Source organism: Vulcanisaeta sp., from assembly GCF_049966235.1.
Lineage (GTDB): Archaea > Thermoproteota > Thermoprotei > Thermoproteales > Thermocladiaceae > Vulcanisaeta > Vulcanisaeta moutnovskia.
Genome location: NZ_JBMFVA010000002.1, coordinates 153578 through 248247, shown reverse-complemented (window position 1 = coordinate 248247; position 94670 = coordinate 153578). Strand labels below are relative to the sequence as shown.

At 40.9% G+C, this 94670-nt stretch carries 97 protein-coding genes and 2 tRNA genes (1 of these 99 cut by a window edge); 53 read left to right on the top strand and 46 right to left on the bottom strand.

Annotated features, from left to right (window positions below):
- Both ACP5L5_RS03025 and ACP5L5_RS03020 read right to left on the bottom strand, forming a co-directional pair.
- The coding region (locus ACP5L5_RS03025) for a Sec-independent protein translocase subunit TatA/TatB (RefSeq protein ID WP_428761502.1) at positions 1-281 on the bottom strand (281 nt) is incomplete at its 3' end.
- 144 nt (positions 282-425) lie between these two features.
- Entirely contained in the window at positions 426-1211 is a 786-nt protein-coding gene (locus tag ACP5L5_RS03020) for a hypothetical protein (protein ID WP_428761500.1), read from the bottom strand.
- A gap of 190 nt (positions 1212-1401) precedes the next feature.
- Here ACP5L5_RS03020 and ACP5L5_RS03015 point away from each other — a divergent pair, with 190 nt between their 5' ends.
- The 3 genes from ACP5L5_RS03015 (at position 1402) to ACP5L5_RS03005 (ending at position 2836) form a co-directional block, all read left to right on the top strand.
- Positions 1402-2094, top strand: coding sequence for a peroxiredoxin (locus tag ACP5L5_RS03015; protein ID WP_013603950.1), 693 nt, complete (start codon positions 1402-1404; stop codon positions 2092-2094).
- A 66-nt stretch (positions 2095-2160) separates the two neighbouring features.
- Complete coding sequence (locus ACP5L5_RS03010; protein ID WP_428761498.1) at positions 2161-2550, top strand: aconitase X swivel domain-containing protein; 390 nt, start codon at positions 2161-2163, stop codon at positions 2548-2550.
- On the top strand, positions 2534-2836 hold the full coding sequence (locus ACP5L5_RS03005) for a hypothetical protein (protein WP_428761497.1): 303 nt from the start codon (positions 2534-2536) through the stop codon (positions 2834-2836). Before ACP5L5_RS03010 ends, ACP5L5_RS03005 begins: the two co-directional genes overlap by 17 nt.
- Here the strand turns inward: ACP5L5_RS03005 and ACP5L5_RS03000 are convergent.
- From ACP5L5_RS03000 to ACP5L5_RS02985, 4 genes are read right to left on the bottom strand one after another with little or no spacing between them, the layout of a single operon-like run.
- Entirely contained in the window at positions 2803-3648 is an 846-nt protein-coding gene (locus ACP5L5_RS03000) for an N-glycosylase/DNA lyase (RefSeq protein WP_428761495.1), read from the bottom strand. The two genes, ACP5L5_RS03005 and ACP5L5_RS03000, sit on opposite strands and share 34 nt — an antisense overlap.
- Before the next feature lie 2 nt (positions 3649-3650).
- Positions 3651-4151 (bottom strand): hypothetical protein, encoded by a 501-nt coding sequence (locus ACP5L5_RS02995; RefSeq protein WP_013603953.1) that lies wholly within the window; start codon positions 4149-4151, stop codon positions 3651-3653.
- Positions 4152-4189: 38 nt separating this feature from the next.
- Positions 4190-5428 (bottom strand): site-2 protease family protein, encoded by a 1239-nt coding sequence (locus ACP5L5_RS02990; RefSeq protein WP_428761514.1) that lies wholly within the window; start codon positions 5426-5428, stop codon positions 4190-4192.
- Between the two features lie 6 nt (positions 5429-5434).
- Positions 5435-6145: a hypothetical protein gene (locus ACP5L5_RS02985; RefSeq protein WP_013603955.1), complete on the bottom strand. Its 711-nt coding sequence runs from the start codon at positions 6143-6145 to the stop codon at positions 5435-5437.
- A gap of 96 nt (positions 6146-6241) precedes the next feature.
- Here ACP5L5_RS02985 and ACP5L5_RS02980 point away from each other — a divergent pair, with 96 nt between their 5' ends.
- Positions 6242-7120 (top strand): DUF2208 family protein, encoded by an 879-nt coding sequence (locus ACP5L5_RS02980; protein WP_428761494.1) that lies wholly within the window; start codon positions 6242-6244, stop codon positions 7118-7120.
- A 36-nt stretch (positions 7121-7156) separates the two neighbouring features.
- On the opposite strand, the gene rpl12p is transcribed toward ACP5L5_RS02980, so the two are convergent.
- Complete coding sequence (gene rpl12p, locus ACP5L5_RS02975) at positions 7157-7498, bottom strand: 50S ribosomal protein P1 (RefSeq protein WP_013603957.1); 342 nt, start codon at positions 7496-7498, stop codon at positions 7157-7159.
- A gap of 63 nt (positions 7499-7561) precedes the next feature.
- On the opposite strand from rpl12p, the gene ACP5L5_RS02970 reads away from it, so the two are divergent.
- Positions 7562-7840, top strand: a complete 279-nt coding sequence (locus ACP5L5_RS02970; protein WP_013603958.1) for a hypothetical protein — start codon at positions 7562-7564, stop codon at positions 7838-7840.
- 112 nt (positions 7841-7952) lie between these two features.
- Here ACP5L5_RS02970 and ACP5L5_RS02965 read toward each other — a convergent pair whose 3' ends face one another.
- Entirely contained in the window at positions 7953-8729 is a 777-nt protein-coding gene (locus tag ACP5L5_RS02965) for an enoyl-CoA hydratase/isomerase family protein (RefSeq protein ID WP_428761492.1), read from the bottom strand.
- A gap of 94 nt (positions 8730-8823) precedes the next feature.
- Here ACP5L5_RS02965 and ACP5L5_RS02960 point away from each other — a divergent pair, with 94 nt between their 5' ends.
- Positions 8824-10605, top strand: a complete 1782-nt coding sequence (locus ACP5L5_RS02960) for an aldehyde ferredoxin oxidoreductase family protein (RefSeq protein ID WP_428761490.1) — start codon at positions 8824-8826, stop codon at positions 10603-10605.
- Here the strand turns inward: ACP5L5_RS02960 and ACP5L5_RS02955 are convergent.
- Genes ACP5L5_RS02955 through ACP5L5_RS02940 form a run of 4 tightly spaced genes read right to left on the bottom strand, consistent with a single transcriptional unit; the run spans position 10602 to position 13995 of the window.
- Positions 10602-11303 (bottom strand): class I SAM-dependent methyltransferase, encoded by a 702-nt coding sequence (locus ACP5L5_RS02955; protein ID WP_428761488.1) that lies wholly within the window; start codon positions 11301-11303, stop codon positions 10602-10604. The two genes, ACP5L5_RS02960 and ACP5L5_RS02955, sit on opposite strands and share 4 nt — an antisense overlap.
- A gap of 4 nt (positions 11304-11307) precedes the next feature.
- Complete coding sequence (gene pth2, locus ACP5L5_RS02950) at positions 11308-11673, bottom strand: peptidyl-tRNA hydrolase Pth2 (protein WP_013603962.1); 366 nt, start codon at positions 11671-11673, stop codon at positions 11308-11310.
- A 6-nt stretch (positions 11674-11679) separates the two neighbouring features.
- Complete coding sequence (locus tag ACP5L5_RS02945; protein WP_428761486.1) at positions 11680-12981, bottom strand: phytoene desaturase family protein; 1302 nt, start codon at positions 12979-12981, stop codon at positions 11680-11682.
- 30 nt (positions 12982-13011) lie between these two features.
- Positions 13012-13995: an ROK family protein gene (locus ACP5L5_RS02940; protein WP_013603964.1), complete on the bottom strand. Its 984-nt coding sequence runs from the start codon at positions 13993-13995 to the stop codon at positions 13012-13014.
- Between the two features lie 95 nt (positions 13996-14090).
- Between ACP5L5_RS02940 and ACP5L5_RS02935 the strand changes: the two genes are divergently transcribed.
- The 3 genes from ACP5L5_RS02935 to ACP5L5_RS02925 are packed head-to-tail and all read left to right on the top strand — an operon-like array spanning position 14091 to position 16183.
- Positions 14091-14849 carry a Dna2/Cas4 domain-containing protein gene (locus tag ACP5L5_RS02935; RefSeq protein WP_013603965.1) on the top strand — a complete coding sequence of 253 codons (759 nt, stop codon included), beginning with the start codon at positions 14091-14093 and terminating at the stop codon, positions 14847-14849.
- Between the two features lie 33 nt (positions 14850-14882).
- Positions 14883-15317: a universal stress protein gene (locus ACP5L5_RS02930; protein WP_013603966.1), complete on the top strand. Its 435-nt coding sequence runs from the start codon at positions 14883-14885 to the stop codon at positions 15315-15317.
- A gap of 47 nt (positions 15318-15364) precedes the next feature.
- Positions 15365-16183 (top strand): mechanosensitive ion channel domain-containing protein, encoded by an 819-nt coding sequence (locus tag ACP5L5_RS02925; RefSeq protein WP_428761484.1) that lies wholly within the window; start codon positions 15365-15367, stop codon positions 16181-16183.
- Between the two features lie 9 nt (positions 16184-16192).
- On the opposite strand, the gene ACP5L5_RS02920 is transcribed toward ACP5L5_RS02925, so the two are convergent.
- Positions 16193-16855: a potassium channel family protein gene (locus ACP5L5_RS02920; protein ID WP_428761482.1), complete on the bottom strand. Its 663-nt coding sequence runs from the start codon at positions 16853-16855 to the stop codon at positions 16193-16195.
- A 65-nt stretch (positions 16856-16920) separates the two neighbouring features.
- On the opposite strand from ACP5L5_RS02920, the gene ACP5L5_RS02915 reads away from it, so the two are divergent.
- Positions 16921-17310 (top strand): cytidine deaminase, encoded by a 390-nt coding sequence (locus ACP5L5_RS02915; protein WP_428761480.1) that lies wholly within the window; start codon positions 16921-16923, stop codon positions 17308-17310.
- Positions 17311-17326: 16 nt separating this feature from the next.
- Here the strand turns inward: ACP5L5_RS02915 and ACP5L5_RS02910 are convergent, their stop codons facing one another.
- Positions 17327-17539 (bottom strand): zinc finger domain-containing protein, encoded by a 213-nt coding sequence (locus tag ACP5L5_RS02910; RefSeq protein WP_013603970.1) that lies wholly within the window; start codon positions 17537-17539, stop codon positions 17327-17329.
- A 96-nt stretch (positions 17540-17635) separates the two neighbouring features.
- Here ACP5L5_RS02910 and ACP5L5_RS02905 point away from each other — a divergent pair, with 96 nt between their 5' ends.
- Positions 17636-18502 carry a hypothetical protein gene (locus ACP5L5_RS02905; protein WP_428761478.1) on the top strand — a complete coding sequence of 289 codons (867 nt, stop codon included), beginning with the start codon at positions 17636-17638 and terminating at the stop codon, positions 18500-18502.
- On the opposite strand, the gene ACP5L5_RS02900 is transcribed toward ACP5L5_RS02905, so the two are convergent.
- Positions 18499-19068, bottom strand: a complete 570-nt coding sequence (locus ACP5L5_RS02900) for a stage II sporulation protein M (protein WP_428761477.1) — start codon at positions 19066-19068, stop codon at positions 18499-18501. The two genes, ACP5L5_RS02905 and ACP5L5_RS02900, sit on opposite strands and share 4 nt — an antisense overlap.
- Before the next feature lie 471 nt (positions 19069-19539).
- A complete protein-coding gene (locus ACP5L5_RS02895) occupies positions 19540-20169 on the bottom strand; it encodes a V-type ATP synthase subunit D (RefSeq protein WP_428761475.1) in 630 nt (209 codons plus the stop codon).
- Between the two features lie 59 nt (positions 20170-20228).
- Between ACP5L5_RS02895 and ACP5L5_RS02890 the strand changes: the two genes are divergently transcribed.
- Genes ACP5L5_RS02890 through ACP5L5_RS02875 form a run of 4 tightly spaced genes read left to right on the top strand, consistent with a single transcriptional unit; the run spans position 20229 to position 22717 of the window.
- Entirely contained in the window at positions 20229-21029 is an 801-nt protein-coding gene (locus ACP5L5_RS02890; protein WP_013603974.1) for a GTPase, read from the top strand.
- Positions 21022-21930, top strand: coding sequence for a hypothetical protein (locus tag ACP5L5_RS02885; protein WP_013603975.1), 909 nt, complete (start codon positions 21022-21024; stop codon positions 21928-21930). The genes ACP5L5_RS02890 and ACP5L5_RS02885 overlap by 8 nt, the downstream gene beginning before the upstream one ends.
- 21 nt (positions 21931-21951) lie before the next feature.
- A complete protein-coding gene (locus tag ACP5L5_RS02880) occupies positions 21952-22572 on the top strand; it encodes a hypothetical protein (RefSeq protein ID WP_013603976.1) in 621 nt (206 codons plus the stop codon).
- Positions 22556-22717, top strand: coding sequence for a hypothetical protein (locus ACP5L5_RS02875; protein ID WP_013603977.1), 162 nt, complete (start codon positions 22556-22558; stop codon positions 22715-22717). The genes ACP5L5_RS02880 and ACP5L5_RS02875 overlap by 17 nt, the downstream gene beginning before the upstream one ends.
- A 34-nt stretch (positions 22718-22751) precedes the next feature.
- On the opposite strand, the gene ACP5L5_RS02870 is transcribed toward ACP5L5_RS02875, so the two are convergent.
- Positions 22752-23441: a hypothetical protein gene (locus ACP5L5_RS02870; RefSeq protein WP_428761473.1), complete on the bottom strand. Its 690-nt coding sequence runs from the start codon at positions 23439-23441 to the stop codon at positions 22752-22754.
- Positions 23442-23537: 96 nt separating this feature from the next.
- On the bottom strand, positions 23538-25040 hold the full coding sequence (locus ACP5L5_RS02865) for an aldehyde dehydrogenase family protein (RefSeq protein WP_428761471.1): 1503 nt from the start codon (positions 25038-25040) through the stop codon (positions 23538-23540).
- Between the two features lie 105 nt (positions 25041-25145).
- Between ACP5L5_RS02865 and ACP5L5_RS02860 the strand changes: the two genes are divergently transcribed.
- A complete protein-coding gene (locus ACP5L5_RS02860; protein WP_428761469.1) occupies positions 25146-25913 on the top strand; it encodes a CBS domain-containing protein in 768 nt (255 codons plus the stop codon).
- Positions 25914-25946: 33 nt separating this feature from the next.
- Here the strand turns inward: ACP5L5_RS02860 and ACP5L5_RS02855 are convergent, their stop codons facing one another.
- Positions 25947-26570 carry a FumA C-terminus/TtdB family hydratase beta subunit gene (locus ACP5L5_RS02855; protein ID WP_013603981.1) on the bottom strand — a complete coding sequence of 208 codons (624 nt, stop codon included), beginning with the start codon at positions 26568-26570 and terminating at the stop codon, positions 25947-25949.
- Between the two features lie 108 nt (positions 26571-26678).
- Here ACP5L5_RS02855 and ACP5L5_RS02850 point away from each other — a divergent pair, with 108 nt between their 5' ends.
- From ACP5L5_RS02850 to ACP5L5_RS02840, 3 genes are all read left to right on the top strand, one after another.
- On the top strand, positions 26679-27557 hold the full coding sequence (locus ACP5L5_RS02850) for a fumarate hydratase (protein ID WP_013603982.1): 879 nt from the start codon (positions 26679-26681) through the stop codon (positions 27555-27557).
- A gap of 137 nt (positions 27558-27694) precedes the next feature.
- Positions 27695-28537, top strand: a complete 843-nt coding sequence (locus tag ACP5L5_RS02845; RefSeq protein WP_013603983.1) for a sulfite exporter TauE/SafE family protein — start codon at positions 27695-27697, stop codon at positions 28535-28537.
- A 47-nt stretch (positions 28538-28584) separates the two neighbouring features.
- Positions 28585-29601 carry an alcohol dehydrogenase catalytic domain-containing protein gene (locus tag ACP5L5_RS02840; RefSeq protein WP_428761466.1) on the top strand — a complete coding sequence of 339 codons (1017 nt, stop codon included), beginning with the start codon at positions 28585-28587 and terminating at the stop codon, positions 29599-29601.
- A gap of 165 nt (positions 29602-29766) precedes the next feature.
- Here the strand turns inward: ACP5L5_RS02840 and ACP5L5_RS02835 are convergent, their stop codons facing one another.
- Positions 29767-29940 carry a hypothetical protein gene (locus ACP5L5_RS02835; RefSeq protein ID WP_193387203.1) on the bottom strand — a complete coding sequence of 58 codons (174 nt, stop codon included), beginning with the start codon at positions 29938-29940 and terminating at the stop codon, positions 29767-29769.
- 29 nt (positions 29941-29969) lie between these two features.
- On the opposite strand from ACP5L5_RS02835, the gene ACP5L5_RS02830 reads away from it, so the two are divergent.
- The 4 genes from ACP5L5_RS02830 (at position 29970) to ACP5L5_RS02815 (ending at position 33801) form a co-directional block, all read left to right on the top strand.
- Entirely contained in the window at positions 29970-30416 is a 447-nt protein-coding gene (locus tag ACP5L5_RS02830; protein ID WP_428761464.1) for a 50S ribosomal protein L19e, read from the top strand.
- Positions 30417-30477: 61 nt separating this feature from the next.
- Positions 30478-31119, top strand: coding sequence for a 50S ribosomal protein L18 (locus ACP5L5_RS02825; protein WP_013603986.1), 642 nt, complete (start codon positions 30478-30480; stop codon positions 31117-31119).
- Positions 31120-31286: 167 nt separating this feature from the next.
- Positions 31287-32639 (top strand): MFS transporter, encoded by a 1353-nt coding sequence (locus tag ACP5L5_RS02820; RefSeq protein WP_428761462.1) that lies wholly within the window; start codon positions 31287-31289, stop codon positions 32637-32639.
- A 196-nt stretch (positions 32640-32835) separates the two neighbouring features.
- Entirely contained in the window at positions 32836-33801 is a 966-nt protein-coding gene (locus tag ACP5L5_RS02815; RefSeq protein WP_428761460.1) for a hypothetical protein, read from the top strand.
- Here ACP5L5_RS02815 and aspS read toward each other — a convergent pair whose 3' ends face one another.
- Both aspS and ACP5L5_RS02805 read right to left on the bottom strand, forming a co-directional pair.
- Positions 33802-35103 (bottom strand): aspartate--tRNA(Asn) ligase, encoded by a 1302-nt coding sequence (gene aspS, locus ACP5L5_RS02810; RefSeq protein ID WP_428761458.1) that lies wholly within the window; start codon positions 35101-35103, stop codon positions 33802-33804.
- A gap of 36 nt (positions 35104-35139) precedes the next feature.
- Complete coding sequence (locus ACP5L5_RS02805; protein ID WP_048056837.1) at positions 35140-35652, bottom strand: transcription elongation factor NusA; 513 nt, start codon at positions 35650-35652, stop codon at positions 35140-35142.
- Between the two features lie 122 nt (positions 35653-35774).
- Here ACP5L5_RS02805 and ACP5L5_RS02800 point away from each other — a divergent pair, with 122 nt between their 5' ends.
- From ACP5L5_RS02800 to ACP5L5_RS02790, 3 genes are read left to right on the top strand one after another with little or no spacing between them, the layout of a single operon-like run.
- Complete coding sequence (locus tag ACP5L5_RS02800) at positions 35775-36698, top strand: ABC transporter ATP-binding protein (protein WP_013603991.1); 924 nt, start codon at positions 35775-35777, stop codon at positions 36696-36698.
- On the top strand, positions 36685-37455 hold the full coding sequence (locus ACP5L5_RS02795; RefSeq protein WP_428761457.1) for an ABC transporter permease: 771 nt from the start codon (positions 36685-36687) through the stop codon (positions 37453-37455). Before ACP5L5_RS02800 ends, ACP5L5_RS02795 begins: the two co-directional genes overlap by 14 nt.
- Positions 37415-38233, top strand: coding sequence for a hypothetical protein (locus ACP5L5_RS02790; RefSeq protein WP_428761455.1), 819 nt, complete (start codon positions 37415-37417; stop codon positions 38231-38233). The genes ACP5L5_RS02795 and ACP5L5_RS02790 overlap by 41 nt, the downstream gene beginning before the upstream one ends.
- Here the strand turns inward: ACP5L5_RS02790 and ACP5L5_RS02785 are convergent.
- Positions 38219-41572 (bottom strand): hypothetical protein, encoded by a 3354-nt coding sequence (locus tag ACP5L5_RS02785; RefSeq protein ID WP_428761453.1) that lies wholly within the window; start codon positions 41570-41572, stop codon positions 38219-38221. The genes ACP5L5_RS02790 and ACP5L5_RS02785 overlap by 15 nt on opposite strands.
- Before the next feature lie 100 nt (positions 41573-41672).
- On the opposite strand from ACP5L5_RS02785, the gene ACP5L5_RS02780 reads away from it, so the two are divergent.
- From ACP5L5_RS02780 to ACP5L5_RS02750, 7 genes are all read left to right on the top strand, one after another.
- The gene (locus ACP5L5_RS02780) at positions 41673-43199 is read left to right on the top strand and encodes an ATP-binding protein (protein WP_428761451.1); all 1527 of its coding nucleotides are present in this window, start codon (positions 41673-41675) and stop codon (positions 43197-43199) included.
- A gap of 139 nt (positions 43200-43338) precedes the next feature.
- Positions 43339-43578: a hypothetical protein gene (locus ACP5L5_RS02775; RefSeq protein ID WP_013603996.1), complete on the top strand. Its 240-nt coding sequence runs from the start codon at positions 43339-43341 to the stop codon at positions 43576-43578.
- Between the two features lie 140 nt (positions 43579-43718).
- Positions 43719-44942, top strand: coding sequence for an MFS transporter (locus ACP5L5_RS02770; protein ID WP_428761449.1), 1224 nt, complete (start codon positions 43719-43721; stop codon positions 44940-44942).
- Positions 44943-45030: 88 nt separating this feature from the next.
- Positions 45031-46023 (top strand): mevalonate kinase, encoded by a 993-nt coding sequence (gene mvk, locus ACP5L5_RS02765; protein WP_428761447.1) that lies wholly within the window; start codon positions 45031-45033, stop codon positions 46021-46023.
- Positions 46024-46090: 67 nt separating this feature from the next.
- On the top strand, positions 46091-47680 hold the full coding sequence (locus ACP5L5_RS02760; protein WP_428761445.1) for an ATPase, T2SS/T4P/T4SS family: 1590 nt from the start codon (positions 46091-46093) through the stop codon (positions 47678-47680).
- Between the two features lie 46 nt (positions 47681-47726).
- Positions 47727-48782 (top strand): ATPase domain-containing protein, encoded by a 1056-nt coding sequence (locus ACP5L5_RS02755; protein ID WP_013604000.1) that lies wholly within the window; start codon positions 47727-47729, stop codon positions 48780-48782.
- Positions 48783-48817: 35 nt separating this feature from the next.
- Entirely contained in the window at positions 48818-50158 is a 1341-nt protein-coding gene (locus tag ACP5L5_RS02750) for a signal recognition particle protein Srp54 (RefSeq protein WP_013604001.1), read from the top strand.
- Between the two features lies 1 nt (position 50159).
- On the opposite strand, the gene ACP5L5_RS02745 is transcribed toward ACP5L5_RS02750, so the two are convergent.
- Positions 50160-51305 carry an alkaline phosphatase family protein gene (locus ACP5L5_RS02745; protein WP_428761442.1) on the bottom strand — a complete coding sequence of 382 codons (1146 nt, stop codon included), beginning with the start codon at positions 51303-51305 and terminating at the stop codon, positions 50160-50162.
- Positions 51306-51355: 50 nt separating this feature from the next.
- On the bottom strand, positions 51356-52285 hold the full coding sequence (locus ACP5L5_RS02740) for a S1C family serine protease (protein ID WP_013604003.1): 930 nt from the start codon (positions 52283-52285) through the stop codon (positions 51356-51358).
- 86 nt (positions 52286-52371) lie between these two features.
- Here ACP5L5_RS02740 and ACP5L5_RS02735 point away from each other — a divergent pair, with 86 nt between their 5' ends.
- Both ACP5L5_RS02735 and ACP5L5_RS02730 read left to right on the top strand, forming a co-directional pair.
- Entirely contained in the window at positions 52372-53307 is a 936-nt protein-coding gene (locus ACP5L5_RS02735; protein ID WP_428761440.1) for a 60S ribosomal export protein NMD3, read from the top strand.
- A gap of 44 nt (positions 53308-53351) precedes the next feature.
- The gene (locus ACP5L5_RS02730; protein ID WP_013604005.1) at positions 53352-53669 is read left to right on the top strand and encodes a translation initiation factor aIF-1A; all 318 of its coding nucleotides are present in this window, start codon (positions 53352-53354) and stop codon (positions 53667-53669) included.
- A 1-nt stretch (position 53670) separates the two neighbouring features.
- Here ACP5L5_RS02730 and ACP5L5_RS02725 read toward each other — a convergent pair whose 3' ends face one another.
- From ACP5L5_RS02725 to ACP5L5_RS02690, 8 genes are all read right to left on the bottom strand, one after another.
- Entirely contained in the window at positions 53671-54465 is a 795-nt protein-coding gene (locus ACP5L5_RS02725; protein ID WP_428761438.1) for an electron transfer flavoprotein subunit beta/FixA family protein, read from the bottom strand.
- Positions 54465-55445, bottom strand: coding sequence for an electron transfer flavoprotein subunit alpha/FixB family protein (locus ACP5L5_RS02720; protein WP_428761436.1), 981 nt, complete (start codon positions 55443-55445; stop codon positions 54465-54467). The genes ACP5L5_RS02725 and ACP5L5_RS02720 overlap by 1 nt, the downstream gene beginning before the upstream one ends.
- A gap of 1 nt (position 55446) precedes the next feature.
- Positions 55447-56571 carry a (Fe-S)-binding protein gene (locus ACP5L5_RS02715; protein WP_428761434.1) on the bottom strand — a complete coding sequence of 375 codons (1125 nt, stop codon included), beginning with the start codon at positions 56569-56571 and terminating at the stop codon, positions 55447-55449.
- A gap of 5 nt (positions 56572-56576) precedes the next feature.
- Complete coding sequence (locus ACP5L5_RS02710; protein WP_428761432.1) at positions 56577-59966, bottom strand: hydrogenase iron-sulfur subunit; 3390 nt, start codon at positions 59964-59966, stop codon at positions 56577-56579.
- A 4-nt stretch (positions 59967-59970) separates the two neighbouring features.
- A complete protein-coding gene (locus ACP5L5_RS02705; RefSeq protein WP_148224640.1) occupies positions 59971-60561 on the bottom strand; it encodes a 2-oxoacid:acceptor oxidoreductase family protein in 591 nt (196 codons plus the stop codon).
- Positions 60562-60672: 111 nt separating this feature from the next.
- Positions 60673-61509, bottom strand: coding sequence for a thiamine pyrophosphate-dependent enzyme (locus tag ACP5L5_RS02700; protein WP_013604011.1), 837 nt, complete (start codon positions 61507-61509; stop codon positions 60673-60675).
- Positions 61506-62687 carry a 2-oxoacid:acceptor oxidoreductase subunit alpha gene (locus ACP5L5_RS02695; RefSeq protein WP_428761429.1) on the bottom strand — a complete coding sequence of 394 codons (1182 nt, stop codon included), beginning with the start codon at positions 62685-62687 and terminating at the stop codon, positions 61506-61508. The genes ACP5L5_RS02700 and ACP5L5_RS02695 overlap by 4 nt, the downstream gene beginning before the upstream one ends.
- The gene (locus tag ACP5L5_RS02690) at positions 62671-63009 is read right to left on the bottom strand and encodes a 4Fe-4S dicluster domain-containing protein (RefSeq protein ID WP_428761427.1); all 339 of its coding nucleotides are present in this window, start codon (positions 63007-63009) and stop codon (positions 62671-62673) included. The genes ACP5L5_RS02695 and ACP5L5_RS02690 overlap by 17 nt, the downstream gene beginning before the upstream one ends.
- 204 nt (positions 63010-63213) lie before the next feature.
- On the opposite strand from ACP5L5_RS02690, the gene ACP5L5_RS02685 reads away from it, so the two are divergent.
- Positions 63214-64086, top strand: coding sequence for a serine protein kinase RIO (locus ACP5L5_RS02685; protein ID WP_428761425.1), 873 nt, complete (start codon positions 63214-63216; stop codon positions 64084-64086).
- 80 nt (positions 64087-64166) lie between these two features.
- Entirely contained in the window at positions 64167-64505 is a 339-nt protein-coding gene (locus tag ACP5L5_RS02680) for a hypothetical protein (protein WP_428761424.1), read from the top strand.
- Positions 64506-64577: 72 nt separating this feature from the next.
- Here ACP5L5_RS02680 and ACP5L5_RS02675 read toward each other — a convergent pair whose 3' ends face one another.
- Together ACP5L5_RS02675 and ACP5L5_RS02670 are read right to left on the bottom strand one after the other, a co-directional pair.
- Entirely contained in the window at positions 64578-64904 is a 327-nt protein-coding gene (locus ACP5L5_RS02675; RefSeq protein ID WP_013604015.1) for a hypothetical protein, read from the bottom strand.
- An 83-nt stretch (positions 64905-64987) separates the two neighbouring features.
- Positions 64988-65530, bottom strand: a complete 543-nt coding sequence (locus ACP5L5_RS02670; protein ID WP_013604016.1) for a hypothetical protein — start codon at positions 65528-65530, stop codon at positions 64988-64990.
- A gap of 108 nt (positions 65531-65638) precedes the next feature.
- On the opposite strand from ACP5L5_RS02670, the gene rgy reads away from it, so the two are divergent.
- Complete coding sequence (gene rgy, locus ACP5L5_RS02665) at positions 65639-69430, top strand: reverse gyrase (protein WP_428761421.1); 3792 nt, start codon at positions 65639-65641, stop codon at positions 69428-69430.
- Between the two features lie 2 nt (positions 69431-69432).
- Here the strand turns inward: rgy and ACP5L5_RS02660 are convergent, their stop codons facing one another.
- The gene (locus ACP5L5_RS02660; protein ID WP_428761419.1) at positions 69433-72120 is read right to left on the bottom strand and encodes an adenosylcobalamin-dependent ribonucleoside-diphosphate reductase; all 2688 of its coding nucleotides are present in this window, start codon (positions 72118-72120) and stop codon (positions 69433-69435) included.
- Positions 72121-72274: 154 nt separating this feature from the next.
- Between ACP5L5_RS02660 and ACP5L5_RS02655 the strand changes: the two genes are divergently transcribed.
- The gene (locus tag ACP5L5_RS02655) at positions 72275-72472 is read left to right on the top strand and encodes a DUF1922 domain-containing protein (protein WP_048056839.1); all 198 of its coding nucleotides are present in this window, start codon (positions 72275-72277) and stop codon (positions 72470-72472) included.
- 248 nt (positions 72473-72720) lie between these two features.
- On the opposite strand, the gene ACP5L5_RS02650 is transcribed toward ACP5L5_RS02655, so the two are convergent.
- Both ACP5L5_RS02650 and ACP5L5_RS02645 read right to left on the bottom strand, forming a co-directional pair.
- Positions 72721-72812 (bottom strand) — tRNA-Gly (locus ACP5L5_RS02650).
- Between the two features lie 214 nt (positions 72813-73026).
- Positions 73027-74220, bottom strand: a complete 1194-nt coding sequence (locus ACP5L5_RS02645) for an acetyl-CoA C-acetyltransferase (protein ID WP_013604020.1) — start codon at positions 74218-74220, stop codon at positions 73027-73029.
- 121 nt (positions 74221-74341) lie between these two features.
- On the opposite strand from ACP5L5_RS02645, the gene ACP5L5_RS02640 reads away from it, so the two are divergent.
- From ACP5L5_RS02640 to ACP5L5_RS02630, 3 genes are read left to right on the top strand one after another with little or no spacing between them, the layout of a single operon-like run.
- The gene (locus ACP5L5_RS02640) at positions 74342-74770 is read left to right on the top strand and encodes a Fur family transcriptional regulator (protein WP_428761416.1); all 429 of its coding nucleotides are present in this window, start codon (positions 74342-74344) and stop codon (positions 74768-74770) included.
- Positions 74771-74824: 54 nt separating this feature from the next.
- Positions 74825-75298, top strand: coding sequence for a rubrerythrin family protein (locus tag ACP5L5_RS02635; RefSeq protein WP_428761414.1), 474 nt, complete (start codon positions 74825-74827; stop codon positions 75296-75298).
- A gap of 10 nt (positions 75299-75308) precedes the next feature.
- The gene (locus tag ACP5L5_RS02630; RefSeq protein WP_428761412.1) at positions 75309-75917 is read left to right on the top strand and encodes a DUF3501 family protein; all 609 of its coding nucleotides are present in this window, start codon (positions 75309-75311) and stop codon (positions 75915-75917) included.
- Between the two features lie 5 nt (positions 75918-75922).
- Here the strand turns inward: ACP5L5_RS02630 and gatE are convergent, their stop codons facing one another.
- Entirely contained in the window at positions 75923-77791 is a 1869-nt protein-coding gene (gene gatE, locus ACP5L5_RS02625; RefSeq protein ID WP_428761410.1) for a Glu-tRNA(Gln) amidotransferase subunit GatE, read from the bottom strand.
- A gap of 274 nt (positions 77792-78065) precedes the next feature.
- Between gatE and ACP5L5_RS02620 the strand changes: the two genes are divergently transcribed.
- From ACP5L5_RS02620 to ACP5L5_RS02600, 5 genes are all read left to right on the top strand, one after another.
- Positions 78066-79520 carry an RtcB family protein gene (locus ACP5L5_RS02620; RefSeq protein ID WP_428761408.1) on the top strand — a complete coding sequence of 485 codons (1455 nt, stop codon included), beginning with the start codon at positions 78066-78068 and terminating at the stop codon, positions 79518-79520.
- A 76-nt stretch (positions 79521-79596) separates the two neighbouring features.
- The gene (locus ACP5L5_RS02615; RefSeq protein WP_013604027.1) at positions 79597-80265 is read left to right on the top strand and encodes a 30S ribosomal protein S7; all 669 of its coding nucleotides are present in this window, start codon (positions 79597-79599) and stop codon (positions 80263-80265) included.
- 158 nt (positions 80266-80423) lie between these two features.
- Positions 80424-81434 (top strand): replication factor C small subunit, encoded by a 1011-nt coding sequence (locus ACP5L5_RS02610; protein WP_428761512.1) that lies wholly within the window; start codon positions 80424-80426, stop codon positions 81432-81434.
- Positions 81435-81440: 6 nt separating this feature from the next.
- On the top strand, positions 81441-82748 hold the full coding sequence (locus tag ACP5L5_RS02605; protein WP_273301750.1) for a replication factor C large subunit: 1308 nt from the start codon (positions 81441-81443) through the stop codon (positions 82746-82748).
- On the top strand, positions 82696-82926 hold the full coding sequence (locus ACP5L5_RS02600) for a hypothetical protein (protein WP_273301748.1): 231 nt from the start codon (positions 82696-82698) through the stop codon (positions 82924-82926). The genes ACP5L5_RS02605 and ACP5L5_RS02600 overlap by 53 nt, the downstream gene beginning before the upstream one ends.
- On the opposite strand, the gene ACP5L5_RS02595 is transcribed toward ACP5L5_RS02600, so the two are convergent.
- On the bottom strand, positions 82907-83593 hold the full coding sequence (locus ACP5L5_RS02595; RefSeq protein WP_013604031.1) for a trimeric intracellular cation channel family protein: 687 nt from the start codon (positions 83591-83593) through the stop codon (positions 82907-82909). The genes ACP5L5_RS02600 and ACP5L5_RS02595 overlap by 20 nt on opposite strands.
- Before the next feature lie 175 nt (positions 83594-83768).
- Here ACP5L5_RS02595 and ACP5L5_RS02590 point away from each other — a divergent pair, with 175 nt between their 5' ends.
- Together ACP5L5_RS02590 and ACP5L5_RS02585 are read left to right on the top strand one after the other, a co-directional pair.
- Complete coding sequence (locus ACP5L5_RS02590) at positions 83769-84434, top strand: molybdopterin-dependent oxidoreductase (RefSeq protein WP_013604032.1); 666 nt, start codon at positions 83769-83771, stop codon at positions 84432-84434.
- Between the two features lie 5 nt (positions 84435-84439).
- A complete protein-coding gene (locus tag ACP5L5_RS02585; protein ID WP_428761404.1) occupies positions 84440-85291 on the top strand; it encodes an ARMT1-like domain-containing protein in 852 nt (283 codons plus the stop codon).
- Here the strand turns inward: ACP5L5_RS02585 and ACP5L5_RS02580 are convergent.
- The 6 genes from ACP5L5_RS02580 to ACP5L5_RS02555 all read right to left on the bottom strand — a co-directional run bounded on the left by ACP5L5_RS02580 (position 85279) and on the right by ACP5L5_RS02555 (position 91367).
- Complete coding sequence (locus ACP5L5_RS02580) at positions 85279-87180, bottom strand: hypothetical protein (RefSeq protein WP_428761402.1); 1902 nt, start codon at positions 87178-87180, stop codon at positions 85279-85281. The two genes, ACP5L5_RS02585 and ACP5L5_RS02580, sit on opposite strands and share 13 nt — an antisense overlap.
- 194 nt (positions 87181-87374) lie before the next feature.
- A tRNA-Thr gene (locus ACP5L5_RS02575) sits at positions 87375-87513 on the bottom strand.
- A gap of 459 nt (positions 87514-87972) precedes the next feature.
- Positions 87973-88635 (bottom strand): hypothetical protein, encoded by a 663-nt coding sequence (locus ACP5L5_RS02570; protein WP_428761400.1) that lies wholly within the window; start codon positions 88633-88635, stop codon positions 87973-87975.
- A gap of 69 nt (positions 88636-88704) precedes the next feature.
- On the bottom strand, positions 88705-90054 hold the full coding sequence (gene truD / locus ACP5L5_RS02565) for a tRNA pseudouridine(13) synthase TruD (RefSeq protein ID WP_428761398.1): 1350 nt from the start codon (positions 90052-90054) through the stop codon (positions 88705-88707).
- A gap of 31 nt (positions 90055-90085) precedes the next feature.
- Positions 90086-90382, bottom strand: a complete 297-nt coding sequence (locus tag ACP5L5_RS02560; protein WP_428761396.1) for a hypothetical protein — start codon at positions 90380-90382, stop codon at positions 90086-90088.
- Between the two features lie 79 nt (positions 90383-90461).
- Positions 90462-91367 carry a hypothetical protein gene (locus ACP5L5_RS02555; protein WP_428761394.1) on the bottom strand — a complete coding sequence of 302 codons (906 nt, stop codon included), beginning with the start codon at positions 91365-91367 and terminating at the stop codon, positions 90462-90464.
- 40 nt (positions 91368-91407) lie between these two features.
- On the opposite strand from ACP5L5_RS02555, the gene ACP5L5_RS02550 reads away from it, so the two are divergent.
- From ACP5L5_RS02550 to ACP5L5_RS02535, 4 genes are all read left to right on the top strand, one after another.
- Positions 91408-91932, top strand: coding sequence for a GTP-dependent dephospho-CoA kinase family protein (locus tag ACP5L5_RS02550; RefSeq protein WP_428761392.1), 525 nt, complete (start codon positions 91408-91410; stop codon positions 91930-91932).
- Positions 91925-92584, top strand: a complete 660-nt coding sequence (locus ACP5L5_RS02545) for a 2,5-diamino-6-(ribosylamino)-4(3H)-pyrimidinone 5'-phosphate reductase (RefSeq protein ID WP_428761390.1) — start codon at positions 91925-91927, stop codon at positions 92582-92584. The genes ACP5L5_RS02550 and ACP5L5_RS02545 overlap by 8 nt, the downstream gene beginning before the upstream one ends.
- A gap of 299 nt (positions 92585-92883) precedes the next feature.
- Complete coding sequence (locus tag ACP5L5_RS02540) at positions 92884-94374, top strand: hypothetical protein (protein ID WP_428761388.1); 1491 nt, start codon at positions 92884-92886, stop codon at positions 94372-94374.
- A 169-nt stretch (positions 94375-94543) separates the two neighbouring features.
- Positions 94544-94670 carry the 5' portion of a DUF72 domain-containing protein gene (locus ACP5L5_RS02535; RefSeq protein WP_428761386.1) on the top strand. The gene runs 608 nt beyond the window's last position, so the window shows 127 of its 735 coding nt (coding positions 1-127); the start codon lies at positions 94544-94546; its stop codon lies beyond the right edge, outside the window.

Genomic DNA, 94670 nt, shown 5'->3' with positions numbered 1-94670 from the left:
GGCTTCCCCACAACGGTTTTCTGCTGACCTAACCTATTATTAATCTCCGTGAGTAACTCATCCCTGGTCTTACCCGTTGGGTCTATGCCCAACTTCCTGGCAACCTCAATAAGCTCAGGCTCCGGCTCATTCTCAGCAGCACCACGCTTAAACTCCCTAATTGACTGACCAAGGCTCCTAGCCAACTGAGGAATCTTACTCGGACCCCAAATAACAAGGACAATAAATGCTATGATAATCAAAATCAACGTCTGAGTATCAATAATTAATAGCATACCCATCAACATAGGTATCATGAGTTAACTTAAAAACTTTGCTAACAATTATATGAAAATTCTTACCTGAATTAATAAATGAAATTGAATGTAAGAGTAAAGACATTAACCCTTTATTAAAAGTAGAGCTGAAATTAACCATCATAACCATTATAAACTCCTAACCAAGTTTCTATGAATAACCACTAATAAGGCTAAGGTTACCAATGTTAGGAGCGGCAGCACTATTAATGAATAGTGGATTAATTCGATAGCATTGATATCAAATACACTCATAACAATCATCGCCATTGGTGAAACACTAAAGGCAGGCGCTGTACAAACTCCCAATCCACAGGCCGAACCGATAAATGCCGCCGTGCCCGTAGACGCTGCAATACTCACGGTACTACCAATAGCACTACCTAACCTACCAATTATGCGCTTGGTCGCGATCCTCAACTGCAGGTAAGAAATACTAACTATTAACCACGTACTCAATACCAGGTTAATAATGCCTATTATCATGAACGTTAAATTAACTGGATTAATTAATAGGGAATTATTAGGGGTTATGTAATTATAATTCGTTACCCTCAGAATGCCTGAACTAACTAGGTAAGTAATCACCGCTGGTATCAACAATAATAGGTATAATTGAATTAATTTTTTATTGATGAAAATATCGAAAATACCGTGAGAATGGTAAACCCTTATCATATCACGCATGACAAACCTCACTAATGATGAACTATACCTATAGACCAAAAACGCACCCGATACTAAAAGTAATATCACACCAACCATTACCTCGAGATACTTACTAACGAGAATCCTAACATTAACAGCATTAATATAACCCATTAAGAAATCAAGTGGGGTCAATGCCAATGGTAATATCACAGTAAATACTACAAAAACATACATGATCAATAACGCAACACCCTCATTACTCATAATCCACCACCTTCAATATCGTCATATTAAATTTAAAGTAATTTAATTATGTATTTTAAATGATCCCTATAAACACATGATTCACATATTCACTATATAAATAACAAGATATTACTTAACTATTTGCCTATTGAATTTAAAATAACAAAGAAACTTAGTTTAAATATATAATCATTTACTGACCCGTAGTATGCCAATAACAATTCCATCAATAGGAGAAAAATTCCCCGAGCTAAATGTAGTGACTACACACGGACCAATGAAACTGCCGGATGCCTTCAAGGGCAAGTGGTTCATACTCTTCAGCCATCCAGGTGACTTCACGCCAGTATGTACCACAGAGTTCGTGAGCTTTGCCAAGCACTACGACGATTTCAAGAAGTTAAATACAGAGTTAATAGGACTTAGTGTTGATACGGACATCAGCCACATTGAGTGGGTGCAGTGGATTGAGAAGTCTTTAGGCGTTAAAATACCATTCCCAATAATCGCCGATCCACTGGGCAACGTCTCAAAGGTCTTAGGAGGGTTACATGCAGAATCGGGTACAACTACTGTTAGGATAGTATTCATAGTTGATGACAAAGCGACAATAAGAACAATACTGTATTACCCACTGGAACTTGGTAGGAACATACCAGAGATACTCAGAATAGTTAGGTCGTTACAGCTCATTGATAAGTATGGTGTTGTTATGCCGGCGAATTGGCCGTACAACGAGATAATTGGCGAAAATGTGCTGAATCCACCACCGCACCATGTTGAGGAGGCTCCAAAGAGACTCCAGCAGTATAAGGGCTATGCTTGGTGGTTAACCTACAAGGAGTTGCCGAAGGATGAGGTTGAGGAGACCAAGAGGATTATTAAGATTAGAATTGAGTAAAATTATTAATGTTGTTGATCTTAAAAATATAAATAAGTCATTATTTTATGAATTCTTGGACCTCTCATGAAGTTTAAGGGAGAGACCTTGTTTGGAAGTGGCATTGTTAATGGTGAATTGGTGGTTTATCGTGAGTCACTTTCCTTTCTTGGGGATGTTGATGGTAAGAGCGGTACCATAAGGACCATTAACACTAGTATTGTGGGTAAGATACTGGTAATACCGAATTCGAGGGGTTCTACCGTAGGTCCCTACGTCATGTACCAACTGAGTAAGTATGGTAAGGCACCATTGGCAATACTTAGCGTTAAGGCAGATACCATGCTCATCATTGGCGCCATTATGGCGCAAATACCAATAATGACCAATTTATCCAAGGAAATTCTTAACCTGAGTAGTGGAATTGCGGCACACGTAGACCTAGATAAGGGTGAGGTTTATGTCAGTGAGTCCTGAGGCTAGGCTGGCATTATTATTGCTTGAGGAACTTGAGCTAAGGAATGGTAAGGCAAAACTTAGGTACTTAAAGGTGTATAGAATGATGATGTATTGGCTTGGTCGTGAGTATGTTAAAGCAATACTCAATAAGCTAGTCTCGACTGGTTACATAAGTATTAAGGATGATGAGGTCGAATTACTACGTAGGTTCAAAACCGATAAGAACCAGGTGCGGGTATATAGGGAGGCTAGAGACATTATCATTAGTACTTACTTATTAATGCAACGTTCACTGAGTAAATAGAGTAGCTCAAGGACCTTCTCATTATATGCATTGAGAACCCTTAACTCATTAATTGCCCTATCTACATTAAATGATGAGTTAATTAGTAAACCACCGAGAACCCAGATCACAGAGTCAAGGTTAAGCGGTGGTATGCCGCTGAGTCTACCAATCTCACTCCATACTCCCTGTATTTCTCTCCTGCGCCTAGTCATTAATTCCCTCGCTAGGTCAGTCACCTTGTTGGAATTACCTATAATCGGCATTAAACCGCTGCATATTGTCATAACCGTAACCCTATAATCAACTGGTATTGGTATATCCATTGGAACCGATAAATCAAGACCGCAGGCCCTACCCACGTAATAAGCCATCTTAACTGCAAACACTATGGTCTTTTCATCACCATGCGTGTTGGTTATCCTCGAAAGTAATCTCCATAGTGATGCTAGGTCATTAAGATAATTACTAAGGCTTAACCTAGCTATTTGTGAGCAGGTACTCCGAATCCTCTTCACCTTTGAATCCCTATACCGAGCTAAGTACCTACTATTCATTACGTAATTAATGAAGTCCCTACATAAATCGACTGGCTTATTCCCAATAAAGTAATTGGCAAAGTAATTCCAGTGATCCTCACCCTTACCCGTTAATTGATAACTGACTAGGGCATTAAGTATTGTTAGTTTTAGGATCTTGTCGACATCATGTTCCAACTCACGGCATAGCCTAGTCACAGCGGCATATTGAGGATCCCTCTCCTCGAAGCCCCTAACCCAAACAATACCAAGTTCACGTAATATACCCGCTATTCTCTCCTTAATACCACTCATCCTCAACCCCGCATTAACTTACGAATTGAGTAGAACCTCCAGATAGTTATTAATGTAATGACTTGACCCCAATCAAGGTAGAGGAGTGGTTTACCCACGGTGATCATAATGTAAGCGAACGGGTAAATAATTATGGGTGCACCTATTGTGAATAGATAAATGTAGTGGGTAATCACATAGGAAATGCCGTAAATAATGCCAGAGGAGTCAAGTACTATTGATGGTTTAATAATATAGGCGATGTATGTAATTATCCACGCAAGGAATAATAGGGATGAAATTCTCCACATGTATAGGTAGGTCGGTAAATAACCAACATGGATTATACTCCCAGATCTGTAAATCACGTAACCATAAACCCTAGACTCTAGGGCAAATGCCTCACCAAAATTAGAAAGACCCAGTGGAAAGAACAAAATCGTAATCACTACACCAAGTATGAACCCTCTCCTAATCCTCGTCCTTACGTCATCACGCCTATTCACAATATCATTACTACCCATTATTAAATGCCCTATTGAGTGGTTATTAAAGAATCACGCTAAATCAACCTGTACAAGCCGGTTATTAATGTATAGTATAGTGTTAAGCCTATGAGTGACCATAGGACCACCGATATTACTATCATGACCTTACTCCTAAATGCTTGATTCTTTATCACATTTGCGAGTAAGGCATCTAGGAATTGACCACCATCTAGTGGATACGCAGGGAAGGTATTAAGTAAGGCCAGGGTTAGATTCAACGTGTATATCCAAAACATTAGGTTATAGAAGGACCTACTCTCAACAACGACACCCCACGGACTTATATAAAGTGCTGAGTAACCAAGTAATTCCATTGTTAGGTTCCTCGTACTTAAGACCTCATTAAATACAGCACCATTTACTGGGTTAAAAATCGTTAACGTAACATTATTTGAACTAACGGAACTAAGTATTGAAATTAATGTGTAGATACTGGCTATGGGATGGTTATTCACCGCCGTTATTATATAACCACCCTTGAGCACGGCATCCGTAGAATTAGCCGTATAAACGATCGTCGTACCTAAAAGACCCTGGGTTAATTGAGGACTTATTAGGGCTAATTCCACAAGAGCCACGGCTAAGTAGGCTAGTACTATATTCATGAAGACACCGCTCGAATATACGGCAAGCCTTATGAGAGTGCTTCTACTTCTTAATTCATCCTCATCAATCTCAACAAAACCACCAAATGCCAGAAATAAAAGCGCGAAGGCACCTCCTGACTTTATCCTTATACCGTACCTCGATGATACCGCCCCATGAGCAAGCTCATGAAGTAGTATTCCAATGCCTATGGCCACTATTATGTAGATGAACGTATATAGCGAAACAGTAACACCAGGTATTAATGGCGCCAATGGTGTGAACCCCTTCTCCACAGTCTCTATGGGGCTTAACCTATGCATCATGGCTACTATCATTAAGACCATGTTCTTAAACATTAGATAGAGCATTGATGGTAAACCCCACCCATTAATGCTCATTATTATTAGTGGTATTGGTACGATAATAAACATGGAAATTGAGAAGAGACCTACCGTTAATACAATGATAAGCCAACTCGGGATTCTACGTAATAAGTTACCAAGTGGTGCTATTACCTCCTTAACCAACTCCTCATCCTTAAGCATGATAAACACCCCGTAATAAACCTTAACCGGTACCCTAACACCAAGAAGTCTCAGTAGGTATATTATGCCGACAATCACGAACCAAGCTGCAATAACAATTATCAAACCAAGGTATTGCATAACCACTCACCCAAACCTCAGTATAGAACCTACGCCGACATCATGGGCATTCCTATAACTACTCACCAACTCCTTCCTCAATATGGGTCCCGTACCATGCAGTGGATAAACACCTCTCAGATCTCTAATGATATCCCTTAATAATGCGCCCTGGTATTCGCTTATTGATGTAGCCCCTAAACCACCCACGAAGTACCTAATATCTAATTCCCTGAAAAACTTCATTATTTCATCGTCGCTAATAAGCCATAGGTTCAATCCACAACCACTAATTAGCAAATTATGGCTTGGTAAATAAATAAGTAACTCACCAACTCTCCTATTACCAACTCTAATAAACTCAACAGTACCAAAACTAAGTTTAACCTTCTCTCTGCCGCCAACCTCAATAACGTCAAGACCAAGTTCATCCAGTTTATTCCTAAGCTCGAACCCATGTATCGTATTATCAACAGGCATTATAACCGTGGATACACCCGTCAATGCTTCAATACCACCCCAGTGATGATTAACTGGTGTCGTTACAACAAGCAGCCTAGGTTTAATGTTAATACTCAATACTTTACTATTACTGATTAATTTATTAATACTTGAACAGGCATCAATTAATAACTCATTATTAATAAGTAATGATATAGAATTATCCCCCTCCACGTTAGGCGCCTTAACCTCATTATCACATATTACGCTTATTGCTAATTTACCATTAGCGTTCATTTTCACTAGGTGAATAATTATGTAAGAAAATAAATCTTTTCTCACACCCACTGACACTTGGTAAGGTTTTAAATGGGTATTAGAGTTAAAAATGGGATGTTTACTCAACAAAACAATCTAAGGAGTAAGGTACTTAGGTATCTATGGCCAATACTATTCACAATAGTATTCGCATTAGTTGGGGCTTGGGGTAATATATCCCATGAAACCTCTATCACGTACATAATAGTTATTGCATATCTGGCAATATTCTTTGGAATAGTCATAACAATAGGTATTAGGAGTACCAGAGTTAGATTTAGGGAGATTGAGGAGTACATGAAGTCCACAAAGTCGGGGGCTATAGAAAAGCTTACACGTGATGATTTCATGAAAGCCATGGAAAAGGACACTGAATATACCCAGGAAATGAATAAGTTCGTAAAGTCTCAGATGAAAAACTTAGTGATTCTCATGGTCGTCCTAATAGGATTACTAATGCTCTATACATACGTACTTTCAGGACCATTTATTACCCTGGCAAAGTACATATCAAATGCTGTAAATATTGGTTACTACCTAAAGCCCTGGTTTACACAAACCATTGAGGAAGCCAACCTATACTATGCATATTTCATTGATTACCTAATATACTTTGGAGTCTTCTTCGTACTTATGTACGTAATATTTAGAATGATGAGGATGCCCTTCATGACGACCAACGTACAAGTAACTGATTACCCATACACAGTAACTAAGGAATTAATAATCTTTAAGGATGCAATGCTCATAGACGGCATGTACCTACTCAAGTCGCCAATACCTGTTAAGCAGATAATAATTAATGAGAAGCGTAGATTCATAGAGTTCCAACTATCAAAGCCACTATCTGGACTTCCATATACCAAGATAAGGATTTATCATAAATCACCAAGGGAATTATGGGATAAGGTGATGAAGAATTTATTTAAGGTCGAGGATAGCACTGCCAAATAATTTTGAATTAATAATGCTTGATAAATGAATTTTAAATTAACCAAATAGACTCGCAAGGCCGGCTGCGATCTCCTCCTCGCTCGGACCCTCCTTCTTCTCTTCAGCCTTCTTCTCCTCAGCCTTAGTCTCAGCCTTCTGCTCACCACCAGCCGCAGCACCACCTGCCTGAGCAGTGGTTGTGGGGGCAGCGGCCACGGGCATTGCAGCCGCCGTCTTTATTGCCTCATCAATGTTGACCTCCTTTAAGGCAGCAACTAGCGCCTTAACCCTAACCTCATCAACCTGTATCCCAGCTGCCTGTAGAACCTTAACCACATTCTCCTCACTAATGGGCTGCTTACCGTAGTGCAATAGTAATGCTGCATATACGTACTCCATATCTCCTCGACATGTCACTTGAAAACCGCTTTAAAAACATTACTTAATTCAATAGATCATAGGATGCCGAAGAAAATAATCATAGTAACAGCCGAGTGGGACTACTTTAAGGATAGACTAAGTAACCTATGCTCACAATTAATTAAGGCTGGTATTAACTGTGAAATTAAGGACTATAGGGATCCTGAGGCCATGCGATTAATAATTAAGTATGGGGTTAGTAATGGTATTGTAAGAATACCACAAATATACCTTATCAATGATTATGAAGTTAAACAAATTAAATATTATATTACAAATGACTTAAGGCTTATTATGAATGAACTTAGTAATTATTCGTAATTAATTTAAGGATGAAATATGGCCGGGGTAACCCACGACCTTCATAGGCCCGCTCGTCGGGTCTCTGTGTGGTTGATTAATAGTGTTGAAATTATTTAATAATTTTTCGCCACTATAAGCCCTGGAACCGGGGCTGTCTCTTCTCCTTGAATGCCTCGATACCCTCCTGAAAGTCCTGGCTATATCGCAGTAGTGCGAAGGTCTTCCTTTCAATGTCAAAGCCAATCCCCATTGGCGAGTCCTGGATGAGTTTAATAGCCTCCTTCAATGCCTTAATGGCCAGTGGCGATAGTGACATTAAGTCCCTGGCTATCTCCATAACCCTATCATAAATCCTCGCTGACTCAACAACCTCATTGAGTAGACCAAGCTGCAGCGCCTCCTCCGGCTTAATCCTCCTGCCAAGAAGTAAATAATACTTTGCGCGGAGTGGGCCGAGTGACTTTACGATCCTTGTTAAACCACCGCTAGCCGGCACCATGCCAAGCCTTATCTCGGGAAGCCCTATCTCCACGTCTGGCGTGCCTATCCTAATGTCGCATGCGAGGGCTAATTCCGTGCCTGCGCCAAGTACGTAGCCCCTAAGGAGGGCTATTGTTGGTTTGCTGAGGTTCTCCACGGCCTCTATCGTTTTACCCCAGTTAATTAGGTCATTTGGTGTTGTGTTTAGGAACTCGGTAACGTCGCCACCAGCCGAAAATGCCTTGTCACCACTACCCTCAAAAACCACAACTCTCACATTATTATCCTGCTCTAACTCATTAATTATCCTGCCCAGGTCCATCCTCATTTCAAGCGTTATTATGTTAAGCGGTGGTCTATTTATTACGACCTCGGCGACGCCATTGTTAACCCTAACTAACCAACCACTCGAGTAGGGCCTCTCCACAGATTCTGAATCAAAATAACCCATTTTAAATGAGTACTGAGATTAACACATTTGAGTAAGTCCTTTTAATTAGTTATTCTCGCTTCATGTTAATATGCATGGTTATGCCGGTAGGATATTATGGATTAATCTAAGTCGAAACAACACAAGAGCGGAGGGTATTAATGAAGGTAACGCCAGGCTCTTCATAGGAGGTAGGGGATTAGGGCTTAAGATAATCTTTGACCTAAATCTAGGCCTTAATAATATTGATCCATACGGTGCTGAGAACCCGTTAATAATAACTACAGGCCCACTGGGTGGAACGAGGATACCACTGGCCACTAGAGCCGCTGCTATATTTAAGTCACCACTTACGAATAGGTGGAGTTACTCCACAGTTGGTGGAACCCTGGGCGCCTACATGAAGTATGCAGGTGTTGATGTAGTAGTGATTACTGGAATAAGCCCGAGACCTGTTCATTTAGTGATTAATGATGGCCGAGTTGAGTTTAGGGATGCCAGGGAGTTATGGGGTTTGGATACTGTCGAGACTGAGCACGTGATCAAGAGGGAATTTAGGGACTCCGCAGTCCTAACGATTGGACCTGCTGGTGAGAATAAGGTGCCATATGCATGTATTGGTCATGAGGATTGGAGACAGTTTGGACGTACTGGGGCTGGGGCTGTTATGGGTAGTAAGAATGTGAAGGCCATAACCTTCGTGCCGGTTGGTAAGACCGTGGATGTGGCTGACGATAAGGCTTACCAGGACTTAGTTAGGAACCTAGGTAGGCAAGCCGTGACTAACCCAGGCATGGTACCGTATAGGCAGGGTGGTACCGTGAGGTTAGTAGATACTGGTAATGGCATGGGGTTCTTCCCATCAATTTATTGGACTAGAGTAGTCATGCCTAATTGGGAGAATATCTCGTGGGAGAAGACCTTGAAGCCTAAGTACTTCATTAAAAATGGCGCATGTCTATACTGCCCAGTGGCTTGTCATAAGGTGGTTAGATCAAGCGATGGGGAGTATGACCTTGAGTATGAGACTATGATGGCTCTTGGAGGATTAACGGGAATTCATGACCCGCAGAGGCTTATTGATCTCGCTGAATTAGCTGATAGGCTTGGTTTCGATACGATAAGCCTCGGAAACACAATAGCCTTTCTAATATACCTCGGTGATAAGGGTATTATTAAGGATGCACCAAAGTGGGGTGATTATGAAGGCATTAAGCAATTAATAATTAACACAGCCTATAGGCGTGGACTTGGTGAGCTAGCTGCACTGGGTACTAAGGCCATTGCCGAGAAACTGAGTGTGCCAGACCTGGCAATTCATGTTAAGGGTCTTGAGCCTGCTGCTTACGATCCAAGAACTCTTAAGGGCATGATACTTAACAATGCTATTTCCGAGAGAGGCGCTGATCACTTATGGGCGAGTGCTTACGCCGTTGATATTGCTGGTCAGGCAGGTGGTAGGTTTGCCACGGGTGAGGATAAGGTTAGGGCTATAATGGATATTGAGGAGAGGAATGCCCTGTATGACTCAATGCTTCTCTGTAAGTTCGGTAGGGCTATATATACATGGGATGTCATTAGGGACGTCATGAATGCAGTGACTGGCTTTAATTATACTATTGATGAGCTAAGGGAGACCGCTCAGAGGATTATTGTGCTTCATAGGTACATGAATGGAACCACAATAGAACAGGATAAAATACCGCCAAGGTGGTTAAGGGAACCCGTGGAGTATGACGGTAAGAAATACGTGGTTACTGAGGAGGAGTGGTCATTCATGGTTAGGAAATACTACGAGCTCAGAGGCTATGACGAATTGGGAAAACCCAGGCAGGATACGTTGGTCAGGCTTAAGATATTGTCTCAGAGTTAAGTCCTCACAGCTCTTATTAGTAAGAATATTCCTAAATACGTTTGATATGATTCGATATTGCCAACTAACTCCTTGATTAACTCCCTTAACCACGAAATACTTCCGATACCTCTAACCGTAATCCTCATTGTGGCGTAATCCCGAACCTCCCTTGGTGCCACAATCGACACCAACAATGGCAGTGCAAACACAAGGTAAAATAACAGGACAGCGTATGTTAGTGGATTATCAGGTCTCCAAAACTCGAGAACTATAAATGATCCATCCTTTCTGAGGATCCGGCGTACCTCAATTAGAGCGAGCGGCTTATTATTAAACTGCCTTAACGCAAATGACGTATAAACAGTGCATATCGACCCACGCTTAAGCGGCAGGTACTCACTAACACCAACGACCCTATCAACCAATTCAGAGTGTAGGTTTCCCATTGACCTGAGGCCACTAATTGCTGGGTCGAGCAATATTATTGGCCTATGCCTGAAGCCGTTATTTATTATGAACCTGGTCATTGAGCCATCCCCGGCACCAAGGTCGAGTAGATAACCATTGCAATTACGTACTGAGGTCATTACCTCCTGAAAGGCCCAATACCTAAGTCTCCTCAGTTGGAAGAGCGTGATAGCCGTATTTACTAATTCATAGTTTGAATATGCAAAGACCTTATTCATTACATCCTTAAAGAATTGGGACAAGCTCACATAATCACCTTAGTAACTTCAACGAGCCAGTGACCTTATTAATTAAATCCTCAGGCCCAGGTCCAATCGCTAATACCGTGACTGTACCTGGCGGTAACTCCGTGAGACCGGCATCCTCAACTAGAAATGTAGGTAAACCCAGCTTCTCAGCCTTCTCCTTAAGCTTGAGTAACTCATCTAATGAATTAACTATCAAAACAACCTTCTTCTGACCGGAGGACTCCCAGGCCCTAAACCACTCAAGCCATTCCCTCTTACCATTCTCAAGGACTCTGAGCACAGCCCCAACGGCTCCATGAGCCACTTGAGCCGCAGTCTTACCGCAGGATATCCCAAGGTCAGCTCTAACCACAATAACCTGCTTATACATGGGTAATCACCTCAGCGAACTCCAATCACTGAGTATTTTCCTGGCCGCGTTATAACCAGGCACGCCGGTTACTTGTCCGCCAGGCCACGTACCTGCACCACCCAGGTAAAGGCCCTTTATTGGCGTTGAGTAGCCCCAACCAGGTATGGGCCTATTACTGAACATGTACTCCTCAGTCATTGGTAAGTGATTAAGGTTACCGCCAGCCAATCTAAACATGGACTCGTAATCACTCGGCGTTATTAATTCAAAGGCCTTTACACCTGACCAGTCAATATCCACGTACTCACTAAGCTCATCCCTGGTCGGTAAGCCCGTGACTATTAGGTAATTGTCATGAACCACAGTCTCTCCAAAGGGTAGTTGGAGAATTGAGTCCCTGTAATTATTCAACTCATTCCTTAACTTAATCGGCCCATTATTAACAATGACAAGCCTAGATGCACCTCCCAACTGCACGTTCATTAACCTATCAACTATGGACTTATCGAAGTATTCCTTACCAACCAGGTTAATCAATGTATTTATTGGGCTGGCGGTGGATAATACGGCCCTCGCCTCAATCCTCCTTCCATCATCAGTCAACACGCCCCTAACCCTACCACTATCAACAATTACCTTCTTAACGCCCAGGCCAAGCACGACCTTAGCACCAGCCCTCAGAGCAGCATTGTATAGTTCATGCGCGAAGACTTGAATGCCGACCTCGCCGTTCTTGGCAGGAAACCACCAATCAGTGTCGGGGTTGTAATAACCAATCATGAAAGCCGGCTGATCCAGATACGGCTCGAAAATGAACATATCCCAAAACTCCCTGGGCAAATATTGACTAAGGAATTCCCAACCCTTTGACCTAATGAACTCGCTCAACACCGGGTCATTTAGTAGTTCCTCCTTACTTGGTGGGTTCAATCTGTATAGATATTTACGTAATGCCCTATGAAAGTCCATAATCTTGTTCCACATGGCCCTTAGGTTATCGCCGAGACCCCATCTATTAAATTCGCGAATCCTATCCTCAAGGCTTCTCCACCATCTGACCAACTCACTGCCCTTAACATATACCGCAATTGGCTCAGGCTTATACTGCTCAATACCTATTCCCAACTCACTCATTAGGTCATTGGGTATTAGACCAAGTACGTACGCGCCAATGGGCACCTCAATACCACTAATCACGTGATAGCCAGCCATACCTCCTGGCCATGCTACATGGTCTATCACCAGTACGTCTAATCCTGCCTTAGCCAATACTATACTAGCAATTAATCCATTATGTCCTGCGCCAATTACTATAACATCAACCACAATTTGTAGTAATTAGGATTTTTAATTAACTTAACTAAGGAATTCCTCATAATGCCTCACATACATTCTTAATGACTCGGGTACCTTTATTGCAAGTGCTGCGGCGCCTATTATGCCAATGTCATCGCCGAATTTCGTGAAATCAATACGTGCTGGCTTAACTGCCACGTACTCCCTTAGATACTTTTCAATTCCTATTCTAAATAAATCCACATTATTAAGAGCCATAGAACCGCCTAGCACTATTAATTCCGGGTCATATGCATTCATTACATTAGCCAAACCAACTGCATGGACTCTCATTAAGTAATTATCGATGAAATCCCTAGCAAGTTCATCACCATCATAGTATGCTTGGAATATCTCCTCAGTACTTACATGCTCACCTCTAACGAGTTTTTCATAAATTCTTGACTTGTAGGACTTATTCTTAATGAATTCATTAATAACCCTCGGTATATTAGCGCCCGAGCCAAGGCCTTCCCAATGGCCATATCCACCACAACCGCATTGAATCCTTGAGTTTATGTCAATAACTATATGCCCGACTTCGTGGGCATTACCATCTTTACCAACGAGTAGATGCCCATCAACTATTACGCCAGCACCAATTCCAGTGCTAAAGGTTATGTAAACCAGGTTATTAATGCCCTTCCCAATACCGAATAGGTATTCGCCCCAAACAGCGGCCATAGCATCATTACCTAGAATCACCGTTACCTTAAACTCCCTAATTATTGGTTCCACAAGCTTAAACCTCTTGATGGGCGCATTGGGTGCCCAGGGAACAATGCCCTTACTTAGATCTAAAGGTCCAATTGAGCCAATGCCTATACCATCAATATGAATACCATTAGTTAGCTCCTTTATTGACTTTATAATTACGTTTGCCACAGTATTCTCATCGCCACTCACAGGTTGTCTAATCTTTACCTTATTAATGACGCTACCATCCTCGCGTATTAAACCAATTCTTATGTACGTTGCGCCAACATCAACTCCCACATAAACCATATAAGTTCTTCGATAAAAATCTCCGTTTTTAAGTTATTATATGGATCATAATTGATGGGTTTATAAAGGGTGATTAATTAATTCCTTAAATATTTATGGTTAAATTAGTCATAAGGCCCATAGCAGATGTCGTAAGTGAAGACGAGATTAGGAGAAAAATGGAGGAGCACATAAACGAAATGTTGAGGAGTGCCCAGGCCATTGGTGATGACTTATTTCTCATAGACAGAGCCACAGGCAGGGCTACACCCTCCTTCTTCAGTAATGATTGCTTTGTTAAGTCATTAATAAAGTTGAGGTTTGGAACCATAACCAATATGGAAGGTATAAGGAATTTGGCGAGAGGTAAAGCAATTCATGATCTTTATCAGGAGTGGTTTAAGATTGCTAATCCCAGGGTTCATGTGGAAGTTGAAAGTGGTATAGAGACCGTGGATACATCAGGTAGGGCTGACATTGTGTATATGAGGGAGTTTGATGGTGAGGAGATTTGGGGATTAATTGAGTTAAAGAGTTCGTGGAATCTAAATGAGGATAGAGAAAAAAGGTATCTTAAGCAAATAGTTTCCTATGCATTAATGCTTGAGGAGGCGGGCATAACCATTAGGGAGGCGTACCTGGTGACCATGAAGGATGTCAAGTCACTACCTATAAATAAAATAAGGAAGGAGAACCAAAATGTCTTGGTGGAACTCAAGACAATGGAAACATACCAGGGTTGGCCTATGGAACCTCCAGATCCATTATTATGTACTAAGTGCGAGCTAAGACCCATATGTATTACATATGCCATCTATAGGGGTAATAAAGTCATTATAGGTTCAGGTAATATTAATAATAATGTTGACCGATAATATTTATTAATAATCATTAAGTGAGTAAAACTAATGTCACTAATAACAAAGATATTGGTGGGCTTTGATGGATCGAAGGCTGGAGAAAAGGCACTGGACTACGCAATAAATATCGCGAAGACCTTCAATGCTAAGCTTTACATACTTCATGTTATTGAGGAGGGAAAAATCGCCGTAGCACCTGATTCTTCGATGTACCCTGCTTTAATAGAAACAATGGAGAGACAGGGCAGAGATTTACTAAGTAAGGCTGTTGATCGCGCTAAAAGTCTCGGTGTTAATGCAGAGGGACTACTTGAGGTAGGTACTGATGCTGCTGACACTATAATAAGCATTGCGAATAATCTAAATGTGGATCTTATTATTGTTGGTTCGAGAGGATTAAAGGGATTGACTAGGTTCCTACTCGGCTCTGTATCTGAAAAAGTAGTTAGGTATGCCAATAAACCTGTTCTTGTTATTCATTGAAATAAGGTTAGGCTTAAATGCGTAATTAACACAGTGATATTGTAATTATGGCAATAATAATTAATGCAGTCAATGTAAGCAATATAGGCAGTGGAGTAAGTAGGGTGGGTGGTTTAGTCCCAACTTGGGTTTGGGATACTATTGTAGTTATTGTGGTTGCTGTAGCCATATACTTCGTACTTGATTACGTATTTGATAAGTTGGTTAGAGCTGTTGTGAAACTCTCGAGAAAGGGTGATGTTGAGAACGCGAGATTTATTTTTAGAATAATGCTGATAGTGACTATACTATCGGCCATAGCCTACGTCTATAAGCAATACCTAATAGTTGGTTCATTACTCATCGTTGTCGCGGTAATCCTAATACTAGGCACTAGGCCAATCATTGAGGAGTACTTCACGGGTAAGCTCAGTAGGCTTATTAAGGATTATTCATTAGATGTTGGGGATCACGTCGAGGTCATGGGAATTAAGGGTTATATAATTAAGCAGACATCAATGGGCTTTATAATTAGGAGTTCACGTAACGAGTTAATATACGTACCATACACACTCGTACTAAAGAACGTAATTAGAAAGGTACCACCTGCTGAGGGTATTGAGGTTAGGATACCATTTAAGGCCCCTAAGGATGGATTGCTCATTGATGATCTACGCAAGGAACTCACTGATTACATGGAGGAACTGGGTATTGAAGACCCTCATGTTGATGTTGCTGCAATTGAGGATAAGTACGTGGAGTTAATGGCTAGGGGCACCTATAAGGACTTGAGGACTATAGATGATGTTAGGTATTCCATACTTAATAAAGCATTTGAATTATCAATGGAATTGAGTAAGAGATATAGCGTCAGAAGTAATGAATAACCACTGGTCCTACTTACTCGATAGGTCATTTATTAATTTATTAACGTCCTCCAAAGAACCAACAATTACTAACTCATTATCCCCCTCAATAACATAGTCATTACTTGGCTTAATTAAGCCATTAAGCGTTATTATATATGGTATTGCAACATCGTAATTATTAACTATGTAGCTAATGGATTTGCCTATTAATTGTGAATCGCCACTAACCCTAACTATTGTGAATGTAAGGTTTGTCGAAGTATCTGTAAATAGGGCTCTAGTTAGGCCTTTCATGATCAATGATTCCACGTTCTTCGTTATTAAATCCTCAACACTTATTGTCATGCTTATATTTAACTCCTTAAATAAATCCTCATTATCCTTATTATTAACCCTGGCAATTATTAATGGAACGCCCTTTCCCTTGGCAATACTACATGCTTTATAATTTAATTCATCATTATCTGACAAAGCCAGGAAAAGCTCAGCCTTATCAATACCAACCTCATTTAGGACATCCTCACTACTTGGATCACCTCTATATACTAACGCTGATGATTTAAGCGCCTTAAATGCCCTTGAGCAAGCATCATCGTTTGAATCAACGATCATCACTTCGTACTTATCCATGAGTGTTTTAGCCACGTTAATACTAACGTTGTTGGCTCCAATAATTATTGCAATCCTCAATATTAATCACCGACCACGTAACCTAAGCGAGAGCCATTTAAATTCATTATTACTTATCACAAACCGTGGTCTTAAGGGAGTGGGTGGAGCTTGTTAAGGATGGGTTGAAATACTCATACGCACCATACAGCGGGGTTAAGGTAAGTGCATTGGCCATAACACCAGGTGGTAAGGTATATAGAGGGGTAAACGTTGAGAACGCATCTCTTGGACTCACGGTATGCGCAGAGAGGGTTGCCATATTCAATGCAGTGTCAAATGGCGAGAGGAAAATTAAGACGATAGTACTGACCTCAAACCTAGATAAGCCAATATATCCCTGCGGAGCTTGTCTCCAAGTAATGAGTGAGTTCGGTGTTGAGGAGGTGATTATTGTTCATGGGGATAAGGTGATAAGGCATAACCTCAGTGAGTTGTTCCCAAATCCATTTAGTGATTGGAGAAGGCGTGATTGAGTAATTAATTAAATATTTATGGACCCTCAAAACCACAGACCGGGCATTTGTATGGATTTCCTGTTCTTCTGCAGTGTTCACATCTCCATATCTCGGCTTTACCGCAGTTAGGGCATAGGAAGTGCGATGCTCTCTCGTAGGGTTTAATAGGCTTACCACATGAACTACATACTGGCACGGTCGGTCCATGAAGCGCTGGTCTTGGCCTCTCAACTCTAGGTATCGCCATTAAGTATTTCGTGGAATTACCACTAATTTAAATATTTCTATAACGTCATTAATGCGTGAGTAATCCTTAATAAATCCGGGTACTTATGACAACGAGATGGACATTAATAAGGCAATAGACATTGCAATACTTACGCTGGTGATTGTATTGGCCGCAGTACTGACGTACTTTATGCTAGCGAAAATAATAGCACCACCATCAAGGTTACATAGTGGGGTTACAATAATAACGTCAACCTATGAAGGTATAAATGCATGGCCACCGTATTTTCAATTAATTAACTCATCAGTAGTTTATAACACGTTTAAGAATTACAGCCTAGTTTATGGACCTAACACAGCACCAATTAAGGTATTAATACTATATAATCCAGTCATGCCTCCTGCAACGAATTTCACAGTTACTAATGCTAATTATATAATTAATACCTCAGAGGAGGGGCTTGTTCAGTATGAGATTGCGTTTAACGTATATTCATATATGAGCGCTATGTCAGCATCACCATTAACCACTGCCGAGACCAACGTAGCATCCGTAGCTTACTGCCTATACTTTAATTCAACTAATAGTGATAATGCATTGCTTTTCCTTAGTGAGGTTGGCTCAATAATAGGTTCAAATACGAGTAATGTGGCTAATTTTACAAGTACAGCGTCAATACAAGAGATACTTAATAAACTAGGTATTAATATCAATGCCACTGAGTGCGTAAATAAGTATGAAACATATGTTATGAATTACCAAAGACTCATTGGTTACGTCCTTGTTCTATACTATGTACCTCCGTTTTTAACGCCAACGCCTCTTACGTATGAGATTCCCATAAACTCACCAGTACTATTCATGCTTGGCTATAATTCAATGACTGGTGCTTATGATGATACTATTAACAACATTCAATTACCAATATTCGTGCAAAACCTAATGACCCAGAAATTCATTTATCAGAACCTAAATGGTTAGCTAATAATCCTACTTATTAAGCCCTTCAATGTGATTATTTCGAAATACTCAACATTAGCTGCTATGTAAAGTAAAACCACTGAAATTAAGTAATAAATGATCAATGCCGTAATATCACCTCTACTAATGTGCCTTCCTCTACGTAGCGCATTAATGATGTCTCTTGTAAAGGTTAGCGACCCCGTTGTGGAGAAGGCATATGCAAGGAGCTCTATAATGCCGTGTGGAAAGAATATCGTAATGAACAGAGATAAGACGAGCCCTATTATAGAATTAATTGCATACGCAACGTAAACACCCAGTATGAAACCAGTCATTGCCAATGCAAGTACAAAGAAAAACGGACCAATCACGGGTATCGCCATTAACGTGTCTATTTCAAGATTATGAAGAAAAATATAATTCGGTCCCAAATCTACTGTGCTTATTAATTCATTCCTTAATGACCCAATTATCGACTGACCTATAAACAAGGGGCCCACGTAAAAACCCATTATAGATAGAAATACTAATATTAGTAATTCAATTACATAGATCAAGACAACCCTCCTAATGCTTATTGCCACAACACATCACTTTACTAAAATGTAAGAAGAGACCAAAAATAAGGGTTTGGGTCTGTTTAGTGCTTACTGTTAATTAGCGGTGCTTGAAAATACCGTCCTCATCCCTTCATTTTTGTCTTTCCCCCTTGGGTTTAACTCAGGCATGCTCGTATGTGCTTGGATGGCACGTAGGTGAATATTCATTGCACAAACTGTGTCACTATTTGTAATGAATCCGCATTTTGGGCGGTGGGGCTAGTTTCATTATTCGCCTTACTTAATTCAGCATTGGCATAGAGCACCAATAAGCGTAAACTCAATAATCATAATCAGCTTAGTGCTTCCTAGCCATGAATTATTAGTTAAATTACGTAAAGGAGGGAGGGTCTATTAAAATCTGCGTTCAAATCCCTCGTCATCGTTCAGTACATCCCTCCTGTCTTCATTACATGATAAATGCCATGTATAATACTTAAGCCTTACTTATCAAATTTAACGTCTGCCCAATGTCTCAAGAAGCCTACTAATCACTATTCTTCTAACAAACTCCTCACGTTCATCCTCATCAAGCTTGAGTCTGACGAATTTAGAACTCTCGACTATTCTGGGCAATAGTACATTATCTATTGCATTTACCATTCTCTGGTACTCCCTAACCCTAGCAAGTAATGTGTAGAATAGGCTCTCTAGGTTCATCATATCTGAAATAACCTTGAAATTACTGTAAATGCCGTATAAGGCACTATCAAGTTCAGGCGGTGTTGCGAAGATCCCATAATTAGGACTTGATACACCCCTGAACTCAAGACCTCTGAATTTAAGACCCTCCATCACGATATCCATGAACTCCACATCGACTGATGGCTTTATGACCTCACTTAACTTGCCATAATCCTCAATGCTCATTTTCGATATAGCCGCCCTAAGCATTAATGACACCTTACTCAGCTCATCGTAAACACTTTTCCTAGAACTCTCGAGCTTAGGTATTATCGCCCTAATCCTCTGTATTGTTGCATTCCTCGCATCCTCCACAGTCTTCTTAATACCCCTGTACAGTCTCTCTTGATTTCTAAGTCTCAATAGGGTTAGCCTTGATGGTATTGGTCTCTCAAAGGCCACGTAATTAGGGAACGTTTTATATTTTTAAACATTATTACATAGGCGTTAAGGTTTAGTAGATGAGCAGGGTGAGCTGGAGCGAAGCGTGGAGGAGAGTTAGGAACGTCTTGGAAATGAGCGATTTAGTACTTGAGGTTATTGATTCTAGAGATCCCATAGAAACCAGGAATAAAAAACTCGAGAAATTACTGGACAGGTTGGGCAAACCATTAATAATTGTGATTAATAAGGCGGACTTAATTCCAATGGATATACTTAAGGAGTGGAAGAAATACCTAGAGAGGGAGTATCCCACAGTATTCATAAGTGCCAAGAATAGGTTAGGCACTAGGAAACTCATAGTCAGTATTAAGCAATATGCACCTAGACTTCCAGTCAGGGTCTCTGTGGTTGGTTATCCGAACGTGGGTAAATCAACAATAATTAATTACCTAAAGGGTAGGCACGTGGCTGAAACGAGCCCAGTACCTGGCTGGACCATCGGCGAACAAATTGTTAAGGCTAAGCAATGGTTAATTGTCATTGACACGCCAGGTGTCATACCACCGGAGGAGGTTAAGGACGAAGCTTTGCTAATTATTAAGGGTGCCATAGATCCATCGAAACTTGAGGATCCTGTCTTACCAGCGGTAAAGTTAATAATGAGAATTAAGTCGTTCAACCCCAAGGCATTTATGGATAGGTATGGTGTTGATTCTGAGGATCCAATGGAACTCCTGGAATTAGTTGGTAGAAGGAGGGGATTATTATTAAAGGGTGGTAAGGTAAACATTAGGGGCGCCGCTATTGCCTTAATTAAGGATTGGATACTTGGCAAACTTATTTATTATTATAAACCTGGGGTGATTAGTAATGCCTAAGAAGTTAATACCCATGGTACTTAAACCATCTGTTAGACCTCTTAAGTACTATGATGTTATTGGTGATTTAATGATCAATTTCTTAACAGGTAGAAAGGCGACAATTATTAGGCAGGTTGGTGATACGGCGACATTAATGACCAGAGCTAGGCATGAGGATGGGAGTAAATTACCAATTATTATTAATAGTAAGGATGAATTAATTAGGTATGTTAAAATGGGTGGTATTGATTTCATGGCTTCAGTAAGTACCGCGTTGTCTAAGGGCATTGATACAGTAATAATTGATGTTAAAGGAGGCAGGAAGGTTTGGATGCTTGATAGAGGATTAGAGCTCATGGATTTAATAGTCAGTGCTATACGTGTTACCTTTGAGTACGTAGGCTTAACGAATAATGCCATCGTATTTGATGGCATGAATGGGTTTAAGGTAATTGCATCATTGTCTAGGGAAGTTGGGAATGAGGAAATGAAAGCTTTCATAAACCTAATAAACGAAGTCATAAATAGGAGCATGAAACCCCTTGATTTATTCCAGGCATATGGTAATGATATAATAATTGGCGGTAATACAATGCTCAAGGTTAAAATGTATAGAGTACCATTATCATTGCATTGGTCAACCAAGCTCTCCGCAATACCAATCGCTAGAGTCTACGATTTTCTAACATTGTATGCTGACCCATCAAATGTAATAAGGCGATTAGAAACTAATAGAAAATTGCTTGAACCGTTATTTATGAAGAACCCTGTCGATTCATTACTTGATAATGTGAGCAGGTGGATTAATAATGATTATTCAATAATTTACTATATCAAGGGTGTTATTAGAAATAGGATTAAAGGCGATGATACAGGTATGAGATTAGAAATTGATAGAGAAAACCTTAAAATAGAGTAATGCCTTACTAGGCGATAAGCGATGAGGAAAGTCATAATTGCGTTCATTGCTATTGGTATAATAATACTCATAATGTCAAACATAAGGATTACATTACCAATAATAGTTAGCGCATCAATACCTAGTTTAAGTGAGGTTGTTAATGTAACACCAGGATTGAAATTAATCATTAGTGATACTAACGGCTCACTAGCACTAATACCCATTAAGGGTTATTCAGCATTCATAAACATGGTTGATTATTTATCCCCAATATTCGTTTTCGTGGGAATAATAATCTCAATAGCACTCCTAGTAATTAAGAAAAATCAGAAAATCGATATCTCAGATCCATTATTCTTCGGCATATTACTAATGCTCATAATATCATTAATATTTGCATTCCCAATACCAACACAGGTATATCTAAGTGAAGGATCATTAACAAAGACAATTCTTATCGGCATTAATGCGTACGTAGGCTTCTCATCAATAATGTACTTAATAAGCACAGTACTGCTAGTAATGAGTACCTGGCTTTACCGGGAACAAACCATCATGGAAAACCTGTACTCAGATATTGACCAGTTAATGAGCATGACCGTTATGCTTAAGAGTGAGGAAGAAACAGAGCAATCAGAGAGTAATGAAGAAGGTCAGTAATAAGGGCGTGATCTGCTTCTTCTGTCTAAGAAGGGTTAAGGAGTACTACATAGTTGACTATGAAGTTAAGGAGCTAGGCATAGTATTCAAGGTCTATGCATGCCCTGAGTGCTACGCCAAAATCACATCACGCAGGGAAAAGTAGAGCAACAGGGAAAGTTAATAATCATTCATTAATATCATAAACGTCTCCAGGAAACCCTAAATGACCTTATACCGTCAATTATACCGTCAAACTCATTAATGAATGAATTAACCTGGTAAATACTGACCACTGGTACACCCTCGATTAACTCCGTGGATGCCCTATGCCATGTAATAACCACGGGTATTAACAATGCCTCACCCCAATTAACACCAATCCTACTCATCAAAACCTCAGGCTCCCTGGCAACCGACCCAACCTTCTCTAGGTGTCTACCCACTATTTGCCGTATCGATGATGAAACCCTCCTCCAATGCTTAGCCTCTATCAGTAATACCCAAGGCCTCCTATAGGCTATTACATCGAATTCAACCCTAGAACCAGCCACGGGAACCCTAAGCCTACTAACAACCCTAAACCCCCACTCCTCAAACAATAGCCTTATCAAAGCCTCAAATTCATCCCACGGTAAATACCTCGATATCGACTCAAGATCAACATAAACACCCCTATCCACAAAGTACTTAATCAACCTATGAGGCGGTATGACAGACTTATAGCCATCACCAATCCTAACCAAAATCCCCTCATTAATTAACGAATTTATAAAATCATCAATCATAAAATCGCCAAGACCAGACTCTCTCTTAAGTGATTCACGTGTGAAGACTCCATCCTTAGAGACAATTATCAACGCCTTAACAAGCCTCTCCCTTAAGCTCATTCTCAATAAATATATTTTAACACCCACTTATAGCATTTTGCGGTGATGAAACTTCAGCGGCGGATGAATACCAATGAATGGTGGGTCAGGGACTGATTACTTATACGTCATGACTATAGTCTTCAACTCAGTAACATCCTCCACACTAAATCCAACCCCCTCACGCCCGAATCCAGACTCCTTTACGCCACCGAAGGGAAATAGACCGAGCCCATGCCTTGGGAAGTCGTTTATTGTGACCTCACCCACTTCCAGAGACCTCGCTACTTTCCATAACGTGTTTAAGTCACGGCCGAATACTGCTGCGTCAAGGCCATAAACAACCTCGTTAGCTACCTCAATAGCCTCATCAATTGACATAACCCTTATAATGGGTATCACAGGTCCGAAAGTCTCCTCAAGCGCCAGCCTAGACTTCCTACTTACGTTATCAACTACGGTAGGTTCATGGTAGGTGAGCCAGTACTTACCGCCATACATTAACTTACCGCCTTTCATCAATGCATCATCAACCATTGAATGAACTCTCTCAACAGCATTGGTATCTATTAATGGACCAACCTTAACCTTTGGATCACGTGGATCACCAACAACCCACCCATTCATCTCCTTAATTATGTAATTAATTAATTCATCAGCAATACTGCTCATGGCTATAACTCTACTAATGGCATCACAACGTTGCCCAGAGAGCCTTAATGAACCAATAACTATTTTCCTGGCCGCATCCTTCAGATCAGCATCCTCAAGAACTATGGCTGGAGCCTTACCACCGAGCTCAAGTTGCAGTTTCTTTAATCCAGCCATCCTCATAACCCTGAGTCCAGTCTCTGTACTACCAGTTAATGTAATAGCTCTAACTAGTGGATGTGTAATCATTGCATCACCCACGGTAGCACCAGGGCCGGTAATCATTGCGAAGTAATTACCGAGTCCGGCATACTCAATAGCCTTAGCTATTAGCACGCCAGTTATTGGCGTATAACTTGATGGCTTAAAAATAACAGGATTACCTGCAAGTAAGGCTGTGGCTATCTTAACAATCGACGTGAATAATGGGTAATTAAATGGAGCAATAGCCGCCACTACACCGATAGGCTCCCTAACAACAATTGCATACTTATTCTCAGTACCCGCACCGTACTCACCGGGAATACCGACGTTTAATAACCTGCCAAGATCTTGGTGTATCATCCTTAACCTAGTTATTGCTGATTCAACTTCGCCCTCAGCCTCATCAATTGGCTTTCCACCTTCAATAACAAGAACATCCCTAAACAACTGCTTATATTCCTCTATGAAATCAGCTACCTTAATCAACATGTCAGCACGTTTATGCGCTGGTATTACCTTAAGTGACAACCATGAGTAATGAAGCCTCTCTATGGCTGAATTTACGTACTCAGCACCTAACTTATTAACTTGGGCAATTACCTCGCCATTTATTGGCGATTTAACAGGCATGTAATTACCAAAGTCAACCCATGAACCAGTAATGAAGACACGGAAAACACCGAACTTCGTCATAGTATCATGAAACTCTCTTGGTAATTCTGGAAGCATTACCGGGCCGAGTAGGTTTACGTTAATTACTTGCATTAACCATGTTTGGTAATTACCTCAAATAAATCTTGTGGGTTTAATCATCCTTACGGAATTTAACGATCAGAAATACTTATCTGTAAGTAAACATAGTATTATGTAATGATTGCACGTGAGTTAATGACAGGTAATGTAGTTGCAATTAATTCCCATGAGGAATTAATAACTGCGGTACAATTAATGATTGACCATGGATTTAGGCATGTACCTATCCTAGAAGGTGGTTCATTAAAGTCCATAATAACTGCATTAGGGGCTATTAATGGTATTATTAATAATGGTGTTAATGCCCTAAAGGAACCCGTAGCTAAGCATGGTAGTGATAAATTCATTATTGCATCTCCTGATGATGATGCAGTAATGGTGATTAAGAAAATGCTTAATAATAATGTTGATGCAGCATTAATACTCAGGGATAATGATTTAACCGGCATTATTACCGAGCGTGATGTGGTTTCTAAAATGCCCGAGCAATTATTTATCAAGTATAGAGTCCATGAAGTGGCAAATAAAAGCCCTATATGCATTAATGAGGAGGTTACATTAAGGACGGCGATGGAGACCATGATAAGCCATGGTATTCGGCACTTATTAATTACTGAACAGGATAAATTACTTGGAGTGATCTCCGTTAAGGACATACTTAAGCACGTGATTAAGTATTATAAACTCAGGGGCCAGGTTGATTTTAATATAACAATCTCCAAATTAATGAGCCACAATCCAGTAACGATCGATAGTGGCGCATCACTAATAGATGCTATTAAGCTTATGAGAAGAAATAACATTAGTTCATTACCAATTGTCGAGATGGGTAAATTAATGGGCCTTATTACGGAGCACGATATTGTTAAAAACATGATAAAATAAAATTAAGGAAACTAAACATTTAAGAAAGAGCCATCAGATCTTAATTGCATTCTTAATTACGTCCCTAACCTCCTCACTTAAGCCTGGGACCTTCTCTCTAACGTTCTTTCTTAAGTCCTCGTAATAATTATTGCCATATGAATCAATTATTACTGATAATGGCCCAAAATTCTCAACCTCAAGAACCCACATGGCCTCTGCAACACCTAAATCAAGCCAATGAACATCAATTACCCTCCTTATAGCCTGAGCCGCAAGAACTCCCGCACCTCCTGTGAATATCGCATATGCCGCCTTATACCTCTTCATAGCCTCTGTAGTCTTTGGACCCATGCCACCCTTACCAATGACCAACTTAACACCTAATTTCTCAATGACCTCTGGTTCGAAATCATCCATCCTGGCACTCGTTGTTGGACCCATACTTACAATTCTCCAAGTATTGCCTTGCTTAAGCGCCACGGGACCTGCATGATAAATAACACCACCCTTAAGGTCTACAGGTAGTTTTTCACCCTTATGTAGTAATTCAACCATTCTCACATGCGCCGCATCCCTGGCACTAATTATGACCCCACTTACATATATTGTATCACCAACCCTTAATTTAGTAATGTCGTCATCCAGTATGGGCGTTTTAAGGTAGTAAGTCCCCATACGTATCAATTAAGTTCCCAAGTCGGGTGTAATTAAGTATTCCTCTAAATAATTTCCATAAGCAAACATAGGTTTAAAGTTTTAATACAAGTAAAGCGATGTTCACCTATGCCGAGCCTTGAGGACGTAGTAAAGGAGGCAGCGAAGGCAATAGTGAGAATGGCTAGCGTATCCCCAGCTGAGGATGTGATTAATGCATTGAGGAACGCTGTTAAGATTGAGGTACACGAACCAAGTAAGGTTCAGTTAAACGCTATATTAACTAATATTGAATTGGCGCAGAAGTACACAGCCGCCGTGTGCCAGGATACTGGTGTTCCAACATTCTTCATAAAGTTGGGTGATGAGTTCCCAATCAGGAGTAAATTATTCTCTATCCTTACAGAAGCCGTGAGGGAGGTTACCAAGGAATTACCACTAAGGTCTAATTCTGTGGATCCATTAACGGAAAAGAATCCAGGAGATAATTCCGGGATTGGAATACCTGTCTTTGATGTCGAGTTATTTAATGGGAATTACCTGGAATTAATCTATACGCCAAAGGGTGGTGGTACCGAGTTACCCAGTAAGGCTTTCGTAGTGCCGCCAGGTAATGCCTGGGAAAGATTACCCGAGCTCGTGCTTAACGCCGTAATAGATGCAGGACCGATGCCATGTCCACCAGTCATTGTTGGTATTGGTATAGGCCCTAATCTCGATGTTGCGGCTAAACTCGCCAAGAAGGCGGCGGTGCTAAGACCAGTTGGTTCTAGGAATAATAATCCTGATATTGCTAAGATTGAGGATGCATTACTAAATGCCATTAATAAGTTGGGCATTGGTGCTCATGGAACTGGCGGTAAAGTAACGGCACTCGATGTCCATATTGAGTACGCCTATAGACACCCAGCAACCTTCGCGATAGGCATAGTTTTCTCCTGCTGGGCAACCAGGAGGGCTAGAGCAATCGTTTACCCTGATGGTAAGTATGAAATTAAACCACTATAACAAGGAATCCAATTATAGCATGACGTCTCGTTAAATAATATTTCTTAACCTCATGGTTTTTCCTAATTAAATCCATGAAATTTACAAAGTGGAATAAACTTTAAGATTAAACTCATTAATAATCGCTTTGAGCTTTTATGAGTTATGGCTTATTTAGGCTTATTGAGTTATTTATCGCAGCATTGATTATATCATTTATAACATCCCAGGGAGGAATATCCGGCGCCTACTTATTACTGCCAATACAATCATATATCCTTAATACCGTAAACCCAGTAATAAGTAGTACAAACTTATTGTATAATCTAATCTCAATACCATTAAGCATTCATGCGTATATTCGTGAAAGAAGAATCGCAATGCCATTTGCGTTAATCCTAATCATGGGAGCGTCAGCAGGGACCGTGGTAGGGACATGGTTAAGAGAACATTACTTAACCGATGGTTATGCATTTTCCTGTTTCATGGGTTTCGTATTATTTTCATTAGCCGCGGAGCTTATCTTAAACTCCTTGTTTGTAAGGCAGATCCATACTTATGAATCAGTAATACGGTGTAGTCGTGATGGATCATCGCTGGTCATTATAACGAATAAGGGCAATGCCTATAGGGTCAACACTGCATTACTGGTGATTATTACGGTATTGGTAGGCATCGTAAGCGGTGCCTATGGTATAGGTGGTGCGTCAATACTATCACCAATATTAATAGGTCCCATGGGATTACCGACCTACATAATCTCGGGACCAACATTGGTGGTAACACTAGTCGTATCCCTTATCGGAATACTATCATATACATACCTTGGTTACCCGCCCGATATTATTAATGGGTTATCCATAGGTCTTGGAGGAATGATTGGTATTTACCTAGGTACAATTACCCAGAGAAGGCTTTCGGAGCGCTTTATCAAGCTCATAGTGGCTGCGGTCACGATAATCATGAGCCTCTGCTCCATGTTGTATGTGTCAAGAATTTGAAAACCGCCGCATACTACTTTAAATTAAGGCTGATTACGAGTGACATAATGCGTGCTGTAGTCTTTGATAGACCAGGCATGGAAAATGTGCGTATAATGGATGTTGAGGCGCCAAGGCCTGGACCGAACGAGGTGCTAGTACGTGTTAAATATGCAGGTGTTAATCCAGTGGATTACTTCACGATCAATAGGGGCGGTAAACCAATGCCACACATACCAGGTGCGGAGTTTGCCGGTGTGATTGAGGAGGTTGGTTCCAACGTTAGGGGCGTCAGTGTTGGTGATGAGATCGTGATTTACAACAGGCTATTTGATGGCAGTTGCAGGTATTGCTTAATCGGGCATGAAGAATTATGCGTGAATGGTGGTTTAATAGGCGTTGTGACTAATGGCGGGTTTGCGGAGTACGTGGTTGTGCCTGCAACTAACGTGATAAGAATACCAAAGAGCGTCAGTCTCGAGGAGGCGGCGACACTACCCGTTGGCGCATTAACCGCCTGGCACATGGTCTTTGACAGGGCTGGCGTAAAGTCGGGAGAGTTGGGCGTTGTTTTTGGAGCTACGGGTAACGTGGGTAGTTATGCCGTTCAATTCACAAAACTAGCCGGCGCCACCGTAGTCGCGGTAAGCCGTAAGGCAAGCAAGGTCAGGGACGCATTAATGGGGCTAGGCGCTGATTACGTAGTGACGCCAGAGGAGGCTCAAGTACTGGTGAATGAGTTAAGCAATGGGCTTGGCGCTGACTTGGTAGTTGATGCCGTTGGTCAAGCAACCTGGAACCTAAGCTTCCAATTAGTTGCGCGCTATGGTAGGTGGGTAACCGCAGGCGCACTGACTGGCGGAGATGCCACGCTTAGCTTACCGTCACTTTACTCAAGGGAGATTGCCGTAATAGGCTCAACAGGCGGCACCAGGGCTGAGCTCATTAAGCTACTTGACTTACTCAGTAAACGTAGGATCAAGGCACCAATCTACTCAAAAATGAGCCTTGACAGGGTTAAGGAGGCATTTGATGCCATGTTCAGGTCAGAGGATAGAGTGGGTAAGGTGTTACTCACGCCATAGTAGGCTTTAGGTAATGTTGTTTTATAATAAAGTAAAAAATCTAACGAGAATAATAGTATTTCTTCTTTGTTAATGATCGCGTTAATCAATATAAATTTTATTGGCATACTCCATCTTAAATTATAAGTACTACACCTAGGCTTACTAAGTTCTTTAAGCGCCATGCTATAATTCTTTGATTATGGTTCTTAATCTTTTAACTAGTTCCAGGGCTGACCACCTATGTACTTCTAACTCCTCCCTACTCATGAAGTTGTGGTAGAAGTTAGCGTATAGTCTCTCGACCATGCTGAAGTTTGTTAGGATTGATTTACCATTAGTTTCCTTATAAGTAAACACTTAAAAACCGCGTTTGCAGCAAGCCACTGATGGTTGACGTTAAGAAATTGGCTGCCGAGGTGCTTGGTGTTGGTGAGTCACGGGTTAGGATTAGCCCTGAGGCTATTGATAGGCTTGGTGAGGTTACTACGAAGGCTGATATTAGGGCTTTGATTAAGGAGGGGTTGATATATGCTGAGTATGCCAGGGGCGTTAGTAGGGGTAGGTGGCGTGAGTTGCATGAGAAGAGGAGGAAGGGTAGGAGGAGAAATGTTGGTAGGAGGAGGGGTAGTAAGTACGCGAGGCTTGATCCTAAGGAGGCTTGGATTGGAAGAATTAGAGCTTTGAGGAGGTATTTGAATTCGCTTAAGAGGAGGGGATTAATTGATGTAAGGACTTGGAGAGAGCTTTACCTGCAGGTTAAGGGTGGTAGGTTTGATAGTGTGGCGTCGCTCAGGGCTTATTTAGTTAGCAATAACATCATCAAGCAGCAGTAAAAATGCTCATACCTCTATCCTAGAAATACTTATTAAGTAATTATCTTTTGGCTTTACGAGCATGGCAAGGACCGGTCGTTATAAGGTTAAGTTTAGGCGTAGGAGGATTGGTAAGACTAATTACTACAGGCGTAGGGAGATGATTAAGAGTGGTTTGCCTAGGCTTGTTGTTAGGAGGACCAATAGGTACATAATTGCCCAGGTTATTGTGCCTAAGGTTATGGGTGATGAAGTTATTGTAAGCGCCACATCTAAGGAATTACTTAATTTCGGTTGGAAAGGTGGTACAAAGAACACAGCGAGTGCTTACCTTGTGGGCTTAATAATCGGTTATAAGGCGCTACTGAAGGGTGTTAAGAAGGCAATACTTGATATAGGACTTCATAGGCCCACCAATGGTGCTCGTATCTTTGCTGTACTTAAGGGGGCACTTGATGCTGGGCTTGAAATACCACATGGTGAGGATGTACTTCCTGATGATGATAGAATAGAGGGTAAACACATTGCTGAATATGCCGAGAAGCTTAAGAACGAGAATGAGACATTATACAAAGTCCATTTCTCGCAATATCTTGCGAAGAGTTTAGAACCAACAGAACTGCCGAAGCATTTTGAGGAGATTAGGGATAAAATTAAGAACTATTATGTTAATTGGTTTAAGAAATTGAATATAGAATTACCACAAGAGACCGCTGAGGAATAATATAAGGATTAAGATAATGATCATAATTAATGATAACTACGAAAATACCATTCTCTAGGAAAATCTCTCCGTAAATTATTTATTCGCAGATTGTGCATGCAGTTAAGAATCTCGAGTAATCTTTAAATATAAATTTGTTATTGATTAATAATAACAAAGTGATTGATATGAATAAATCATCAAGAGGCCCTGGATTATCAGGGACTCATTATGTAATGTTTATGAGTTATTCCTTAACATTCTTGATATGGGGATTCGTGACTGCAAGCGGTGTAATGACCCTTTACTATTTCTCCAACCACATACCCAGATTTCTGGTACCTCTATCGGCAGCGCTCGGCCCTATATTCCTAATGATTGGTAATGTTTTCATGGGCAGATTAGCGGATATCGTTGGTAGGAGAGGTATATATGTATATACTATGGCACTATATACCATTGGATTAATTGGTATGGGTTCATCAATACTTTTAATGAATATTATATCTGTATCAAAGGCATTCATATTATTCATAATATCATACATACTGGCAGAGATTGGCGTTGGTGGTGAAGAACCTCCTGCGCTGGCTGCTACCACTGAGTTAATACCGCCTAATTATAGGGGTGCCATGCTCGTCTTAATAACGAATTTCGACAATATTGGTGCAACGATAGCATCGGCAATTTTATTATTGGCCTTGATGAGGGGTACGCAATTATCAGCTACCTGGACCATGATCAGCGCGGCTATTGTTGTTTTAATTGTGGCGATAATAACTAGGTTATTAACCCCTGAATCTGTGAGGTGGTTAGTTACTAAGGGTAAGGTTCATGAAGCTGAACGAATAGCTAAGGAGTATGGATTATCCTATGCCCTTACGGAAAGTCCTGGTCAACTCATTAAGTTTCCATCATTATGGTTTAGGACCTTAGTGCTTTCACTCCTTGGCGTGTCCCAATTGGTCACGTATGGATTAATGGCATATTACATAGTGTACTTGCCGTCATTACCCTTCTCAGGCGATGAAACCCTAGCAACTCAAGTATTACTATGGGCTAATCTAGGTGCATCCATGGCAGGTCTAATTGGGTTTATTGTTGATAGGTTAAGCAGGAAAACATTCACATTATTCTCATACTTAGGCGGATTACTAACTATGATCCCTATATTCATAATATATGGCCTAATGACCAATAGCCATCTAGGCTCGTCATTAACCATATTCTATACACTATTATTTCTGAACATGGTATTTAGTGAATTTGGATGGGCCGTTAGAACACTTCTTGAGCCCGAACTATACCCAACAAAGAACAGAGCAACTTGGGTTGGTATGGTTAGGCTCATTGCATGGACGATATACGTATTACTCATCTATTACCTACTTGCCTCAACCAACGCCTTCACATATTTACTATCTAACTTAATACTTTACGTCATAGGCTTCTCCGCTGCGCTGGCGTGGTTTATACACGGAACTGAAACTAGAGGATTACCAATAAATGTCCTTGATAAAGCCGCAGATAAGAGTAACTAAGGAACTATTATTTATGAATTGAATTATGATCATTTATATGATTCGTGAAAATAATTAAATTAATAAATGTATTAGTTGTGAAAAATATACTAAAACATTAACGCACTTTCTGAGAAATTAATTTAGAAAGGTTTTTAATTACTAAGTGCGGTGAAAGTTTTGCTCTCATCAATAACTCAACTCCTTGGTGATTTCTATGACCAAGCGCTACCTAGTACTGGCGATACTTGCCTCGGCCTTATGGGGAATATCATATCCAATTACTTACGTAGCCCTTAGATTCTTTGGTGCTGATGAATTAATAGCAACGAGCTATCTATTCTCCATTTTATTATTAACGGCATTATTGTATTATAATTATGACACTGAGTCAATAATTAAGGGCTTATTATTGTCACCAATAAATTACATAATTACGTATTTATATGTGGAGTTATCGAATAATGTTGGTGGCTTAACGGCTCTTGTAAGCTCAAGTTATATAATACCGTTGATAATCATTAATTACATAAATAACGAGGAAATCAACATTAGGCATGTAATATCTGCAATCACACTGCTTAGTGCATTATACTTATTATTTCAGGGCTATGGTGATCCTATATACATAGCATTACTACTCATGGTTATGAATCTTATTTACACAATAGTTTTGGCTAAGATTAATAATATTGATATAATAAATTTCGTATTTGGACAATCATTGGGTACGTTAGTAATAGCATACTTAACAATGCGAAAGTTCATTATGTTATCACTTATTTTTGAATTGAATTACTTCTATTATCCGTTGTTACTTGCCCTAATCGGTAATGTAATACCCTATACACTATATGCGGTGGCGATTAGGCACGTAGGACCTGTTGAAGTATCATTAACATCCTCAGTTGAAACTATAAGTTCATTAATAACCTCAATACCAATGCAACAACTACCGGCTAATCCAGTGGCTTGGACATTATTAATAATATCAATACTATCATTAAATATTGAGTTAAGAGAATTTGAAATGAAAGGAAGATCAATACTAATAAGCGACTATACGCCTAGCCATCAACCAATTAAGGAAGTTTCACTATGGAGTGGGAGATTCAAGGATAGTTTAGGGTTTGTTGGTTCATGTATAATAACGAAAATACCTCAAAAGAAAAAGGTGATATAGCTACGGCTCGAGCCTATATCTATCCCTTGGGTAGAGTACGACTTCTCGAATATTACTCCTCTTTAATAACACCATTAATAATCTATAAAGCCCCATACCCCATCCTGCATGTGGTGGCATGCCATAGTCGTAAATCATTAAGTGATTCTCGAAATTCTCCGGATTAAGACCTTTCTTCTTTAATGCATCCATTAATTGCTCCTTAATGTGAATTCTACTGCTTCCCGATGCTATTTCCAAACCATCTATTACTAGATCAAATGATTCACTTATCTTGGGATCCGAGTCAAGAGGCTTTGTATAGAAAGCCCTTAAGTCCGTTGGGAAGTGTATTATAAAGAATGGTTCTACGATCTCTTCGCTTAGGATCTCCATGCCATTTTTCGGCACATCATCACCCCAATTAATCCTTAAACCTCTCTTACTTAGTATATCCAACGCTTCATCGTATGTAATCTTCCTAAATGGTCTCTTTGGGACCTTAACCTCTATTCCATATTTAGCTAGCTCATTACCATATAACCTACTGACTCTATCATAAACATTAACAATTACATCCTCGAGAATCTCCATAACATCCATATAATCGGCAAAGGCCTCCTCAATGTCTACGGATACGAACTCATTAAGATGATAATTAGTATTATGCTTTTCAGCCCTATATGCAGGTGCTATCTCAAATATCCTCTCAAGGCTCGCTGTCAATTCCTCCTTATAAAGCTGCGGACTCTGGGCTAAATAGGCAATCCTCTCAAAATACTGTACAGTGAATAATTCAGCGCCTCCCTCAGTGCTTGTTACGATTATTTTCGGCGTAAACACCTCTATGAAATCACGGCCATACAGCGTCTCTCGAATGGCACGAACAGTTTCACTTTCTACCCTAAATATTAACAAATTAAATGGCCTCTTAAGATCTATTGACCTGAACTTTAATCGAGTATCTAGATCAGTCTCCACGGAACCCCATATATCTATGGGCAAGGCTTTCGACTTAGCAATAACCTGTATTTCACTTGGAAAAACCTCAATACCAGCCTTAACTATCTTACTCGCTCTAACAACGCCCTTAACCGCTATAGCATCCTCCCTATTTAATGATGGTATCATTGACCAAACACTATCTGGAGCAACACCCCTCTTTATTGTTAATTGAATAAAGCCCTCCCTATCCCTAATTAATATGAATTTTATATTACCGAGATCTCTAATGTCCCAAACCCAACCAGTCAGTATGACCTCCTTACCATCCAGTTCAGGCGTTAAGTCTTTAGTCCAGTGAGTTTTTCTTAAAGGACCCACGATCCACTTACAGATTTGGGGATTTAAAAATTATGATCACTTAGTAATCTCAACCCTTATATTTGTACCACTAATCTGACTAAGAACCTTAGCCAACTCACTCGGTCTAAATGGCAATCTCCTAAGCTCGTTCTTAGTTATCCTGACAACAGTTTCTGTGGTGCCATCAGGCAGCCAGGACGTTGATACAGTGAGTATTCGGGCGGGCGATGCCAATTGCGTAGCTAATTCATTCACATTAACACCCTTCTCAACAACCTTAACTCTCTTATTCAATGTCCTCTCAATATCATGTTCAATCTGCTGCACTATAGACCGAGGAAGCGTCTTTACACCCTTAAGTACTACAATTACCAAATCACCAACTTCATAGGACTTAACATACTCAACATTCTTCAAAATCTCATCCATCTTGCCGGTGGCTATGTTTAGCAATGCATCGCTGACATCAACATCAAGCATAGAATATTCCCCACTATCAAGCAAAGATTGGCACTTCTGGCAGAACACCCTAGTCTTAACGCAGAATGTACAAAACGGTATTTTCATTCGACACTCATAAAAATACCTGGCTTAATAAACCTTATGCCTTAAGATAATATGAATAGTTAATCTTCCAAAGGAGAACGCGACAAAACCTTATTATCTGGGATTGCTGCATTAAGGATTGTGTGAATGATGCAATAATAGCCTTAAATCTCAGGAAGAAATTCGTTAGTTATGAGCGTATTGGCTTCATAAGAAGGAGAAAAATCATAGTTGAAGCGCTGAAGGGCGTGTCCTTCAATGTTAAGTGGGGTGAGGTATATGGGTTACTGGGGCCAAATGGAGCGGGTAAGACAACAACAGTCAAGATACTGGCCACCCTATTAATTCCTGATGATGGTTATGCCATGATTAATGGGCATGATGTAGTTAAGGAAGCAAACATTGTTAGGAGCATTATAGGCTTGATTCTTTACCCAGACAAGGGCTTTTACTCAAGACTTAGTGGGTATGAAAACCTCGTCTACTTTGGTAAGCTCTATGGGTTAAGTAAATCCATGGTCGAGACAAGGGCTAGGGAGTTAATGAGACTCGTTGGCCTTGAGAACGCAATGAATAGGCCCTATGAGGAGTACTCACTTGGTATGAGGGCTAGATTGGCCATAGCTAGGGCGTTAATTCATGATCCGCCTGTGTTATTTCTCGATGAGCCAACCATTGGTTTAGACCCAATCTCTGCGAGGGAGGTAAGGGAATTAGTAAGGAAACTAAGAAACGAGGGCAAGGCGATACTCTTCACAAGCCATAACCTTTGGGAGGTGGAGGAGATTTGCGATAGAGTTGGTATAATAAATAATGGGAAAATGATTATTGAAGGATCACCAAGGGATATCAAGGATATGCTTGGATTAAAATACACAATTGAGATCGAGACTCAGATTAATGGACGTGTAGAAATCATACGTGAAGAAACTACGAATCCTATTGATACACTTCGTAAAATAATAAATGAGGCTGAATCAAGGGGCTTAAGAATAGGTAAGGTAAGGATTAATGAACCATCGTTAGAGGAAGCTTTTGTCAGGGTGGTTGAGAATGAAGGTAAGTAGACTAAGTATACTCTATGCAGTAATGATAAATGAGCTGAAGATAATAAGTAGGGAGCCGGGTGGCTTAGCGTTGCTAATAATACTTCCATACTTTGTTGCTGGTGGTATGGCCTTCATAGCCTCGTTTTTCGTGAAGATAACCAGTGGTGTTTTCCTTAGGCAATTTATTGGGTTCGAGGTACTAATGCTATCAATGATAATGATGCAAACAGGGGCTCGATTTCTATGGGAGGAAAAGAGGGGTGGACGGCTTGAGTTTTTGCTTGCAACGCCAACAAGTATGTACATAGTGTTATTTGGTACGTCTATGGTAATGATAATAATGAACATAGGTGCCTTCACAATAGCTTCCTTGCCATTGTTCTATGCAGAGTATGGATTGGTCGGAACCATAAAATTAGCATTGGCGCTGCTCTTATTATTCATTGGGTTATTGCCTCTTTACGGGCTTGGCTTATTAATAGCGGGGCTTGTTATGAAATTGAATGACGCCGATACAGTAATGAACATCTTAACACCAATATTAACAATACTCTCTGGAACTACGTATCCAATATATGTATTGCCATGGTGGATCAAGGAACTTATCTACGTATTACCTATGTATATTACTTTCTACTCTATGTACCTGGAGAGTGCTAGTCATGAAAGTATCACCTTTATTGTATATTTAATAATTGCGACAATAATTTACCTATTACTCGGTGTGACTTCGTATGCCAAGCTTGAAAGAAGCTTTAGGAGCAGGGGTATTTAGGGAACTAGGTGTTGAGGTATGGAGAGGCTTACGTCTGTTGTTCTCTAAGCCATCATCGATAATGATAAATATTGTAACGGCACCATTATGGCTCGCATTCTTCATACTAACCCTCAGGGGGTTTGGAGTGCTTACCTTAGGCATGCAGATTCTTCAATTATTTTTATGGGCGGCATATGCCTTCGCCTTATACTCAAGTTGGTTATGGGGGTTTGGTAATGGAATAATTGAGGAAGGTTATGAAGGGATCCTTGAAAACGTCATGTCCACTGTAAACAACATACTAATTCACGTAATTGGTTGGGGTATTGCATACTCCATATATACATTGCTTGATCTTGTTGCACTCGTGGTTAGCTTCTACATAATATTTGGTTTAATAATTAGTATTAGGGATCCCATACTCCTCATTATATCCATAGTGCTTGCATCTTTACAATTACTCTTTATATCAACCATATATGCAATGCTCGTGATTAAGCTTAGGTCTAATTGGGTTATTACAGACATAATGCAATTCCTAATGCCCGCATTGGGTGGATTAATACCGAGTGAGACGAGTAGGTACGTAACGATGATAAACGAATATTCACCAATAGCTTACCCATTCATACTAATGCGTGAGTCAGCCCTGGGATACTTGGAGTTACCCATACCAATTATTTACCAGATAATTTACTCAATAATCACAGTGACATCTCTATTCATCATAACGGCGATACTCGTAAGGATATTCGATAGGCGTTTAAGGGAGGAGGGTAAGTTAGGTCTTACGTGACCTAGCCCTACTTACTCTGTATACCATCACTATTATCAGTATTATTATTGATAGGAATGCTGCATAAATTATGAATTCATACTTAAGTATGGTGCTTACGAGACTTATCTTACTAATATCACCATTCATTATGGCCTGCACTAATAGGTATCTCGATAATTGAGCCAGTGGGTCGTATTGCCTTGATGATTCTTGATACTCATTAACGATCTTGTTAATTAAGCCCCAATTACCGCTTGTTATTGCGTTACCTATTGTTGAGTTTAGGAATGGTGGATTCCCCAATTCATTAAGTATCTCCTCAGCTTCAAAGTACGTTGGTGGCACAACAAAGACGTTGAGTAAGGACTCATTAGTAACACCAAGATAATTAATACTTAGTATTAGGGTGGTTGATCCTAGGTATTCTGGTGTGAATGTACTTGTTCCATTAATGAGCACCGTAGCTGGCACTTTCGAGTTATTTAGGAAGGTGGCGTATGCCGTTACCGTTTCATTCAGTATTAGTGGTATTCCCTCGTAATAACCAATAATGTTGCCAAGCCACATGTTTAAGTAATCCCAGTAACTAATGGCTTCACTGGTTAATGTATATGATGATGCATTAATGTATAAGGCGCATTCATTATTAAACCCTAGACTTAGTGAGGTATTAGCCATAACCGTGGTTGTTTCATTCAAACAACCTTGAAGCGTAAGGTTCACTGGCAATTCTATCGGAGGATCATCAATTATCGTTATGTTTATTAATTCGGCACGACCAATAATCACTAAAGGTTTCACCTGTACACTTAATCCATTTATCTCCACACTTGCTGCTGTGATGTTGCTCGAAGACCATATACCGAGTTTAACGTTTATTGTGAATATACTTGGTATTGCGGGTTTAACGATTATACTTATTAACGTTGATTCGCCTGGTGGTAAATTAACCGTCATTGATGAGTATAAAGAACCATTTAAGTAAGTGTTTAGTAGCCCTCGGTAAGTAAGTGTTGGTGGCATTGTTACATTTACGACTACATTAAGTGTTTGCGGATAAATGATTATTGCTGGTGATTCAAGACTTATTGTTGGTGTTGGTCTTGAAATTGTTATGTTACCGAAACCAGTATTTATGGTTAATACAGTATAATTCATAGGTAAGGTATACATTACCTGTAATGTTGAGTTGCTTATCTCATGGCCAAGGACCACATACTTATATGGACCATATACACTTAGATTTGCAAACACATATTCATTAGTACCCGTTATATTCCATAAGTAATTAATCACGTTTATTAATGGATACACTATACTAATCCCTGTATTAATTGTAGTATTCGTGATGGAAAGTACGATATAGTACTTTGTATAAGTCATGTTTAATAAACCCCATGTAATGCTCTCGCTATTACATGGCACCAGTACGCTGCCTACATACGTATTATTCACATAAAGTGCACCCTTATAAAATACTGGATAATTAGGGCAGGACTTCGGTGTCATTAATTCAATTGTCGCATTTATTAAGGCCCAGCGTGGCGCTAACACCGTAATCCTTGGTAATAACTTTATCGTTGGGCTTGTTATATTTACTTTAATCACAGTTATTGTGTATGTACTATAATTAACGTAGACTAAACCAGCGAGACCTCTCATCATTGACTGTAATACCCCTATATTATTAACGTAGGTATTAATCACTGTATAGTTATCATTTAAGTAATACGTAGCGTTAGTGATACCTACCTGTACAGGCACTACACTATACCCAAGGGTTATTGCGGTGCTTGGACTGTTATATAGGTAAATGTCGCCTTGACTGCTTGATACCGTAGCGTTTGTGAAGAAGTAAACACTAACTGTTGACGTACCTGGGCCTAGCGTTAATGTTTCATTGGGTGGTTCAAAGTAAATCATTGGTTTATACGTGTTTGTTGGGCTTGGCGGTGATGTAATCATCACATTCGTGATTAACGTCATATTATTTGGATTGTTTACCGAAAATACTAGGTAACCAAGACTATTACTTGTTAAGTATAACGTGGATGATGTTATTAACGACATTGTTGGCTGCGTTAATGTAACGTAGGCAAGTGCTGTTGAGTTTTCATACGTCACATTAATCGCGTAGGTGCCCCAGGTAATTCCCGTAAATGCTATACTTACATAACCATTATTTGCACTTACTGATGTGCCATTAACGTATATTGTGCCTGTGATCGGCGTCGTTCCATACGTGACGTATAACTCCAGCGTTAGTGATTGCTTCATTACGTTGTACGTGCCATTGACTATCCTAGCCATTACGCCTGGGGTATAACCAATCGTTAATGTGGCGGTTTCACTGTTGGTTGTTGGATTGACCACGGCCATGTATAGTGTCGTGTTTGTTATCGAGAATGCGGAATTGAGTTCAATGTTACTAACAACTGAACCACCACTTACCGTGATTTCTATGGTGCCTGTGGCAGGTAGCTGAACCTCGTAATACTGGGCACCGAGACCTTGGAGACTAACGCTAAATGAGTAAGTACTGCCACTCATACTTATTGTTTGGAAGCTTGGGTAGTAGGTTGAACCGCATAAGTCCTGCCCATGAACTATTGAGGTTAAGTATTGAACATAGTAATTATCTAGCCATGAATTAACAACACTATTACTACTGAACACTTTTTGCTCAATCGTAGCCTGTCCAATACCGTTCACGATTAGCCAGTATATGAAGGCTGAGTAATAGTACATGTTTATTATTGGCTTCCCTGAGTAGTCATATGGGTCATACTCATACTGATTATATTGGAAGTAGTCCTGGGCCAACGGGCATTGATTCGTGTAGTAGCTCGCCGTGCCCTCAGCATCAGCCTCTATGTACCACGGGTAATTCTGGGGTATTGTTATGTATTGTATGTATGCCCATTGAGACACATGGACAAGCTCATGATAAGCCGTATGCTCAAGCCATTGACTCGATAAGCCAGCACTTATATTTATATATTCTATACAAGTGCTAGTTATTTGCCCGGTACTTGTATAGGTGTACTTCCACTCAGTTATGCCTGCCTCTGACCCTGAGAGAAAAGGTACTACGTACACTATGTATTGGCTTCCATTACATGGTGGCGCCATTTTCATGCCCAAATTGGTATATAGTGAGTATGCCTGCTCGAGGTAGTTATCTAGGGCTTGGTCATATGATGAACCTGCATTTGCTAAGTCATAAACTAGGAAGTGCGTACTATCCACGGAAGGCGTTAATGCCCTAGCACTAATTGACATGAGAATCAAGGCAATTAACGCAATAAGTAAGAACCTTCCACTTAATGAAACCATGAAACCATTCTTGCGGCTCACATTCATATTTAATAATTACCTTTATATTAAAGTTATTAAAAACTTTCAATTTTGTAATAAAAATAATACTTTTTAAATCGCAGTATAATCACCGAAATTAGTGCATGATGTGAGAGGCAGTATCATGAGAATTACGGATGCATTAAGGAATTCATTCAATGACGTACTGATAACAGGCTCTTACTTAATAAATAAGGTATTTAGTATTAAAACAAGTCCTGAGAGCACGATTAATGAAGCCGAGGCTCTCTCAGGCATGTTTAGAGATGTAGCAGTGTTAATTGATGATATTGGCTTCCTAAACTCCCTAGGCTCCCTAGGTGTTGCTAAGGTTAGGGGCTCGCTTACAGTATTCGTTTATGACATTCATGACGTGAGACCATTCTGTAATTTAATGAACTTGCCATGTCTAGAGCCCTGGGATCAAGAGAGCCTAAGTAAGGCTATTAAGGAGAGCCGAGACTATAGTGAAGCTTTTGAATTGCCGTATGTTGTGAGACTAGGGCCTTGGTTAAGTATAGGTGAGAGTGTTAGTGGCATTGGTGTTAGGCATAGAGAACCTACGTTCAATAAGAATTGGGGTGAGACTATGCGTTGGGGTCTTAATCGATTATTGGATGGTGTCCGTAGAGACATGCCTGAGGAGGTTAGGGTTAGGTCCCGTGATAACATTACTATCATTAATAAAGGCGATGGTGTACTTGTTTCGGGTTCTGCATGGCCGTTCATTAAGGACCATATTGATAGAGTCAGTAATTACTCAATAGTACTGTCATTATACGTAAATCCACTGCCTAAGAATTCAATTAATGCTAAGTATGTGGTTGATCCTGGTGATTACCTAGTGAGAGAATTGAGCGTTAATAAGCTTATGAGCGAAGATATCGATAAGTGGTATAATGATTTAATCAATAATATAATCCGGCAATTCTTTTTTCGAGAACCAGGAGACCCATTAATGATCATTGAATGGCTCTTTTCAAAATATAGGAGGCAGGGTGAGGTACCGATCATTGCAATTGATCCAGCATATGCACATTTAATTGATATTGAGGGATTAACACCGAGCTATGACATGCTTCCCACATTCTTTGAACCAAGAAGTTTTGATCAAATAATCGATATCGTGATAAACCCATTAATGGCAGTTCTAGCATTTCTAAAGTCTGGGTATAACTATGGTAGGCTAATAGCTGTGGCTAATCCATGCACATTGATGAACCAGGAAAAAATTATACGGGAAATCATCGACATTAAGAATGAATACCTCATTATAATTCCGTTGATTAAGGATGAATGTAAGGACGCTATTAATGTTCTTTCCCAGATAGGCGTTAATTACAAGGTCATAAATTATGACCCAAGTACTCCCTTAGCCTCGTTATCAGGTCTTTTAAGCATAATTAATTCACGGGGTATAGTCATTGTAAATATCATAACTAATTCCATGGGTAAATACATGTTTAAGATTGATGATGAGTATTGCGATAACTGTGGTGATTGTTTACGAATTAAATGCCCTGCAATTCAATTAAGTAGGAAGCCAATAATTGATACTAAGATATGTATTGGCTGTGGCATTTGCCAGTTGGTATGTTCGAGAGGTGCTATAGTCAAGACTCCATGAAAAATATTAAATAACGTGTACTTGAATCTACGTAAAATATATATTATATATAGTAATTTTTTCACTATTCTTGATATATAGCAAGTGTACTCTCCCCACCTCATAAGTATTTAAACTCTTCATAATGATTGAAAAATGTATGATGAACATAAAGTCAATAATTAGAAGTATACGAGCATTTCCAATCCAGTTAAGGAAAGATACGATTACTAGCAGTTACTCGGAAAATATTGAGATTAATGCAGCCCAGTATGGTCGAAACACTGAGCATTTAATGATAATACCAACGCCATATGCATTACCAATAATAATGCCCATATACGTAAATGAGAGAGTTGCTAGAGAATTAATTAAGGATCGTTATTACATACTACCGTAACAAAATCATAATGCAAGTCTTTTAAAGCCTGTTACACATTGCTTTCTTGTGATGAGACGACGGTCTCTTGAACTGTGATGATGGGTAAGTAACTGAATTTCCTGCGTTCATAACCTTTAAAAGAAGTCACGTTTATATCCATGAATGAGAAGGGATCATTGTTGCGCAATATAAGAAATAACATTAGGTATTACGTAACAGGTAACGTGGGAATTCTATTACTTACTTGGTTCCTTTATGCAATTGGTAATGCATTAACAATACCTTATTTTTCAATTTACTTAAAGATGCTTGGTGCTAATGCCATAGATATTGGATTAACATATTCCATTTCAATAATTGCTCAGTTAATCACTGTGATACCAGGTGGGTACTTAACGGATACATTGGGCCGCAGATTATCAATAATAATAGGGACCTGGTTAATAACCATAACTTCGTTCCTAATGGTTATTGCACCCAATTGGCAACTGCTCGCAGTCTTTTATGCCATAAACATGGCCGCTGCGTTTTATCAACCCGCACTACTTGCAATCTTGATAGATTCATTACCACGGGATAGGTACGCCAGCGGAATCTTAATCACATCAATACTACCTCAAATACCCTGGTTAGTATTACCACCAATTGGCGGCTTTCTAATCAATAAATATGGATTGCTTGGTATTAGATTTGCGTATTTAATCTCATCAATAATATCGACAACCGTAGCAGTAATTAGGCAATTAGCCATTAAAGAAACCTTAAACAATAAATTAAGCAAAGCATCCCTTAGGGAGTTCCTGCATTCCTATTATCTTTTAAGGAATATTATTAATTTACCTAGTGACTTGTTGATCACTTATATCTCAGCCTTAATAATAGCAATTGCGGTGATGCCCGTTAATACATTACTATCTATATACGTTGTTTATAAACTAGGACTAAGTACGGTTTATTGGGGTTACTTAGTATCGATTTCATACGCAGCATACATAATAATAGGCATTTTCTTAATGTTTTATGTCGATAAGTATAGAAATAAGTTGCTTATTTCAGGGATTATAATAAATACGGTGGGTAGCGCAATAGGATTACTTGAAAATGCATACTCAACCATAGGATACCTACTCCTACTTCAGATCGGTACTCAGTTAGCCATGACAGCAATACAGAGCAAGTTGGGTAGCAGTATTAGTATTGATAGGAGGGGTTACGGAATGAGCATTTTAATAGTGTTTCAATTGGTTGGACAAACAATCGGTAGTTATGTAACAGGTGAATTGTATAAAGTAAGTACAGGGTCCATATTCTTAATACCGCTTATTCTCTCACTTAGTTTGATAATGATGATTAGCCTGTATAGGATGAAACTTAATAGGTAGTGATTGTATTACGATTTTAATGAATCATTAGTATTTAATTATAGATTTAACGAAAAAATTATTTTCCCAGTAATTATCATTATTCTACATGATTACCATCAGAGCACCAGGTAAGGTAATATTGTATGGAGAACATGCGGTTGTTTATGGCGAGCCAGCCCTGGCAATGGCTATAAATAAGTACTTATACGTAACTGCAAGGGCTAGAGATGATAATAAGATAAACATAAATGCAAGGGATCTAAGATTGGCAGGTATTTCAGTAACAATTAGTGAGGGTGGCGACGTTGTTGCTAAGACAGATTATGGGGCTGTTATTTCCGCATTAAGTTATGTTAAGAGAGCCATTGAATTAGCCATGGAGTACTTAGATAAGAAAGTGGGTATTGACTTAGAAATACGGTCAGAAATGCCCGTAGGCGCTGGTTTAGGCACATCAGCTGCTGTGGCTGTTGCAACAATATTGGCATACGCTAAAGAACTAGGTTATGATATTGATAAACGTGAATTATCGCGATTGGCTTGGCAAGTCGAAAAAGATGTCCAGGGTTCCGCAAGCCCCACAGACACCACCATGGCCACCTTTGGCGGAATCATGTACATAAAACCCGAGGGTAATAATACGGTGATGGAGCCCGTAAAACCTGGGGCTAATGTTCCATTAATTATTGGTTATGTACCAAGAATTAGTACTACCAAGGATTTGGTTGCTATGGTTAGGAGAAAGTATGAGATTATGAGAAACATTATTGAGCCTATAATAAAATCGATAGGCTTAATCACCAAGAAGGGCAGGGAAGCCCTGGAGATGGGTGATCTAGAATTAATGGGCACTTTAATGAATATTAATCACGGGTTATTAGATGCCCTGGGTGTATCGACTAGGCAATTGAACGATATGGTCTACGCAGCGAGACATGCAGGAGCCCTTGGCTCTAAATTAACTGGTGCAGGTGGTGGTGGATGCATGATTGCCTTATCTGATAGGATCGAGGTTGAGAAGGCTATAGAGCTTACCGGCGGCTCCGTGTTAAGGGCTGGTTTAGATACTAATGGCGCCACGATTATTAGTAATGATTAATCACACGTCTCAAGAGCAAAAGTGTTTATTAAGGGTACTTAGTATCGATTACTTAGCGATAAGTGGAATGCAGGTAAGCACTATTTACATACCTGATACATCAGTGTTTTTGGATGGTAGTTTAAAGGAGGCAATATTAAGGGGCAATATTAGGGGTAGGTTACTAATACATACCGAAGTCATTAGAAGGTTTGAGAATGAAGCTAGAGCTGGAGGTGCATTGGGATGGTTAGGTATTAGGGAATTGAATTATATAATGGATTCAATAAATAAACTTGGCCTTGAGGATGTAAGGGTAGAGTATGTATCAATATTCCCTAAGTCGATTTCAAGGCCGGATCAGCATTCTGTTGATGAAATCGTTAGAGAATTAGCTAGAGAATTAGGTGCAATTTTAGTAACTAGTGATGAGATGAACTTTGAGATCTCGCGAGCAATGGGCATTGAGACGTTGTTCATAGGTCAGCATAAGGATAGACTAGAGATAGAGAGGTTCTTCGATAATGATACTATGTCTGTGCATCTAAAGGAGGGTTCAATACCCTATGCCAAGAAGGGTAGGCCGGGAAATTGGCAATTAGTGCCTCTTGGTAATGAACCACTCGGTAGGGAGTACCTTGAGAGAGTAGTTAGGGAGTTGATATCAGCATCGTTAATGGCCGATAGTAATACTAGGGTTGAGATTAGGAGGGAGAATTCATTAATAATACAACATGGTGAGTATAGGATTGTCATTGCGCTACCCCCTGTATCTGACGGCATTGAGATAACTGCCGTAAAACCATTAATTAAGAGAAAACTTGAGGAATACGCACTTCATCCAAGGGTTCTTGACAGGTTGAGCAAACAAGCCGAGGGAATATTAATAGCCGGTCCACCTGGCGCAGGTAAGACAACCTTCGCTCAAGCATTAGCTGAGTATTACATGAGCCTTGGTAAGGTAGTTAAGACAGTTGAATCCCCAAGAGACATGATACTGCCTAATGAGATAACGCAAATATCAAAAACCTATGCCTCATCTGAGGAAGTTCATGATTTATTATTACTATCTAGGCCTGATTTCACAATATTTGATGAAATGAGGGATACGGCTGACTTTCAATTATACATAGACCTTAGACTCGCCGGTGTCGGTATGGTTGGTGTTGTACATGCAACAAGTCCCATTGATGCCATACAGAGGTTCATAGGTAGGACTGAGCTTGGCATGCTTCCATCGATAATAGACACGGTATTGTTTATGAAGGATGGTGAGGTTCAGAAGGTCTATAGCCTTGAACTCACCGTTAAGGTTCCTGAGGGTATGAGCGAGGAAGATTTAGCAAGACCTGTGGTTATTGTTAAGGACTTCATAAATGATGTTGTCGAGTATGAGATCTATGTATTTGGTGAGGAGATTTTTGTAACACCAATTACTAAGTCACGTAGAGTAGGCCAGGCAGTTGGTGATAAGAGATTGATTAGTAGAATTGTTAGGGTTTTGAGGAAGTACGTACCTCCTGAGGAAATATCAATAATTAAGGGCGATGATGGTTCAGTGATTATCCAAGTTCCCGATGCATACATAGGCGCTGTTATTTCTAAGGGTCTACCTAAGCTTGAGAATATTAGGAGAAAGTTCAATGTTCAACTTAAGGTAAGACCAAAAGAACAGTAATGAAACGCAACATATATAAGCACTTTTATAACTATTGACAGGTAATATGAATTCAATAAGGAAGTCAGTGACCACTGAATCGGATGCTTATTCGAATTATAATAATTATAATTACTATGGAAATTATCAAACAGGTAATTACTATAATGATACAATGACCTATTACCAATATCCATACAATACGCAGACAATGCAGTATCCACAGGATCAATATCCATATTACTACTATTATTATGAGGATAAGGCATTAACAGGTATTAATTATTTAGATGCGTATATACTTGGTGGCGGGCTTAAAAGGGGCGAGGTTTATCTAATCGCTGGTGAGGCAGGTACAGGAAAAACAATATTCAGCCTGACATTCCTGAGGACGGGTGCTGATCTTGGTGAAGTTGGCATGTACGTAACGGTAGATGAACCATCAGAGGATGTTAAGAAGGGTGTTCGTGATGCCCTTGGTTGGGACCTTGACTCTTATGAAAGAGGAGGCAAGTTGATAGTGGCGGACTTCAGGACCTATTTTAGAATTTATGCACGTGATGAGAAGATAACCCTTGATCCGAGGGATTTGGCTAAGATGATTATCGAGCAGGTTAAGAAGTATGATGTTAAGAGACTCGTTATCGATCCAATAGCACCATTGATAATAATGAGCCATCAAGATGTCATTTGGATAAGGGAGTACCTTAGGGAACTCGTTTTCCAGCTTAAGAGGATGAAGGACGTGACCACAATAATGACGTCAGAGATACCTACTGGTGAGGAAAATAAGCTTAGTAGATTTGGCGTCGAGGAGTACTTAGCGAGTGGTGTAATAATGCTGTCTCTCAGAGAGATATCGATGGCTAACAGTGACTTTGGGTGTTTAGCGAGGATTATGTTCATTAGGAAGATGAGATGGATGCCCATTAGGCCAATAAAGTTAATATATGAAATAGGGCCTGGTGGTATTTACGTAATAGGCCCCTTAAATGATGAAAATACACTTAATTATTACAAGGGTTATTACTGCGGACAGCAATATTCACAGGGCTATTATTACTATCCACAGCAGCAATATTATACGTCCCAGTACTACGAGACGCAACAATACCCGCAATAAATTATTTATAGGGATTAAGAAGGGACTAAACTGCAGTGGCGCCAAATCCATTGGTTGAGGCATTCACGAACCTGGTTAATAGGATTAGGGGATTGAACTACATAGATGAAGCAACACTGAAGGAGATATTAAGGGAGATACAGAGGATATTATTGAGGGCTGACGTTAGTGCTGATGTCGTTTCCTCAATAACGAAAACCATTGAGGAAAGATTTAGACAAGAGAAGCCTCCACAAGGTATTACATCCAAGGAATTCTTACTATACCTTCTTTACCAAGAATTAGTTAAGGCCTTGGGTGGTGAGGAAGTACCGAGTGTTAACATTAGTAAGAGACCATATAAGTTAATGCTAATTGGCATTGAGGGTAGTGGTAAAACCACAACAGCGGCTAAACTCGCCAGGTTCTATATCAAGAGAAATCTGAAGGTTGGTCTCATTGAAACTGACACCTATAGACCTGGCGCGTACTACCAACTTAAGCAGTTAGCTGAGAAGGTTAATGCGTTGTTTTATGGAGAGGAGGATTCGAAGGATCCTATAGCCATACTTAGGCATGGTCTTGAGTACATGCAACGAAATAAGGTTGATTTAATAATAATTGATACTGCAGGTAGGCATAGGAATGAAGAGGAATTGCTGAAGGAGGCTAAGGCAATTTATGATGAGGCTAAGCCTGATGAGGTAATGCTCGTGATCGATGCAACAATTGGTAGGCAGGCTGCTGCTCAAACCGAGGCGTTCATGAAGTATGTGCCAATACATAGCGTATTTTTGACGAAGATGGATAGTACAGCAAAGGCTGGTGGTGCATTAACATCAGTAATAAGAAGTGGCGCGAGGATTAAGTTCATCGGTATCGGTGAGGATATTGATGAGGTAGAGATCTTCGATGCTAATAAATTCGTTTCAAGACTACTAGGCATGGGCGATCTTGAAGCATTGATTGAGAAGGTAAGGGCTATTGAGGAGGAGGATAAAATAATGGAGGAGATTGAGGAGGGTAAGATAAATCTACTAACCATTAAGAAGCAGATTGATTCCATAATGAAGCTAGGCCCTCTAAGTAAGATAATGGAGTTACTACCAGCAAGTATGCTACCAATGCAGTATAGGACCGTTATGCTTGATGAGGAGAAGGTAAGCAATGCCCAGGAGATGCTTAGGAGATGGAGACACATACTTGATTCAATGACTAAGGAGGAATTATTAAACCCAGAAATAATTAATGCCTCTAGAATACGTAGAATAGCCAAGGGCGCTGGTGTAACCTCCAAGGACGTTAAGGAATTACTGAATTATTACCAATTAATGAGGAAGATGGTTAACCAAATAAAGAAGTCACGTAGAAGACTAGGCAGATTAACCAGTGAGTAAGTTATAATTGAATTAATGGGATGTACAATTCCCTTTCAGTTAAGCCACCATGTTGTCCTCTGAAAGTTAATAACTCCTCATTATCAGGCCTATACAGGTAAATAAAGGCTGAACCGCTATTTGGTATGAAAATCACGTCACCAATCCTATCAGCAATATCACTTGAGACCTCACCAAATAAGCCCATACTCATTGCCTCATCCTTACTGAGAAAATGCCCATTTATATTATACTTATTAAGTAACGTTATTAATTCATTAGTATTTGATCCATCATTTAGCCTTAAGTAAATAGCCCTTGCATCGCCATAAGGTGGTGTATCTAACAACTTCATTAGGCCCTGTATATCATTAGCCTTAATATTGTTCTTAATTTCATCATGACCGTGATCTGCGGTTATTAAGACCGTGAAATTAACCATGTACTTCTTAGCCATTTTAATTACTGAATCAACCGTCTCCCTAATTACAGCACCACATTCCTCAGAGTTAGGGCCATACTTATGTGATGCAGAATCTACGGTAGTTATATAGATATGCACGAAACTCGTTTCGTATTCATTAAGGAATTTAGATGCGTTTATTATTGCGTCGTATGGTGTCACGTACTCCACAATTTCAGCACCAGTGTAGGTGATTCTTGATAAGCCACCAGATAAACCCTTAGGTACGTAAACCCTACTCCTTATACCCATATTACTCAATTCCTCAAATATTGTCGATTTCACTGGAAAGAACTTTTTCAAGTCATAACCCATCTTATGAAGACCATCCCTCTCACCAATTATTGGACCCATAGATAACGTGTTAATTATAGCACCAAGCTCCTTAACATATAAGTTAGGGCCTAAGACACCGTGTTGCCCTGGGCTTAGACCAGTGAATAATGTTGTTAATACCGTGGATGTTGTTGTGGGAAATACCGTGGTTATTCTATATAGCCTACTCACAGGTAATGAATCACCCATGGTGATTACTAAATCCTGGTAACTAAGCCCATCGATTAGTATTAGGACTACGTGGTTGTTAAGATCAAGGTCAAGCCTTAACTTAGGGCCTCTAGGCACCGCGCCGAAGTGTGACAATAACGTATTTGCCAAGTTTTGAATACTAAGACCTGCGTAATTAGGTACTGCAAACTCATCCATCAATCCTAATAATATAATTTATTTTTTAACAATTCCCATGAGATAATAGCTCAAATACTAACCTTGATCCTATACCTAGTCCTGCCCCTAACCACCGTTAATTCAAACGCCCTATTACCCTCAATGAATTTCCTGGCTAAATGTACCTTTAGCTGAATAATGCTTGATAATTCCTCGTCGTCTATTGCCGTAATTACATCACCCTGCCTAATACCAGCATCATCAGCCGGTGAGCCAGGTAAAACACCAACCACAAGCACGCCCTTTTCCGTGGGTATCCTGAAGTACTTCGCCATGGGCTTACTCAAATCAATACCATATATACCTAACCTAGGTCTAACAACCCTACCAAACCTTAGTATTTCATCGATAGTTAACTTAACCAGGTTTATAGGTACGGCAAATCCTATTCCCTGGGCACCGGCTATTATTGCGGTGTTCATACCGACAACCTCACCATCAAGATCAAGTAAAGGACCTCCAGAGTTTCCTGGATTAATTGCGGCATCCGTCTGTATTAAACCCTCAAGTACACCCACAGGAGTTCTTATGCTTCTACTAATTGCTGAGATTACGCCTAAGGTTACCGTGGGTTCTCCAAGCAAGCCAAGCGGATAGCCAATGGCAATCACCATTTGCCCTACCTTAAGCTTATCAGAATCACCAAGTTTAACGGACTTAATTGATTTAGCACCCTCAACCCTTATTAATGCCGCATCAAACTCGGGATCTCTACCTAATAATTCGCCCTCGTATTCATCACCCTCTGGTGTAACTATGATTAATTCCGCAGCGTCCTGCACGACATGATTTGCCGTGACCACATGCTTGTCATCAATGAAGAAGCCCGTACCAAGCCCCCTAACCGGTGCTGCGTTTAACCATTCATCAACCATTAACCTTGTCGTTATTATACTGACAACTGACGATTTCATCTCATTAACGATATCTATAATCCTCGATTCTATATCCTTACTCACAAGTACTTTGCGCCCTTAATATATTAAGTATTATGGTAATGAAAAATATGATTTATTTATCCCCTCTTTGAGGATGCTATGGGAAAATGCGTAAAATATGTGCATTATGCGGTAGGGAGACTGACACATTAATTGAGGGATTATGCCCAGACTGCTATAGAAGGACTCATCCATTGGCAAGTGTAAAGAGGGAGATTGTTGGTATCGTGAGATGCCCAAGTTGTGGTGCAATCCTTTATAAGGGAAGGTGGGTGAGGGATCCGAAGATTATTGAGAAACTGATACTAGAGTCCATAGAGTATCAAGGTAAGGTCACAAGCGTTTCTATTGAAAGCCTTGGATTAAGGCATGGATTAAACAATGCCACGGTTAAGATTAGGGGCTCTGTTCATGAACTTATTAATGACTATGATGAGTATGTACAGGTTAAGATTAGGTATAGTGAGGAATTATGTCCAAGGTGTAGAGATATGATTAATGAGAAGGAGAAGGCCATTATTCAGGTCAGGAGTGTAATCCCCATGGATGGACAATTAAAGAGGATAATTATTGATATTGTGAGGAAAGAAACTATTAAGGATGAAAGAAGTGGCTTCTTAAAGATTGAGGATGCGTGGGAAGGACTTGATATTAAGCTCTCAGATCAGGGTCTTGCAAGATCCATAGCCTATAAAATACATAAAACAATACCAAGCAGGGTAATTGAGAGCCAAAGTGTGGTTAGAGGTCGTGGAGATAAGGTAATCACGAAATTAAGCATTAGTGTGGTCTTGGTTCCTTTAAACCGTGGTTCAATAATCATGTACTCAAATAAGCCTTACTATGTTCTCGCCTACTCACAGAATACTATTAAGTTAATGGAATTAGCTAGTAAAGAGATCGTGAATATTAAATTAAATGATATTATTAAGAGCGAGATCTCGATACCGAACTATGAAACCAAGTGCATTGAGAACAAAAACTCAAAGAATTTAGAGATCACTATTGATAATGATAAGTACGTACTTAGTGGCATGTGTTAATTACAAAGGTTGGGTTTATAAAGACATGAAATTAATTATCGTAAATGCCCAAAGAGAATCAACAAGGAAGTAAGGTTCGCCTACCGGAGGAGGGTGAAATGCTTGCTAAGGTAATAGAACTTGTCGGTGATGATAGGGCAAAGGCCGTTTGCCAAGATGGTAAGATTAGACTCGTGAGAATACCAGGTAAGTATAGAAAGAAGATGTGGCTTCGAATTGGTGATTACATCCTGGTTGCACCATGGGACTTTGAACCGAATAGGGCCGACTTAATCTATAAGTATGAAAAGGGCGAGGTCAATGAGTTAAGACAAAGTGGTTATGCCGATATTTTAAACCAATTAGACGAACTAGCGGGTTAATTTATTTTAAACCAAGCCTCTTAATGAGCTCCTTAGCTATATCCTCGGGACTCCCTTCAATGAATTGGCGTAAACGTTCACGAGGCCTTAACTCCCTTAGCTCCGTCACGGCAGTTAATGAACCCTTAAAGCCAACCTCATCCTCAGTAAGGCTTAGGTCCTTAATACCCCATACTGTTGTCTTGAACTGGCTCTGGGCCCACTGCAACCTCTCAAAATCTGGAAATCTAGGTGTATTTACACCGAGTTCTACTGATATTACGGTAGGCATCTTAACCTTAACAGTCTCGTATCCTCCCTTAATAGTCCTCTTAACAATTATTGAATCTTCGGTTACATCAATGACCTGAGAAACATATGTAACTGCTGGAATACCCAACCACTCAGCTATGCCAGGAGGTACTTGCCCCGTTGAACCATCCTCACTCTCCTCACCAGTAATAATAACCGAATAATCACCTATCTTTTTAATAGCGGCCGCAAGGACTCTAGAGGTTACAAAGGCGTCGGAGCCACCCAATGCTTTATCACTTATTAATACCGCGTCATCGGCGCCCATGGCTATGCCCATCTTAAGGAATTGATCCCAGAATTGCGGACCCATGGACAGTATGATCACCCTGCCTCCGAACTTCTCCTTTAATTGTAGGGCTAGCTCCAGGGCATTCTTATCTGCTGGATTTATCTCATTAGTCGCCTTTGATCTGTCGACAGTCTTAGTGACTGGATCAAACCTTATCTCCTCGGGCTTTGGCGTTACCTTCATTGTAACTATTATGTTCCTGAGAGAGACCATCACTTACCACCCCTCAACTCCTTTATCAATGCCTTAAGCAAATCGAATAAGTCAGCCACAATACAGTAATCACAGTTCTCAAATATTGGTGCCTCCCTATCGGTATTAACCGCAACTATTGTGCCGCAATCCCTGATACCATAGATAAAGTGCGGAGCACCACTTGCACCAAATACGAATACTGTCTTAGCTCTTAACGAAATACCTGTAGTACCTATTTGATAATCCCTAGGTATTATACCCATGTCTGCAAGTGGTCTCGTTACACCAACAGCAGCACCAATTAGGTTTGCGAATTCCCTAATTAACTCTAGATCACCACCAGTTCCAAGCCCAGCCACAACAACCTTATCGGCTCTTGATAGGTCTGGCATTGGCGATGTTTTCTTTTCCACAAGCTCTATTCTGCGACTCTTCAATACATCCTCAATAACTGCTTCCTCGATTATGGTAGCCTCCTTGTCACTTAATCTGGCTTCATAGGTTCCTGGACTTACAGTGGCCATCTCAGGTTTACCACCTGTACAAACCACAGTAGCGACTATATTACCGCCAAAACCAGGTACTGCAGTGATCAACTTCCTATCCTTCTCATCAATATCGACCATGATTACATGGGCACTTAAACAAGCCCTAAACCTAACGGCCAGTCTACCCGCGAGATCCCTCGAGTTCCTAGTAGCTGGTAATAACAAGTATCTAGGCCTGTACTTATTAACTAAGTAAGTCATGACCTCAGTATAGGCATCACTATTGTAATGCCTTAAGTCAGGGTGATCAACAATGATGAGCTTATCGGCACCATACCTAGAGGATTCCTTGGCCATGTCCCTTAATTCATGGCCTAATAATACGCCGAGAACATCCTCATTAAATCTTCTACCCAGTTCACCTGCTCTCGTCAAAACCTCAAGTGAAGCCCTCTCCAGCTCACCGTTGTCCTGCTCAATAAATACGAATATTCCTCTCCACTCGCTCATGTTAATCACCCATAATACTGTCTAGGAACTCAACTAGATCCATAACCTTCATGTTAGTTTTCACGACCTTATTCGCATCCTCAAGCATCCTAAAGCAATAGGTGCATGCTGTAAGCACGATGGATGCACCAGTATCGATGGCCTCCTTCAACCTGCGCTTCGATAAATCAGTGGATACTCTAGTCTCAAGGGCTATACCCCCACCACCAGCACCGCAGCAAAGGGATTTCTCCCTTGAGTGAGCCATTTCAACAAGCCTAACACCAGGTACTGATGTGATTACTCTCCTGGGTTCCTCAATAATTCTCTGATGCTTAGATAAGTAACACGGATCATGATAAGTTACGGTAATGTCTGCCTTCTTATCAATCTTTAACTTACCACTACGTATAAGTTCATCAAGCAATTCAACGTAATGAACAACCTTAACACCCTTAAGATACTTCTTAAGTGAGTACTCACAGTGTGGTGATAATGTCACTATTACTGGAGCCTTAACACTACTCATTATTGAGTCCCTCAACTTTGCTGTGTACTCCTCGTAGAATACTTTGTTACCTGTATGCTCAATAATGTCGCCACAGCAAGATAAACCAGTGTACATGCCTACCTTGAGGCCGGCCTTGGTCAATACCCTAATCAAGGCCTTAATGTGCTTCTGAACTCTTGGATCTCCAATTGATAAACAGCATGGATAAATAACCACATCTGGGTTTTCATTATTAATTAGACCACTAAATTGAGCTAAGAATCTTCTTTTATCAGTGACTGTGTAACCCCAGGGATTCTGGTTCTCATAAATCTTCCAAAGTATCTCATTAATCTTTGTTGGAAATACCTTGGACTTCATCGCCATTGTTCTAATTACCTCCACAAGATTCACAATTTCAACGTTGTTAGGGCATAGGGTTTGGCAGGTGCCACAGGTTACGCAGTCCCAAATGACCTTAAAGTCCTTTGGATCAACAATACCAAGCTGAGCCTTCTTAACAATTAATCTAATGTTATATGACTCATCAGTTATTGGGCAGTAAGTACTACATGTACCACATTGGTAACAAAGACTCAGTGTGGGTACTACCTTAAGGAGCTCCTCCCTAAGACCAAAGTTAACGGTTACTGGCATGCTTATCACCTCAATTGCTTTATTCTTTGTTTTGTCTGCTCAATCTCCTCCTTAGTCACAGTCTTAACAACCTTCTCAGCCTCCTTCATAGTTTCGACAAGGTCAACTACATCAGGAGCACCAAATAGCCTTAATTGGAACCTCTCTTCCCTCACACCTATGTTCTTTAATCTCTTCTTCCAGTTTTCGAATCTTCTAACCGTATTATAATTCGCCGTTATGTAGTGGCAGTCCCCAATCCTACAGCCAGTCACAAAGACTCCAGCCGCACCAAGTTCAAAGGCATGCTTGATATGCTTCCAGGCTAGCCTAGAACTGCACTGAAGCCTAATTATTCTCGCATGCGGTGGATATTGCATCTTAAATATGCCGGCATTATCGGCTGCCCAATAGGAGCAGTAGGCGCATGTGAACATGATAACTTTCTTCTCAGGCTCCTCAGCTAATGCAGCCTCAATCTGAACCATAATAGCGTCATCACTTAAAGCCTCAAGTGTTATAGCATCCTGTGGGCACTCAGCCACGCATGAACCACAACCCTGACAAGCAGCTGGTATGTGCTCAATCCATTTACCCGGTACACCCCTAATGGCGCCATATGGACAAGCCTTAATACAGAGACCGCACTTAGTGCATTTAGACCAATCAAACTTTGGAATAAATGGCTCTTTAGTGACATAGCCCTGGGCAAGCATCATCAACGCCCTTGATGCAGCTGCGTAACCCTCAGCTATTGTCTCAGCCACGTTCTTTGGACCCCTGGCAGCACCTGCTATGAATATTCCAGGCGTCATCGTATCCACGGGGCCAAGTTTCGGATGAGCCTCCATTAAGAAGCCCTCCTGATCCTTGGAAAGTCTCAGTACCTTAGAGACCTCGTCCGTATCCTCACTTGGTACTAAGCCTATGTTAAGGACAATATTGTCAAATGGTACCTCAACATCATCCCCTAACTCAACATCATTAACTATCAACTTATCATTATCCATCTTTATAGCCTCGGTTAATTCCGCCTTTCTTGGTATTCTAATAAAGAGAACGCCAGCATCCCTAGCTTTCTTGTATAGATCTTCGACCTCGGGATCAACACCCATTATATCCCTATAAATTAGGACTACATTCTTACCCTGGTTCCTTAGTTCAATTGCCTTACTCAAACCCACGGCACAACAATACTTTGAACATCCCCTACCACTGGTCCTAGAACCAACGCAGTTTATTACTGCCACATTCTTGCCATCAACGGTCTTCCCATTCTCAAGATCTAATGTTGTTAATACCCTGGGATCCTTACCATAATTAAATTCACTCGGTATGTAGGGCTTAGCACCCGTAGCAACTACTATCGCACCAACATCAAGTTCCGCACCATTGCTAAGAACTACATGGAAGCTTCCTGTGAATCCAGAGACATCCTTAATCGTTGTCCCAAGCATGAACTTAACACCGACCTCCTTAGCCTCCTCAACCATTTTATCGAGTAACTTCCTAGCCTCAATACCCTCAGGCTCAAGCCTATTTAGATGCCTAAGCATGCCACCGCATTCATCAGCCTTCTCGACAAGTATTGTCTCAATACCTGCACCGGCTAATCCAGTGGCTGCCGCGAGACCAGCTGGCCCACAACCAACGACCAATGCCCTCTTAATTACTGGCAGTTTTATCGTACTTAATGGTACCATGTGATGAGTCTTGGCTACCGCCATCCTTATCATGTCCTTCGCCTTCTCCGTGGCCGCCTTCCTATCATTGTGCACCCAAGTGTCTAGGTTCCTAATGTTAGTCATCTCCACGAGGTATGGATTAAGGCCAGCCCTCTTGGCGGCGTCCTGGAAAAACCTGAGATGCGTAACTGGGGAACATGAAGCAATGACTACTCTATTCAGTTTCTTCTCCTTTATTACCTCTGTTATTCTGTCTAGTGATGACTTTGCACATGCGAATTGGAGATCCTCAGCATGGACAACGCCAGGCATTTGCTTAGCCGCCTCAACTAAGGCTGGTACATCGGCTACACCGGCTATGTTAGTGCCGCAGTGGCATACGAACACACCTACCCTGATTGGGTATGGCTCTATAGTTTCCTCATACTTCTCCTCCTCAATCATACCAGGACCTGCATACCTAATTGCCTGTATTGCAGCGGCTAATCCAGTGACCACTGATTCGGAGATATCCCTAGGTTTACTAACTGAACCGGCAACAAAAATACCTGGTCTTGTGGTTAATGTGGGATTTGTTGACTCTGCTCTTACAAAGCCAGCCCTATTCAATGAAATGCTTAATATTTTACTTAACTTATTCATGTCGCTAACAGGTTTTATGGAAGGTGCGAGAACAACCATGTCATACTCCTTCATAGTAACTTTTTTATTCCTGGTATCCTCAAACCTAACGATTATCTTACCATTCCTCTCACCAACTATCTCCGGTCTACCCCAAACAATGTTTACCCCTTCCTTGAGGGCTCTATCGAAGAAGCTCTCGAATCCCTTACCGTACGTCCTGACATCATTCATGTACATTATAGTCACATTTTTAATGCCATGAAGTACCTTGGCGTATATACCTTGTTTAAGCAGGTATGTGCAGCAAAAACCTGAACAATAATCATTATACTTATTATTTCTTGAGCCAACACAGGACACAAGCAATACGTTCTCTGGCTCCTCGCCGGTGCTCGGTTTAACAACGATACCACTTGATGGTCCTGACGCGTTAACAAGTCTCTCAAATTCAAGTGAGGTTACAACATCCATATGCTTGCCATATCCATACTCTCCAAGGATGTCACTCCTCTCAAGTTCGAAACCGGTTGACACGATCACGGCAGCCACGTCGCGCTCTATGACCTTTGGCATCATTGTGTATATTATGGCATTCCTATCACATGCCTTGGCGCACCTATCGCATGGAAAGTAATTTGGTGGTTTATTGAGACAATGATCTATATCCAGCATGTATATACCTGGTTCCGCCTGTGGGAATGGTAGGTATATAGCCTTCCTCGCGCCAATACCTGCCTCAAACTCACTAGGAACAACCACCGGACATACATCTTCACACTGGCCACATTTGGTGCAATCATCGGTTACGTATCTGGGTTTAACGAGTATCCTAGCCTTAAAGTCGCCTGGAGATCCTGATAAATCAAGTAGTTCGGCTGGCGATAATAACTCGATGTATGGATGCCTAGCAACATCACTTATTAACGGACCCTCTATACATATGCTACAATCCAGTGTTGGAAATGTCTTATCGAGCATCGCCATCTTACCGCCAATAGCTGGGGACTTCTCAACAAGCGTAACTCTATAACCCATGTTGGCTAAAGCCAGGGCAGCCTCAATGCCAGCAATACCACCACCTAGAATGAGAATCCTATTCGTGGGCATGCAATCACCTTAACCCCTGTAGGAATTTACGACCATAATCAAATCCCGCCTGGAACGCCTTTATGTTCATTTCCTGGATGGAAGTATCGAGCTTACCAGCCCTCCTCGTCACATTCCTTATTGCATTAATTATATAATCCTCCTTTAATAGCGGTTCGAGAATTGCCGTAATAACACCAACAAGGACTACGTTCATTGTTAATCTCCTGCCCGTTACACTTTCCGCTATTTCCGTTGCTGGTACAGGAATTATTACGTAATCATTAGTATTTGAAATTGCTGGTTTATATATTGTACTTTCATAAATAAATATACCACCCTTACGGAGACTCTTAAACTCAAGACTAAATGCCTGTTGATTAGTTGCAAGGAATACGTCAGCTTCATCAATAAGCGGATAATCAACCATCTCCTTAGCTATTATAAGATCAGCTCTAGACCAACCACCTCTCTGTTCAGGACTATACGTTATTGTTAGTATTGAGTCAAGACCACCCATTGCAGCTGCCATACCCAGAAGTCTGCCGGCAAAGACTATGCCATGACCGCCAAGCCCCATAAGCCTAATACGTATCTGATCGAGCTGTTGTTGCATATTTTTCTATTGATAAATAATTATGAAACCTTAATAAATTTTATTCTAGTTTGACAAAAATTATTTTAAACTATACGTAACAACAAGAAGAAAGTTTAAATTTTATGATCACTATCCATATGAAATAGGTCTCTCTCTTTTCACAAAATTTCCCAGGATTACCTTCTTCATGCTAAAGTCTATTTCTAAATCAGCCAAGTTCGCATTATGATCTATTACCGGTCTCTCCTTCAAAACCTTCATTAAGTCGACAGCATCACCCATGGCATTTCTATCAGTATAGATTATGCAGGGCGATAAGACCTCAACAACAGCAAAGCCCTTAACCTTAAACATATCAAGGAGGGATTGATAAAGCTCATTCTGGTGTAGGACAGTCCACCTAGCCACATATGAAGCCCCTGCTGCATATGCTAGTAATGGTACATTGAATGGATTCTCGTAATGACCATACGGTGATGTCGTCGTCTTAGCACCCTTAGGTGTAGTTGGGCTGTATTGCCCACCAGTCATTCCATAGATAAAATTGTTTACTATTATGACATTAATATCATCATTCCTCCTAGCAGCGTGTATGAAGTGGTTACCACCAATGGCCAGTATGTCACCATCACCGCCGACTACCGTCACCTCGAGTTCTGGATTAGCCATTTTTAGACCCACGGCAAATGGTATAGCCCTACCATGAGTTACGTGATATGCATCTAACTTTAAATACCCACCAAGCCTACCCGTGCAGCCTATGCCCGTGACTATCACGTGCTTCTCAATTGGTATGCCAGAGTTCTTTATAGCCCTCGCTAATAGCTTAAGTAGTATCCCTAATCCACATCCTGGGCACCATATATGCGGTAATCTATCAATCCTTATTAAGTCCTTAATATCCTCATAGGACTTAGGAAGCTCTACCTTAACTCCCGTGGTTGTTACTTCAGCCTCTACACTCATTTCTCGATCACCTTTCTCACATTATTTATTACATAATCAGGATCAGGAATATAACCAGGGGCATACGGTATATGCTCCACAGGAACCCCCTTAGAAAACTCCCTAACTACATGGTACATCTTGCCCATATTGACCTCAACAGTTATGAGCTTCTGAATGCCCCTCGAAACCAAGTTCTCCACAACCCAACCAGGGAATGGCCAAGCTGTCTTCGGCCTAAGCATACCAACCCTATAGCCCTGTGCCCTCAATACCTTTATTGCTCTCCTTACAGAGCCTGAGGTCGAGCCATAGGAAACAATGACATACTCAGCATCATCAAGTAAGTACTCCTCCCACTCCGCTATTTCCTTCTCATTCTCCCTAATCTTACGGACGAGCCTCATGACGAGCTTAAACGAGGAATCCCTATCAGTGGTTGGATATCCCTTGTCAGTATGTGTTAACGATTCATTATTAGCCCTATAGCCAGTACCGGCAATAGCCATGGGCGGTACTAAATACCTACTATCATAGGGTAGATATTGATCTGGCGGTACCGTTGGCTTTGGTCTCTCAACGATCTCAATCTCATCAAACTCAGGAACCCTGACCTTACCATACATATGCCCAATTAATTGATCAGAAAGCACTATGGCTACTACCCTATATTTCTCAGCCATATTGAAGGCCTTTATCGTGAAGTCAAAGGCCTCCTGAGGATTAGCCGGCAGGTAAGCCACTATTTCATAATCGCCATGAGAACCATACTTAGCCTGAAGAATGTCACCCTGCCCTAGTAATGTTGGTATTCCTGTTGATGGACCTGCCCTCATCACATTAACAATCACAGCTGGAATCTCAAGCATTGAGCCAAGCCCAATCTCCTCCTGCATTAGGGAGAAGCCAGGACCTGATGTTGCTGTCATCGACTTAACCCCAGCAGCCGATGCGCCTAATACAGACATTATGCTACCTATCTCATCCTCCATCTGTATGAACTTACCATTAACCTGAGGTAATCTATACGACATATACTCAGCAATCTCATTTGACGGAGTTATTGGGTAACCACCGTAAAATCTACAACCGGCCGTTACCGCACCCTCAGCAACTGCAGTATTACCATCTAGAAAGTGAATGCCTGGCTTCAATAGTTTGTCCAGGTCCTTTTTATAAAGCTCAGCCACTGTGGGCATGTCTACTCACCCCATAGTATTTATCATACGTTATGTATTCCTCTGAAATAACGGTAATTGCGAAGTCGGGGCAAACCTTCTCGCACATTCTACATGCAACACAGTCAAGTTCCTTACCTGGTTTAACAACTGGGTAGTGATAACCCTTGATGTTGACGTCCTTAGATTCTTCAAGAACGTCATTAGGGCAAAACTCAATACAGAACCTGCAATCCTTGCAAAGATCAGGGTTAACGATAATCTTACCAATTGGTCGTTTCATCTTATGGAGATTAACGAGCCTACGCATGGACCAAACCTCGTCATGTTGAGCTAAAATCATATTTGCTTAATTATTTTCATTAGAAATGTTTTTAAATCTTTTTTCTTCTTCAATCGTACAATACCTATTGATACTAACCTTTTGCATGCATTTTTATTTATTCTTATATATTGAATTCATTAGAATATTTCTCATGAAAGTAAGCAAAATGATCTTTACGGACTGCACTGGTATATAAAATGCCACTTTCATTAATTAATTTCAGTGAGTGTTCACGATAATATAGATAGAATTATTCGGAATAGAGTAGAGAGTAGGAGGTTTAGGATAAAGGATATTGATCAGTTAAAGACTGTTGACGACGTATTTAATCAATACACAATAGATGCCCTAAGGGAATTAATGAATAAACACATCGTTCAGGAGGTTTACGGACCAGTTGCGCAGGGTAAAGAGGCTAAGGTGATATGGGCTAAGGCGTCTGACGGCACGGATATTGCACTGAAGATATTCTACACATCTACAGCACAATTCATTAGGGGTAGGTATAAGTACCTGCTTGGTGATCCACGATTTGCCAATGCAAGGATCACGAATACGAGAAAGCTTATTGAGTATTGGTGCAAGAAGGAGTTTAGCAATTTAAGCGATGCATATAATGCAGGGGTTAGGGTACCTAAGCCGATAACCTTCAATAGGAATATCCTGGTCATGGAATTCATAAGCTATGAGGGATATAGTGGCGTGCCAGCACCATTAATCAAGGATGCACCGCCTAAAGACCCTGAAATAGCCTATCTCACAATTATTAGGTATATCGAGAGAGCGTTTATTCTGGGTAAAATAATTCATTCAGACTTAAGTGAATTCAATATTGTAAACACAGGAAATGAGTTAGTAATAATTGATTGGGGTAGCGCCGTAAAGGCTAATCACCCTAACGCGACTGAGTTCCTGCTTAGAGACATTGAAAATGTAAGTAGGTACTTTAGTAAGGAATTTCGCCTTAAGGTGTTTGATAGTAAGGCATTGCTCAGTGCCTTACTACGTAGATATGAAATTAAGGGTGAATTAATAGGCGATGAGGAGGGTTGGTTATTAATAAACGGTAAGAGATTAATCGATGATTTGACCTAGCATTTCACAACTACATGGAGGAACCTAGTATATTACCTAGGCGGTAGCTTAATATAATACTTCAGGGTATTTTACTTGTAATGTTACCAATACCACCTGAACCTAAGGACATTAAGGATAGAATAGTAAAAAGGAAGAGTGTATGTAATGGCCCTAGTTGTGACTCATTCTCCGTATGGTTTGGTAATGAAATTGCAAAGTACCTATGGAACCACTGGAACCGGGAATTAGCCAGGGCAGGTATTAATTGGCAGAAATTCCTTTCGATACTTAGTAATCATACCCAGGAATTAATTGATTGGGCCATTAAAGACACACTTACCTGGAATGACTTAATAAGGATATTAACAAATGATGTGCTACCTGGTACGACGGCCATGACCGTAAGCAGAAAAGGCGGGATTTTGGACTACTTATAATATGCTGAAATTAATGATCCCGCACCTTAATTACTTTGTGTTAGCTTCTACATTTCTTGCATTACGGTTAGGTTATTGGGCTTTAGTGCTCTTTTCACCATGTTTTATCAATGACTCGCTGATTATACGAATTAATGCACATATCTCTTCACAAATACTTGATGGCTTTATACCTGCGTTTATATACTCGATTATCATTATTGGCGTTGCATATGTACTAATCCAAAATTCAGCAAAAAGTCTCTCACCTCTATCCACTAAATGAACCTCCATGTTATTATTATCACTAAACCTAATCATGTACCTAGAGCCATCCATGAATGACTGCCTCTCCACTGAACTAGCATTGCAAGTCCTCATGAGCAAATCAGCGACTAAACCAGCAACTCGCATACTCATTATTTCTTCCCTACAGTGTCTGCTTTAAAATCAGTTGTTTCATACACATGCTATTAAATTACGCTATAAAACTAAGGGTAATATTATTTAATGGTTATGGTACCATCGTCATCATCATTTCCATGAGACTTAAACATCATAATGAAAAACTTGTATAATGATGATAGTTTATTATTTAATAAATCCTCAACTAATTGCCATGATGTTGTTAGTAACCCCGCATCATAAAGCGCAAGTCCAAAGCCCAGGTAATGATCTCCGGTTAATTGTGGGTCTGAAATCGTAAGTCCTAGGCCAGCGTAATGAATTATTGATATGTATGTAAAGTATATGAGAGCTATCATGAAGAATGTAATGTAGGTAATCATTAATGCCTTAGCCTTAGAGGACATCTTACCAAAGTTACCCTTTAACTGCTTGATCATTGTTATTGATGATATCACGAGCATAGAGAACATGAACATGAACACAGGCGTTATCACAAGTATTGTTAAGTCAGCAGCACCATATATCCACAACTCAGTCAATACGTAGTCCACAGCGATAGCCATTGCTAGGGCAGACACCAATGACATTATGTATACGTATCGCACATAATCCTGAATGCCACCCGTATTAACCGACATACTACTCAAGCAATACCAATGTAATATCAATATTTAATACTAACAATTAAGAAACCGCGTTGGCGACGAATATTTATTAAGGGGTTTCTCATAATGTGAGAAGATTAAATGGAGAAACAACCAATAGTAATATATCGAAAAGCATGCCCAAACTGTGGGGGAGACATAACATCGGATAGATTGGGCGCTGGATTACCATGTTATAAGTGCTTACCTGAGGTGTCAAAGAAGGTGGCAAACACAATTGAGGTATTAAATACATTAGAGAAGCTCGGTACAATTAACAGGCTTAAATCATTGTCGAACTTAATCAATGAATATAACGAATTCGTGAACATGTTTAAGAAAGTAGTTGGAACAAATATGTGGGGTGCCCAAAGACTATGGACAAGGAGACTCATTAAAGGCAAGAGCTTCGCAATAGTTGCACCAACGGGTAGTGGAAAGACAACATTTGGTATGATGGCATCACTATACATTGCCTTAAGAAAAAGGAGTAAGGTATTAATAGTCGTTCCAACATCAACACTGGCTTACGACGTCCATAGAAGGTTAAGTGAATATTCAGGGAAAATGAATAGCAACATAAGGATTATTATGGCTTCATCTATACTATCCAAACAGGAGTTGATAGATGCAATGAACGCCATTGAAAATGGCGACTTCGATATATTGATAATAACAAACGCCTTTTTACCAAGACACATGGATTTACTCAGAAAGTATAGGTTTTCGCTGATTTTCGTTGATGATGTAGATAGCGTATTAAAAGCATCCAGCAAAAACATTGATAGATTATTACTACTGCTTGGTATTAATGAGGAGGCCCTCCATAAGGCCTTGACTGTTGTTGATTTAATGAAGAAGCTTAGGAAGGCTATTAGATTCAGGGCAAGTGATGAGGAAATTAATAAACTTAAGGAAGATATTAAGAAACTAAGTACTGAACTAAGTAATTATGTAAAGAGCAATAATATAGGCATATTGATAGCCTCAGGAGCATTAACAAGAATTAGAAGAACGGCTAGGTTGTTCCTGTTTAGGGAATTCCTTGGTTTCGAAACTGGTGGCAGAGCCGAGGGATTAAGAAATGTAGTTGATGCTTATACTAGACCTAAGGACTCCTTGGTGAGTGCAGCGGTTGAGATAGTAAAGAGACTAGGCGGTGGAGGAATAATATATGTACCACCCGATCTGAGGGAAATTATCGATGAATTAAGTGAAAAATTGAATAATAATGGAATAAAGGCTGCAGCATACCTTAAGCCAAGTAAGTCATTACTTAATGATTTTGTTGATGGAAAGATCGACGTACTCATTGGTCTTGCAACATCTAGGTCCTCCTTGGTTAGGGGTATTGATTTACCTCAGAGAATAGCTTATGTGGTTTTTGTCGGGGTTCCGCGCATGAAGTTTAGGATAAAACTTGAGGAGTTCACACCAATGAGATATTTAATGTTTCTATTTAATATTAGAAATATTGTGCCTCAATACTTGAGGAACGATGTTGATAGAGTCATTGCAAGACTTAGAAATTTAACGGCACTTAATCAAGAGCAGGTGAATAATTTATTGATGGCAATTGAGGAAAATAGAGAATTGAGTGGATTTGATAAATACGCGGCTGATGTGATTAAGGATGCTGTCGATCTTGTGAATAAGTTATTAAGTGATCCAGGTATTAGAAGAGCAATTGAACAATCTAATGAGGTTGGTCTTGAGTATAGGGGTAATGATCTTTACGTAATTATTCCTGACCTAACAACGTATATTCAAGGAAGTGGTAGAACATCAAGGTTATACGTTGGTGGCGTATCCCTAGGATTATCAGTATTAATAGTAGACAATGAGAAGGTATTCAACGGCTTAGTTAGAAATCTTAGGTATAGGCTTGAGGATGTTAAGGTCCAGGACATTAATGAGATAAATATTGATGAGCTAATGAAGAAGATTAGGAATGAGAGAGAATTAATAAGGAATATAATGCTTGGGAGAATCCCCAATCAATTCCTTGAGAAAGATCCACTAAGAACCGCATTTGTTATTGTGGAATCACCAACGAAAGCAAGAACCATTGCGAACTTCTTTGGTGTACCTACAAGGAGGGAGACAGGCCCATTAGTTATTTATGAAGCCACTTTAGGTAACCTATACCTATTAATAACCGCCACTAAGGGCCATATGTGGGATTTAATACCCGCTGCTCCAGCAGACGTTAAGAACTTCTCTTCATTTTTAAGGTCAGAAAAACTCCTTGATTATTATGGAGTACTTAGAGCTGGTAATAATTTCGTACCAATTTATGGCACGATAAAGAGATGCCCCGTTGGTGGTGAGACGTATACTGAGGATATCAATGTTTGCAAGATACATGGTGCTGAGCTTATTGACGCCATGGACATAGTTAACGCGGTAAGGGATATCGCTACTGAGGTTGATCAAGTAATGATTGGTACTGATCCTGACGCCGAAGGTGAGAAAATAGCCTGGGATGTATATATGATGTTGAGACCCTATGTGGGTAATATCGCTAGGATTGAGTTCCATGAGGTCACTAAGAAAGCCATTATTGATGCGATAATGAACCCAAGAACCATAAGCCTCAGTATGGTTGGTGCTCAGTTAGTAAGGAGGATTGAGGATAGGTGGATAGGATTCGGACTTAGCCAAATAGTCCAGGAAAAGTTCGGTAGGAGGACCCTATCGGCAGGTAGGGTTCAAACACCAGTCCTTGGCTGGATAATAGAAAGATATGATGAGAGCAGGAAAGATAAGATTTACACGGTTACCATGACATTAAGCAACGGCATAAAGATAAGGCTAGGTATACCACCTGATAAGGAGGAGTTGGTAAAGACCCTCAAGGCTCTGCATAGAAATAAAGCCGTTGATGCAGTGATTAAGGTTGCAGTAACAAAGGTCGGGGAAACTGAGGAAGAATTGAACCCACCACCACCATATACCACGGATGCCCTATTAAGGGATTCGGCGAATATACTTGGTTTAAGCGTTGAACAAACAATGGCAATTGCGCAGGAATTATTTGAGTCAGGTCTCATAACATATCATAGAACCGACAGCACCAGAGTATCTAGTGTGGGTATTGGCATTGCTAAGGAGTACATAAGCGAGAAAGTCAGTTCTGATTACTTCGTAGGCAGGACTTGGGGTGGTAAGGAAATTGGCGCCCACGAGTGCATAAGACCAACGAGACCCATTGATAGTGATGATTTAAGGAACCTACTTAATACTGGGTTACTTCAGTTAGCAATTAAGGTTACAGCAAATCACTTAAGGGTTTACGACTTAATATTTAAGAGATTCATCGCAAGCCAGATGAAGAGTGCTAAAGTTATGAAGGAGAAGTTAAGAATAAGTGTTTATTTTAATGGTGTTGATACTCATGATGAGGAAATTGAGAGAATCTCAAAAATACTAGAGCCAGGCTTTACGAGATTTTGGGGCTATCTTGAGGGTAAGGAATACCAAGAACTTACACCAGGTGAATATAACGTGACTAGTATTGATTACATTAAGAAGGTGAGTAGAACATTACCACTTAGGGAGGGTGATATAATCGCCATGATGAAGGAGAGAGGTATTGGTAGACCAAGCACCTATGCCAAGATTGTTGATGTAATACTGAAGAGACGCTATGCCTTAGTTGTCGGCAGGAGGACTAGGTATGTTGTACCTACGAATCTTGGCCGTCAAGTCTATAAGTTCTTGACTGAGGATAATAAGGAATTCAGCGACTTAGTTAGTGAGGAGAGGACTAGGATGGTTGAGAAGCATATGGATGATGTTGAGGTTGGTGAAAGGGATTACATGGATGTGCTTAATGAGTTATTTAACGAGGCGATAAGTAAGGGAATACTTAAGGAGAACGTTATTAGTTAAACTTAACCGCATGACCCTGTCTTGCAGTATGGGTCATCAGTCTCACCAAGCTCTTCCTGCATCTCTTCTTCAATGCTCTCGCCGCCATTACCCTTAATTCTAATCAATTTATCCTTAAGTGCTGATAATGATGTGTAGCTAGCCTTAGCCTCAACTTTAGGTTTTGTCTCTACCTTAACCTCCTTAACTTCTACAGACGGCTTAGCCTCAGTACCCTTAACACCTGTGTATATCACCTGAACGGACTTACTCTTATCCCTATACACCGTTATTCCAAAGGCATTAAGCAGCCAAGCTAATCTATAGGCTTGCTCAACATCCTCGATAGGGGTATCGCTCGGCATATTTATCGTCTTACTAACACCTGAATCATTCCATCTAGCCCAAGTCACTTGCATGTAGACGTGCCACTTCCAGTGAATCTCATGCGCAGTCCTAAGCAGATTGGCTAATGGATGGTCTCTTGGTAATATTCCGTACTCCTCGACAAAACTCCTCGTCGCCTCATCAAGTGCCTTTGTCTGCATTAACAGTTTAAGTGCTGTATAGTTATACTCAATGAGCTTACCAATTGATAAATTCCTAATATAAGCGATAGCGAAGAGGGGCTCAATACTCGAGTTCACACCAGCAATGAGACTTCTCGATCCCTCAGGCGCTATGCTCATTATTGAACCATTCCTAATGCCTATAGTACTTACATCTATTGACAGGTCACTATCTGAGGCCTTATACCCCCTAAGTACTGTTGTTGCTCCATCAATTATTGCCTTAACCTTGATATCGCCATAACCAACATCCAGCGTCTTTAAGTATTCATCAACTGCATCCTTATCGATAGCACTTGAGAACTTCTCAAGCCTTTCCCTATGTTTTGTCCACGGCAATACCCCCTCAGCCCAATCACTATGCTTATACGCTGGATAAACACCCTTCTCCTTAGCCAACTCAATACTTGCTCTAACAGCCATCCTAGCAATGAAGCTAGCCAACTCATTAGAGACGGCAAGCGCCTGCGGTGAGTCATACTTAAGACCAAGGGCTATTAAAGTATCAGCAAGTCCATTAGCACCAAGTCCAATTCTTCTAGTCTCAAGAACCCTCTTCCTAAGCCTATCATGCGGTAACTTATTAACATCAATGACATCGTCAAGGAACCTAACGGCCAACTGAACATCCCTTGCCAGGGAATCCCAGTCAACCTTACCCTCATGAACATATTTCACTAAATTAATACTACCTAAATTACAACTTTCGAAATCATAAAGCGACTCCTCGGAGCATGGGTTCGTGGCATTTATGACCTCGCCTGGTAATTTTTCATTATTTATGTAATTAGCTAGGTCCCTATTCCATAGTCCTGGGTCGCCGCTGTCCCATGCTGACTTAACGATCTTGTCCCAAAGCTCCTTGGCGTTAACTCTCCTCCAAATCCTTATCTTACCAACCTTTATTGCCTCAGTACAGCCCTCATAGCATTTAATGAATTCCTCACCCCAAGTCTTATATAGGCATGGGCACTCCCTTGGGTTTATTAGGTATATGTCCTCGCCCTTGAGTGCCTTCTGCATGAAGTGGTCGTCTATGGCAACGCTAATGTTGAAGTTCTGGAGCTGAATGTCCTTAAGCTCACCGCTCTTTGAGGTTATGAACTTCTCAATGTCAGGGTGCCACCAGAAGAGCATGCCCATTTGGGCACCACGCCTCTTACCACCCTGCTTAATTGTGTCCACCAACGTATCAAAGAGCTTCATAAAGCTAAGCGGTCCAGAGGCTATCCCAGTGGTACTCCTGACAATGTCACCCTCAGGCCTTAACTTACCGAAGTTATAACCAACACCACCACCCGACTGGAATATTAACGCGGCGAGCCTTAGGGCATCCATTATACCGAAGTTACACTCTGGATCCTCCCTATTCGTATCGCTTTCCCTCGATAGGCAGTCATCAACGGGAACCACAAAGCATGCGGAAAGTTGTCCAAGCCTCGTCATTGCGTTATAAAGCGTTGGTGAGTTGGGCATTAGTTTCAATTGACTCATTAGGTCGTAGAACCTTCTCGTCCACGTTATTGGATCACCACCATACTTAAGCTCCGCGTAGGCTACACCCATTGCTGTCCTCATCCATAGGTACTGGGGCGCTTCGAAGAACGTACCGTCAAGCCTCTTTAATAAATACCTACTCATTAGCGTTCTAACTCCGTTGTAGGTAAGTAGTAGATCCCTACTTGGGTCAAGGTATTTAGCCAACTCATCAATGTGCTGGGCATACCAAGCACTCATCTCTGAGTCCCAAATCCTAAGCTCAAGCCCAGTCCTAAACCAAGCCCTAAAGCCCTCCCTATATGCATCCTCGAATCTAGTTCTTCCATCATTAATTGCCTTAACAACGTCCTTACCCCAAACCTGCTTATACATGCTCCAAAGTAGGTAGTTCCTAGCCGCATCATGCCACTTCAAGTCATCAGTGACCATGTTAAGCATGATTAACTGAACTCTATCTGACAACTCACTGCTAGGCAGTGTGCCCTTAATATCGAGGGCATTAATTACTAGGTCAGGGTCTGGGACACCCGCAAGTTTAAGAGAGCGGACTAACTTCTCCCTTGAGAAGTCCTCAGTGTTCCCATTCCTCTTTAATATCCTTATTCTAACCACCTTACTTATTGCTTCAGTACTTAATTGCACACAGGAAATTTAAATTACTTTTATTAGGGGGCAGCGGACAAAATAAGTTAACACGAACCTAAGTGAAGAGAATATATATTGCTTTCACTCACCTCAACTGTAATTGCTGAAACCCAAAAAGCAATTTATTCCCTGTAATATATAGCATAGGACTATGTATCTAGTCGTGGCATGCCCTAAGTGTGGGAATTACTCAATTACCCGCGATACTACTAAAACGCATCAATGTCCATACTGCGGCTATGTAATGCGTATTGAGGAAGTAACAATAATTGCGCGAGCCAAGAATGGCAAAGAAGCCAGAGAAATAATTTTGAAGCTAAAGACTCCCAAGGAATTAAGAAGACCTTAATGCACTAGTTCTGGTGTAATTAACCACTTAATGACCCAATTACAACGTACATAAAGCCTCGTCCTTTAGGGCAGGGAAGAGGTCAACGTACCGAACAAGGTATAAATTGACCATGCTAATATTTAATATGGCATAGCCCAGTTTTAATCCTAAATGCAACATGACCTAATTAACTCATACATTAATGGACATTAGGATGACGTAAACGATCATGACAATAATATGCTGTTAATTTAATTATTGATTAGTGCGGCCGCCGGGATTCGAACCCGGGTTCTGCGGCTCTCTACGTTCATTGCTCGGAAGGCCGCCATCCTAGACCAGGCTAGACTACGGCCGCGGGTTCTGTTTATTCATTGCTTATTTAAAAGCGTTTTCCGTCATTCATGACGCATCAATGAACGCCATAAGAACCAGGAAGTATGTACTAAACCTTGATAAAAAACTGAATAGTACCCGGAGGGAAACAATGCTTTGAGACCAAGCAAACTTGTTTTAGATATACTTAGTAAGTTGTTATTTTAAACTTCGAAGCTATTAAGAAGAAAGTTGATTTATGCCCTTTGAATTATTATTGCATAGCCCTGTCCACCACCAACACATGCCGTTGCTAATCCATACTCCTTACCCATTAACTGCAATTGCCTGGCCAATGTACCGGTGAGCCTGGCTCCAGTTGCGCCGAGTGGGTGACCTATTGCCACGGCACCTCCTTTAATGTTTACCTTATTTTCATCAATGCCTAACTCCTTAATTGCATTTAATGTGACCACTGCAAATGCCTCATTTATCTCCCATAGGTCTATATCATCAACCTTAAGTCCTGCCTTAGCCAATGCCTTCTTTGATGCTGGTACTGGGCCTTCACCCATTATTGACGGGTCAACAGCAGCCCAGCCAAGAGATACAACCCTAGCCAATGGCTTCAAACCGAGTTCCTTAACCATCTTACCTGACATTAGGACGACTAGTGATGCGCCAGAGTTGAGGGGTGCTGAATTACCAGCCGTTATTATACCACCAGGTTTAAAGGCAGGCGGTAACTTAGCTAATGCCTCTATTGACGTATTGGGTCTAACGCTTAGATCCTTGTCAACCACAGTCTTCTGACCATCCTTAACAACCTCTATTGGAAGTATCTCATCCCTGAAGTAACCCTCCTCATAGGCCTTAGTAGCAAGCATATGGCTTCTGTAGGACCACCTATCCATTTCCTCCCTGCTTATTTTCTTGAGAGTAGCTAACTTCTCGGCGGTTAATCCCATTACGTATCCCGTAGCCATGTCATACATGGCGTATTCAGGATTTGTGGCTAATTCAAGGTGTGGAACTATGTATGGATTATTGTACATTGGTACTCTCGATAGGTGCTCATAACCACCGGCAAACACTATGTCAGCCTGTCCCGTCCATATTTCCATTGCACCGATACCTATTGCATCGAAGGAAGAAGCACACTGCATATCCACAGCCATGGCCGGTATGGTGACCGGAAACTTCGCTAAGAACACGGGTATTCTACCACCCATGCTCCAATTATCACCGCCCTGAAGTGCATTACCAACTATTACATGGTCTATCTGCTCAGGCTTTATGCCAATATCCTGAACTGCCTTGACAAGTAACTTCGAGAATAGTGTTGGCCCACTTATTTCATAAAATACATCGAACTTTGGATCCTCCCTCTTAACCCTGGAGAATGCAGTCCTCTTAAAGTAAACCATGTATACTTCCTTGTCCTCGCCCATTCTAATCGGGCTTTAGTACTCTCAGCGTATTAATATTGCTTATTCACATATAAACTATATAGGGTTTAGCCAGGACGTGAGTTCAGAAAGATTTTTATCCAGAAATAATTATTATCTCGAAATGAATGAAACAGATGAAATAGTAAGATTATTAAGGAGTAGGGGGCTTAAGGTAACGCCGCAAAGAATTGCAATACTAAGATTACTGAAGAGTGGTGGGCATTTTAATATTGAACAGGTGCTTAATGAGTTAAGGAAGATTGAACCTAACATTAGCATATCTACCGTGTACAATGCATTAAATACCTTCGTAGAGCTGGGCATACTGAGATCCTTCGAGGTTGATGGTAAGACTTGGTATGAGATTCGTAAGAAACCGCATATTAATGTTGTCTGTGAAGATACAGGTCAGATAATTGATGTTAATGTTGATGTTTCCACAATAGAGAGGAAGATAAGGAGTATGGGTATAATGATTAGGGATCTTACCATTGTAGTTCGCGGCAATTGTATAAGTCCCTCTCTTTCAGGTGGTGATTCTCAGAAGTAAGTTCTAACCCGAAATATTTATAAATTAGAGCACAAAGCATTACTTAGATCGGGAATGAGCACAAAAAGGATCCCAAAGGGTACGAAAACCTATGAAAACCTGAAGATTGCGTTTCAAGGTGAATCAATGGCAAATAGGAGATATCTATACTATGCAAGGATGGCTAGGCAGCTAGGGCTTAATGACATAGCCGAGGCCTTTGAGAAGACAGCGAATGCTGAGACAGGGCATGCCTTTGGACACCTAATGTTCCTAGGTGTTGATCCTGTTGCCGAGATTGAAATAAATACAATAGAGGACGCACTTAGGGCTTCAATATATGGAGAGACCTATGAGTGGACACAGATGTATCCAGGTTTTGCCAAGATAGCTAGGGAGGAGGGATTCCTGGAGGTTGCCGAGTGGCTTGAGGCCGTGGCTAAGGTAGAGAGGCTACATGCAAATAGATTCAATGAGGCACTTGAGAAGTACTATAGGGGTAAAGGAGTTAAAACTGAGGTAGAGGACGAAACACTGGGTAAGTTATAAGGCGTTAATCATGGCAAGTGACCTACTTAAAATCATAAGCCATATATACCCACCATCACAATACTCAGGCATCAGAGAGAGGGTTTACGAATTAGTGAGTAACTATAAGGCGAATAGGTACGTTAAGGTTGATGATAGATTAACCATACTCTTTGAGGACAGTGTAACGGTATGGTTCCAGATAGAGGAGACAGTATTTCTTGAGGGTGTTGATGATGAGAAAATACTAAATGAGGCTGTAAGGACGTACTTGCCCATGATACCTAGTGATAATGAGGTAAGCATGACGCTATTTGTGTATATTTATAACGATAATGAATTACGAAACTTACTACCACTGTACAGAGGTATCGAGAAGTCGGTCTTTCTAGAAATCGATGGACAAAGAATTAATGCTATACCAATATATCCCGAGGATTATGGTCCCAACGCACAGCCGAGGAGCATACACTATTTGAAGTTCCGTGAAGATGGTCTTGACAGAAAGATAAACAATGCCAATGAAGTAAGACTTGTAGTGACTCACAACATGGTTAATAAATCCGTGAAATTAACCATAAAGCAAATAAACGCCCTAAGGAACTCAATAAAAAGATCGCAAATTTCCTGGGCCATTTAGAGAAATCATCCTTTCAAATATTCATCAATAGCACGCAGTATGTCGTTTGGATCAGCCTTACCCCTTAGATCCTTCATTAATACCTTCAATAGCTTGTCCTTATCTTTAATATTCAATTCCTTAGCCATCTCAAAAACAACCTTCTTGACCTCCTCGTAACTCATCCTTAATAAGCCAAGTTCCTTAATTACGATGTTAATATCCTTATTTGGTTCCTTAGACCAAGCCTTAATTATGTCAGGTACTGCCTCCTTAGTTATCATATTAATAGCCAACGCATTAAACAAGGACTTAAGATGCTCCTCCGTTATAAATGATAAATCAACACCATCCCTTTGAAGAGACTTAAGTGTATTAACTAGGGTATTGGCTATTAAGGTTGCCGAAACCTTTCCCTGAAACTCCTCAATTAGATAATCAATTAGGTCATAATACGGCGATCTAATGACCTGCATAGCCAATTCCCTACTCATGCCATAGCTAACGTACCTACTAACCCTCGACTCAATAGGTTCAGGTATTAACAACTTGGCCTTCTCTATCATCTCAGGCGTAACCCTAATAGGCCTTAAATCGGTCTCTGGGTACATCCTCGCGGCGCCAGGTCTGGGTCTCATGAACTTCGTGGTCCCATCGGGGTTAGCTGCCCTTGTCTCCTCGGGAACTCCATGAAGTGCCTCTTTAATCCTATCAATAACAACATCGACTGCGTCATTCAAGTCCTTATCATTAGTGCCAGCTAGAAGAATGAATGAATCAACGCCAAGTCTTGAAGATACCTTGGAAACCTCCTCAGCCGTTATTCCATAGCCCGGCAGTTCATCACTATGAATAAGGCCAGATAGGCTTGTCCAAACCCTGACCCTATCAGCAAGCTCCGTGCCAAACCTCCTATTCGGCTGAACCTCCCTACCTAGTATACCCCTTAGCCCCGGTGTCTTTATGGCTATGACCTTACCACCACCATCAAGGACCCTCCTAATCAAGTTAGATTTCGTTGATGAGAATATGTCGGTAACGTCGACAAAGTCCTTAACGAACCACTCCTCCTTAACACCCCTCTTGATTAATTCATCACGAATAGCCAGTAGGTTTAATTGACGCTGAACCTCATACTCAATAACCTTAGGTATAAGGCTCAGGTCCGGCACACCCTTAATCTCCGTCTTAGCACCGCCCTCTATTGATACGTTGACATCCTGCCTAACAGTGCCAAGCCCCCTCTTTGCCTTCCCCGTCATCTTAATACTATGGCCTATGTAATAAGCCACCTCCATGATTTCCTGAGGACTGTAGGTAAGTATCCCCGTGGAAATCTCAATAAGCGGTATACCAAGCCTATCAAGCCTATAGACAACGGTATCGCCTCTCTCCTCAATCTTTCTAGCTGCATCCTCCTCAAGAGCAATTGTTTGTATGGGCACTTTATAATCAAAGAACTTAGCGAGACCATCATGCGCAATAAGCATAGTCCTTTGAAAACCAGAAGTGTTTGATCCATCAATCACGGTCTTCCTCATGACATAAATCTCATCAAATATCTTGGCATTGAACATCATGGCTACGGCCAAGGCAACCTCGAGAGACTCAGGGTCTGGGTCATGCGGCGGCTCCTCATCAAGCTCCACAAGGCAGGTGGTATCATAATAACCCTCATATATAAACGTCCTATGCTTCCTAAACTCCCAAACAGCCGCTGGATCCACCTCACCTAACTCACTCATGCTGGGTCTTAGCCTCCTAACGACCCTAAAGTGCGGTTCATCATTCCTAACCACAGGAGGACAATTACAGAATAGCTTCCTACCAGTATTCAACTGGACATGTATCTCTAAGCCAACCTTTAACCCAACAGCCCTATAATCAACAGGCACAGCATAACGTATAACTGGGATTTAATTTATTTTTCAATCATCCACGTAAAACAACCCATAAGCCTCCTTACACACTCAACTCTAAGTGAACAACCGGTAATAATTATGGAAGTAATAGCTATGTCTTCGGCGTGACCATGATCGTAACCATTTAAAGAAGGCCGTGTATTAACCACGGTTATATTGCGTGAACAACATGGAGCTTAACATCCTAATTGCATTAAAGGATAAACCCTTTTAAAAGGGGATCATTATCTAGAGTACTGAACTGAGTATGGCACCACCGTTGAAGCGGGTTGATAAGTACGTGTGGGAGATACCGAAGGGATACAAGCCATGTATGAAGGTACCGGCCAGGATATTCGCAGATGACGATTTAATAGAGAAGATGAAGACGGACATGACACTGGAGCAGGCGGCTAATGTCACGTGCTTACCCGGCATTTATAAGTATAGCATAGCCCTACCAGACGCACACCAGGGCTACGGATTCCCAGTAGGCGGTGTTGCGGCAATGGATATGGAACAAGGTGTAGTAAGTCCAGGAGGAATTGGCTATGATATTAATTGTGGCGTGAGGCTTCTTAGAACAAATTTAACAGAAAAGGATGTTAGACCTAAACTAAGAGAGCTTGTGGATACGATATTTAAGTTAGTACCTGCTGGCGTTGGCGAGACTGGGTTACTTAGGTTGTCATTCGGTGATTTAGATAGGGTTCTTGAGGATGGTGTTGATTGGGCTTTGTCTAAGGGCTATGGTTGGAGCGATGATAAGAACTTCATTGAGGAGTTTGGGCATTATGAAGGTGCTGATGCAAGCAAGGTTAGTCAGAGGGCTAAGGAGAGGGGTAAGGATGAGCTTGGCACTACTGGCAGTGGTAACCACTTCATTGAGATTCAAGTCGTTAATAAGATATTCGATGCGAACCTAGCCAAGAGGCTTGGTATTGAGCAGGAGGGTCAGGTAATGGTTCTGATACATACTGGTAGTAGAGGTCTTGGTCACCAAGTCGCCACTGATTACATAAGGGTTGCGGAGAATAAGATGAAGCAGTGGGGCTTGTTCCTGCCGGATAGGGAGTTGGCAGCGATGCCCCTGAGCACCAAGGAGGCCCAGGACTACCTAGCTGCCATGAAGGCCGCGGCTAACTACGCATGGACGAATAGGCAAATAATAACGCACTGGGTTAGGGAAGCCTTCAGGAGGGTCTTTGGTAAGGACCCGGACAAGCTTGGTCTTGAGATTGTCTATGATGTCGCCCATAACATCGCTAAGATTGAGGATCACGTGATTGATGACGGGGGTCACGTTAGGAGGGTTCTCGTGCATAGGAAGGGAGCCACAAGGTCATTCCCAGCGGGTAGGCTGGAGATACCACCTAAGTATAGGGATATTGGACAGCCCGTCCTAATACCCGGTAGCATGGGCACGGCATCCTACGTATTGATTGGTTTACCAACGTCATTCCAGGTAACCTTTGGTACGGCACCTCACGGAGCTGGTAGAACGCTAAGTAGGTCGGCCGCGGTTAGGATGCTACCACCAAATAAGGTTAGGAGTACTCTGGAGAGTAGGGGCATTATCGTGAGATCTGCAGAGAGTGAGATAATATCTGAGGAGGCGCCTGAGGCTTATAAGAACGTTGATAAGGTAGCTGAGATTGCCGAGTTAACTGGTATGGCTAAGAGGGTCTCGAGGCATACACCCATTGGTGTTGTTAAGGGCTAAGGCTTTATTGCTTTAAACCATTCCCAGCTGGATAATAGTAAATCTTTAAAAAGGTGCCCGTTTCTTATCCTGCGTAATGAGTGATCGAGGAATTACACTGTCTAAGGAGACTGTTACTTATCAGGTTAGTGGTGTAACGATAATTGAGGAGTGTCCGAGGGATTTGAAGGCACTGGATGGTGAATCAATTAAGTTATTTGGTAAGTGGCCCTTTGATAACGTTATTGTTAAGGACCCAGGTCTTAGGAGATACCTATGTCTTAAGCCCATGTACTTACCGCACACGAGTGGTAGGTATCAGAAGAGAAAGTTTGGTAAGGCGAAGATACCAGCCATTGAGAGATTGATTAATCAATTAATGCACCCAGGTAGGAACGCTGGCAAGAAGCACAAGGCCTATAATATTGTTAAGAGAGCCTTCGACATGGTTTATCTAAAGGCAGGCCAGAATCCAATACAGATCTTTGTTGACGCCCTGGTTAATGCTGCACCAAGGGAGGAGATCACTAGGGTCGTATATGGCGGTATTGCATACCCAGTATCCGTTGATGTTTCGCCATTGCGAAGACTAGACCTAGCCATCAAGTGGATAATTGAGGGAGCTAGACAATGTTCCTTCAATAATCCTAAACCCATTGAAGAGTGCCTTGCTGATGAGATAATCGCTGCCGCACAGAATGACCAGAAGTCCTATGCCATTAGGAAGAAGGATGAGATGGAGAGAGTAGCCGCAAGCGCAAGATGACAATACCTATTACTCTATATTCAACTACTCGCAATAACTTAATATTAACCTGCATGAAACAATACACCATGCACTTCTTAAATTTTAATATTATTTTACTGGCCACCCAGGAGGAATATTTATTTAACTAAGTAATTCAATAATTACTCGTAATGTCAATCGCAGAATTGATATGGGTTGAGAAGTATCGTCCTTCGAGGATTGATGACATTATTGACCAGGAGGAAGTTAAGGAAAGAGTGAAACAGCTTCTTAAGACTGGTAACATGCCTCACATGCTTTTTTATGGTCCTCCTGGTACTGGTAAGACTACGATGGCTCTTGCCATAGCCCGTGAGCTGTATGGTGATGCTTGGCGTGAGAATGTCCTTGAACTAAACGCAAGCGACGAAAGAGGAATAACAACAATTAGGGAGAGGGTTAAGGAATTCGCAAGGACTGCCCCTATGGGTAAGGCACCGTATAAGTTGATAATACTTGATGAGGCTGATAACATGACATCCGATGCACAACAGGCCCTTAGGAGAATGATGGAGATGTATGCGAACGTGACCAGGTTCATACTGATTGCCAATTACGTGTCCAGGATCATCGATCCAATACAATCCCGCTGCGCCATGTTTAGATTCTCGCCGCTTCCTAAGGATGCTGTTCTTGGTAGGCTTAGGGATATTGCTTCGAGGGAGGGTGTTAAGGTTACTGATGAGGCCCTCGAGGCCATCTGGGACATAAGCCAGGGAGACATGAGAAAAGCAATAAACACACTACAGGCAGCGACTGCCACGGCCAGGGAAATAACGCCTGAGGTTGTTTATAAAACCGTGGGTTATATAGAACCTAAGGATATTTTTGACCTAGTAAATATTGCACTCAATGGCGACTTCATTAGAGCACGGGATAAGTTAAGGACTTTAATGTATGAGCATGGTGTATCCGGAACTGAAATACTGAGGGTAATACAGAGACAGATAATGAGCGGTGCCATTAATGTTCCTGATGAAGCTAAGGTTGAGATTGCTGAGACAGCGGCTGACATTGATTATAGACTCACTGAGGGTTCTGATGAGGAGATACAGCTTTCAGCTTTCCTGGCTAGGCTAATGTTGATTGGTAAGAAGTATGGGTTAGTAACTGGTAAGGAGACCAAGGCACCTGCCAAGAAGAGGTGACACTAATTGTCTAGGAAAATACCATGGATAGAAAAGTATAGGCCGCGTAAATTATCTGAGGTTGTTAATCAGGAGGAGGCTAAGAAGGCGTTACTTGATTGGATAAATAGCTGGGAGAAGGGTAAACCAAGTAGGAAGGCTGTGATGCTTGTAGGCTCACCTGGCACTGGTAAGACAACACTTGCCTATGCATTGGCCAATGAGAAGGGTTATGAAGTTCTCGAGCTTAATGCAAGTGATGTAAGGACTGGCGAGAGGATTAGGCAGATAATTGGTGGCTCGATGAAGATGGGCTCGCTCTTTGGCTTTAGGGGTAGGATTATACTATTTGATGAGGTTGATGGATTAAATGTCAGGGAGGATAGGGGTGGGTTGGCAGCGATTGTGGAATTGATTAGGGAATCTACATGGCCCATTATAATGACCGCAAATAATCCGTGGGATCCTAAGTTCAGGGAGTTGAGGGATGAAGCTGAAGTTATTCAGTTAAAGCCTTTACGTGAGAATGATATTTTAACAATATTAAGAAGAATATGTAATAACGAGGGTATTAAATGCGAGGAAGACGCCTTGAAGCTTATTGCAGAAGCTTCTGGTGGTGATGTTAGGGCTGCGATAAATGATTTACAAGCCGCTGCTGAGGGTAAGAAGGTCTTAACAAAGGATGACGTTACAGTAACAGAGAGGGCGCACCAATTTGATATGTTTAAGGTGCTTGATAAGGTATTTCATGCAAGGAGGTTTGATGAGGCCAGGTCTGTCACGTTCTTACCCAGTTTTGATTGGGAGAATTACTATCCATGGGCGTTGGATAATATACCCTCTGTATATGCTAAGTCCATAGAAGCTGTTAGTGATGCCTTCGATAATTTATCACTATCCGACGTAGTTAAAGGTAGGATTACAAAGACTCAGGAGTGGGAGTTGATGCCGTACATGCTTGAGTTAATGACGGCGGGGGTAGCGCTAGTGCGTAATAAACCTCCGCTTCCTAGATTCGCTAGGTTATCATTTCCTGAGAGGATTAGGCTAATGGCCAAGACAAAGGAAATTAGGCAACTAAGGGATGCATTGATTAATAGGCTTAGGGTTGAACTTCATGTTAGTAGTTCCGAGGTATCCTTATACTACATACCATTACTTAGGTTAATGGCAACAAGTGATACCTTCAAGAAGAAGCTACTTGAACGCCTAATGAAGATCATGGGTTACTCGCTGGAAAGTGTTGAGAAGACACTCGGCGTTGGAGGGGTGAACACCAGTGGTGAGGGTGAGGGGGGTCAACGTAAGTCGCCGAAAAGACCCGGAGGGTAATTATGTCGTTGTCATGGACATCGAGACTTATGAATTATTAGAACCATCGTTAAGCAAGTTAGGCTTAAATGCTGAATTCATGGGTAATGTTGTAATAATTAGAGATAGATCGTGGAGCCGCATTAACAAGTTAATGAATATAGCCCGCGAATTGGGCATTAACTTGAACGAGGATTAACACCTCTTTGCTCGGTACTTTTTACATTCTCTGATTTACTATGGGTTGATAGATGCACCGTCACATACGCCTTATCAAGACCTTTCATTATTATTACGAACCTAGTAATTATTATTATAATCGCCGTAGCAAACACCGCAGTCTCACTACCTAGTAATGACCTAAACACTAGGTATATTATACCACCAAGCACTGCTACTGTTGCGTAAATATCGCGTCGGAAAATTGTGGGAATCTCACCGGCTAGCACGTCCCTAACAACACCACCACCTGTAGCAGTCACCGCAGCCATTAATATCACGCCAAGTATGTTAAGTCCATGCTCAGCGGCTATCTCAGCACCCACGGCAGAGAACGTGCCGAGACCAATCGCGTCTGCATACATGAGCGCATTCCTATATCTGGAGATGCATGGGTAGAATACATAGGCCATTAATGATGCGATTATCGCCATTATTGGATAGGGCAAGTAAACAATATTCGTTGGTGGAAACACGCCAATGAGGATGTCCCTAATTATACCACCAGCAAGGGCAACTGATGAACCAAGTACAACACCGCCTAAAATATCTAGGTCTTTCTCATATGCCTTAAAAGCGCCGGATGCCGCGAACGCCATTATCCCAATATAATTAAATATGTTTATTAATAGGTTTACGAAACCCACGGAAGACGAAGTACGTACTAGGTATTTAATCCTAACTATCCATTTTAATTACACACCTAAAAGCGAGCATCCCATTATCTTTGCCTAGTCCCTAAGACATGGAGAGTTTAAGTTCACTATTAATTTTAATGAGCCATACCTAAACCTATTAAAAGTAGCCTTGACTTAGTAAATCGTGATTAAAGCAATCGATGAAATCTTCAAGACCGCATTAAGTAGGCCATGTGATAAGTTAGTTTACAAACGTGAATTACCACCAAACCAGAAGATTATACCTCGCTTCATAATTTATGACGTTTATGACCCTCCTAAAGACCCTGATCTATTTAACTATAGGTTAAGGGTAACTGGGGTCGTTGAGAATAATATTGAAATACCGTACGTGGACCTACTCACAAAAGCACCTTGTATGGACCTAGTTGCTGATTTTCACTGTGTTACGGGATGGAGTGTGTTAAACGTAACATGGAGAGGCGTGCCTACTAGATACGTAATTGATATGGCAAAGCCTAAAGGCAATTATGTAATGGCCGTAGGCATTGATGGTTACACAACAAACCTACCACTGAGTACCCTGCTTGAGAAAACAACAATAATTGCCTATGCAATGAATGGGAAAATACTGCCTAGGGAGCATGGCTTTCCACTGAGGCTTGTTGTGCCGTCGCGCTACGGCTGGAAAAGTGCTAAGTACCTTAGTGAGTTAATTGTCATGGATAGTAATGAAGCTGGTTATTGGGAATTACTTGGTTATCATGATAATGGTGATCCATGGCTTGAAGAGAGGTTTAGTGAGGGTAATCCAGTAACGATGAGAAGGAGAGTTAGAGTGGTGAGGTGACGCTTATGCGTAGTCCATGGTATATAAGCATCAGTGACTGCTTGCTCTGTGTCCTTGAGTCCAGGTTCAGTGAGTTGAAAAGATTGGGCATTAATGACGCTAGATCCTTCACTGACCTGGGGAAAATCGTGATGGAATTAGCGCCTTTGGGTAGGACAACCGTGTTTACTGAGACGTTTAACTACATGGCAAGATCCCTTAATAATGTGGATCCACATGCCGATGAGAAGTTAATGCTTGAAAGAACTGCGAGGGAATTAATAGGTAGGTTAAGCCTTAGTGATGATGTTATTGATTATGTAAAGCTCGCAGCTTCGGCAAACTCTGTTGACATACCAATGAGAGGTTACGATTTTAGTGTTGATGACTTCGTGAAGAACATACTTGAGGAACCAACTTGGTTAGGCACAAATCCCATAGATCTAAGGAATGAGCTTAATCATGCTAGGAAAATCGCGTATCTAGTTGATAATGCTGGTGAGTTTCAATTCGACTTATTACTCATTGAAAAGCTGGCTTCGATAGGTATTAATGTCGTGGTATACGCTAGAGATAAACCATATGAGGTTGATGTTACATACGATTACGTTATCAATAAAGCGAGAAACGCAGAGGTTAGGGAGCTACCAGGTAATTACTCGGCATTTTGGTATGATGAAGTAATTAGGGAATTGATGAATTATGATCTCGTTATCTCCAAGGGTCTTGATAACCTGGAGACATTTATGGAAAAAAGCCCAATACTTAAAAATGTACTATTCCTGTTTAGAGCCAAGTGCCCATTAATAGCCAGGTTATTTAGTGTCGAGAGGAATAAACCAGTCATTTCAATGGGGCTAAATTATCACCAACCATAATTAATTAGTGTACTGGTTTCTGCACCCGTTACTATAAAGAACATTAATTGCTCATCATTGCTTAAGTATAACTTACCGTTTAGCACCGCCGGTATATAGGTAATGGGTAAATGCCCGTTGCAATTTACCGTAGTACCCTGCGAAACCTCAACATTGCCTGATGCACTTAAACTCGACACACTCGTAATCCTATTATTGGTAATAGCTAGGCCTAATTCAAGGGCGCCCTGGGTATTTGCGCTTATTTCAACAGCCTTTGTGAAGGAGCATGTTAACCCTCCAACGCTGAATCCATTTATGTATAGGTTTTCCTGGGTTGGGTTTGTTATGTTTATTGTTAATTCAGCACTTCCATTAGTGCCAATTAATAACTCACCAGTGGCGCTGGGTGTAGTGGTTATCCAGGTGGATGTTGGTATATAGGAGTGCGGTGCTACGGGTATTCCTAAACAACCTGCGGCTAATGATGGTGTTGAATTAATGACTCTGCTTAGATATTCATTTATTAGGGTTTGAGCCTCCATGGGGCTTATCGTACCATTAAACAATGCCTTAATTATCGAGGTTATATTACTCATAATACTATTATTAAGTTCCACATAGCATAACATGGGTGTCACTCCGCTAATCCCATGTTGCCTTGCAAGGTTCTGGACAGTAGAGTTCACGTATGATAGGTAATTCCTCGTCATATTCACAGCCCAAATAGCGTAATGCACCTCGCCCTCATAATTATGAACCTTATAACTGCATTGATTTAGCACCTGCATTATCAGAGTCGTATTACCACTATTGAAGGCATTGATTAACTCGGACTTGCATTGGGAATACGTATTGATAATGTAGGGTGTTAAGTTCGATAACCCAACATTACTTAATTCCTTAGTAATATTCATGAATTTAATAATTATGACTTGTGTAGTGTTTGTTTCATTAATTAACGCCTTTATCTGCCCTAGGCAGGTGGTATAATTATTGATAAAATCGTTAGCCATGACGTAAACCTCAGGCTCATTCAATGGCTTACTCATCAATAAGAATAATGTCTCATTTATTTTACCCATGCATTCCATTAATTGTGGTGGCGTGGGAATGGTCGTGTTTAATGACATTGATAGCCGATTAATAGCCCTTGAAGTATTCTTACTTAGTGTCATGAGGTATGGCGTAAGTACTCGTGATAGCACGTAAGTCCTCAGTCCTGGAGGAGTTAATAGTGAGATTGTTATTACCTCGATCTTTATAATAACTATCTGCCTAACTGTCGAGTTATAACCAGCGCTTAATAATGCGTTGTATGTCATGTTCAGTATATTCATGGTAGTATTTAGACCTATAAGAGCGTTAGGTGGCACGTAATGATGAAAACTCTTCTCCTCATTACCCAATATTGCCATGCTCATATTAATTATATACGTTGCATTATCACTCTTACTCAATACTGATAACGCCCTTAATGTGAAGTTCACTAGGCTTTCATTACTCAATAAATTACTAATTACAGTATTATTTACCGCTGATGTTAATGAGACGTAATTATTAATTACCGTCTGCGTTGAATTAACGTGCGCATTAGTCATTAAATGAGAAGCCAGATTAATCGCGTTATTCAACGTAATAATAGCACTTAAGTAATTACCTATATTGGCATAGGACTCAGCCTCGTTAATTAACTCAATTAAAGCCGTAGAATTAATACCACTGGCATTTAACGCCTCAATCCAATGCTCAGCTATGAATAAATGAACGTAATAAGATGCAACAAGGCCCGTTACATTCACACCACTATTAAAATTAACGGAGGAATTAACACCCTGGGCATGCAAAACAGCAACACCCATAATAGCCAATAGGGTGATTCCTATAACGAGGAATACTAGGGATCTCATTGGGATAGAATTAGGAAATAGATATATTTAAGGAAGCGCTCGTGAAAAGACCGTGAAAAGCTAGAAATGCTATAACTGATTAATAACCTCGTATTTTACCCACAATGTAAGTACACCGCATCAAGCGGAGATATGCTGGTGAAAAACCACAACCAATACCCTTTCAACATAAAATATTTACGCAGTAAATGAACTGGAGCCCCGGCCGGGATTTGAACCTTATCCCAAGCTCAGCCCAGCTGGACCGGGCTAAGCTTGACGGGACCTCCCGCTTACGAGGCTTGCACGGGGCTATTGCCCCAGGGCGCTCCGACCAGGCTGAGCTACCGGGGCGAAACACTTGTTATGTTGCGTGGGTTTTAAGCTTTTCGTGATGTCTCTTATAGGAACTGACTATTGCTATTTAATTATGATAAAGCAATGATTATTATCTCAATAATTGAGAGATCTTTAAGTTGTAGATTGTACGTTACCTGTGTAGAGAAGAAATAATTAAGGGTATTGTACGATTCAGGCGTCTTCATATTGAATAGATATTGAAGAGCTGCCAGAGAGTATAATGATCACGTAATCATCACAAATGATAAAAATGAGCAACTGAAATCATCCAAAGAGTACTTAGTGCCTTTCTAAGGAAACTGGAGTATTATGAAGAAGATATTGCGGTTAGGAATCCAGGATTTTTAAGTACTCGCCTAAATGATGACAGAAGGTACTGCACTTAAGTACATTGGTCAGGGCAAGAAGATTGATAATACCGTGAATATAACTTATGAAACTTGATTATTAGATTTAGAATTCCTGGTTTGCCATTACATCCTCAACTGCTTGATTGAATAGGTAGCCTATTTCATGTACCTTGACTGTGTCCTCATGTCTGGGTCTTGTTACTGTGGCTACGTAAATCCCATAATCTGAGTGGCTTCCCTCCTCGGGCCCCTCAGGACTTCCATACGGTGAGAATAGTATTATGTGCGTTATGCCGCTCTTCATGATTAGAGCCCGTAATGCATTATCGAGTTGATTATAGATTTCACACTTAAGTTGCGGCTTTGTGTGTAGGAATCTGTCAAGCGCATTAATTGAGGCTATCACAGGCCTTGTCTGAGCCTCGGCTATTATGGCGCTTATTACATTGTTTATCTCCGTTGCTGGATCCACCTCCTGATTCATCCTTATGCTATACTTACCGTATGTCGGGTCCGTAATTGGTATGTTTATTAGTGACGCTCTGGTCAACTTAACAAGTGGCGACTGCGTAGGGTCTATGTTCGGCTCCTCCTTTACTGGTTCCATCATTAACACAGACCACCACGACTTATCAGGGTATTGCGGTTTTCTATTCTCCGTAACACCCCTCTCTATTGAGTTCATTAGTGATAGTAGGAAGTTAGTCTCACACTCCATGAACCCTTGGTACTCAAGCCCCAAAACGCCCAATAATATTGGCTGCATCTTGCTGCGCCACTACTTTGTCTTTAATATTATTTCTTAGTCATAAATATGACTTAGTAATGAGATGATTTACGTGAAGTCAATCTCAGGTTGCTTACTCTTCATTAATTCTCTAAGGAGTGCCGTGGCATAATTGCCACGGGGTAGTCTGAAGACTGTGTTTAATTCATTACCAACTAGGTTAATATTAATGATGATGGGTTTTACGGATAGTGACCTATAGCTACCCTTAATTGATAATTCAGGTATTGACTTAACCCTAAACATTGATAGATCAACACCTTCTCTCTTAAGCACATCAATCTCTATATCACTCTGAGGACCAGGTGGAAATTTGGTATTATAACCGACCAGGTGACCAATAGGAATCGCACGCCCCTTCACGATTAACTCATTCACCTTATCAACCATGGACTCATTTACGTAAATAACATGCTTAGTTGGTAATCCATGCTCATCAAGTAGTGCAATCATATCACCAGGCAATGCTCTATTTATTGGTAAACCTCTACCGATTCGCTCACTCAGGGCTAAGTTGAATAGGTATGATTGATAGGATTCAACATAAAGGATTAATAATTCACGGGGTAATTTCCTGAGAGCATTCACGAAGTCCCTGGGATTACTGGATAACTGCCTAAGCACAGCCCTCTCTGGGTAATATCTGTATCCCCTGGGCATTAATTCAAGGGCCTTCGAGTAATCACCAGTCCTCGCAATGAACTCCCTGATTTCCCTTATCCTTGGAGGCTCCATTGGATACGCATGAGCCAATAACTCGCTGACAGCGCTCTCAAACTCACCGAGAATTATGTGCCTACCTATGACGTGGGAATTCGGCCTCTTTAAGCCAAATCTTTGATAACCATAGTAAGTGGGTAAACCTCGCTCCATTAATTGATTAACCACGCAGTTAATACTATCCCTCTTGGAAATATCAATATTCCTAACCCTAATGGTGAATTCATTACCCCAAATATTGCCCGTAATGAAGGCCCTATCCATACCCACCACACTAAGCACCTTAATATCCCTACCAAAGTCACTAGGTACGTCATTAATCGAGATCCCACGCACGGAGACTATCTGCGAGGTTACGGCCACCGCATCCTTAAGGCCACCGAAACTAATGTCACGAGGACTAACACCAAGCTTCCTACTTAGTATTAACGATAATGTTATTGCGTCAATGCCCCTCTTCTCAATAATCATCCAAACCCAGGGACCAGGCTTACCAACAATCCTGGGTAGTGGCTTACCCGTAATGCTGGTGGGCACGACTTGCCCATCAATTAAGACCTCCTCAACTATGAAATCCTCGAGGTTCTGCTTCACCTTACCGTCAATACCCTCGCAGTCAGTAATGTAGTAATTCATTCCAATATACCTATCTAACCAGGCCTCTGATGCTAGTGGCATTTTTATTGACTAGGTAGTACAAGGAAATTTATTATTTAAGAATACATTGATTCGCGACCTCCGCAATAACTGAGTAAGTATTACTTAGGCATTCCTGGCATACAACTTTAATGACCTTATTACCCACTATCTCCACATAACCAAAATCCTCAGGCTTAATCCAACGACCACATACCGAGCACCTCCTGAGCCCAAGTAACCTATTTACCTCCCTAACTATTTCAGAAGTCTCATTGTTTACTAGGATATGCCTTTTATTGTTTATTACGGTTACGGCAATGACTAACTCCCTGACCCTCATTAGTGAAAGTTTTCTGAAGCTACTCATCAACTAAATACTCTCTCTGCGATTAATAAATTACTTCCAGACTTATGTATATAGCAAGTAACAGAGTTTACTGAAACTTTCACTTCACTTCCTGCTCACGACTCGATAGGCAATGCTCGATAAGCTCATCAACGCGGGTAAACGGTGACCTACGCACGTTATATCCCATACCCATTAACTTACCAATTAAGGATAGATAGTCACTAAGCCCCATACTCTGGGGCAGGGAAACAAATACATTACCAACGCAGTAATCAGCATCAGTCTTAACATCCATAGGCTTTGGTAAGGTTAGTATGAAGTCCTTACCAACAACCCTACTCACAGCCCTAACACCAAACCTGACAATAGCCGAGAAGACAGGGTCCGAAACCTCAACACCCTCAACCCTAGATAACGCGAACTTACTATACGGTATCAAGCCGGGGTTAGACCAATCAACCACATAAATACTAGACTCATACTGCCTGGATAGGTAGACGGAGAACGACCTCTTAACAACCATACACTTAGCCTCCAGGTCTATAGTCAACTCCCTACTAACCAACTTATTCGGCACAAGGTCAGCCGGCTCCCTAACACCCGCTAATATCGACTCAGGGTTCTCGTAGAATACGGCAAGCCCAAGGTCTAGGACATTAATATCATTAACAAGCTTGAGGTAGTTATTCATCATTATCAAATCAACCAGGGAAAAACTCCTCCTACTAAGCAAATCAATCAACTCCCCAGCCAAATTCGCCTCCCTAATCAACCCCCTCCTATATTGAATAGCCAATGCATGAACATCCTCAATAAAACCGGCATTACCCGTCAACCCATTCCAAACCCTCAAAAACACACTGTTAATTGACTCATCATAACCACCACCAACCATCACAATAAGCGAGAGAGCCTGCTTCATATTCCTCATTAGCAACTCATCTAATGTTGTGTAATCCTCAATTAAGCGCCGCCAATCGGGATAATCAATGTACCCAAGCACGCGATACTCCTTATTAATGGCTTATTAATAAGCCATTGCTGTGTATGTACTCGCCAGTAAGTGGGCTAGGTCTATGATGGCTTGGCCACTTGGCATAGCGATTAGTAGGGAGGCGCCTGAGTCGATTATTAGGGTAAGGAGTGAGTATGAGAATTCATTCCTCATAACCGTTGGTGACGTCGTTACGATGAACGTGATTAAGTATTGGAAGGTGCCCAACCTGGCATTCATGGATCTAAAAACCAGGAGAACCATTGGCATGGGTATGGAGGTTACGGGCTTTGATAAGGTCATTAATATCGTGAATAAGCCAGCTACACTGAGTGTTGACATAATTAATACAGTGAGGGGTGCAATAATGGATGCGTTAAGTGGATCGCGTATACTTATTCAGGTTGATGGTGAGGAGGACTTACTTGCAATACCTGCCGTGCTCCTTGCGCCGAGGGGTTCATTGGTATTGTATGGTCTCTATACTGGTTACTTAATTGCCATACCCGTGATTGATGAGTATAAGCTCGCCATGTTTAAATTATTCTCAATGATGAAATCAAGTGATGCCTAGACCATACGTGATTATTGTCTCGGCTGCCTCGATAGATGGTAGGATAGCTAGTAAGACAGGTTATTCAAGGCTTTCATGCTCTTTTGACCTCAGGAGGCTTCATGAGGTTAGGGCTAGTGTTGATGCAATAATGGTTGGGGCAAATACCGTGATTATCGATGATCCATCATTAACGCCTAGATACGTTAAGGCAGTTAAGAATCCCATTAGGGTCGTCATTGATGGTCTGTTAAGAATACCATTAACGGCTAAGGTTGTGGTGAATAAGGAGGCACCTACAATAATCGTTACAACGGAATCCGCGCCGATCGATAAGGTGATGGCGTTAAAAAATAATGGTGTTGATGTTTGGGTTATTGGTAAGGACAGGGTTAACCTTAAGGAAGCTCTTGAGAGGTTGTATGAAGAGAAGGATGTTAGGAGGGTTCTTGTTGAGGGTGGTGGTCATCTTAATTGGGAGTTGATTAAGGAGGGCCTTGTGGATGAGGTTAGGTTGACAATCTCGCCATACGTGTTTGGCGCAGGAACTTCATTTATTGAGGGCGAGGGATACCCAACAACCATGGAAGGGCCTAGATTAAGGCTTAAATCCGTCAACTTATGTGAATGCGGCCAGGAGGTTATACTCAATTATATTATTGAAAGAGGTTAATTCATTAATGGATACCTTACTATACTATGTAAAACATGTAGTACCAACTAAGAAGCCATCCGCCTTAATCCTCATCATCAACATTGCCCATAACTCCCTTAACCTAACTAACCCATACATGTAAATAAAAACATATAAGGCAATTAATCCTTTAGTAATACAGGCATAAACGTAATACACGCATAAAAGCTAAAGTAAGAATAATTAATACAGCAATCGTAAAGATGATTTAGCTCTGCCCGATTAACTTTTATGAATAACCGGAGTAAAAAAGCCTATAGTAGATATAGGTGATTGGTATGGGCTTATCCAAACCATGGGCTCTAGCCTTATCAATACTTGTCCTAGTGATGGCAATAGCCCTTCTTCTCACAAACCAGTACTTCTTAGTGCTCAGGCATGGTAAACCTATTGAGAACCCATCAACACACTTCTCACTACCCTCCAATGTCCATGTATTTATGGTAGGTCCTAAATCATTGATTAACAATTTGACAAGGATGGGCATACCATCAAGCTCCATAAGTCTTATCACCCCCAATGAATTACCATCGATACTTAATGATTCTGTAGTAATTATTGATTGGAACTACGTAAATAAGACCTTGCACATGAGCTATGATGAACTAGCGAAGGCTTTAGAGAACTCAATGGGTAGGAATGACCTTGTTGTAATCATTAGCGAAAACCCAAACGAGGTTTTAATGCTTGAGGAAACCATAGCCGTTGCCTGGGGTAATTATTACCGCAGTAAGGTCATAGGCTTCCCGGTATTCCCTGTCAATGGTCCCTCATACGTAGTTGGCTTTGGCAGTGCAGGTTTAATAATTAATGTGGTACCCATCAACCAAACTCAACGATTAAAATTGGAAATAGAGTATTGGTACAACACGACCCATAAAATACCGATGACGATTGGTACGAACCTTAATCCCACAAATCAGGATCCATGTCTTTATATACAGACTAACTATGGTGGACAACTCAACGGACAGTACGGCTGGTTCTTCAGTACAGGTCTTCAATCTATAGAAGCGTATTACAATGGATTGCGGTCTACGTATCAATTCGATTATTGTATTATAGTTGCTAATTCCATGAGTACGGGAACCACACCCGAGATCCCCGTTGAATACCTTGGGTTCATGACTTACCAACCTGGTTTTAGTGGTGGTTACTTCGCCTATTATAGGGCTGGCATTAATATGACAACTGCGTGGAATAATTACTACGGCGTACTCAACGGCATTAATTCATACATGGGGTACGTAGGCGGTACCGGCATAGAGCCAGGTACAATAACCTGCACGCCTGGCGTATTAAGCTACATTAGCATATCGGTACCCTTACCATTGGGAGCCACGCTGAACTTCCAGTTCCAATCAACGGCATCTGGCACAAGTACAACCGATAGGAACTTCATAATGGACAGTCAATGGACTCCCACGGTTGCGCTCAACGATATTGTTTGGTGGTTCGCATTCCTTAATCAATGGACTTGCCTACCACAAACAACCAGCGCTGGGGCTTGGTATCCGGTGGGTTTTGAGGTTGATAGCGGCGCGTGGGCGTTGGTCCAGGGTTCCAATAAGTTTAATACCGTAGTTTCGCCGGTCTATTGGGAAAGAGGTGTGGTGTGTTACGGCTCTTACAAGAACTCATTCAGTAGCGTTGTGTACTTCGTGCTTGAGTACCAACCAGGCACGCCCTGGACTGTTAAGCAATTATCAATTAACTACCCATATGGCGGTACATATAACGTGATTTACGGTACTAATACATGCCCATGATCATTAACAGGAGTAACCTATTCTAACTTATTAAAAACGGTCTTATCTCATGTTCATCTCAGGAATGATCATTCAAAAGGGGAACGTTTAATCTATATTACTAAAAATTACTAAGTAGAGACTAAGGATAAAGCATAATATAAGCCATAAATAGAGTAGTTAATTAATGATGGAGATCTTAGTGGGTACTTGTGGATTTCCCACGTCGCGGTCTAAGTATTATTCGTTATTTAAGATTGTGGAATTACAAGAGACTTTTTATGATTTTCCGACACAGGAGAAGATGAGCAACCTGA

Excerpts from the sequence above, each read along its gene's own strand:
- ACP5L5_RS03020 (WP_428761500.1), bottom strand. The coding sequence starts at position 1,211 with ATGAGTAATGAGGGTGTTGCGTTATTGATCATGTATGTTTTTGTAGTA.
- ACP5L5_RS03015 (WP_013603950.1), top strand. The coding sequence starts at position 1,402 with ATGCCAATAACAATTCCATCAATAGGAGAAAAATTCCCCGAGCTAAAT.
- ACP5L5_RS03010 (WP_428761498.1), top strand. The coding sequence starts at position 2,161 with ATGAAGTTTAAGGGAGAGACCTTGTTTGGAAGTGGCATTGTTAATGGT.
- ACP5L5_RS03005 (WP_428761497.1), top strand. The coding sequence starts at position 2,534 with ATGTCAGTGAGTCCTGAGGCTAGGCTGGCATTATTATTGCTTGAGGAA.
- ACP5L5_RS03000 (WP_428761495.1), bottom strand. The coding sequence starts at position 3,648 with ATGAGTGGTATTAAGGAGAGAATAGCGGGTATATTACGTGAACTTGGT.
- ACP5L5_RS02995 (WP_013603953.1), bottom strand. The coding sequence starts at position 4,151 with ATGGGTAGTAATGATATTGTGAATAGGCGTGATGACGTAAGGACGAGG.
- ACP5L5_RS02990 (WP_428761514.1), bottom strand. The coding sequence starts at position 5,428 with ATGCAATACCTTGGTTTGATAATTGTTATTGCAGCTTGGTTCGTGATT.
- ACP5L5_RS02985 (WP_013603955.1), bottom strand. The coding sequence starts at position 6,145 with ATGAACGCTAATGGTAAATTAGCAATAAGCGTAATATGTGATAATGAG.
- ACP5L5_RS02980 (WP_428761494.1), top strand. The coding sequence starts at position 6,242 with ATGTTTACTCAACAAAACAATCTAAGGAGTAAGGTACTTAGGTATCTA.
- rpl12p (WP_013603957.1), bottom strand. The coding sequence starts at position 7,498 with ATGGAGTACGTATATGCAGCATTACTATTGCACTACGGTAAGCAGCCC.
- ACP5L5_RS02970 (WP_013603958.1), top strand. The coding sequence starts at position 7,562 with ATGCCGAAGAAAATAATCATAGTAACAGCCGAGTGGGACTACTTTAAG.
- ACP5L5_RS02960 (WP_428761490.1), top strand. The coding sequence starts at position 8,824 with ATGCATGGTTATGCCGGTAGGATATTATGGATTAATCTAAGTCGAAAC.
- pth2 (WP_013603962.1), bottom strand. The coding sequence starts at position 11,673 with ATGTATAAGCAGGTTATTGTGGTTAGAGCTGACCTTGGGATATCCTGC.
- ACP5L5_RS02940 (WP_013603964.1), bottom strand. The coding sequence starts at position 13,995 with ATGGTTTATGTGGGAGTTGATGTTGGCGCAACGTACATAAGAATTGGT.
- ACP5L5_RS02935 (WP_013603965.1), top strand. The coding sequence starts at position 14,091 with ATGGTTAAATTAGTCATAAGGCCCATAGCAGATGTCGTAAGTGAAGAC.
- ACP5L5_RS02930 (WP_013603966.1), top strand. The coding sequence starts at position 14,883 with ATGTCACTAATAACAAAGATATTGGTGGGCTTTGATGGATCGAAGGCT.
- ACP5L5_RS02925 (WP_428761484.1), top strand. The coding sequence starts at position 15,365 with ATGGCAATAATAATTAATGCAGTCAATGTAAGCAATATAGGCAGTGGA.
- ACP5L5_RS02910 (WP_013603970.1), bottom strand. The coding sequence starts at position 17,539 with ATGGCGATACCTAGAGTTGAGAGGCCAAGACCAGCGCTTCATGGACCG.
- ACP5L5_RS02905 (WP_428761478.1), top strand. The coding sequence starts at position 17,636 with ATGGACATTAATAAGGCAATAGACATTGCAATACTTACGCTGGTGATT.
- ACP5L5_RS02890 (WP_013603974.1), top strand. The coding sequence starts at position 20,229 with ATGAGCAGGGTGAGCTGGAGCGAAGCGTGGAGGAGAGTTAGGAACGTC.
- ACP5L5_RS02885 (WP_013603975.1), top strand. The coding sequence starts at position 21,022 with ATGCCTAAGAAGTTAATACCCATGGTACTTAAACCATCTGTTAGACCT.
- ACP5L5_RS02880 (WP_013603976.1), top strand. The coding sequence starts at position 21,952 with ATGAGGAAAGTCATAATTGCGTTCATTGCTATTGGTATAATAATACTC.
- ACP5L5_RS02875 (WP_013603977.1), top strand. The coding sequence starts at position 22,556 with ATGAAGAAGGTCAGTAATAAGGGCGTGATCTGCTTCTTCTGTCTAAGA.
- ACP5L5_RS02870 (WP_428761473.1), bottom strand. The coding sequence starts at position 23,441 with ATGAGCTTAAGGGAGAGGCTTGTTAAGGCGTTGATAATTGTCTCTAAG.
- ACP5L5_RS02865 (WP_428761471.1), bottom strand. The coding sequence starts at position 25,040 with ATGCAAGTAATTAACGTAAACCTACTCGGCCCGGTAATGCTTCCAGAA.
- ACP5L5_RS02860 (WP_428761469.1), top strand. The coding sequence starts at position 25,146 with ATGATTGCACGTGAGTTAATGACAGGTAATGTAGTTGCAATTAATTCC.
- ACP5L5_RS02855 (WP_013603981.1), bottom strand. The coding sequence starts at position 26,570 with ATGGGGACTTACTACCTTAAAACGCCCATACTGGATGACGACATTACT.
- ACP5L5_RS02850 (WP_013603982.1), top strand. The coding sequence starts at position 26,679 with ATGCCGAGCCTTGAGGACGTAGTAAAGGAGGCAGCGAAGGCAATAGTG.
- ACP5L5_RS02845 (WP_013603983.1), top strand. The coding sequence starts at position 27,695 with ATGAGTTATGGCTTATTTAGGCTTATTGAGTTATTTATCGCAGCATTG.
- ACP5L5_RS02840 (WP_428761466.1), top strand. The coding sequence starts at position 28,585 with ATGCGTGCTGTAGTCTTTGATAGACCAGGCATGGAAAATGTGCGTATA.
- ACP5L5_RS02830 (WP_428761464.1), top strand. The coding sequence starts at position 29,970 with ATGGTTGACGTTAAGAAATTGGCTGCCGAGGTGCTTGGTGTTGGTGAG.
- ACP5L5_RS02825 (WP_013603986.1), top strand. The coding sequence starts at position 30,478 with ATGGCAAGGACCGGTCGTTATAAGGTTAAGTTTAGGCGTAGGAGGATT.
- ACP5L5_RS02820 (WP_428761462.1), top strand. The coding sequence starts at position 31,287 with ATGAATAAATCATCAAGAGGCCCTGGATTATCAGGGACTCATTATGTA.
- ACP5L5_RS02815 (WP_428761460.1), top strand. The coding sequence starts at position 32,836 with ATGACCAAGCGCTACCTAGTACTGGCGATACTTGCCTCGGCCTTATGG.
- ACP5L5_RS02805 (WP_048056837.1), bottom strand. The coding sequence starts at position 35,652 with ATGAAAATACCGTTTTGTACATTCTGCGTTAAGACTAGGGTGTTCTGC.
- ACP5L5_RS02795 (WP_428761457.1), top strand. The coding sequence starts at position 36,685 with ATGAAGGTAAGTAGACTAAGTATACTCTATGCAGTAATGATAAATGAG.
- ACP5L5_RS02790 (WP_428761455.1), top strand. The coding sequence starts at position 37,415 with ATGCCAAGCTTGAAAGAAGCTTTAGGAGCAGGGGTATTTAGGGAACTA.
- ACP5L5_RS02775 (WP_013603996.1), top strand. The coding sequence starts at position 43,339 with ATGATGAACATAAAGTCAATAATTAGAAGTATACGAGCATTTCCAATC.
- ACP5L5_RS02770 (WP_428761449.1), top strand. The coding sequence starts at position 43,719 with ATGAATGAGAAGGGATCATTGTTGCGCAATATAAGAAATAACATTAGG.
- mvk (WP_428761447.1), top strand. The coding sequence starts at position 45,031 with ATGATTACCATCAGAGCACCAGGTAAGGTAATATTGTATGGAGAACAT.
- ACP5L5_RS02760 (WP_428761445.1), top strand. The coding sequence starts at position 46,091 with ATGCAGGTAAGCACTATTTACATACCTGATACATCAGTGTTTTTGGAT.
- ACP5L5_RS02755 (WP_013604000.1), top strand. The coding sequence starts at position 47,727 with ATGAATTCAATAAGGAAGTCAGTGACCACTGAATCGGATGCTTATTCG.
- ACP5L5_RS02745 (WP_428761442.1), bottom strand. The coding sequence starts at position 51,305 with ATGGATGAGTTTGCAGTACCTAATTACGCAGGTCTTAGTATTCAAAAC.
- ACP5L5_RS02735 (WP_428761440.1), top strand. The coding sequence starts at position 52,372 with ATGCGTAAAATATGTGCATTATGCGGTAGGGAGACTGACACATTAATT.
- ACP5L5_RS02730 (WP_013604005.1), top strand. The coding sequence starts at position 53,352 with ATGCCCAAAGAGAATCAACAAGGAAGTAAGGTTCGCCTACCGGAGGAG.
- ACP5L5_RS02725 (WP_428761438.1), bottom strand. The coding sequence starts at position 54,465 with ATGGTCTCTCTCAGGAACATAATAGTTACAATGAAGGTAACGCCAAAG.
- ACP5L5_RS02720 (WP_428761436.1), bottom strand. The coding sequence starts at position 55,445 with ATGAGCGAGTGGAGAGGAATATTCGTATTTATTGAGCAGGACAACGGT.
- ACP5L5_RS02715 (WP_428761434.1), bottom strand. The coding sequence starts at position 56,571 with ATGCCAGTAACCGTTAACTTTGGTCTTAGGGAGGAGCTCCTTAAGGTA.
- ACP5L5_RS02710 (WP_428761432.1), bottom strand. The coding sequence starts at position 59,966 with ATGCCCACGAATAGGATTCTCATTCTAGGTGGTGGTATTGCTGGCATT.
- ACP5L5_RS02705 (WP_148224640.1), bottom strand. The coding sequence starts at position 60,561 with ATGCAACAACAGCTCGATCAGATACGTATTAGGCTTATGGGGCTTGGC.
- ACP5L5_RS02700 (WP_013604011.1), bottom strand. The coding sequence starts at position 61,509 with ATGAGTGTAGAGGCTGAAGTAACAACCACGGGAGTTAAGGTAGAGCTT.
- ACP5L5_RS02695 (WP_428761429.1), bottom strand. The coding sequence starts at position 62,687 with ATGCCCACAGTGGCTGAGCTTTATAAAAAGGACCTGGACAAACTATTG.
- ACP5L5_RS02690 (WP_428761427.1), bottom strand. The coding sequence starts at position 63,009 with ATGATTTTAGCTCAACATGACGAGGTTTGGTCCATGCGTAGGCTCGTT.
- ACP5L5_RS02680 (WP_428761424.1), top strand. The coding sequence starts at position 64,167 with ATGTTACCAATACCACCTGAACCTAAGGACATTAAGGATAGAATAGTA.
- ACP5L5_RS02675 (WP_013604015.1), bottom strand. The coding sequence starts at position 64,904 with ATGAGTATGCGAGTTGCTGGTTTAGTCGCTGATTTGCTCATGAGGACT.
- ACP5L5_RS02670 (WP_013604016.1), bottom strand. The coding sequence starts at position 65,530 with ATGTCGGTTAATACGGGTGGCATTCAGGATTATGTGCGATACGTATAC.
- rgy (WP_428761421.1), top strand. The coding sequence starts at position 65,639 with ATGGAGAAACAACCAATAGTAATATATCGAAAAGCATGCCCAAACTGT.
- ACP5L5_RS02655 (WP_048056839.1), top strand. The coding sequence starts at position 72,275 with ATGTATCTAGTCGTGGCATGCCCTAAGTGTGGGAATTACTCAATTACC.
- ACP5L5_RS02645 (WP_013604020.1), bottom strand. The coding sequence starts at position 74,220 with ATGGGCGAGGACAAGGAAGTATACATGGTTTACTTTAAGAGGACTGCA.
- ACP5L5_RS02640 (WP_428761416.1), top strand. The coding sequence starts at position 74,342 with ATGAATGAAACAGATGAAATAGTAAGATTATTAAGGAGTAGGGGGCTT.
- ACP5L5_RS02635 (WP_428761414.1), top strand. The coding sequence starts at position 74,825 with ATGAGCACAAAAAGGATCCCAAAGGGTACGAAAACCTATGAAAACCTG.
- ACP5L5_RS02630 (WP_428761412.1), top strand. The coding sequence starts at position 75,309 with ATGGCAAGTGACCTACTTAAAATCATAAGCCATATATACCCACCATCA.
- ACP5L5_RS02620 (WP_428761408.1), top strand. The coding sequence starts at position 78,066 with ATGGCACCACCGTTGAAGCGGGTTGATAAGTACGTGTGGGAGATACCG.
- ACP5L5_RS02615 (WP_013604027.1), top strand. The coding sequence starts at position 79,597 with ATGAGTGATCGAGGAATTACACTGTCTAAGGAGACTGTTACTTATCAG.
- ACP5L5_RS02585 (WP_428761404.1), top strand. The coding sequence starts at position 84,440 with ATGCGTAGTCCATGGTATATAAGCATCAGTGACTGCTTGCTCTGTGTC.
- ACP5L5_RS02580 (WP_428761402.1), bottom strand. The coding sequence starts at position 87,180 with ATGAGATCCCTAGTATTCCTCGTTATAGGAATCACCCTATTGGCTATT.
- ACP5L5_RS02570 (WP_428761400.1), bottom strand. The coding sequence starts at position 88,635 with ATGCAGCCAATATTATTGGGCGTTTTGGGGCTTGAGTACCAAGGGTTC.
- truD (WP_428761398.1), bottom strand. The coding sequence starts at position 90,054 with ATGCCACTAGCATCAGAGGCCTGGTTAGATAGGTATATTGGAATGAAT.
- ACP5L5_RS02560 (WP_428761396.1), bottom strand. The coding sequence starts at position 90,382 with ATGAGTAGCTTCAGAAAACTTTCACTAATGAGGGTCAGGGAGTTAGTC.
- ACP5L5_RS02545 (WP_428761390.1), top strand. The coding sequence starts at position 91,925 with ATGCCTAGACCATACGTGATTATTGTCTCGGCTGCCTCGATAGATGGT.
- ACP5L5_RS02540 (WP_428761388.1), top strand. The coding sequence starts at position 92,884 with ATGGGCTTATCCAAACCATGGGCTCTAGCCTTATCAATACTTGTCCTA.